This window comes from Nocardioides sp. URHA0032, from assembly GCF_000620645.1.
Taxonomy (GTDB): Bacteria; Actinomycetota; Actinomycetes; order Propionibacteriales; family Nocardioidaceae; genus Nocardioides.
Window position 1 is genome coordinate 621,057 of record NZ_KK211159.1, and the last position, 96,880, is coordinate 717,936.

At 71.3% G+C, this 96,880-nt stretch carries 101 protein-coding genes and 1 tRNA gene (1 of these 102 running past the window's edge); 40 read left to right on the plus strand and 62 right to left on the minus strand.

All coding sequences use genetic code 11. The features are described 5' to 3' along the window. A protein-coding gene (locus N538_RS0116720; RefSeq protein WP_028638233.1) for a Fe-S cluster assembly protein HesB crosses the window boundary here: on the minus strand, positions 1-112 show its 5' end (the start). Its footprint begins 173 nt before the window's first position; 112 of the gene's 285 nt are visible here — the first part of the coding sequence; its start codon is at positions 110-112; its stop codon lies beyond the left edge, outside the window. 111 nt (positions 113-223) lie between these two features. Here N538_RS0116720 and N538_RS0116725 point away from each other — a divergent pair, with 111 nt between their 5' ends. Both N538_RS0116725 and N538_RS0116730 read left to right on the plus strand, forming a co-directional pair. Further along, entirely contained in the window at positions 224-673 is a 450-nt protein-coding gene (locus N538_RS0116725) for an OsmC family protein (RefSeq protein ID WP_028638234.1), read from the plus strand. Between the two features lies 1 nt (position 674). Beyond that, on the plus strand, positions 675-1,586 hold the full coding sequence (locus tag N538_RS0116730; RefSeq protein ID WP_028638235.1) for an oxidoreductase: 912 nt from the start codon (positions 675-677) through the stop codon (positions 1,584-1,586). Here the strand turns inward: N538_RS0116730 and N538_RS0116735 are convergent. The 5 genes from N538_RS0116735 to N538_RS0116755 are packed head-to-tail and all read right to left on the minus strand — an operon-like array spanning position 1,558 to position 4,740. Further along, the gene (locus N538_RS0116735) at positions 1,558-2,220 is read right to left on the minus strand and encodes a peptidylprolyl isomerase (RefSeq protein ID WP_028638236.1); all 663 of its coding nucleotides are present in this window, start codon (positions 2,218-2,220) and stop codon (positions 1,558-1,560) included. The two genes, N538_RS0116730 and N538_RS0116735, sit on opposite strands and share 29 nt — an antisense overlap. Positions 2,221-2,242: 22 nt before the next feature. Next, entirely contained in the window at positions 2,243-3,280 is a 1,038-nt protein-coding gene (locus tag N538_RS0116740; protein WP_155992220.1) for an alanine racemase, read from the minus strand. Positions 3,281-3,293: 13 nt separating this feature from the next. After that, positions 3,294-4,130: an aldo/keto reductase gene (locus N538_RS0116745; protein ID WP_028638238.1), complete on the minus strand. Its 837-nt coding sequence runs from the start codon at positions 4,128-4,130 to the stop codon at positions 3,294-3,296. Positions 4,131-4,144: 14 nt separating this feature from the next. Then, positions 4,145-4,531, minus strand: a complete 387-nt coding sequence (locus N538_RS25960; RefSeq protein ID WP_036570808.1) for a hypothetical protein — start codon at positions 4,529-4,531, stop codon at positions 4,145-4,147. Beyond that, positions 4,528-4,740 (minus strand): hypothetical protein, encoded by a 213-nt coding sequence (locus tag N538_RS0116755; RefSeq protein ID WP_028638239.1) that lies wholly within the window; start codon positions 4,738-4,740, stop codon positions 4,528-4,530. Before N538_RS0116755 ends, N538_RS25960 begins: the two co-directional genes overlap by 4 nt. Before the next feature lie 43 nt (positions 4,741-4,783). Here N538_RS0116755 and N538_RS0116760 point away from each other — a divergent pair, with 43 nt between their 5' ends. Further along, positions 4,784-5,503, plus strand: coding sequence for a M50 family metallopeptidase (locus tag N538_RS0116760; RefSeq protein WP_028638240.1), 720 nt, complete (start codon positions 4,784-4,786; stop codon positions 5,501-5,503). A 9-nt stretch (positions 5,504-5,512) separates the two neighbouring features. Further along, positions 5,513-6,391 (plus strand): LLM class F420-dependent oxidoreductase, encoded by an 879-nt coding sequence (locus N538_RS0116765; protein ID WP_028638241.1) that lies wholly within the window; start codon positions 5,513-5,515, stop codon positions 6,389-6,391. A gap of 24 nt (positions 6,392-6,415) precedes the next feature. Here N538_RS0116765 and N538_RS0116770 read toward each other — a convergent pair whose 3' ends face one another. From N538_RS0116770 to N538_RS0116785, 4 genes are all read right to left on the minus strand, one after another. Next, the gene (locus N538_RS0116770; RefSeq protein ID WP_028638242.1) at positions 6,416-6,913 is read right to left on the minus strand and encodes a VOC family protein; all 498 of its coding nucleotides are present in this window, start codon (positions 6,911-6,913) and stop codon (positions 6,416-6,418) included. A 22-nt stretch (positions 6,914-6,935) separates the two neighbouring features. Next, the gene (gene lepB, locus N538_RS25965; RefSeq protein ID WP_051549372.1) at positions 6,936-7,664 is read right to left on the minus strand and encodes a signal peptidase I; all 729 of its coding nucleotides are present in this window, start codon (positions 7,662-7,664) and stop codon (positions 6,936-6,938) included. 116 nt (positions 7,665-7,780) lie between these two features. Continuing rightward, positions 7,781-8,338 carry a copper resistance CopC family protein gene (locus N538_RS27575; protein ID WP_051549373.1) on the minus strand — a complete coding sequence of 186 codons (558 nt, stop codon included), beginning with the start codon at positions 8,336-8,338 and terminating at the stop codon, positions 7,781-7,783. Further along, positions 8,331-11,378 carry a hypothetical protein gene (locus N538_RS0116785; protein ID WP_028638243.1) on the minus strand — a complete coding sequence of 1,016 codons (3,048 nt, stop codon included), beginning with the start codon at positions 11,376-11,378 and terminating at the stop codon, positions 8,331-8,333. The genes N538_RS27575 and N538_RS0116785 overlap by 8 nt, the downstream gene beginning before the upstream one ends. A 173-nt stretch (positions 11,379-11,551) precedes the next feature. Here N538_RS0116785 and N538_RS0116790 point away from each other — a divergent pair, with 173 nt between their 5' ends. The 4 genes from N538_RS0116790 (at position 11,552) to N538_RS28600 (ending at position 13,310) form a co-directional block, all read left to right on the plus strand. Next, a complete protein-coding gene (locus N538_RS0116790) occupies positions 11,552-12,010 on the plus strand; it encodes an SRPBCC family protein (protein ID WP_028638244.1) in 459 nt (152 codons plus the stop codon). Further along, a complete protein-coding gene (locus N538_RS0116795; protein ID WP_231496250.1) occupies positions 12,007-12,375 on the plus strand; it encodes an ArsR/SmtB family transcription factor in 369 nt (122 codons plus the stop codon). Before N538_RS0116790 ends, N538_RS0116795 begins: the two co-directional genes overlap by 4 nt. 5 nt (positions 12,376-12,380) lie before the next feature. After that, on the plus strand, positions 12,381-12,827 hold the full coding sequence (locus N538_RS0116800; protein ID WP_028638246.1) for an SRPBCC family protein: 447 nt from the start codon (positions 12,381-12,383) through the stop codon (positions 12,825-12,827). Between the two features lie 96 nt (positions 12,828-12,923). Then, positions 12,924-13,310 carry a hypothetical protein gene (locus N538_RS28600; protein ID WP_155992172.1) on the plus strand — a complete coding sequence of 129 codons (387 nt, stop codon included), beginning with the start codon at positions 12,924-12,926 and terminating at the stop codon, positions 13,308-13,310. A 3-nt stretch (positions 13,311-13,313) separates the two neighbouring features. Here the strand turns inward: N538_RS28600 and N538_RS0116810 are convergent, their stop codons facing one another. Next, positions 13,314-13,655 carry a hypothetical protein gene (locus N538_RS0116810; RefSeq protein ID WP_028638248.1) on the minus strand — a complete coding sequence of 114 codons (342 nt, stop codon included), beginning with the start codon at positions 13,653-13,655 and terminating at the stop codon, positions 13,314-13,316. 176 nt (positions 13,656-13,831) lie between these two features. After that, positions 13,832-14,395: a dihydrofolate reductase family protein gene (locus tag N538_RS0116815; RefSeq protein WP_028638249.1), complete on the minus strand. Its 564-nt coding sequence runs from the start codon at positions 14,393-14,395 to the stop codon at positions 13,832-13,834. Positions 14,396-14,489: 94 nt separating this feature from the next. Here N538_RS0116815 and N538_RS25975 point away from each other — a divergent pair, with 94 nt between their 5' ends. Next, entirely contained in the window at positions 14,490-14,894 is a 405-nt protein-coding gene (locus tag N538_RS25975; protein ID WP_036570810.1) for an MmcQ/YjbR family DNA-binding protein, read from the plus strand. Positions 14,895-14,940: 46 nt separating this feature from the next. Here the strand turns inward: N538_RS25975 and N538_RS0116825 are convergent, their stop codons facing one another. From N538_RS0116825 to N538_RS0116850, 6 genes are read right to left on the minus strand one after another with little or no spacing between them, the layout of a single operon-like run. Next, a complete protein-coding gene (locus N538_RS0116825; RefSeq protein WP_036570812.1) occupies positions 14,941-17,292 on the minus strand; it encodes an ATP-binding cassette domain-containing protein in 2,352 nt (783 codons plus the stop codon). A gap of 4 nt (positions 17,293-17,296) precedes the next feature. Further along, positions 17,297-17,524 carry a hypothetical protein gene (locus tag N538_RS0116830; RefSeq protein ID WP_231496264.1) on the minus strand — a complete coding sequence of 76 codons (228 nt, stop codon included), beginning with the start codon at positions 17,522-17,524 and terminating at the stop codon, positions 17,297-17,299. A 10-nt stretch (positions 17,525-17,534) separates the two neighbouring features. Next, positions 17,535-17,945: a VOC family protein gene (locus N538_RS0116835; RefSeq protein ID WP_028638252.1), complete on the minus strand. Its 411-nt coding sequence runs from the start codon at positions 17,943-17,945 to the stop codon at positions 17,535-17,537. Positions 17,946-17,950: 5 nt separating this feature from the next. Beyond that, positions 17,951-18,400, minus strand: coding sequence for a helix-turn-helix transcriptional regulator (locus N538_RS0116840; RefSeq protein ID WP_028638253.1), 450 nt, complete (start codon positions 18,398-18,400; stop codon positions 17,951-17,953). Positions 18,401-18,402: 2 nt separating this feature from the next. After that, entirely contained in the window at positions 18,403-18,741 is a 339-nt protein-coding gene (locus N538_RS25980; protein WP_036570815.1) for a hypothetical protein, read from the minus strand. Continuing rightward, positions 18,738-19,121 (minus strand): hypothetical protein, encoded by a 384-nt coding sequence (locus N538_RS0116850; RefSeq protein ID WP_028638254.1) that lies wholly within the window; start codon positions 19,119-19,121, stop codon positions 18,738-18,740. The genes N538_RS25980 and N538_RS0116850 overlap by 4 nt, the downstream gene beginning before the upstream one ends. A 223-nt stretch (positions 19,122-19,344) precedes the next feature. Between N538_RS0116850 and N538_RS29100 the strand changes: the two genes are divergently transcribed. Beyond that, positions 19,345-19,500, plus strand: coding sequence for a hypothetical protein (locus tag N538_RS29100; RefSeq protein ID WP_197025367.1), 156 nt, complete (start codon positions 19,345-19,347; stop codon positions 19,498-19,500). Positions 19,501-19,576: 76 nt separating this feature from the next. On the opposite strand, the gene N538_RS0116860 is transcribed toward N538_RS29100, so the two are convergent. Beyond that, complete coding sequence (locus N538_RS0116860) at positions 19,577-21,247, minus strand: alkaline phosphatase D family protein (protein WP_036571150.1); 1,671 nt, start codon at positions 21,245-21,247, stop codon at positions 19,577-19,579. 32 nt (positions 21,248-21,279) lie between these two features. Between N538_RS0116860 and N538_RS0116865 the strand changes: the two genes are divergently transcribed. After that, positions 21,280-21,684 (plus strand): hypothetical protein, encoded by a 405-nt coding sequence (locus N538_RS0116865; RefSeq protein ID WP_155992176.1) that lies wholly within the window; start codon positions 21,280-21,282, stop codon positions 21,682-21,684. Positions 21,685-21,694: 10 nt separating this feature from the next. Here N538_RS0116865 and N538_RS0116870 read toward each other — a convergent pair whose 3' ends face one another. Then, positions 21,695-22,711: a zinc-dependent alcohol dehydrogenase family protein gene (locus N538_RS0116870; RefSeq protein WP_028638257.1), complete on the minus strand. Its 1,017-nt coding sequence runs from the start codon at positions 22,709-22,711 to the stop codon at positions 21,695-21,697. Between the two features lie 114 nt (positions 22,712-22,825). Here N538_RS0116870 and N538_RS0116875 point away from each other — a divergent pair, with 114 nt between their 5' ends. Continuing rightward, positions 22,826-24,352, plus strand: coding sequence for a helix-turn-helix domain-containing protein (locus N538_RS0116875; RefSeq protein WP_028638258.1), 1,527 nt, complete (start codon positions 22,826-22,828; stop codon positions 24,350-24,352). A 218-nt stretch (positions 24,353-24,570) separates the two neighbouring features. Here the strand turns inward: N538_RS0116875 and N538_RS0116880 are convergent, their stop codons facing one another. Next, positions 24,571-24,843 carry a zf-TFIIB domain-containing protein gene (locus N538_RS0116880; protein ID WP_081790532.1) on the minus strand — a complete coding sequence of 91 codons (273 nt, stop codon included), beginning with the start codon at positions 24,841-24,843 and terminating at the stop codon, positions 24,571-24,573. Between the two features lie 68 nt (positions 24,844-24,911). On the opposite strand from N538_RS0116880, the gene N538_RS0116885 reads away from it, so the two are divergent. The 3 genes from N538_RS0116885 to N538_RS0116895 all read left to right on the plus strand — a co-directional run bounded on the left by N538_RS0116885 (position 24,912) and on the right by N538_RS0116895 (position 27,653). After that, positions 24,912-25,703 carry a glycerophosphodiester phosphodiesterase gene (locus tag N538_RS0116885; protein WP_051549413.1) on the plus strand — a complete coding sequence of 264 codons (792 nt, stop codon included), beginning with the start codon at positions 24,912-24,914 and terminating at the stop codon, positions 25,701-25,703. Beyond that, positions 25,700-27,064 carry an MFS transporter gene (locus N538_RS0116890; RefSeq protein WP_028638261.1) on the plus strand — a complete coding sequence of 455 codons (1,365 nt, stop codon included), beginning with the start codon at positions 25,700-25,702 and terminating at the stop codon, positions 27,062-27,064. The genes N538_RS0116885 and N538_RS0116890 overlap by 4 nt, the downstream gene beginning before the upstream one ends. Positions 27,065-27,266: 202 nt before the next feature. Then, positions 27,267-27,653 carry an RNA polymerase-binding protein RbpA gene (locus tag N538_RS0116895; protein ID WP_011756112.1) on the plus strand — a complete coding sequence of 129 codons (387 nt, stop codon included), beginning with the start codon at positions 27,267-27,269 and terminating at the stop codon, positions 27,651-27,653. Between the two features lie 10 nt (positions 27,654-27,663). Here N538_RS0116895 and N538_RS0116900 read toward each other — a convergent pair whose 3' ends face one another. The 7 genes from N538_RS0116900 to N538_RS0116935 all read right to left on the minus strand — a co-directional run bounded on the left by N538_RS0116900 (position 27,664) and on the right by N538_RS0116935 (position 34,614). Beyond that, entirely contained in the window at positions 27,664-28,131 is a 468-nt protein-coding gene (locus N538_RS0116900; RefSeq protein WP_036570818.1) for an FxsA family protein, read from the minus strand. Further along, positions 28,128-28,871 (minus strand): polyprenol monophosphomannose synthase, encoded by a 744-nt coding sequence (locus tag N538_RS0116905; RefSeq protein WP_028638263.1) that lies wholly within the window; start codon positions 28,869-28,871, stop codon positions 28,128-28,130. Before N538_RS0116905 ends, N538_RS0116900 begins: the two co-directional genes overlap by 4 nt. Further along, positions 28,868-30,442: an apolipoprotein N-acyltransferase gene (lnt, locus tag N538_RS0116910; RefSeq protein ID WP_036570819.1), complete on the minus strand. Its 1,575-nt coding sequence runs from the start codon at positions 30,440-30,442 to the stop codon at positions 28,868-28,870. The genes N538_RS0116905 and lnt overlap by 4 nt, the downstream gene beginning before the upstream one ends. Positions 30,443-30,846: 404 nt before the next feature. Further along, positions 30,847-31,245, minus strand: a complete 399-nt coding sequence (locus tag N538_RS0116920) for a hotdog domain-containing protein (RefSeq protein WP_028638266.1) — start codon at positions 31,243-31,245, stop codon at positions 30,847-30,849. Next, positions 31,242-31,985 carry an OAM dimerization domain-containing protein gene (locus tag N538_RS0116925; protein ID WP_028638267.1) on the minus strand — a complete coding sequence of 248 codons (744 nt, stop codon included), beginning with the start codon at positions 31,983-31,985 and terminating at the stop codon, positions 31,242-31,244. Before N538_RS0116925 ends, N538_RS0116920 begins: the two co-directional genes overlap by 4 nt. Then, positions 31,982-33,583, minus strand: a complete 1,602-nt coding sequence (locus N538_RS0116930) for a lysine 5,6-aminomutase subunit alpha (protein WP_028638268.1) — start codon at positions 33,581-33,583, stop codon at positions 31,982-31,984. The genes N538_RS0116925 and N538_RS0116930 overlap by 4 nt, the downstream gene beginning before the upstream one ends. Continuing rightward, positions 33,583-34,614 carry an L-erythro-3,5-diaminohexanoate dehydrogenase gene (locus tag N538_RS0116935; protein WP_028638269.1) on the minus strand — a complete coding sequence of 344 codons (1,032 nt, stop codon included), beginning with the start codon at positions 34,612-34,614 and terminating at the stop codon, positions 33,583-33,585. Before N538_RS0116935 ends, N538_RS0116930 begins: the two co-directional genes overlap by 1 nt. Before the next feature lie 72 nt (positions 34,615-34,686). Between N538_RS0116935 and N538_RS0116940 the strand changes: the two genes are divergently transcribed. Further along, positions 34,687-36,153 carry a KamA family radical SAM protein gene (locus N538_RS0116940; RefSeq protein WP_028638270.1) on the plus strand — a complete coding sequence of 489 codons (1,467 nt, stop codon included), beginning with the start codon at positions 34,687-34,689 and terminating at the stop codon, positions 36,151-36,153. Positions 36,154-36,331: 178 nt separating this feature from the next. Here the strand turns inward: N538_RS0116940 and N538_RS0116945 are convergent, their stop codons facing one another. Further along, entirely contained in the window at positions 36,332-36,784 is a 453-nt protein-coding gene (locus N538_RS0116945) for an Lrp/AsnC family transcriptional regulator (protein ID WP_028638271.1), read from the minus strand. A gap of 57 nt (positions 36,785-36,841) precedes the next feature. Here N538_RS0116945 and N538_RS0116950 point away from each other — a divergent pair, with 57 nt between their 5' ends. Next, positions 36,842-37,747: a 5'-3' exonuclease gene (locus tag N538_RS0116950; protein WP_036570822.1), complete on the plus strand. Its 906-nt coding sequence runs from the start codon at positions 36,842-36,844 to the stop codon at positions 37,745-37,747. 3 nt (positions 37,748-37,750) lie between these two features. Here the strand turns inward: N538_RS0116950 and N538_RS0116955 are convergent, their stop codons facing one another. Continuing rightward, positions 37,751-38,884, minus strand: a complete 1,134-nt coding sequence (locus N538_RS0116955) for an FAD-dependent oxidoreductase (protein WP_028638273.1) — start codon at positions 38,882-38,884, stop codon at positions 37,751-37,753. A 45-nt stretch (positions 38,885-38,929) separates the two neighbouring features. On the opposite strand from N538_RS0116955, the gene N538_RS0116960 reads away from it, so the two are divergent. Continuing rightward, positions 38,930-39,616, plus strand: coding sequence for an SDR family oxidoreductase (locus N538_RS0116960; protein ID WP_028638274.1), 687 nt, complete (start codon positions 38,930-38,932; stop codon positions 39,614-39,616). Here the strand turns inward: N538_RS0116960 and N538_RS0116965 are convergent. From N538_RS0116965 to dop, 14 genes are all read right to left on the minus strand, one after another. Then, positions 39,589-42,381, minus strand: a complete 2,793-nt coding sequence (locus N538_RS0116965; RefSeq protein WP_028638275.1) for a DEAD/DEAH box helicase — start codon at positions 42,379-42,381, stop codon at positions 39,589-39,591. The two genes, N538_RS0116960 and N538_RS0116965, sit on opposite strands and share 28 nt — an antisense overlap. Positions 42,382-42,390: 9 nt before the next feature. Continuing rightward, positions 42,391-43,266, minus strand: coding sequence for a diacylglycerol kinase (locus N538_RS0116970; RefSeq protein WP_028638276.1), 876 nt, complete (start codon positions 43,264-43,266; stop codon positions 42,391-42,393). A gap of 21 nt (positions 43,267-43,287) precedes the next feature. Beyond that, positions 43,288-43,677 carry a hypothetical protein gene (locus tag N538_RS0116975; protein WP_028638277.1) on the minus strand — a complete coding sequence of 130 codons (390 nt, stop codon included), beginning with the start codon at positions 43,675-43,677 and terminating at the stop codon, positions 43,288-43,290. Then, on the minus strand, positions 43,674-44,510 hold the full coding sequence (gene tatC, locus N538_RS0116980; protein WP_028638278.1) for a twin-arginine translocase subunit TatC: 837 nt from the start codon (positions 44,508-44,510) through the stop codon (positions 43,674-43,676). The genes N538_RS0116975 and tatC overlap by 4 nt, the downstream gene beginning before the upstream one ends. A gap of 12 nt (positions 44,511-44,522) precedes the next feature. After that, the gene (locus N538_RS27580; protein WP_081790533.1) at positions 44,523-44,825 is read right to left on the minus strand and encodes a Sec-independent protein translocase subunit TatA; all 303 of its coding nucleotides are present in this window, start codon (positions 44,823-44,825) and stop codon (positions 44,523-44,525) included. A gap of 47 nt (positions 44,826-44,872) precedes the next feature. Next, entirely contained in the window at positions 44,873-45,865 is a 993-nt protein-coding gene (locus N538_RS25990) for a helix-turn-helix transcriptional regulator (protein WP_036570825.1), read from the minus strand. Further along, complete coding sequence (locus N538_RS0116995; protein ID WP_028638279.1) at positions 45,862-46,830, minus strand: helix-turn-helix transcriptional regulator; 969 nt, start codon at positions 46,828-46,830, stop codon at positions 45,862-45,864. Before N538_RS0116995 ends, N538_RS25990 begins: the two co-directional genes overlap by 4 nt. Positions 46,831-46,869: 39 nt before the next feature. After that, a complete protein-coding gene (locus tag N538_RS29105) occupies positions 46,870-47,826 on the minus strand; it encodes an FKBP-type peptidyl-prolyl cis-trans isomerase (RefSeq protein WP_028638280.1) in 957 nt (318 codons plus the stop codon). A gap of 166 nt (positions 47,827-47,992) precedes the next feature. Continuing rightward, positions 47,993-49,354 (minus strand): Pup--protein ligase, encoded by a 1,362-nt coding sequence (pafA, locus tag N538_RS0117005; protein WP_028638281.1) that lies wholly within the window; start codon positions 49,352-49,354, stop codon positions 47,993-47,995. 84 nt (positions 49,355-49,438) lie between these two features. Beyond that, positions 49,439-50,407, minus strand: coding sequence for a hypothetical protein (locus N538_RS0117010; RefSeq protein WP_028638282.1), 969 nt, complete (start codon positions 50,405-50,407; stop codon positions 49,439-49,441). A 160-nt stretch (positions 50,408-50,567) separates the two neighbouring features. Continuing rightward, entirely contained in the window at positions 50,568-51,446 is an 879-nt protein-coding gene (gene prcA / locus N538_RS0117015) for a proteasome subunit alpha (protein WP_028638283.1), read from the minus strand. Beyond that, positions 51,443-52,288, minus strand: coding sequence for a proteasome subunit beta (prcB, locus tag N538_RS0117020; protein WP_028638284.1), 846 nt, complete (start codon positions 52,286-52,288; stop codon positions 51,443-51,445). Before prcB ends, prcA begins: the two co-directional genes overlap by 4 nt. Then, on the minus strand, positions 52,285-52,482 hold the full coding sequence (locus N538_RS0117025; protein ID WP_028638285.1) for a ubiquitin-like protein Pup: 198 nt from the start codon (positions 52,480-52,482) through the stop codon (positions 52,285-52,287). Before N538_RS0117025 ends, prcB begins: the two co-directional genes overlap by 4 nt. A 17-nt stretch (positions 52,483-52,499) precedes the next feature. Then, positions 52,500-54,008 (minus strand): depupylase/deamidase Dop, encoded by a 1,509-nt coding sequence (dop, locus tag N538_RS0117030; protein ID WP_028638286.1) that lies wholly within the window; start codon positions 54,006-54,008, stop codon positions 52,500-52,502. A gap of 44 nt (positions 54,009-54,052) precedes the next feature. On the opposite strand from dop, the gene N538_RS0117035 reads away from it, so the two are divergent. After that, positions 54,053-54,514: an aminoacyl-tRNA deacylase gene (locus tag N538_RS0117035; RefSeq protein ID WP_028638287.1), complete on the plus strand. Its 462-nt coding sequence runs from the start codon at positions 54,053-54,055 to the stop codon at positions 54,512-54,514. An 18-nt stretch (positions 54,515-54,532) separates the two neighbouring features. On the opposite strand, the gene arc is transcribed toward N538_RS0117035, so the two are convergent. The 3 genes from arc to N538_RS0117050 form a co-directional block, all read right to left on the minus strand. Beyond that, positions 54,533-56,287, minus strand: coding sequence for a proteasome ATPase (gene arc, locus N538_RS0117040; protein ID WP_028638288.1), 1,755 nt, complete (start codon positions 56,285-56,287; stop codon positions 54,533-54,535). A 172-nt stretch (positions 56,288-56,459) separates the two neighbouring features. After that, positions 56,460-57,422 carry a tRNA (adenine-N1)-methyltransferase gene (locus N538_RS0117045; protein ID WP_028638289.1) on the minus strand — a complete coding sequence of 321 codons (963 nt, stop codon included), beginning with the start codon at positions 57,420-57,422 and terminating at the stop codon, positions 56,460-56,462. A gap of 11 nt (positions 57,423-57,433) precedes the next feature. Next, positions 57,434-58,570 carry a site-2 protease family protein gene (locus N538_RS0117050; protein ID WP_028638290.1) on the minus strand — a complete coding sequence of 379 codons (1,137 nt, stop codon included), beginning with the start codon at positions 58,568-58,570 and terminating at the stop codon, positions 57,434-57,436. Between the two features lie 71 nt (positions 58,571-58,641). Here N538_RS0117050 and N538_RS0117055 point away from each other — a divergent pair, with 71 nt between their 5' ends. Further along, entirely contained in the window at positions 58,642-59,532 is an 891-nt protein-coding gene (locus tag N538_RS0117055; protein ID WP_028638291.1) for a RecB family exonuclease, read from the plus strand. 97 nt (positions 59,533-59,629) lie between these two features. Here N538_RS0117055 and N538_RS0117060 read toward each other — a convergent pair whose 3' ends face one another. The 5 genes from N538_RS0117060 to metH all read right to left on the minus strand — a co-directional run bounded on the left by N538_RS0117060 (position 59,630) and on the right by metH (position 66,683). Continuing rightward, entirely contained in the window at positions 59,630-60,289 is a 660-nt protein-coding gene (locus N538_RS0117060; RefSeq protein WP_051549374.1) for a response regulator, read from the minus strand. After that, a complete protein-coding gene (locus tag N538_RS0117065; protein ID WP_028638293.1) occupies positions 60,286-61,635 on the minus strand; it encodes a sensor histidine kinase in 1,350 nt (449 codons plus the stop codon). The genes N538_RS0117060 and N538_RS0117065 overlap by 4 nt, the downstream gene beginning before the upstream one ends. Positions 61,636-61,702: 67 nt before the next feature. Then, positions 61,703-62,116: a hypothetical protein gene (locus N538_RS0117070; protein ID WP_028638294.1), complete on the minus strand. Its 414-nt coding sequence runs from the start codon at positions 62,114-62,116 to the stop codon at positions 61,703-61,705. A 114-nt stretch (positions 62,117-62,230) separates the two neighbouring features. After that, positions 62,231-62,959: an HAD family hydrolase gene (locus N538_RS0117075; RefSeq protein ID WP_231496251.1), complete on the minus strand. Its 729-nt coding sequence runs from the start codon at positions 62,957-62,959 to the stop codon at positions 62,231-62,233. Beyond that, positions 62,952-66,683, minus strand: coding sequence for a methionine synthase (metH, locus tag N538_RS0117080; RefSeq protein ID WP_028638296.1), 3,732 nt, complete (start codon positions 66,681-66,683; stop codon positions 62,952-62,954). Before metH ends, N538_RS0117075 begins: the two co-directional genes overlap by 8 nt. Before the next feature lie 121 nt (positions 66,684-66,804). Here metH and N538_RS0117085 point away from each other — a divergent pair, with 121 nt between their 5' ends. Continuing rightward, complete coding sequence (locus tag N538_RS0117085; RefSeq protein WP_028638297.1) at positions 66,805-67,653, plus strand: PAC2 family protein; 849 nt, start codon at positions 66,805-66,807, stop codon at positions 67,651-67,653. 113 nt (positions 67,654-67,766) lie between these two features. On the opposite strand, the gene mshC is transcribed toward N538_RS0117085, so the two are convergent. Genes mshC through N538_RS0117105 form a run of 4 tightly spaced genes read right to left on the minus strand, consistent with a single transcriptional unit; the run spans position 67,767 to position 71,126 of the window. Next, the gene (gene mshC / locus N538_RS0117090) at positions 67,767-69,014 is read right to left on the minus strand and encodes a cysteine--1-D-myo-inosityl 2-amino-2-deoxy-alpha-D-glucopyranoside ligase (RefSeq protein ID WP_028638298.1); all 1,248 of its coding nucleotides are present in this window, start codon (positions 69,012-69,014) and stop codon (positions 67,767-67,769) included. 31 nt (positions 69,015-69,045) lie between these two features. Beyond that, positions 69,046-69,810, minus strand: coding sequence for an SCO1664 family protein (locus N538_RS0117095; RefSeq protein WP_028638299.1), 765 nt, complete (start codon positions 69,808-69,810; stop codon positions 69,046-69,048). 7 nt (positions 69,811-69,817) lie between these two features. Next, positions 69,818-70,396, minus strand: a complete 579-nt coding sequence (locus N538_RS0117100; RefSeq protein ID WP_028638300.1) for a DUF3090 domain-containing protein — start codon at positions 70,394-70,396, stop codon at positions 69,818-69,820. Positions 70,397-70,406: 10 nt separating this feature from the next. Beyond that, positions 70,407-71,126, minus strand: a complete 720-nt coding sequence (locus N538_RS0117105) for a histidine phosphatase family protein (protein WP_028638301.1) — start codon at positions 71,124-71,126, stop codon at positions 70,407-70,409. Here N538_RS0117105 and corA point away from each other — a divergent pair. Further along, on the plus strand, positions 71,125-72,141 hold the full coding sequence (corA, locus tag N538_RS0117110; RefSeq protein WP_231496252.1) for a magnesium/cobalt transporter CorA: 1,017 nt from the start codon (positions 71,125-71,127) through the stop codon (positions 72,139-72,141). The two genes, N538_RS0117105 and corA, sit on opposite strands and share 2 nt — an antisense overlap. Before the next feature lie 4 nt (positions 72,142-72,145). On the opposite strand, the gene N538_RS0117115 is transcribed toward corA, so the two are convergent. Then, positions 72,146-72,973, minus strand: a complete 828-nt coding sequence (locus tag N538_RS0117115) for an undecaprenyl-diphosphate phosphatase (RefSeq protein ID WP_028638303.1) — start codon at positions 72,971-72,973, stop codon at positions 72,146-72,148. 119 nt (positions 72,974-73,092) lie between these two features. Between N538_RS0117115 and N538_RS0117120 the strand changes: the two genes are divergently transcribed. Together N538_RS0117120 and N538_RS0117125 are read left to right on the plus strand one after the other, a co-directional pair. Beyond that, positions 73,093-74,040, plus strand: coding sequence for an aldo/keto reductase (locus tag N538_RS0117120; protein ID WP_028638304.1), 948 nt, complete (start codon positions 73,093-73,095; stop codon positions 74,038-74,040). Positions 74,041-74,063: 23 nt separating this feature from the next. Continuing rightward, positions 74,064-74,282 carry a DUF5703 family protein gene (locus N538_RS0117125; RefSeq protein ID WP_051549375.1) on the plus strand — a complete coding sequence of 73 codons (219 nt, stop codon included), beginning with the start codon at positions 74,064-74,066 and terminating at the stop codon, positions 74,280-74,282. A gap of 108 nt (positions 74,283-74,390) precedes the next feature. Here the strand turns inward: N538_RS0117125 and N538_RS0117130 are convergent, their stop codons facing one another. Next, on the minus strand, positions 74,391-75,713 hold the full coding sequence (locus N538_RS0117130) for a M20/M25/M40 family metallo-hydrolase (protein ID WP_028638306.1): 1,323 nt from the start codon (positions 75,711-75,713) through the stop codon (positions 74,391-74,393). Positions 75,714-75,791: 78 nt separating this feature from the next. On the opposite strand from N538_RS0117130, the gene N538_RS0117135 reads away from it, so the two are divergent. The 10 genes from N538_RS0117135 to N538_RS26000 all read left to right on the plus strand — a co-directional run bounded on the left by N538_RS0117135 (position 75,792) and on the right by N538_RS26000 (position 87,113). Beyond that, positions 75,792-75,877: transfer RNA gene (locus tag N538_RS0117135), tRNA-Leu, on the plus strand. Between the two features lie 129 nt (positions 75,878-76,006). Further along, the gene (locus tag N538_RS25995; protein ID WP_051549376.1) at positions 76,007-77,203 is read left to right on the plus strand and encodes an ROK family transcriptional regulator; all 1,197 of its coding nucleotides are present in this window, start codon (positions 76,007-76,009) and stop codon (positions 77,201-77,203) included. Continuing rightward, a complete protein-coding gene (locus N538_RS0117145; protein WP_036570833.1) occupies positions 77,200-78,540 on the plus strand; it encodes an ABC transporter substrate-binding protein in 1,341 nt (446 codons plus the stop codon). The genes N538_RS25995 and N538_RS0117145 overlap by 4 nt, the downstream gene beginning before the upstream one ends. After that, a complete protein-coding gene (locus N538_RS0117150; protein WP_028638308.1) occupies positions 78,537-79,475 on the plus strand; it encodes a carbohydrate ABC transporter permease in 939 nt (312 codons plus the stop codon). The genes N538_RS0117145 and N538_RS0117150 overlap by 4 nt, the downstream gene beginning before the upstream one ends. Then, on the plus strand, positions 79,472-80,308 hold the full coding sequence (locus N538_RS0117155) for a carbohydrate ABC transporter permease (RefSeq protein ID WP_028638309.1): 837 nt from the start codon (positions 79,472-79,474) through the stop codon (positions 80,306-80,308). The genes N538_RS0117150 and N538_RS0117155 overlap by 4 nt, the downstream gene beginning before the upstream one ends. Then, complete coding sequence (locus N538_RS0117160; protein ID WP_028638310.1) at positions 80,305-81,561, plus strand: 6-phospho-beta-glucosidase; 1,257 nt, start codon at positions 80,305-80,307, stop codon at positions 81,559-81,561. The genes N538_RS0117155 and N538_RS0117160 overlap by 4 nt, the downstream gene beginning before the upstream one ends. Further along, the gene (locus N538_RS0117165) at positions 81,552-82,535 is read left to right on the plus strand and encodes an N-acetylglucosamine kinase (protein ID WP_028638311.1); all 984 of its coding nucleotides are present in this window, start codon (positions 81,552-81,554) and stop codon (positions 82,533-82,535) included. Before N538_RS0117160 ends, N538_RS0117165 begins: the two co-directional genes overlap by 10 nt. A 31-nt stretch (positions 82,536-82,566) precedes the next feature. Continuing rightward, a complete protein-coding gene (locus N538_RS0117170; protein WP_028638312.1) occupies positions 82,567-83,001 on the plus strand; it encodes a Fur family transcriptional regulator in 435 nt (144 codons plus the stop codon). 25 nt (positions 83,002-83,026) lie between these two features. Continuing rightward, the gene (gene katG, locus N538_RS0117175) at positions 83,027-85,282 is read left to right on the plus strand and encodes a catalase/peroxidase HPI (protein ID WP_028638313.1); all 2,256 of its coding nucleotides are present in this window, start codon (positions 83,027-83,029) and stop codon (positions 85,280-85,282) included. 169 nt (positions 85,283-85,451) lie between these two features. Further along, positions 85,452-87,113 carry a CHAP domain-containing protein gene (locus N538_RS26000; RefSeq protein WP_036570836.1) on the plus strand — a complete coding sequence of 554 codons (1,662 nt, stop codon included), beginning with the start codon at positions 85,452-85,454 and terminating at the stop codon, positions 87,111-87,113. Here the strand turns inward: N538_RS26000 and N538_RS26005 are convergent. Further along, positions 87,110-88,576 carry an LCP family protein gene (locus N538_RS26005; RefSeq protein WP_081790535.1) on the minus strand — a complete coding sequence of 489 codons (1,467 nt, stop codon included), beginning with the start codon at positions 88,574-88,576 and terminating at the stop codon, positions 87,110-87,112. The two genes, N538_RS26000 and N538_RS26005, sit on opposite strands and share 4 nt — an antisense overlap. Before the next feature lie 44 nt (positions 88,577-88,620). Further along, on the minus strand, positions 88,621-90,210 hold the full coding sequence (fadD1, locus tag N538_RS0117190; protein ID WP_028638314.1) for a fatty-acid--CoA ligase FadD1: 1,590 nt from the start codon (positions 90,208-90,210) through the stop codon (positions 88,621-88,623). A gap of 88 nt (positions 90,211-90,298) precedes the next feature. Here fadD1 and N538_RS0117195 point away from each other — a divergent pair, with 88 nt between their 5' ends. From N538_RS0117195 to N538_RS0117215, 5 genes are read left to right on the plus strand one after another with little or no spacing between them, the layout of a single operon-like run. Then, the gene (locus N538_RS0117195; protein WP_028638315.1) at positions 90,299-91,519 is read left to right on the plus strand and encodes a hypothetical protein; all 1,221 of its coding nucleotides are present in this window, start codon (positions 90,299-90,301) and stop codon (positions 91,517-91,519) included. Between the two features lie 15 nt (positions 91,520-91,534). Beyond that, positions 91,535-92,146: a sulfite oxidase-like oxidoreductase gene (locus N538_RS0117200; protein WP_028638316.1), complete on the plus strand. Its 612-nt coding sequence runs from the start codon at positions 91,535-91,537 to the stop codon at positions 92,144-92,146. A gap of 2 nt (positions 92,147-92,148) precedes the next feature. Next, positions 92,149-92,844, plus strand: a complete 696-nt coding sequence (locus N538_RS0117205; protein ID WP_231496253.1) for an FAD-binding oxidoreductase — start codon at positions 92,149-92,151, stop codon at positions 92,842-92,844. Between the two features lie 21 nt (positions 92,845-92,865). Continuing rightward, positions 92,866-93,129: a GlsB/YeaQ/YmgE family stress response membrane protein gene (locus N538_RS0117210; protein WP_028638318.1), complete on the plus strand. Its 264-nt coding sequence runs from the start codon at positions 92,866-92,868 to the stop codon at positions 93,127-93,129. A 9-nt stretch (positions 93,130-93,138) separates the two neighbouring features. After that, positions 93,139-93,732 carry a LysR family substrate-binding domain-containing protein gene (locus N538_RS0117215; protein ID WP_028638319.1) on the plus strand — a complete coding sequence of 198 codons (594 nt, stop codon included), beginning with the start codon at positions 93,139-93,141 and terminating at the stop codon, positions 93,730-93,732. A 15-nt stretch (positions 93,733-93,747) separates the two neighbouring features. Here N538_RS0117215 and N538_RS0117220 read toward each other — a convergent pair whose 3' ends face one another. Together N538_RS0117220 and N538_RS0117225 are read right to left on the minus strand one after the other, a co-directional pair. Next, the gene (locus N538_RS0117220) at positions 93,748-95,187 is read right to left on the minus strand and encodes a GuaB1 family IMP dehydrogenase-related protein (protein ID WP_028638320.1); all 1,440 of its coding nucleotides are present in this window, start codon (positions 95,185-95,187) and stop codon (positions 93,748-93,750) included. An 11-nt stretch (positions 95,188-95,198) separates the two neighbouring features. Then, on the minus strand, positions 95,199-95,549 hold the full coding sequence (locus N538_RS0117225) for an ankyrin repeat domain-containing protein (protein WP_028638321.1): 351 nt from the start codon (positions 95,547-95,549) through the stop codon (positions 95,199-95,201). A 26-nt stretch (positions 95,550-95,575) separates the two neighbouring features. Between N538_RS0117225 and galK the strand changes: the two genes are divergently transcribed. Then, the gene (gene galK, locus N538_RS0117230; RefSeq protein ID WP_028638322.1) at positions 95,576-96,742 is read left to right on the plus strand and encodes a galactokinase; all 1,167 of its coding nucleotides are present in this window, start codon (positions 95,576-95,578) and stop codon (positions 96,740-96,742) included. Positions 96,743-96,880: the final 138 nt, after the last annotated feature.

The following is a 96,880-nucleotide window of genomic DNA, read 5'->3' on the forward strand; positions in this document are numbered from 1 at the left end:
CGGTCTCGGCGCTGTCCTCGGTGGTGATCCTCAGGCCTGCGGTCTCGGCGAGGCCGGGCTGCGAGGTGATCTCGTTGACGATGGCACTGGCGTTCTCGGTGAGGGTGAGCATGCTCGCCTTCCGGGTAGCGGTTGCGTACCCGTTCCACCGTCCCCGATCGATCCCGTCGACACAACCCGCAGGCGGATCCCGGGCGTGTCGCCGGTCTGGCACCCTGTGGCCATGAGCCCCGACCTGCCGCAGCCGCCCGTCGCCGAGAACGCCCACCGCAGCATCGACCTCACGAAGATCGGCGAGGGTCGCTACAAGGCGACCAACGCGCGTGGGGGAGTGCTCCCGATCGGCTCGGGCGGCGACCCGGACTTCACCCCGGTGGAGCTGCTCCTGGCCGCGATCGCCGGGTGCAGCGCGATCGACGTCGACCTGATCACCGGCAAGCGCGCGGGCGCGATCTCGCTCGACGTCGTCGCCGAGGGCGACAAGGTCCGCGACGAGGGCGGCAACCACCTGACCGACCTCCAGGTGACCTTCCGGGTCCGGTTCCCCCACGGCGAGGAGGGCGACCGCGCCCGCGAGGCGCTGCCGCGCGCCGTCGCGCAGTCCCGCGACCGGCTGTGCACCGTCGGCCGCACCGTCCAGCTCGGGGCCCCGATCGAGTACCACGAGCGCTGAGGTGGCCCGGCGCAAGCGTCCCGGCCGCTGGGACGCCGTACCCCGCCAGGACGGCCGCCGCTTCGTCGTCACCGGCGCGAGCGGCGGGCTCGGGCTCGAGACGGCGAGGGCGCTCGCGGCGTCCGGGGCGGACGTCGTGCTCGCGGTCCGCAACCTCGACAAGGGTCGGGCGGTCGCGGCCGGCATCAAGGGCACGGTGGAGGTCCGGCGGCTGGACGTCGCCGACCAGGCCAGTGTCCGGGAGTTCGCCGAGGGCGTCGGCCCGGTCGACGTCCTGATCAACAACGCGGGCGTGCTCGCGGTGCCGCGGGCGCTGACGGCCGACGGGTTCGAGACCCACCTGGCGACGAACCACCTGGGCCACTTCGCGCTCGCGAACCTGCTGCTCCCGCGGCTCACCGACCGCGTCGTCGTGGTGTCCTCCGACTCCCACCACAGCGCGGACCTCGACCTGGACGACCTGAGCTGGGAGCGACGTCCGTACAAGCCGTTCGCGGCGTACGGCGCCTCCAAGCTGGCCAACCTGCTGTTCATGGCCGAGCTCCAGCGCCGGCTGACCGCGGCCGGCTCGACGCTCCGCGCGACGGGTGCGCACCCCGGATCGACGGCGACGTCGATCACCGCGAACACCGGCAACCGGTTCAAGACCTGGGTCGGCTCGTGGGGCCACCGGCTGGTGGGCATGCCGGGCTGGAAGGGGGCGCTGACCACGCTCTACGCCGCCACGATGGACGTCCCCGGCAACACCTTCATCGGGCCGGGCGGCTTCCTGGAGATGACGGGGTGGCCGACCAGCGTCGGCCGCAGCCAGGCCGCGTCGGACCCCGACCTCGCCAAGCGGCTGTGGACCCGGTCGGAGGAGCTGACCGGGGTGCGGTTCCCGCTTAGTCCGTCGTCACCGACTCGATCGTGACGGGGACCTTCGGAGCCCCGTCCGCGCCGCCGTTCGCGGTGCCCTTCTCGGCAACCCGCTTGACCACGTCGATGCCGGCCTTGTCCATCCGGCCGATCACGTCGTAGGCGGCGTCCAGCTGGGTGTCGGCGTACACGAGGAAGAACTGCGAGCCGTTGGTGTCGGGGCCGGCGTTCGCCATCGCCACCGTGCCCGCTGGGTACGTCTCGTCGCCCCCGAGCTCGTCGTCGAACTGGTAGCCCGGCCCGCCCATGCCGCTGCCGGTCGGGTCCCCGCACTGGAGCACGTAGATGCCCTGGGTGGTCAGCCGGTGGCAGGGCGTCTTGTCGAAGTAGCCCTGGTCGGCCAGCGACACGAACGAGTTCACCGCGCACGGTGTGGACGCCGCGTCCATCGTGATCGGGATGTCGCCGGCGCTGGTCTTCAGGGTGACGTCCACGGTGCCCTCGGCCGGCGCGTCCGAGGACGGCGGGTCCACGTCCTTCGCGGCCGCCTGGCCGTTCTTGTCGTAGCTGCACGAGGTCGTCTTCACCGACGACCCGGAGTCGGTGGCGGTGTCCGGCCCGTCCGACCCGCAGCCCGCGAGGGCGAGCACGGTGAGGACGGCCAGGGGCAGGGCGACGCGTCGGAGCATGGGCCGATCGTAGGGGAGGGGCTCAGGAGTTCCGGCCACGGGCCACGACCGGCCAGGCCTCGCCGTCCGCCCACAGCACCTCGGCGAGGTTCACCGCGTTGCACACGTGGTTCGGTACGACGTCGACCCGGCTGCCCAGCGCCGGCAGGTCCGCTCCGGCGAGGTCGACCACGGCGTGATGCTCGGAGAACTGCACGACGCGGGCCTCCGGGTACGCCGGGAGGCGGCCCCAGCCGCTCGCGTACGCCGCCCGGTCCGCGCCGAGCGCCTTGCTGCCGGCGTCGAGCACCAGCCGGCCGCCGGCGTGGCTGACCACGGTCGCGACGCAGGCGAGCGCGATCTCGTCCGGCGTGGTGGTGCCCAGCTCCCACTGCTGGGCGTCGCCGAACGCGTACACGCCGGGCCGCAGTTCGGTGAGGACGTCGGTGTGGGCGTGCGCGAGGCTGGGTGTCGAGCCGCCGCTCACTACGTCCGGCTCGAGCTCGGCGGCGCGGAACGACGCCACGGCGGAGCGGAGCGCCCGCGCCTCGTCGTCCGCGGCACTCACCAGTGCGTCGGGTGCGTAGCTGTGGCCCGGGAACGTGAACAGCCCCCGCACCGGAAGTCCCGCCTCGACCGCGGCGGTGCCGACGGACCCCGCACCGCCCGGGAGGACCCCGCTGCGGTGCTGCCCGCAGTCGACCTCGACCAGGACCGCGACGCCGGAGTCGCCGAGCAGCGCGCCGGCTCTGGCGGCGGCCTCCGCCGAGTCGACGCCGATGGCCAGGTCGGCGCGGTCCGCCACGTCACGCAGCCGGCGCGCCGCCTCCGCGGTCAGCCACAACGGGTAGGCGATGAACACGTCCTCGACGCCGTGGTCCACGAACGCCTCGGCCTCCCCGATCGTCGCCACGGTGAGCCCCACCGCGCCCGCGGCCAGCTGGAGCCGGGCGATCTCGGCGCACTTGTGCGTCTTCGCGTGCGGCCGCAGCGACACGCCGGAAGCGGTGGCCAGCTCCGCGACGCGCGTGATGTTCGACCGCAGCCGGGCGGTGTCGACGCGCAGGTACGGCGTCGGCACGCTCAACGCGGCGTCACATCTCCTCGTGGGTGTCGGGATCGCCGCCGAACAGGCGGCCGTCGGCCCGGCCCAGGCCGCTGATCGCGGCGACCTCCTCCGCGGTGAGCTCGAACCCGAAGACGTCGAGGTTCTGCCGCTGCCGCTCGGGGGTTGCCGACTTCGGGATCGGGATGGCGCCGAGCTGCACCTGCCAGCGCAGGATCACCTGGCCGGGAGTCACCCCGTACCTCTCCGCCGCGCCGGCGACCGGCCCCTCGGTGAACGGCGCCTGCCGCTTGCCCAGCGGGCTCCAGGACTCGGTGCGGATCCCGTAGCCCTCGTTGACGTCGCGCATCACGGCCTGTGGGAAGTACGGGTGCAGCTCGACCTGGTTGACCGCCGGGGTCACCCCGGAGTCGTCGATGATGCGCTCGAGATGCTCGGGGGAGAAGTTGGAGACGCCGATCGACCGGACCAGCCCCTCCTTCTGCAGGTCGACGAGGGCGCTCCACGCCTCGGCGTATCGGCCGAGGCGCGGGTTCGGCCAGTGGATCAGGTGCAGGTCGAGGTACTCGAGCCCGAGCCGCTCGAGCGACTCGTGGGTGCTGCGGACCGCGTCGTCGTACCCGTGGTGGCGACCGGGGATCTTCGAGGTCACCCGGAGCTCGTCGCGCGGCAGGCCGCTCTGCCGGATCGCCTCGCCGACCTCCGACTCGTTGCCGTAGTTCACCGCGGTGTCGACCAGCCGGTAGCCGACCTCGATCGCGGAGCGGATCGCCGCGACGCCCTCGTCGCCCCTGAGCGGGTAGGTGCCGAAGCCGATGGCCGGCAGCGTGTTGCCGTCGTTGAGCTCGTACGTCGGGGTCGCCATGTCGCCCAACGTACTCACTCGCGCTCGCCCCCGCCGTCGTCGTCCTGCGTGTGCCGCTCGGACTTCAGCCGGGCCTCGTAGGTGTGCCGCTCGCCACCGGTGAGCTGCTCGCGGGCCTCGGTCACGAGGCGCTGGAAGACCGAGTAGTAGGTGTCGTCGTAGCCCTCGACCACCTGGAACGTCCACATCCCCGGCAGCACGTTGCGGCCGAGCAGCTCGCGGTCGATCCGGTCGGCGAGCTCGGGATGCCCGGCGTCGCGCAGCATCCGGACGGCGTCGCCGAGCGCGAAGTCGGCCCGCCCGGACATGCGGTGGAACCGGTACAGGCTGCCGCGGGCGTCCTCGACCACCTCGAACGCCTCCGACAGCTTCCCGACCGCCTCGACGGTCGCGTCGCTCATGCGGACAGGACCTGCTGGGCCGACACGGCGCCGTGCTCGTCCTGGATCGCGTCGGCGAGCTTGCGCACGTCCTCGTCCGGCACGTCGACGCCGGCCTCGCCGAACCCGTCGCGCAGCTCGGACTCGACCGTGTCCTCGGTCGCTCCGTCCTGCCACGACGTCACGCGGTCCACGACCGCCTGGATGGCTTCCATCTTCTCGTCGCTCATGCCGCCGTCGTACCCATGAGCCCGGTCGGGCACGCTTTCCCCCGTGCCCCACCACTCAGCGCTGGACCGGATCTGGCAGGACGTCACGGGCACCCAGCCGCTGCCGGCGCACGGGAGCGTGGTGGCGACGGCCGTCGTCGCGCTGGCGCTGGTGCTCGTCCCGCGGCTCTGGCAGGTCGCCCGGCACGTCGTGACGATCGCCCACGAGGGCGCGCACGGCGTCGCCGCACTGCTCAGCGGTCGCCGGCTGGCCGGCATCCGGCTGCACTCGGACACCTCCGGGCTCACGGTGTCGAAGGGGCGGCGAACCGGCCCGGGGATGGTGGTCACGGCGTTCGCGGGGTACGTCGGCCCGGCGGTGCTCGGCCTGGGTGCCGCGCTCCTGCTCCGCGAGCGACACGCACTCGCCGTGCTCTGGCTGGCGGTGCTGCTGCTCGGCCTGCTGCTGCTCCAGATCCGGAACTTCTACGGCCTGTACGTCGTGCTCGTCGCCGGCCTCGCCGTCGCCGCCGTGTCGTGGTGGGGGAGCGCTGCCGCGCAGTCGCTGGCGGCGTACACCGGCGCCTGGTTCCTGCTGGTGGCCGCGCCTCGTCCGGTGCTCGAGCTCCAGCGCAGCCGGCGGGGCGGCCTGGCACGCGACTCCGACGCGGACCTGCTCGCCCGGCTCACGCGGCTGCCCGGGCTCTTGTGGGTGGCCGTGTTCCTCGTGGTGACCGTCGGCTGCCTCGTCGTCGGCGGCCGCTGGTTGTGGGCCGGGGCGTAGGTTCAGCCCGTGCGCATCGGCATCCACTACGCGAACTTCACCCATCCCGACTGGGAGCACCAGCTCCTGGACCGGCTGACCGGCACCGCCCGGGCCGCCGACCAGGGCGGCGCCGCACTCTTCACGGTCATGGATCACTACTTCCAGATGGAGGGGCTCGGCGGCCCGCCGGAGCCGATGCTCGAGGGCTACACGGCCCTCGGCTACGTCGCCGGGCAGACCGAGAGCGTCCGGCTCAGCCTGCTGGTCACCGGCGCGACGTACCGCCACCCCGGCCTGCTCGCGAAGATCGTCACCACCCTGGACGTGCTGTCCCGGGGCCGCGCGATGCTCGGCCTCGGCGCGGCCTGGTACGACCGGGAGCACCTCGGCCTCGGCGTGCCGTTCCCGCCCACCGCGGAGCGCTTCGAGCGGCTCGAGGAGACGCTGCAGATCGTTGAGCAGATGTGGAGCGACGACAACGGGCCGTACGACGGCCGGCACTTCCAGCTCGCCGAGACGTACTGCGTCCCGCCGCCCGTGCAGCAGCCGCGCCCGCCGATCCTGGTCGGCGGTGGGGGAGAGCGGAAGACCCTCCGCCTGGTCGCGCAGTACGCCGACGCGTGCAACCTCTTCCCCGAGGGACCCGACGGGGTGCGCCACAAGCTGGACGTGCTCCGCCGGCACTGTGACGACGTCGGCCGCGACTACGACGAGATCGAGAAGACCATGATCAACCCGAGCGGCGGGCCCGATCCGATCGCGGAGACCGACGCCTACCTCGAGGACATGGCGCAGTACGCCGAGCTGGGCATCAGCCTCGTCACGCTGATGCCGCCCACCGACGACCCGGTCGGCTGGACCACCCGGATCTGCGCGGACGTGCTGCCGCGGCTCGCCGAGGTCTGACGCGGGCCGGCTGATGCCGAGGAGCTAGAGGACCTCGGTGCCGTACATCGCGCCCAGCGGGTCGGCGATCAGCTCGAGCCGGGTGCCGTCGGGGTCGCGGAAGTAGATCGAGGTCCCGCTCTCGAGCACGTACTCGACGCCGGCCTCGTCGAGGTTGGCCCGCAGCCGCTCCCAGCGCTCCGGCTCGACCGAGATCGCCAGGTGGTGGAGGCCGCCGAGCACCTCGGCGTACGCGCCGACGTCCAGGCCGGGGAAGTCGAAGAACGCGATCAGGTTGCCGTTCCCGATGTCGAAGAAGAAGTGGTTCGAGCCCGCGTAGTCGCGGTTCTCGAAGATCTCGGTGAGCGGGAACTCCAGGATGCCCTGGTAGAAGCGCACCGTGCGCTCGACATCGGTGCAGACGATCGCGACGTGGTGCAGGCCCCGAGCGGACGAGGCGGGCCGGTCGGACGCCGGGGCGAGGTAGGTGTCCCGGATGCGGTCGCGCTCGGCGCTGATCCGTTCCAGGTCGAGATCGGCCATGCCGATGACGGTACTACCGGATTCAACTTTTCGGGCCGGGGACGTCCGCGAACGTCGCCGGCCGGTGCAGGCGGTCCCAGTGGTCGTGCGGCCAGATCACCGCGAAGACCCGTCCGACCACGAGGTCCGTGTCGACGTAGGCGTCCGCCGGGTTGCAGGTGTCGTCGTCGGGGCGGCACAGGTGGAAGCTGCTGTCCGCCGACTCGTTGCGGTTGTCGCCCATCACGAACAGGTGACCGGCGGGGACCGGGCCCGCGGTCCACTCGCAGTCGCCGGGGCCCATCGGTCCGCGGCAGGTCGTGGTCGTCGGGTCGTTGACGTAGTCGTCCTCGTCGAGCGGCTGCCCGTTGACCGTGATCCGGCCCTGGTCGTCGCAGCAGACGATGGTGTCGCCGGCGACGCCGATGACCCGCTTCACGAGGTGGCCGCCGGCCGGGTAGAGGCCGATGTGGCTCATCAGCTTCGCGACCTCGCTGCTCGGCGGGGCCGCCTCCTCGGGACCCAGCCAGTCGCCCGGGTCGGCGAACACCACGACGTCGCCGCGCTGCGGCGTACCGCCGAACCAGTACGACGGCTTCTCGACCAGGATCCGGTCGTTCTTCACGAGCCCGGGCACCATCGACGGCGACGGGATGTAGAACGCCTGCACGAAGAGGGTCTTGATCAGCAGCGCGAGGGCCACCGCGATCACCAGGAGGAGGATCGTCTCCTGCCACCAGGGGCGGTGCTTCTTCCTCGCGTCGGCCGTCACGGGGCGAGCCTAGACGTCGACGCATGGACCGCCGCGGAGGTGGATGGGTTCCGCCCCCTCGAGTTCGACGGGGGACTGGAATGCGCCATCCGCCGACACGTCGACGGCGGCGCTGCTCAACGTCGGGCGCTGACCGTCCGGCGCGACACCAGGTGCAGGACCGTCACCCCGACGAGGACGCCGACCCCGACGAGCAGGAGCAGCGCGGGCAGCTGGTTCCCGCCCTCGTCGGCGGACGTGGGCTCCGCCGCGACCGCGGCGAGGTCCGGCGGGTCGCCGGCCGGGTTGGTGGTGGCCGTCGCGTCGGGGTCGACCGTGTAGTCGATCCGCGCGATGATCGGGTGGAGGTCGACGGCCACGGCGTGGAACGCCGCGACGTACCCGCCGACCGCGTCGGACCCGCGGAGCTCCTGGGTCACGTAGCGGCCCTCGACGACCGGGTCGCCGATCATCAGCGACTGCCCGCTGGGGTCGACGACCGCGACGTCGACCTGGGGCTCCACGTCGTTGCTGAACTCGATGGTGATCCGGTCCGGTGCGCTCACGAGCACCTGACCTGGCGCGGGCCAGGCCGCCACCGCCGTCGCGTGCGCGTCGACCGGCGCGGCGGGCGCGACCACCAGCAGCAGTGTCGCCGCCGCCAGCACCGCGCCCGCCAGGCGCCGATCAGCCATCGCGGCGCCCGTAGGTCAGCCCGGCGGTCGACTGCGGATCGACCTTCCAGTAGTAGATCTGGCCGGCCTGCACGAGCTTCGGGCTGACGGTGTTCGACCGGGTCTGCGGTACGCCGCGCGCCGCGAGGGCCGCGTTGCGTGCGGCGTACTCCGCGTGCAGGTAGTCGCCGCGCCGGAACAGGCTCACCGCGACCGCCTTGAACTGCCGGTAGCGGTCGTAGCGCCGGTGGAACTTCGCGTCCGGGGTCGTGCGGCCGTCCGCGCTCTCCGACGCGAGCAGCCGGTTCAGCGCCTCCTGGCCGGCGAGCAGGTACTCCGCCACGTGACCGCGCTGGAGCTGGTCCTGGTCCTCGACCTCGTACGGCCGGTAGTCCATCGCGTACGTCGTCGGCGCCGCGGACACGTCCATCACCCAGCCGAGCCCGGCCCAGTAGCAGGCCCACTTCCCGGCGTTCGGGTCGCCCTCGGGGCACCGCTCGACGCCGTAGGAGCCGTCGTGCGGGTGCGAGAGGCCGAGGTTGTGCGCGGCCTCGTGCTCGATCGTGTAGCTGAACCCGGTGCCGGTCTCCTGGGTCGGCGTGCAGGGCAGCAGCGAGACCTTGTCGCCGTCCTGGTCGGTCGACGGGTCGTAGACCGGGTAGTTGGCCGAGCAGGCCTTGAACCGGTCGTTGACGTTGTTGAAGACGCCCCAGGCGTTGCCGTCCGCGCCGGCGAGCGCGATGCCGCCCACGATCGCCGGCAGCGCCCACGTGTAGGCCTTCTCGAACACCATGTTCAGTGACGGCACCGTGCCCAGGCCCGGCTCGATGTCTGCCATGCCCTTGCGGTGGGCGTCGATGTAGTCGCGGATGATGTCGGTGTTGACAGAGTCGTCGTACGACGCCCCGAGTAGCCCGGACGCCTTGGCCTTCTCGATCTGGTTCTGGAACTCGGTCAGGTCGATGGTCGAGCCGTCGCTGTTGTGCTTGATCACGTGCTTCCCGCCGTACAGCGGCTCGGGCACCAGGTCGACGTCCGCGCCGCTCTGCCGGACGTGGTACTCCGGCGCCGGCAGGTCGGCGTACTTGGGCGAGGTGTCGAGCGTGCCGGTCTTCCTGCCGGTCTTCGGGTCGAAGAGCGGCACGACCTCGCCCTTGCGGCCGACCCAGCGCACGTACGGCATCGCCGAGGACAGCCAGCGCAGCGTGTCGTCGTGGGTCCTGGCCTTGACCGAGTCGATCTTGTAGAGCTTGCTCGGGTCAGTCCACCAGTTGCCGTAGTCGCCGGAGACCGGGGCGCCGCCGACCCACTGGGGCCGCGAGTAGAAGTCGGTGAAGTTCGTGGTCGCCAGCCAGTAGACGTCGCCCTGGGGGATCGGGCGGTACAGGTAACCGGCCGTCGACCGGAAGAACAGGCCGTACGCCACGTCGCGGCCCAGGCGCGGCATCATCGTGCACGGCGTCGGGTCGCCGAGGTACTCCGGGACGCTCGCCGGGCAGGGGTTCTGCTGCCACTCGGGGTCGTTCTCGTACTGCCAGATCGGCGGGTCGCCCATCGGGTAGTCGCTCGACATCGCGTCGACGCCCTTGCCCAGCCAGGCGGCGCTCTCGTAGTTGTTCGGCGCGGCGCCCAGGTCGAAGAAGTGCCAGCGGTAGCGGCCGCCCCAGGTGCGCGCGAAGTCCACACCGGCCCAGCCGTTCGTGTCCGGGTCGGTGATCCGCCACGAGCCGCCGTCGGCGACCGGCTTCTGGACGATCTGGCCCTTGATCACCTTGTCGGTGGTCCAGGTGTGGTAGGCGTCCTGGCGAAAGTAGTCGCCGGCGTACGACGGCGTGAACGTGTCGAGGAACAGGTAGGTCGAGCCCTTGTTCACGCCCTCCGGCATCTTGTCGAGGTCGAGTCCGTGCTTGTCGTAGAACGGGTCGTGGTAGCCCGGGGTGTCCTGCAGGATGCGGGCGCTCGCACACTTCTTCGACTCGACGTCGATGAACGCGCACTTCCACCTGGCCTGGGTCCGGGACCGCCACATCCAGTCCTCGACGGCGTAGCCGTCGACCATGTCGACCGTGCTCGGGTCGGTGACGTGGTGCTCGACGCCGTCGACGACGCGGTACTTGCCGAAGGACTGGTCGTACTTGACCAGCTGCGCGGTCATCGTCGGGTCCTTGAACGTCTGTGCGTCAGCGGTGTGCTTCTTCGCCCGGGCGAACAGCGCCTTGCTGTAGGCTTTCGTGGCGGAGTAGACGTGCACGTCGTACGTGAAGCGGGTGCCGAGGAAGTACGGGTCCTGGCCGGGGGCGAACGCGCCGCGGTTCCAGTTCAGCAGGCCGGACGCGGTGCTCAGGACGCCGTCCGGGCTGGGGGCGCCGGCGACGTTGGCGACGGTCGGCTGGTACTGGCTCGGGATCCACTTCTTCAGCTCGGCGACCTGCTCCTTGGTCGGCGTTCGACCGACGAAGACCACCCGCAGCGGGTACTTCACGGTCAGGTCGTGCATGAGGGAGCTCTTGTCCTCGGGCAGCGTCATCGACTTCACGAGCTGCTGGCTGGTCATCGTGACCGAGCCGTCGTACGTCGTCCCGGGGACGGCGGCGAAGCTGACCGCGGTGACCGTGTAGTCACCGGGCGCGAGCTGACCGAGCGTGGCCTTCTCGCTGGTGCCCCCGCTGCTGGCCGACTGCGCGACGAGCGCGCCCTGGCTGTCGTAGACGTAGAGGTCGAGGTCGGCGCTGGCGTCGTCCCAGGCGATCTTGGCCTCGAGCGAGCCGCTGTGGGTCTTCCAGAAGTCCTTCGGGACGGTCAGGTGCAGCGTCTCGGAGTCACAGGTGACCCCCTCCGCGCAGACCGACGGGTCGAGCACGCCGGTGGCGGCGAACGAGCCCGTCCAGCTGGCGTTCTGGGTCACGGGCTTCGTGGAGTCGCCCGGGGGAGAGCCGATCGTGGACTCGCTCGGGTCCGACGCGGCGGCGACCTGGGCGCCCTGGACCGGGATGAGGAGGAGCAGGGCGGTGCCGAGCGCGAAGCTCGCGCCGATGGCCACCCGACGCTGGAACCTGAACATGTGTTGACCCGCCTCGTTGACTGCGTTCGTTGCCGTGGCAACGAGAGCGTGTCCGGAAGGCTATGCGGCCAAAACCGTCCGGAAACCGGTCTGGACACATCCTGCAACCCACGGTTGCACATCAGGTCGGAATGGCCTACCGTCACATGCAACCAAACGTTGCAGGAGGAGCCATGGAGTTCGGGACCATCGAGCGGGAGATCCACATCGACGCGACCCCCGAGGTCGTGTTCGAGGTGGTCAGCAGGCCGGAGCACGTGCGGGAGTGGTGGCCGGACGAGGCGCACTACGAGGCGGTGCCCGGCGCCACGGGGGAGATCGTGTTCGGCGACCCGGACGCCGGCGGGGGAGCGGCCCGGCTGACCGTGCTGGAGGTCGACCCGCCGCGGACCTTCACGTTCCGCTGGACGCATCCTGCGGGGGAGGCGGCGGCGGAGGGCAACTCGCTGCTCGTCACGTTCGAGCTGGTGCCGAGCGGGACGGGCACGCGGCTCAGGCTCACCGAGACCGGCTTCCGGGAGATGGGCTGGGAGGCCGCTGTCCTGGAGGAGCAGTACCGCGAGCACGAGACCGGGTGGGACCACTTCCTGCCGCGCATCGCGCCGTACGTCGCCTCTCTGGACCCGCGGTGAGCGCCGTGCTCGGCGCCGTCGACGACGACCTGTGGTCGGCGATCGGCGACCCGACGCGCCGGCGGCTGCTGGACCTGCTGCTGGTGGGCGAGGGGACCGCGACCTCCCTCAGCGCGGAGCTGCCGGTCACCCGCCAGGCGGTGGCGAAGCACCTCGGCGTGCTCGACCGGGTCGGGCTGGTGCGGGGAACGCCCGAGGGCCGGGAGCGGAAGTACCGCGTCGACGGCGTGCAGCTCGCGGTCGCGGTGGCGCAGCTGGAGTCGGTCGGCTCCGCCTGGGACGCGCGGCTGCGGCGGATCAAGCGGATCGCGGAGGCGGTCCAGCGGGCGCAGGACTCCCAGGACGTACAGGACGAGAAGGAGTGATCGAGATGGTGGACATCCTGCACAGCGTCGGCGTGAAGGCGCCGGCACCCGAGAAGGTGTACGACGTGCTGACGACGATCGACGGATTGGCCGGCTGGTGGACGGAGGAGACGTCGGGCGACGGCGACGCCGGCGGGACCGTTGCCTTCCGGTTCGGGGACAAGGGCGGCTTCGACATGGAGGTGCTCGAGGCGGTGCCCGGCAAGAGCGTGTCCTGGCGCGTCGTGGACGGGCCGCCGGAGTGGGTCGGCACGACGATCGACTGGCAGCTGCGCCAGGACGGCGACTGGACCAGGATCCTCTTCGCCCACCGCGGCTGGGCCGAACCCGTCGAGTTCATGCACCACTGCAGCACCAAGTGGGGCACCTTCCTGATGAGCCTCAAGGCGCTCGTGGAGACCGGGCAGGGGGCACCGGCGCCGCGGGACCTCCGGATCACCGATTGGGACTGATCCCTTCATATGTTGACATAATGTCAGTTATCGGCGAACCAGCCACGCAGGGCGTTTCCCAGGCAGCGGGGCCGCCGGTGAGCCACCATGGTGCCCGTGTTCATCCCGGACTGGATGGTTCTGGCCTTCGCCGTGGCCCTGGTCGCGGGGCTGGCGCTCGTTGCCGTTGTGTACGTCGGGCTCTGGTTGGCATCGGCCGTTCACGGTGCCGCGTTCGCGATGCGTCCTGACGTGCGCCGAGTGAATCGCGAGTACCGCGCGACGCGACACGTGACCCGACCGCTCGCGCAGCGTGCGCAAGTCATCCGGGCGGCGCATTGGGAACAGGGCCGTCACGTGCCGGACGATGCTCAGGCCGCTTGGCGGGCTCGGCTGCAAGCGGACGCGGATGCCTATTGGGAGCAGCATCCGGATGAGACCACGCTGCCGCCCGGGTTCGTGGAAGCCCTGGTGGTCGAGTATCGGGAACGCCCGATGGCCTGAGGTTCAGGACCAGATGCGGGTGATCCAGGGCGAGGGCTCGCCGGTGGCCTCTGAGAACGCCGCCAGGGACTCGACCTCGGCACGACGGACACCGTCCGGGACGAAGCCGCGGGAGAAGTGCCCGACGCGGCCACCGTTGATCCGTAGCGCGTCGTCGGCATCGGTCCGGGAGCCCTTGACGGCGTAGGTCGCGAAGCCCTTGCCGACGTAGGCGGAGAACTTCGCGCCGGACCTGATCTGGGCGTAGGAGAACCGGGTGCCGAACCCGGCCGAAGTGAGGCGGTGGCGGAGCCAGTCGAAGTCCAGGCGGTGGCCGTCCTTGACGACGATGTGGGCGTGGGTCATGCCTGCGGCCTTTCCCTGTTCGACGTAGGTCCCGAACGCGCCCAGGGCGACCCCGTCCCGCTTCGCGGCCTGACGCAGGACCCGGAGCCGGTCTTGGACCTCCGGCCACGGCTCGTCGGCTTCATGAAGGTGCCGTCGACGGCGTAGTGGCGACGCTTCTGTCGATATGACGGGGCTCAGCGTCTGGTCTCGTACCTGGTGAGCACCACGCCGTCGGGAAACGTCCGGGTCTCCACGAGGTTCAGGTCCACCCAGCTGTCCAGGGCGGCGAAGAACGGCGTCCCGCCCCCGATCAGGATCGGTGCGGTGGCGAGCACGTACTCGTCGATCAGCCCGGCCCGCATGGCCGCCGCGGCGAGCGCGGCGCCGCCGATGTCCATGGGGTCACCGTCCTCGGCCTTGAGCCGGGTGATCTCGGCGACCGGGTCGCCGGTGACCAGGCGGGCGTTCCAGTCGACCGTGCTGGTCGTCGAGGAGAACACCACCTTGGGCATGGCCAGCCAGCGGCCGGCGAACTCGATCTCCGCCGGATCGACGCCGGGTTGCTGCGCGGCGGTGGGCCAGTGCGAGCTCATCGTCTCCCACAGCCGACGCCCGTACAGCGCCAGGCGCGCCGGACCCACCCGGTCGGACCACCACTGGAACAGCTCGTCGCTCGGCACGGTCCAGCTGATGTCGGCGCCGGGCGCGGCGATGTAGCCGTCCAGGCTCACGTTCATGCCGTAGGTCAGTTTCCGCACGGCGTCAGCCTTGCAGATGTTCGTCGTCCTGCCGAGGTGCCGGAGCGTCACGAGCCGCGCGGCTCGGGGCGTCCGTGCTGACTACCGTGGTGTCGTGGCCCACCCACCGACGTACGACGAGGGCCCGGCCCTCGCGCGGCTCCGGGAGATCGCACTGGCGCTGCCGGACGCGGCGGAGAAGCTGTCCCACGGCAGCCTGGCCTTCTACACGACCAAGGTGTTCGCGTACTTCGGCGGCAGCGAGAAGGTCGGCGACGGCCACATCCGCCACCGGTCGTCCGTGCTCGTCCGGGCCGACCCGATCGAGCTGCCGGCGCTGCGCGAGTCCCCCACGTGCTACCTGCCGATGTACCTCGGCGTCGCGGGCTGGGTCGGCGTCCATCTCGACCGCGACCCGGACTGGGACGAGGTCGCCGAGCTCGTCGAGACGTCCTACCGCCTGACCGCCGGCCCTCGCCGGGTGCAACGTCTGGATGCGCCTCGCGGTGGTACTCCCTGACGAAAATGCTCTCCGTACGGCGTGTCGCAGGCAGTTGAGTCAGGGACTACCTCGACGTCACGTACGCAGCCAGGTGCTGGCCGGTGAGGGTCGAGCCGTCGGCGACGAGAGCAGCGGGCGTGCCCTCGAACACCACGCGGCCGCCGTCACGGCCGGCGCCCGGGCCGAGGTCGATGATCCAGTCGGCGTGCGCCATCACCGCCTGGTGGTGCTCGATCACGATCACGGACTTGCCGGAGTCGACCAGGCGGTCGAGCAGGGCGAGCAGGTGGTCGACGTCGGCCAGGTGCAGGCCGCTGGTGGGCTCGTCGAGGACGTAGACGCCGCCCGTCTCCCCCATGTGCATGGCGAGCTTGAGCCGCTGGCGCTCGCCGCCGGAGAGGGTCGTCAGGGGCTGTCCGGGCCTCAGGTACCCGAGCCCGACGTCCTCGAGCCGCTCGAGGATCGACGCGGCGGCCGGCGTCCTCGTCTCACCCGAGGCGAAGAACTCGTGGGCCTCGGCGACCGGGAGGTCGAGCACCTCGGCGATGTTCAGCCCGCCGAACGGCAGCTCCAGCACCGCGGCCTGGAACCGCTTGCCCCCGCAGTCCTCGCACGGCGTCGCCACCGTCTCCATGAAGCTGAGCTCCGTGTAGATCATCCCGTTGCCCTTGCAGGTCGGGCAGGCACCCTCGGAGTTCGCCGAGAACAGCGCCGGCTTGACGCCGTTGGCCTTGGCGAACGCCTTGCGGATCGGCTCGAGCAGGCCGGTGTACGTCGCCGGGTTGGACCGTCGCGACCCCTTGATCGCGCCCTGGTCGACGTAGACGACGCCTTCCTCGGCGCTGATCGACCCGTGCACCAGGGACGACTTGCCCGAGCCGGCGACGCCGGTGACCACGCACAGGACGCCCAGCGGCACGTCGACGTCGACGTCCTGGAGGTTGTGCTCGGTGGCGCCGCGGATCGCCAGCTGCGCCGAAGGGGAGCGTACGTCGCCCTTCAGCCGCGCCCGGTGGCTGAGATGCCGTCCCGTGAGGGAGTCGGAGATCCGCAGGCCCTCGACCGTGCCCTCGAAGCAGATCGTCCCTCCCCCGGTGCCGGCCCCCGGGCCGAGGTCGACGACGTGGTCGGCGATCGCGATGGTCTCCGGCTTGTGCTCGACGACCAGCACCGTGTTGCCCTTGTCGCGGAGGTCGAGGAGGAGCTTGTTCATCCGCGCGATGTCGTGGGGGTGCAGGCCGACCGTGGGCTCGTCGAACACGTAGGTGACGTCGGTGAGCGCCGACCCGAGGGCGCGCACCATCTTGGTCCGTTGCGCCTCTCCCCCGGACAACGTGCCCGAGGGCCGGTCGAGCGACAGGTAGCCGAGGCCGATCTCGACGAAGGAGTCGAGCAGCCGCCGCAGCCCGTCGACCAGGGGCGCGACTCCGGGGTCGTGGACGCCGCCCAGCCAGGCGGCCGCGTCGGTGATCTGCATGGCGCAGACGTCCGCGATGCTGACGCCGTCGATCTTCGACGAGCGCGCCGACTCGTTGAGCCGGGTGCCCTCACAGGCCGGGCAGGTCTTGAACACCGCCGCCCGCTCCACGAACGCCCGGATGTGCGGCTGGAGCGAGTCGACGTCCTTGCTGAACATCGACTTGCGGATCTTCGGGATCAGCCCGTCGTAGCTGACGTTGATGCCCTTCGCCTTGATCCTGGTCGTCTGCTTGTACAGCAGGTCGTGGCGCTCCTTCTCGGTGTAGTCCTTGATCGGCTTCCTCGGGTCGACGAACCCGGACTCGATGTAGGTCGCCACGAGCCAGCCGTCCGCGGTGTAGCCCGGCACCAGGATCGCGCCCTCCACCAGCGACTTCGACTCGTCGATGATGACGGAGAGGTCGAGGTCGGAGACGGTTCCCCGGCCCTCGCACTCCGCGCACATGCCGCCGAGATAGACGGCGTCCTTCACGATCTTCTTCTCGCCCTTGGGTCCGGTCATCACGCCGCTGGCTCGCGTGGTCGGGATGTTGAACGAGAACGCCGTCGGCCCACCGATGTACGGCGTCCCGAGGCGGCTGAAGAGCGAGCGCAGCATCGCGTGGGCATCCGTGACCGTACCCAGCGTCGAGCGTGGGTTGGCGCCGAGGCGATCCTGGTCGACCAGGATCGCGGTGGTGAGGCCCTCGAGCGCGTCGACGTCGGGCCGGGGCAGGCTCGGCATGAAGCCCTGCACGAAGGTCGAGTAGGTCTCGTCGATCAGCCGCCGTGACTCGGCCGCGATGGTGCCGAACACCAGCGAGCTCTTCCCGGAGCCCGAGACGCCGGTGAACGCGGTCAGCCGGCGCTTCGGGATCTCGACGCTGACGTCCTTGAGGTTGTTGACGCGGGCGCCGGTGACCCGGATCAGGTCGTGGGAGTCGGCGGGCTCGGCCATGCGGTCAATCCTCCGGGAGTGCGGCGAAGGCCTTCTTGGTGTGCTTGTACCAGCCCATCCCCTTGAGGGGGTGCTTCCAGCGGCCCTTCATGTCCTTCAGGGCCGCCTCGTGGTCGGTCTGTCCGTCGGCGACCGCCTCGCGCAGGTGCTTGTCCTGCGCCTTGATCACGTCGTCGGCGGTCTCGCCACGCAGCCGCAGGTCGCAGGCGCCACCGAGCTGGGCGCACGTCATCGTCTTCACCTCAGCGCACCTCCTGGATCCGGACCATGTTGCCGGCGGGGTCGCGGAAGGCGCAGTCGCGGATGCCGTACGGCTGCTCGGTCGGCTCCTGCACCACCTCGGCGTCGGTGGCCTGGACGTGGTCGAAGGCGGCGTCGAGGTCGTCGGTCGCGAGCATGATCCAGCCGTAGGTGCCCTTGGCCATCATCTCCCTGACGGTGACGCGCTCCGCGTCGGTGATGCCGGGGTTCGCGGCAGCCGGCCCGAGCAGGATGCAGGTCTCGGGCTGGTTCGCCGGGCCGACCGTGATCCAGCGCATGGTGCCGCTGCCGACGTCGGTCCGGACCTCGAAGCCGAGGGCGTCACGGTAGAAGGCCAGCGACGCCTCGGGGTCGTCGTGCGGCAGCGCCGCGGTGTGAATGGTGATGTCCATGGGACTCACGCTAGTAGCGGGTCCCGGACCGACGCTTCTCGATTCCTGACCGGTCTGGTGACCTGCTTGACGACGCACTGCGGGATCCCGGCGACGTCGTCCGCGGCCCGCCGCCGGTACTCGCTCGGTGGCATCCCGACGAGCTCGGTGAAGCGGGTGCTGAACGTGCCCAGCGACTGGCAGCCGACCTGGAAGCACACCTCCGTGACGCTCAGGTCGCCACGGCGGAGCAGTGCCATCGCCCGCTCGATCCTCCGGGTCATGAGGTAGCTGTACGGCGACTCGCCGTACGCCGCCTTGAACTGGCGGCTCAGGTGCCCGGCGGACATGTGCACGTCGAGCGCCAGCGCCTCGACGTCGAGCGGCTGGGCGTACTCCCGGTCCATCCGGTCGCGCACCCGACGCAGGAGCGCTAGGTCGCGGAGCCGCTCGGCCTCGCCCGATCTGCTGGTCACGCTCAGATCCTGCCACCGGTCACGTCGCGCATCACGATGTCCACCGTGAACGGCGCGGTGTGCGCGCGGGGCAGCCCGCGCGACGGAGGAGCCACGACGCGGAGGGTGCGCTCGGTCAGCCGGTTCCCCGAGGGGACGGAGAACCGGAACCAGCCCGTACGCCGGGTCGGCTCCTTCGCCAGACGGTGCCACTCCCCCGGGCCGGTGCGCTGCTCCAGCAGCAGCGTGCGCGGAGCGCCCGCCACGACCGCGTGCCCGTGCACCGCGATCCAGTCGTCGATCGGCACCGTCGCCGGGGCGTGGGCGGTGAGGGCAGCGGCCACGACGAGCGCCGCGATCACGACAGCTCGTCCTCGCAGCCCGAGGCCGCGTCGGTCGCCTCGTTCACGACGTAGCCGCCGGAGGTCGTGCGCACCGCGGACACCCACCAGCCGTCGCCCTCGACGTTGGTGATCACCACGGCCGCGGGGTCCTTGTCACCCTGGTCCTTCACGGTCCAGCCCTCGTCGGGCGGTGCCTGGTCGAAGCCCTCGTGCGAGCCGAGCCAGACCTCCAGCGCCTGGATCGGGCTCTTCGCGCCGTCCTGGTCCAGGGAGGCGTGGTACGCCCGCCCGGTGCAGTCGTCGTCCCCGGAGCAGCCGGTGACCAGGATCCCGGTCAGGAGCACGGCCAGGGGCACGGGGAGCAGCAGGCGCACGCGGGAGAACACGGTCCACAGCATGGGCCACGCCTGCCGCGACGTCCGGCAGGTCCGACACCCGTGGCCCGGACGGGCCATCCGGTGACCACCCGTCCGGGGCATTGTCCCGGAAACACCGCACAGGGTGCCGACAGCTTCCTTACCGTCGATGGGCGATGTATCCGACGGCTTCGGCTGATCTCCTCAGGGAGTAAGGATCATCGCCCAGGGGGGCACCATCCAGAGAGCGAGAGGAGGTAGAACCATGTGGGACACCGTCCAGACGAACGGCCAGCACCTGACGCACGACATGCCGTGCCCACATTGCGGCCACGCCCTCCACACCTACCTCGACTGTGGGGACGGGTGTGACTGCGTGCCGCTGCGGCCGAGCAAGTACGCCGTGCTCGTCTCCGTCTGATCACAGGATCCACCCGTTCGATCCTCTCCCAGACCCCTCACCAGGAGCGTCGGCGAGGGCGCAGCGTCTCGGCGCCTCAGCCGACGGGGTCGACGGTCGCCACCCGCTTGAGCACGGGCAGTTCCGGGCGACCGTCGACCTCCCCGGCCACCCACCACATGCGCAGTCCGGCGGGCGCGAGCTCGAGCACCGCCAGGTTGTTGTCGTACCAGGGTCCCTGGGTCACCGTCCATCGGAGCGGCTCCAGCGGCACCCGGCCGGACAGCGACATCAGCCGGCCGAGCAGGCCCGTCACCCGCTTCGAGGCGCCCGCGGTGAACCGCTGCATCACCTTCGGCAGCGGGTTGCGGATCGGCGAGCACACCGCCTGGAGGATCCGGCTGGCCACCATGCCGTCGCGCGGCCACGCCTCCGCGACGTAGCTGTGGTGCACGTCGCCGGACAGGAACGTCACCGTCCGCGGCGGCCGGCCACGCTTGCCGGAGGCGACCTCCAGCACGATGCCGGCCAGGTCGCGGAACCCGTGCTGGAACGCCGCCCAGTGCTCCAGGTCGGCGCGCTCCCGGGCCGTCTCGCCCAGCCACCGGCCCGGTGGGCCCCAGGCGCCCTCGGCGATCGACTCGCTGAACGACTCGATGTGGTGCAGCCCCGGTGCGAGCAGGAACGGCAAGGAGGTCCCGATCAGCAGGTGGTCGACGTCGCCCTGCAGCTGCTCGTCGACCCACGCCAGCTCGGCGTCGTCCAGCATCGACCGCTGGTCCGGCTGCAGGACCCGCGCGGCCCGCGAGTCGACCACGACCAGCCGGGCCTGGGTGTCGAAGTCCCGCGCGAAGCTCCAGCGGTAGGAGTCGGGGTGCGCGTCGGCGGCCTCGGCGAGCGCGTCGAGCTCGACGGTGATGTCGAGCTCGTCCTCGCCGTCGTAGGTGGTGATGCGCTGCCACAGCTCGTCGCTCGCCCGGTCCTCGGGGGCCAGGTTGCCCAGGTGCTGGTAGACCCAGTACGAGCCGAGCCCGCCGACGATCCGGTCGTGCCACCAGCCGGTCGCGTCCATCCGCTGCTTCCACGACCAGCTGGTGTTCCAGTCGTCGCGGATGTCGTGGTCGTCGAAGATCATCGCGCTCGGGAGCGTCGAGAGCAGCCACCGGTTCGCGGGCTCCCCCCACGCGATCGAGTAGAGGTGGGCGTACTCCTCGTAGTCCTTGAGCTCCCACCAGGGAGCCTGCTCGGGGTCGCGTCGCTGCGCGATGAACTCACGCATCTCGTCGCTGGTCTCGTCGGCGTACACCTGGTCGCCCAGGAACAGCACCAGGTCCGGCCAGCGCTCGTCGTCGTCGGACCAGCTCGCGGTCCTCCCCGCCATGAACAGCGCGTACGCGCGAAGCGCGTCCACGCCGAACTCGGCGTTGCCCTCCGCGTCGTGCGGCACGCTGACCCGGCACGACCCGAACGCGAGCCGCAGCGGCTTGGCGTACTCGAGGGTCGGGATCACCGAGGGCGGGAAGTCGGCGAGCTCCGGGTCGTCGGAGGGCCAGGCCCGGGCGCCGTCCACGTCGACGGTGTACTCGGTGTGTGACCCGGTCGGCAGGCCGGTCACCTCCACGAGGGCGTAGTGGTGCCCGTGCGCGGCGAACGTCGGGGCGGATGCGGTGCGCTCCCCCGCGGTGACGGTCACGACGGCGGCGCCGTCCGTCTCGACCCAGATCGTGGCCGAGGTGTCGTCGACGTGGCGGAGGAGTGGCCCGAGCATCAGCACGGTCCCGAACCTAATACCCTTCTCGCATGTCGACTCCCGTGAAGCGCCCGGACGCCACGCCTGCGGTTCCCGTCGCGCCCGCCACCCCGCTCGAGCCGGTGCCGGTGCTGCGCCCGTTCGGCTGGTTGCTCATCGTCGCGGCCTCGGTGGGCCTGATCCTCGCCACCTGGGCTCTCTACCCGATCGACGGGACCGGTATGTGGGCCGGCTACCGCGACGGGTTCACCGCCACCGTGGTGCTCGTGTGCGCGATGGCGCTCAACACCTCGCTGCCGAAGCGGCCGCTGCTGGGCGTGGCCGCGCTGGCCGGGATCCTGCTCATCCTGTTCGCGGTGTTCCTCGACGACCCGACGAAGGTCTTCGTCGCCGAGCTCGCCGCGGGTGTGGTGATGCTCGCCGGCGCCATGATCTACGGCGCCGGCGACCGCTGACCCGGTCCGGCTACGGCTCGATCAGCACCTTGATCGCGCGACGCTCGTCCATCGCGCGGTAGCCGTCGGCGACCTCCTCGAGGGGCAACGTCAGGTCGAACACCAGGCCCGGCTCGATGCGTCCGTCGAGCACCATCGCGAGCAGCTCGGGCATGTACTTGCGCGTCGGTGCCATGCCGCCCGCGAGGCCGATGTTGTCCACGAACATCCGCCGCACCGGCAGCTGCACGCCGTGCGGTGCGCCGACGAAGCCGACCCTCGAGCCGGGGCGGGCGATCTCGTACGCCGTCTTCATCGAGTCGTCGGTGCCGACGCACTCGAGCACGGCGTCGGCGCCGACTCCCCCCGTGATCTCCTTGATCGCCTCGACGCCCGCGTCGCCCCGCTCGGCCACGATGTGGGTGGCGCCGAACTTCCGGGCGACCTGCTGGCGCGGCTCGTGCCGCGACATGGCGACGATCGTCTCCGCGCCGAGCTCCCTCGCGGCCAGCACCCCGCACAGGCCGACCGCACCGTCACCGACCACGACCGCCGTACCCCCGGGGCGCACGCCGGCGGACACCGCCGCGTGCCACCCGGTCGGCATCACGTCGGAGATGGTGAGCACCGACGCCAGCAGGTCCTTGTCGGGCACGCCGTCGGTCTTCACGAGGCTGCCGTCGGCCTGGGTGACCCGGGCGTACTCGGCCTGGCCGCTCGACGTGAAGCCGAGGTTGTCGCAGGAGTTCTGGGCGCCGAACTCGCAGTGCGGACAGGTGTTGTCGCAGTGGTCGAACGGCACGACGACGAAGTCGCCGGGCCGGAACGCGCGCACCTCGGAGCCGACCTCCTCGATGACGCCGACGCACTCGTGCCCGATGGTGTCCCCGGCCGTGACCGGGTTCTCCCCCCGGTACGGCCAGAGGTCGGAGCCGCAGATGCAGCCCGCCACGATCTTGACGATGGCGTCGGTGGGCAGCTCGATGGTCGGGTCGGGGACGTCGCTGACGCGGATGTCGCGGGTACCGTGGATCGTCGTCGCTCGCATGGCGTCCATCCTTCCAGCCGGAGCCAGCCGACCCGGTGGCACTCCCCCGGACTCGCCCGCGACGACGGGGCCCGGGTGATTGCTTTATCTCACATGTGAGTTACCGTGGATTTCATGAGCGAGGGATACAAGAACCGGATCGGGAACCTCATCCGCGATGCCCGCAAGCACCGCGGACTGACCCAGCACCAGCTGGCCGACCTGCTCGGGACCAGCCAGAGCGCGATCAACCGGATCGAGAAGGGCCACCAGAACCTCTCGCTGGAGATGCTCGCCCGGATCGGGGCGGCGCTGGACTCCGAGATCGTCGCGGTCGGCGCGGGCCCCACCCATCTGCGGATCACCGGGCCGACCTCGCTCTCGGGCGAGATCACCGTCAAGACGTCCAAGAACGCCGGGGTCGCGCTGCTCTGCGCCACGCTGCTCAACCGCGGCCGGACCACGCTGCGCAAGGTCGCCCGGATCGAGGAGGTCAACCGCCTCATCGAGGTGCTCGCCAGCCTGGGCGTGCAGTGCCGCTGGCTCAACGACGACAACGACCTCGAGATCGTGCCGCCCCGCGAGCTCGACCTCGACCACGTCGACGCCGAGGCGGCGCGGCGTACCCGCTCGATCATCATGTTCCTCGGGCCGCTGCTGCACCGGGCGGACGTCTTCGAGCTGCCGTACGCCGGCGGCTGCGACCTCGGCACCCGCACCGTGGAGCCGCACATGGCGGCACTGCGGCCGTTCGGCCTCGAGGTGAAGGCGACCGACGGCAGCTACCACGCGTCGGTCAACCGGGCGATCGAGCCCGGCCGGCCGATCGTGCTCACCGAGCGCGGCGACACCGTCACCGAGAACGCGCTGATGGCGGCCGCCCTGCACCCGGGCACCACCGTGATCCGCAACGCCTCGTCGAACTACATGGTCCAGGACCTGTGCTTCTACCTGCAGCGGCTCGGCGTCGGCGTCGAGGGCATCGGGACCACGACGCTGACCGTCACCGGCCTGAGCGAGATCGACGTCGACGTCGACTACGCACCCAGCGAGGACCCGATCGAGGCGATGTCGCTGCTCGCCGCGGCGATCGTCACGAAGTCCTCGATCACCGTCCGCCGGGTGCCGATCGAGTTCATGGAGATCGAGCTCGCGCTGCTCGAGGAGATGGGCCTGCAGTACGACCGCTCCGAGGAGTACGTCGCCCTCAACGGTCACACCCGCCTGCTCGACATCACGACCAAGCCGTCCGAGCTGCACGCGCCGCTGGACAAGGTCCACCCGATGCCGTTCCCGGGCCTGAACATCGACAACCTGCCGTTCTTCGCGGTCATCGCCGCCGTCGCCGAGGGGCAGACGCTGCTGCACGACTGGGTGTACGAGAACCGGGCGATCTACCTGACCGACCTGAACAAGCTCGGCGCCAAGGTCAAGCTGCTCGACCCCCACCGGGTGATGATCGAGGGCCCCACGTCGTTCACCGGCACCGAGCTGGTCTGCCCGCCGGCGCTGCGCCCGGCCGTGGTGATCCTGCTCGCCATGCTCGCCTCCAAGGGCACCTCGGTGCTGCGGTCGACGTACGTCATCCACCGCGGCTACGAGGACCTCGCCGAGCGGCTCAACCAGCTCGGCGCCTCCATCGAGACGTTCCGCGACATCTGAGCGCGCCTCGCCCGAGCCCGCGAGGGCGAGGAGGGCCGCGCCAGGTCGAGTAGCCGCGCAAGCGAGGAACGAGCTCGCGGCCGGCGTATCGAGACCTCAGTCGTGGTCTCGATACGCTCGCTGGCGCTCGCGAGAGAGACCGACGAAGGGCCTCGCTGGCGAACGCTTCGGTGGTCGAGTAGCCCGTCGTGAGGGACGAGCGACGGGCGTATCGAGACCTAGTCGAACAGCGTCTCGACCCAGGCCCGCGGCGGGGTCTTGCCGGCGGGCGGGGCCGCCATGTCGGCGGTGATCCGCGGCATCGGGGCGGTGTGCTGTCCGGCGTGCCGGTGCCAGTCGCTCTCGGACTCGATGAGGGCTCCGAGGTCCGCGCGCGCGAGGAAGACCCCGTGGCCGTCCGGGCACAGGCTGACCTCGCCGTCGCCCAGCGACGCGCTGAGCGCCCGGGAGACCATCTCGGCGCCGCAACGAGGACAGGTCAAGCTCTCCATACGGTGACGCTACCGCCCCACCGGTCGCACCGCGCGGGCGACCGGCCGGGAATACTGCCCCCGTGGTCATGCGCACCGGGTACGCCTATCTCGACGACCCCGGGCCCGTGCTCGCGTTCGCGCACCGCGGCGGCGCCTACCACCCGGACGTGGAGGGGCTCGAGAACACCCTGGCGGCGTTCCAGCACGCGGTGGAGCTCGGCTACCGGAACCTGGAGACCGACGTCCACGTGACCCGCGACGGCGTGCTGCTCGCGTTCCACGACAGCGTGCTCGACCGGGTGACCGACCGGAAGGGCGAGATCGCGGCCCTCACGCTCGCCGAGGTCCGCGAGGCGCTGGTCGCCGGCCGGGAGGCGGTACCCACGCTGGCCGAGCTGTTCGACGCGTTCCCGACCGCCCGGTTCAACATCGACCTCAAGTCCGAGGGAGCCGTGCCGGTGCTGGCCGACTTCATCGCCGCCCGCGAGGCCTGGGACCGGGTCCTGGTCGGGTCCTTCTCCCGCCGGCGTACGACGCGGTTCCGCGACCTCACCGGCGGCCGGGTGGCGACCTGCGCGACGCCGGCGGAGATCGCGGCGTTCCGGCTGCTGCCGAGCGCCCGCCTGGCCGGCTGGCTCGCCGGCCGGCGGTTCCAGGCGTTCCAGGTGCCGCACCGGCGCGGGCCCGTGACCGTCGTGACGCCCGGGTTCGTACGCCGGGCGCACGCCGCCGGGCGGCACGTGCACGTGTGGACCATCGACGACCCCGACGAGATGCGCACCCTGCTCGACCGGGGCGTCGACGGCATCTTCACCGACCGCACCGACATACTCAGGGACGTGCTGATCGAGCGCGGCCGGTGGAGCGGTGCCCGGTGACCGTCACCCCGTCGACGCCGGAGCGCGTGCGCGAGCAGAAGGCCTGGTACTGGTACGACTGGGCGAACAGCGCCTATGTCACCACCACGGCCGCGGTGCTGTTCGCGCCGTACCTGACCTCAGTCGCGGAGAAGGCCGCCTGTGGCTACGTCACGGACGAGGACAAGCACCAGAAGTGCACCACCGACCTCCACGTCCTCGGCCTGGGCCTGTCGGCGGGCTCGCTGGTCTTCTACATCGTCACCGCGGCGACCATCCTGTCGGCGATCGTGCTGCCGATCGTCGGTGCCGTGGCCGACCGCAGCGGCAACAAGCCGCGACTGCTGGGCGTCTTCGCGTGGTCCGGCAGCGTCATGGCGATGCTGATGTTCCTCGTGGCCGGCTCGAACTGGGAGCTCGGCGCACTGCTCCTGCTGGTCGCGTCGCTGTTCCTCGGGGCCAGCCTGGTGGTCTACGACTCGCTGCTGGTCGACATCGCCGAGCCGGACGACCGGGACCGGGTGTCGTCGCGCGGGTGGGCGCTCGGCTACCTCGGCGGCGGCATCCTGCTCGCGCTGAACTTCGGACTGCTGACCGTCCTGAGCGACCACACCGAGACGGCGGTGCGGATCAGCCTCCTGTCGGCGGGCCTCTGGTGGGCGGCGTTCACGCTGATCCCGGTGCGTGGCATCCGTGCCCGCCCGCCCGTGAACCCGGTCGCCGAGCCCGGCGGACTCGTGCAGGCGAGCTTCGGGCAGCTGTGGCGGACCCTCAAGGACCTGCGCCGCTATCCGGTCACGCTGACGTTCCTGGTCGCCTACCTGTTCTACAACGACGGCATCCAGACGGTGATCTACGCCGCGTCCGTGTACGGCGAGAAGCAGCTCGGCTTCGAGAAGAGCACCGTGCTGCTGGCCTTCCTCGTCGTCCAGTTCGTCGGGATCGCCGGCGCGCTGTGGTTCGGCAGGGTCGCGCGCACCCGGGGCGCGTACCGGGTGATCGTCGTCGGCCTGTTCGTCTGGCTGCTCGTGGTCGTGGCCGGCTGGCTCACCCCCGACCGGAACCTGCCGGCCTTCCTGGTCCTCGCGGTGGCGATCGGCATCGTCCTCGGCGGCACCCAGGCACTGTCGCGGTCCTTCTACAGCCAGCTCATCCCGCGGGGCCGCGAGGCCGAGTACTTCTCGCTCTACCAGGCCTGCGAGCGGGGCACGAGCTGGATCGGCACCCTCATCTTCGGCCTGGTGCACCAGTGGACCGACTCCTACCGGCCGGCGCTCCTCGCCCTCGTGGTCCTGTTCGCGGTCGGCATCGCGTTCCTGCTCCGGGTGGACCCCCGGCGCGGCGTCGAGGAGGCCGGCAACCCGATCCCCCGGGTGATCTGAGAACCGGCTGTGAAACCGGTCTCGCCCACGATTCCCGGAATCTTCGGGGGGCCCGTACCGTTGAAGCGGTTGAGACGTCGACGAACTGGGTACGACACGTACCGGGATGCGGTGTTGGTGCGGGCGTGAGAACCATGTCATGAACGCCGGCTGAGTCCGTCTCGGACAGCACACGGGGGAACACAAGATCGGGAGGTGGCTCATGGCAGAGCGCACACTGCGTGGAGCGCGGCTCGGGGGCCAGAGTTTCGAGGACGAGCGCGGCATTGAGTTCGCCGCTCGCCAGCAGGTCGGTTACCGGTGCCCGCAGGGGCACGAGTTCGAGATCACGATGTCGGTCGAGGCCGACGTCCCCGCCGTCTGGGAGTGCCCGCGGTGTGGTGCCGAGGCGCTCAGCGTCTCCGGGATCCAGCCCGAGGCGAAGGCAGAGAAGCCGGCCCGGACGCACTGGGACATGCTCCTCGAGCGGCGCTCGGAGAAGGAGCTCGAGGACATCCTCAAGGAGCGGCTGCAGCTGCTCCGCGACGGTGAGATCGGGCCCGCCCACCTGCACCGCGCGAACCAGAAGAAGCGCAAGGCGACCGCCTGACGGTCCGCCGTCAGTCGTCGTCGACGACCTCGCCCCGGACGACCGGGCCATCCGGCCCGCGTCCGGGGCGTGTCACGTCCAGGGCCATCCGCCGCGCCACCAGCGCCGCGAGCGCCCGGCGGAACACCGGTCGGGTGAACGGCAGGATCAGCAGGATGCCGAACGCGTCGGTCACGAACCCCGGCGCGAGCATCAGGGTGCCGCCGACCAGGATGAGGGCACCGTCCGCGAGCTCCCGGGCCGGCATCCGCGCCTCGTCGATCGCGGACCGCAGCGCCCGCCAGGCGCGGCCCCCCTCCCGCTTGATCAGCCACGTTCCGAAGATGCTGTCGGCGACCAGCAGCAGGATGGTCCACCAGGCCCCGATCACCTGGCCGACCTGGATGATCACGTAGATCTCGAGGATCGGCACCACGATGAAGACGGTGAACAGTGCCACCGTCAGCACTCCGCGGCGCTTGCGCGCGACCGGGCTCATCGCCGGCGCCAGGCTCGGCGTACCTGGTCGCGGCGCTCGCGCAGGCCCCAGGCCGTGATCCGCTTCAGCGACTCGGTCGCGACCGCGCCGCTCATCTTCGAGTCGCCACGGACCCGCTCCACGAACTCGATCGGGACCTCCTCGACGACCAGCCCGGCGGCGAGCGTGCGGGCCACCATGTCGGTCTGGAACACGTACCCGGTGGACTGCACCGACTCGAGGTCGATCTTCTCCAGTGCCGTGCGCCGGAACAAGCGGAACCCGGCGGTCGCGTCGCGGACCGCGATGCCCAGGAGCAGCCGCACGTAGAGGTTGCCGCCGCGCGAGAGCAGCTCTCGGTTCAGCGGCCAGTTCACGACCGAGCCGCCGGGGACCCACCGCGACCCGATCACGAGGTCGGCGTGCTCGAGGGCCTCCAGCAGCAGGTGCAGCTGCTCGGGCTGGTGCGAACCGTCGGCGTCCATCTCGCCGATCACGTCGTACCCGGCGTCCAGCGCGACCCGGAAGCCGTGCAGGTAGGCGGCGCCGAGCCCGGCCTTGGCACGGCGGTGCACGACGCGTACGGCGGGGTCCTCCGCGGCCAGCTCGTCGGCGATCGCGCCCGTGCCGTCCGGGGAACCGTCGTCGACGACGAGCACGTCCACCTCCGGCTGCGCGGCACGCAGTCGGCCCACGATCCAGGCGAGGTTCTCGGCCTCGTCGTAGGTGGGGACCACGACGACCACGCGTCCCAGGCTCACCCGTCCGTCCCTTCGCTCACTGCGGCGGCGACCGGGACGTCGGCGTCCGGGCGGCCGTCGTCCTCGGCCTGCTGCCGGTTCCGGTGCCGACGATACGGGAGCCCGGATGAGCGGACGGTGAAGAGCAGGCCGATCACCGTCAAGGCGACCAGGAACCGGCCGGGCCAGGCCCCCATCCGCACCGCCGGGGTGATGCCCGACTCGAGCCCCACCTTCTCGACCAGCACGTCCTGGGTGCGCGGCGCCGCGCTGGCGACGACGGAGCCGTCCGGCGCGATCACCCCGGTGATGCCGTTCGTCGAGGAGACCACCAGCCAGCGTCCGGTCTCGATCGCGCGGAGCCGGGTGATGGCGAACTGCTGCTCGATCTGGTCGGTGTGGATGAACGTCGCGTTGCTCGTCTGCACCGTCAGCAGCTGGGCGCCGCGCGAGACCTGGTCGTAGATGCCGTCGTCGTAGGCGACGTCGAAGCAGATGGAGTCGCCCACGGCGACGCCCGCGACGTGCAGTGGCTCCTTGCGGTCGCCGCTGACCATGTCGCGCCCGACCATGGTGAGGCGGCCGATCTGCAGGTCGTCGAGGTAGCTGCGGAACGGGATGTACTCGCCGAACACCACGGGGTGGCGCTTGGTGTAGCGGTCCCCCGCCCCGGTGGTCGGATCCCACACGATCCCCTGGTTCAGCACGTGGTCGGGCCCGCCGTCGACGATCGCGCCGACCAGGATCGGTACGCCGATCGCCTCGCTGGCCGCGCGGATGGCGCTGTTCGTCTGCGCGTCGCGGAACGGGTCGATCGCGGTGGAGTTCTCCGGCCACAGGACGAAGTCGGGCCGGGGCTCGTCGCCGGCCTGCACGTCCCGGGCCAGCTGCACGGTCACGTCGACCTGGTTCTGGGTGACCTGCCGGTAGTCGTAGAGGATGTCGTCGCCGTTGCCGGGCACGTCTCCCTGCACGGCCGCGACCGTGATCTCGGACTCCGGCGTCGACGTCCACGGGAGCGCGACCGGCACGATGGACACGGCGACCAGGCCGCCGAGCGCGGCGGCCGCGATCCACCGCTCCCTGCCGCGGGCGACGACCAGCGACGCCAGCAGGGTCCCGCTCAGCGCGAGCAGGAAGCTCACCCCGGTCGAGCCGACCCACGGCAGCGCCTTCGCCACCGGTGTGTCGACGACGGCGAACCCGAGACGTCCCCACGGCATGCCGCTGAACGGCCAGTTGCTGTAGGTCAGCTCGGTGACCACCCATGCTCCGGCAACCCACACGGGCCAGGCCCGGTGCCGGTGCAGCAGTGCCGTGACCACGCCGAGCGCCGCGAAGAAGAGCGACTGCCAGATCGCCAGCACCACCCAGGCGTCGGGCCCCACGGTGCGCATCCAGAACAGCAGGACCAGCTCGAACCCGAGGCCGAACGCCAGGCCCGGGATCCACCCGCTGCGCAGCCGCAGACCGCGGGAGCACAGCACGAACGCCGCCACCGCGAACGGGATCACGACCGGCATCGCGACGGGCTCGAACGCGAGCGACAGCACCACGCCGGCGGCGAGGGCGACCAGCACGCGAAGAGCCATGCAGGAAAAATACCGGGAGACCGGCTGCGAGCGTTCGGAAGGGACCCACACCCTTCGTACCAGTCCGTCCGAGACCGGCTGCCGCGGACGATCTGTTGTCTAGGGGACGTGGGTCCCTTCCGAGTCCGACCTCGGGGGCGGACCGACCTCCGCGAACCAGGTCGGACGGATGGCTGGCACTTCCACCCTCCGACACGGCCACTCGGACGTCGGTTCGCCGACCACGATCTGCATGGGCGAACGCCGCACACACTGAGACGTGGCACCGGCCTCCGTCAAGAGGCGGCTGACCTGCACGAATACGAGAAACCGCAGGTCAGCCGGGGTGATCCCGATCACGAAATCTCCCGAGAATCTCTCCAGGTGCGCGGCGTGTCTAGCGCGCCGCGCCGCACCACCGTCCGCTATGCGGGGACGACGACCGTACCGGTCGCGGTCGTCGCCACGATCGGCTCGGCCAGCAGGACAGCGGCTCCGGGCTTCTCGGCCGTCGCCGCCCCCCGGGCGACGACGTGCACGGTGAACTCCAGGACCCGGGAACGGGTCCCGGCCCGGACCAGCTCGCACGTGATCTCGAGGACGTCGCCGGCCCGGACCGGCGCCTTGAACTGGACGTCGGCGTACGACGCGAACAGTCCCTCGTCGCCGTCGGTGCGGATGCACATCTCGGTGGCGACGTCGCCGAACAGGCCCAGGCTGTAGGCGCCGTCCACGAGGTTGCCGGCGTAGTGCGCGTGGGAGTACGGCACGTAGCGGCGGTGCACGACCTTGGTGCCGACCTCGGGGGATGACCCTGCGCTCATGCGACTGCGTCCTTCGTGGTGAGGCGGTGGACGAGGTACGAAGCGACCTCACCCGGTGTGGTGCCGCGGCTGAAGACCCGGTCGACGCCGAGCTCCGCGGCCTGCGCCTCGTCGAACCGGGGACCGCCGACGATCAGCAGGGGCCTGCGGTCGGAGGGGTAGGACTCCCGGAACGCCGCGGACATCTCCCGGGTGTTGAGCAGGTGTGCGTCGCGCTGGGTGACGACCTGGGACACCAGCACGGCGTCCGCCTTCTCCGCGCGGGCCCGCTCGACCAGCTCCGGGACCGAGACCTGCGCTCCGAGGTTCACGACCTTGAGCTCGCGGTAGTACTCCAGCCCCTTCTCCCCTGCGAACCCCTTGATGTTGAGGATCGCGTCGATGCCGACGGTGTGGGCGTCGGTGCCGATGCAGCCACCCACGACGACCAGCCGGCGCCGCAGCGCGCGCTTGATCGCGGCGTTCGCCTCCTTGGGGGTCAGCAGAGGGTAGTCGCGCTCGACGACCTCGACCTCGTCGAGGTTCACCAGGTGGTTCACCCGGCCGTAGACGACGAAGAAGGTGAAGTCGGGGCCCATCGGCTTGGCGTGCACGACCAGGGCCGGGTCGATGCCCATCTTGCGGGCGAGCTGGGCGGCCGCGCCCTCGGCGACCTTGGAGTGCGGGACGGGCAGGGTGAAGCTCACCTGCACCATGCCGTCGCCGGTGGTGTCGCCGTACGGCCGGACGATCGTGCTCATCCGCGCTCCTCGAGGATCTCGCTGGCGGGGTTGTAGTAGGCCCTCGACCTGCGGGCCACGCCCTCCAGGCCCTTGCCGCGGTCCGCAGGTCGCTTCATCAGCCCGAACGTGCCGTCGGCGATGGCCGCCAGCAGCGGCGGGTCGCCGGCCTCGTCGGTGTCGCCGACGATCCGGTCGAGCAGCTCGATCGTCTCGGCAAGCACCTGGTTCGCGCGCTGGACGATGAACCCGTCCGGCCTCGGCCGGAAGTCCTCGTGCAGCTGGCCCGCCGCGTCCATCACGTAGCGCACGTTCTGCAGCGCCAGGTCGCGGTCGGACAGCCACGGCGTCACGACCGCCTCGGTCATCATGCCGACGAGCAGGATGCCCTGACCGGTGAGGGCGCCGACCAGGTTGAAGAAGCCGTCCAGCAGGTAGCCGCGGAAGACGTCGCCGGTCATGTGCCGGGTGGGCGGCATCCACTTGAGCGGCGCATCGGGGAAGAGCTCCCGGGCGAGCAGCGCGTGCGCGAGCTCCAGGCGGAAGGAGTCCGGTACGTCGGGGTCGATCTCGAAGGCGTGGCCGAGCCCGAGCTGCCAGTTCTCGAGGCCGGCCTCCTTGGCGAAGTACTCGTTGAGCAGCTGGCTCGTGGTGACCGTGTGCGCGGCGTCCACCGCGTCCGCAGTGGTGAGGTAGTTGTCCTCGCCGGTGTTGATGATGATGCCGGCGCGGGCGTGGACCTGGCGGCTGAAGCGCTGGTCGACGAAGGTGCGGACCGGGTTGATGTCGCGGAACAGGATCCCGTACATCGAGTCGTTGAGCATCATGTCGAGCCGCTCGAGGCCGGCGAGGGCGGCGATCTCCGGCATGCACAGCCCGGAGGCGTAGTTCGTGAGCCGGACGTAGCGCCCGAGCTCCTTGCTGGTCTCGTCGAGGGCCGCGCGCATCAGGCGGAAGTTCTCCTGCGTCGCGTAGGTGCCGGCGAAGCCCTCGCGGGTCGCGCCCTCCGGGACGAAGTCGAGCAGGCTCTGGCCGGTGGAGCGGATCACGGCGATGACGTCGGCGCCCTCCCGCGCGGCCGCCTGGGCCTGCGGGATGTCCTCGTAGATGTCGCCGGTCGCGACGATCAGGTAGATCCACGGCTTCCGCGGGGCGTCGCCGAACCGCTTGATCAGCCGCTCGCGCTCGGCGCGGCGGGCGTCGATGCGCCTGATCCCCCGGCCGACCTGCGTGCGGGACGCCCGTCGGGCACGCTCGGCGTCCCTGCCCTCGGGTAGCCGGAAGCGGACCGAGCCGGCCGACGCCTTCTGGGCGAGGGTGGCGAGGTCGTCGGCCTCGCCGCGCAGGAGCGCGTCCCAGACCGGCAGCGCGACGCCGTGCCCGAAGCCGCCGTCCTGGGCGAGGTCGGCGCGCACGACGTCGAGGAGGCGGTTGACCCACGGCGTACCGTCCGGGTCGGCGCCCTCGAGGCCGGCCAGCCGCAGCGTGGCCCGCTCGACGGCGACGGTCGTGTGCTTCCTGGCCATCGTCACGATCGGGCGGCCCGCCTTGCGGGCCAGGGACCGCGCGTGCCGGACCGTGGCCGGGTCGAGGTCGAGCTTGCCCCGCTGCCTCACCATCAGAGCCTCCCTTCGAACAGGCCGCGCACGCCGGGGGTCTCCCGCAGGAGCTCCAGGGCGTACGCCGCGTGGCCCGACGCGTAGCCGTTGCCCACCAGCATGGTGACATCCGCGGCCAGGCCCTCGGCGCCGAGTGCCGCCGCGGAGAAGGAGGTGGCCATCGAGAAGAAGACGACGGTGCCGCGGTCGGCGGTCGCCAGGATCGCCCCGCCCTCGCAGCCGGGGACGTCGACGCAGACGACGGTGACGTCGGCGGGGCCGCCGGCGGCCGCCACCGCGTCGCGGAGCGCGATCGGGTCGCGGGCGTCGGCGACCGCCACGGCGTCGGCGAGGCCCGCGTCGGCGAGCAGGTCGGCCTCGGCCTGGTGCGGGACGACGCCGATGGTGCGCCGGGCGCCGGCCCGGCGGGCGGCCGCGAGGCTCAGCGACCCGGACTTGCCGGCGCCGCCGACCACGGCGACGACGGGCTGCGGGTAGCCCTCGACGACGCGGGCGGTCAGCGCCGGGGCGCCGCAGACGTCCATGACCGACAGGCTGAGCTCGGCGGGCAGGTCGTCGGGGAGCACCGCGGCGATGGAGCGGCCGAACAGCACGGCGTACCCGTCGCACGGCACCTGCTCCCCCAGCCCGTCCCAGCGCTCGAGCCCGTCCTCGATGACCAGCGGCGTGAGCGTGAGCGAGACCAGCGTGGCGACCCGGTCGCCGACGGCCAGGCCCAGGGGCGACTCCGGGCCGACCTCCTCGACGGTGCCGACCAGCATGCCGCCCGAGCCGGTCTCGGGGTTCTGCATCTTGCCGCGGGTGCCGACGATCTCGAGCACCTCTGCGCGGACAGCGTCGCCATCTCCCCCGTGCTTCCGCTCCAGCTGCCGGAACGACGCCGCGTCCAGGTTGAGGCGCTCGACCCCGATCCGGACCTCGTCGGGCCACAGCTCGCGGCGGGTGTCGAGGCGGTCCGCGGCCTGGGGCAGCCGGACCTCGTCGTCCAGGACACGGTGCAGACCGGTCGGGTCGCTGGGAACGTCTCGCATAACCGAAGCCTAACGAAAGATTCTCCGGCGTGGCATTCGACAGGCCGGAGAATCGCCGCCTACAGTGGAGGAATGAGCATCGAGACCTCCATCGCCTCGCTGATCGAGCACGATTCGGGCCAGCCGTACCCCTACGCGCGTGTCGAGCTCGTCGAGCCGGACTGGACCCGGTTCCCGGGCTGGAAGGACGTCACCACCGCGGAGTGGGAGTCGGTGCAGTGGCAGCGCGCCCACTGCGTCAAGAACGTCCGGCAGCTGCGCGAGCTGATGGGCGACCTGCTCGACGAGCGGTTCTACGCCGACCTCGAGCGGGACCAGGCCGAGCGGGCGACGATGTCGATGCTCGTGCCGCCGCAGATGATGAACACGATGGTGCCCCACGCCGTACCCGCCGGCCCGGGGTCGCTGACCGAGGAGTTCTACGCCGACCCGGTCCGGCACTACATGATCCCGGTGTTCTCCGACCGGCGCACCGACTGGTCCTCGCACCCGCACGCGACCCGCGACTCGCTGCACGAGCACGACATGTGGGTCGCCGAGGGCCTCACGCACCGGTACCCGACCAAGGTGCTCGCCGAGCTGCTCCCCACCTGCCCGCAGTACTGCGGGCACTGCACCCGGATGGACCTGGTCGGCAACTCGACCGCGGTCATCGACAAGCTCAAGTTCGTCGGGAAGCCGAACGACCGGCTCGGCGAGATGCTCGACTACCTCCGGCGTACGCCCCAGGTGCGCGACGTGGTCGTCTCCGGCGGCGACGTGGCGAACATGCCCTGGCCGCGGCTCGAGGACTTCCTCACCCAGCTGCTGGAGATCGAGAACATCCGCGACATCCGGCTCGCCACCAAGGCGCTGGTGGGACTCCCCCACCACTGGCTGCAGGACGACGTCGTCGAGGGCATGACCCGGATCGGGTCGCTGTCGCGCTCGCGCGGCGTGTCGGTCGCGATCCACACCCACGCGAACCACGCCAACTCGATCACCCCCCTCGTCGCGAAGGCGACCCGCGCCATGCTGGACGCGGGCATCCGCGACGTCCGCAACCAGGGCGTGCTGCTCAACGGCGTGAACGCCGACCCGCACGCCCTGCTCGACCTGTGCTTCCGGCTCCTCGACGGCGCGCAGATCATGCCCTACTACTTCTACATGTGCGACATGATCCCGTTCTCGGAGCACTGGCGGGTCTCGGTCGCCGACGCGCAGAAGCTGCAGCACCACATCATGGGCTACCTGCCGGGCTTCGCGACCCCGCGGATCGTCTGCGACGTGCCGTTCGTCGGCAAGCGTTGGGTGCACCAGCTCGCGGCCTACGACACCGAGCGCGGCATCTCGTACTGGACGAAGAACTACCGGACCTCGATCGAGGCGAGCTCCGAGGACGCGCTGTCGAGGACGTACGAGTACTACGACCCGATCCACACCCTCCCCGCAGCCGGCCAGGAGTGGTGGGCCCAGCACGCCGACCTCGACTCCTCCGCCCTCAAGGCGGCCGAGGTCGCCGAGGCATCGCGTCGTACGGCGGCGTTGCAGGCCTGGTGACCGGCGGCCGGCGGCCTGCCCCCGGGCTGCTGGAAATGACGCGGATTGGTCACCAACCGCAGGTGGGAGCGCTCCCGATCTGCGGTTGGTGACCAATCCGCGGCAGCGGCGCGGTGCATGCACCCCCCGGCAGGCTGCTGGACGACACGGGCCCTGCAGCCCGGACCTCGCCGACGAGTCAGCCGATCGGGCGGCCCTCGTACGGCGTGGAGAGCACGATGGTGGTGCGCGTGGACACGTTGGCGGCTGCGCGGATCCGGGCCAGCAGGTCCTCGAGGTCGGTCGGGGTCGAGACGCGGACCTTGAGGATGTAGGACTCGTCACCGGCGACCGACCAGCAGGACTCGATCTCGGGGACGCCGCGGAGCCGCTCCGGGGAGTCGTCGGGCTGCGAGGCGTCGATCGGGCGGATCGAGATGAACGCCGTGAGCGGGAGCCCGAGCTGCGCGTGGTCGACGGTGGCGACGTAGCCGGTGATCAGCCCGCGCGACTCCAGCCGCTTGACGCGCTGGTGGACCGCGGAGGTGGAGAGCCCGGTGGCCTTGCCGAGGTCGGTGAACGACATCCGTCCGTCGTTGGCGAGCAGCTCCAGGATCTTCCGGTCCGTCGCCTCGAGCTCTGACTGGGTCACGCGGTGAGCGTAGCGGCCCGTGGCAGGATCTGGTCCGTGACGCAGCCCGGACGACTGATGCTCCTCGACACCGCCTCGATGTACTTCCGGGCCTTCTTCGGCGTGCCGGAGATCAAGGGACCCGACGGTACGCCGGTGAACGCGGTCCGCGGGCTCCTCGACTTCATCTCCCGGCTGGTGGGTGACTACCGGCCCACCGACCTGGTCTGCTGCTGGGACGAGGACTGGCGCCCGCAGTGGAGGGTGGACCTGCTGCCGTCCTACAAGGCGCACCGCGTGGTGGCCGAGCGGGAGGGCGCGCCGGACGTGGAGGAGGTGCCCGACCCGCTCGAGGTGCAGGTGCCGATCATCCGCGAGGTGCTCGACGCGTTCGGGATCACCGTTGTCGGCATGGCCGGCTACGAGGCCGACGACGTGATCGGCTCGCTGGCCTCCCAGGCCGACCAGCCCGTCGACATCGTCACCGGCGACCGCGACCTGTTCCAGCTCGTCGACGACCAGCGCGACGTCCGCGTCCTCTACATCGCCCGCGGCGTCGGCAACCACGAGCGGGTCACCAACGACTGGGTCCGCACCAAGTACGGCGTCGACGCGCGGCAGTACGCCGACTTCGCCACGCTGCGTGGCGACGCCTCGGACGGGCTGCCCGGCGTCGCCGGGGTCGGCGAGAAGACCGCCGCGACGCTGCTGGGGCGGTTCGGCGACATGGACGGCATCATCGCGGCAGCCCTCGATCCGGGCTCCGACCTGGCTCCGGGACCGCGCGGCAGGCTCAAGGCGGCGGCGGCGTACCTCGAGGTGGCCCCGCAGGTCGTCGCGGTCGCCCGCGACCTCGACCTCGGCGCGCCCGCGACGACGCTCCCCCGCGAGCCGAAGGACCTCCCGCGGGTGGCCGAGCTCGGTCAGCGCTGGGGCCTGGAGAGTCCCGTGCAGCGACTGACCGAGGTGCTCTGCTCCGGTTGACCCTCAGCGCAGCATCTCGTCGACGACGATCTTCGCTGCCGACGGGCAGCCCTTGGTGAACCCGTAGAACGGCCCGAAGTCGCGGGTGGCGAGGAAGCCGACGGTGTAGAGCCCGGGCAGGGTGGTCTCGAACCCCTCGGACAGGTCGGGGAAGCCGTCCGTGACGCCTATCCGGTCGAGGACGCCACCGAGGTACGGAACCCGGGCGACGTCCGGCTTGTACCCGGACGCGAACACCACGTGGTCGACCTCGAGCGCCGAGCCGTCGGAGAGCGTCAGCGTGACGGGCCCGTCCCCCGCGACGGCGGTCACGGCGGTCTCGGGGTGGCTGGTCACGACGTCCGGGCGCAGCCGGGGCACCAGCCAGTGCTCGAGCGTCAGCCGGCCGACCTCCCAGAACTGCTGGGCGATCGCCGCACGCTCCTCCGCCGTGAGGCCGCGCCACCAGCCGCGGTGCGCGAGCGTCTGGTCGACGTGGGCGTCGACGAACTTCCAGCTGACCTTCTCGAACGCCGGGGTCGGGTGCCGGTGCACCACGTCGACCCGGGACGCGCCGTGGTCGCAGAGCAGCGCAGCCCACTCGTACGCGCTCTGCCGGCCCCCGATGACCGCCACCCGCGCCCCGGACAGGTCCTCGAAGGTCACCCGGTCGACCGTGTGCGAGCGGTGCGCCTCGGGGATGCGGTCGTGCCAGGCCGGGAGCTGCGCGAAGAAGCCGACGCCGGGTGCGGCGACGACCTTGTCGGCCTCGATGCTGGTGCCGTCCGCCATCGCGGCCACGAACGTGCCGTTCGGCCTGGTCAGGTCGGCGACCAGTCGCTGGTCGGCGACGATCCCCTTCCGCGCGGCGAACCAGTCGGTGTGGTCGAGGAACACCGAGATCGGGATCGGGTCGTGCTCGGCCGGGTCGAGTCCACGCTCCTCGAAGAACGCGGTGAAGGTGTCCTCACGGTTCGCGTCGAGGTACCAGTCCGGGCCGGAGCGCAGGTACATGTCCTGCGGCATCCGGTCGCGCCAGAACGACATCGGGATCCCGACCACGTGCGTGTCGACGCCGCGGTCGCGTGCGTACGCCGCGGCGGCGTAGGCGTAGGGGCCGGCCCCGATGACCAGGAGGTCCGTCCGAGTGTCGGGCATGCCGGCACGCTACGCCGTCAGCGGGACGTCGGTACGGTGGTTGGCATGACCCGGGTCGCGATCGTCGGGGGCCACGGACAGGTGGCCCGACAGCTCATCCACGTGCTCCGTTGCTCGGAGCACGACCCGGTGGCGCTGGTGCGCAACGAGGCCTACCGCGCGGAGCTCGAGGAGCGCGGCGCCGAGGTCCGCCTGCTCGACATCGAGCGCGGCGGCACCGGCGCGTTCGCCGCGGCCTTCGAGGGCTGCGGCGCGGTGGTGTTCGCGGCCGGCGGCGGCCCCGACGGGAACGTCGAGCGCAAGCGGACGGTCGACCTCGAGGGAGCCCTGAAGTCGATCGAGGGTGCGCGGAAGGCGGGCATCGACCGGTTCGTGCAGGTCTCGGCCATCGGCGTCGACGACCCGCTGCCGGCCGACACCGGCGATGTCTGGCGCGCGTACGTCGAGGCGAAGCGGGACGCCGACGCCGCGCTCCGGGCGAGCGGCCTGGCCTGGACCATCATCCGGCCCGGCCGGCTGACCGACGACGCCGCGACCGGGACGGTCTCCCTGGGCCCGGACGCGACCCACGGCGACGTCCCCCGAGCGGACGTCGCGGCCGTGCTCGCCGCCGTGCTGGACGAGCCCGGGACCGTCGGGAAGCAGTGGAACCTCGTGACCGGCGACGTCCCGGTCGAGCGTGCCGTCCGCGGCGCCGGGGACGGTCACTCGTCGTCGGCGAGCGAGGAGTAGGCCACCACGCCCCGGCGCAGCCGTCGGACGACCTCGCGAGCGGTCTCCCGCAGCGGTGTCGCTCCCGCAGCGTCCGCCACCTGGCCGGCCAGGTCGATCAGCTGCTTCATCCAGCGCACGAAGTCGCCGGCCGCGAGGTCGCTGACCATGAGCACGTCGTCGAGCTCGTCGCCCTCCGCCCAGCGGTACGCGACCCAGGCGAAGCCCAGGTCGGGCTGACGGAGGAACTCGAGCCGGTGGTCGCGCTCGAGCGCGTCGAGCGCCGCCCACAGCTTGACCATCTCGGCGACGACCTCGCGGACCCCGCCCCCCGGCACCCGGGGCGAGGAGGCGTCGTCGGGCCGCCGGGCCTCGAAGACCAGCACGGACAGCGCGGCGGCCAGGCCGGAGGCGTCCAGGTCGTCCCACAGGCCGACCCGGATGCACTCGGCCGCGACCAGGTCGAGCTCGGAGTAGATCCGCATCAGGTGCCGGCCCCGGTCGGTGACCTGCTCGCCGTCGAGGTACGCCAGCGCCGTCAGCACGTCGCAGACCCGGTCGAACTGGCGGGCCACCGTGTTGGTGCGCTGCTCGACGCGCCGCTTCAGGGTCTGCGTGTCCCGGTCGAGCTTGAAGTACCGCTCCGCCCAGCGCGCGTGCTCCTCGCGGTCCGGGCACCCGTGGCAGGGGTGCGCGTTGAGCTGCTCCCGGAGCGCCGCGATCTCGTCGTCCGCGGCGGTGCGGGTCCGGTCGCCCCTGCCGGAGGTGCGGGACGGCGGCGGCGGGTCGAGGTCGTGCGTGCGGCTGCGGAGCGCGGAGGCCAGGTCGCGGCGCATCTGCGGGTTGCGACCGTTGAAGTTCTTCGGCACCCGCAGCTTGGCCAGCGGCGTGACCGGTGTCGGGAAGTCGATCATCGCGAGCCGGCGCGCCTGCCGGTCGGCCGTCACGACGTACGGCCGCGGGCCTTCGGGCGACCAGCCGGGGTCGATCACGACGGCATAGCCGGCGAACTTCCCGGTCGGCACCTGGATCACGTCGCCGGGCTTCAGCGCCCGCAGCGACTCCATCGCGTCGTCGCGGCGATCCGCCTTGCGGACGCGGCTGGCGCCCTTCTCCACGTCGCTGATCCGGCGCCGGAGCTCGGCGTACTCCATGAAGTCACCGCGCTCGCAGGACGCCGCGTCGCGGTAGCCCTCGAGGGCGTCCTCCGCCTTGCGCACCTGCCTGGCGAGCCCGACGACGGCCTTGTCGGCCTGGAACTGCGCGAACGACTGCTCGAGCAGCTCGCGGGACCGCTCGCGGCCGAACTGGTGCACGAGGTTGACCGCCATGTTGTACGACGGCCGGAACGACGAGCGGAGCGGGTAGGTGCGGGTGGAGGCGAGCCCCGCGACGTGCCGCGGGTCGATCCCGGGCTGCCAGAGCACGACGGCGTGGCCCTCGGTGTCCAGGCCACGCCGGCCCGCGCGGCCGGTGAGCTGGGTGTACTCCCCCGGCGTGATGTCGGCGTGGCTCTCGCCGTTCCACTTCGAGAGCTTCTCGATGACGACGGTGCGCGCGGGCATGTTGATGCCGAGCGCCAGGGTCTCGGTCGCGAACACGACCTTGCACAGCCCGCGGAGGAACAGCTCCTCGACGCACTGCTTGAACGCCGGCAGCATGCCGGCGTGGTGGGCCGCGACGCCGCGGGTCAGGCCGTCCAGGAAGTCGTGGTAGCCGAGGACGTGGAGGTCGTCGGACGGCAGGTGCGAGCACGCCTCCTCGACGTATGCGTAGATGGTGTCGCGCTCCTCCGGCGAGGTGAGGCGTACGCCGGCGTTGAGGCACTGGGTGACCGCCGCGTCGCAGCCGACCCGGCTGAAGATGAAGACGATCGCCGGCAGCAGCGCCATCCGGTCGAGCTGCTCGATGGCGTCCGGGCGGCTCGGGATCCAGACCCGGCGCCCGTTGCCGACGTTGTACTTGTTGGTGGCGCGCCGGTTGCGGTCCCGCGGCGAGCGGCGGTCCCGCATCCGGGAGCTGGCCCAGTCGTCGCGCGCGATCTTGACCAGCTCGTCGTTGACCGGGGCGCCCTCCTTGACGAAGCCCGCGGCCGCGTCGACGTCGGACTTCGCGAACAGGTCCAGGATCCGGCGGCCCACCATCACGTGCTGGTAGAGCGGGACCGGGCGGCGCTCCTCGACGATCGTCTGCGTGTCCCCGCGGACCGTCTGCAGCCACTCACCGAACTCCTCGGCGTTCGAGACGGTCGCGGACAGCGAGACCACGGACACCGACTCCGGCAGGTGGATGATGACCTCCTCCCACACGGCCCCGCGGGACCGGTCGGCGAGGTAGTGCACCTCGTCCATGACCACGAAGCCGAGGCCCAGGAGCGTGCGCGAACCGGCGTACAGCATGTTGCGCAGCACCTCGGTGGTCATCACCACGATCGGCGCCTCGCCGTTCACCACGTTGTCGCCGGTGAGCAGGCCGACCTTCTCGGGCCCGTACCGCGCGACCAGGTCGTTGAACTTCTGGTTGGACAGGGCCTTGATCGGCGTCGTGTAGAAGCACTTCCGGCCGGTCTCCATGGCCAGGTGCACGGCGAACTCGCCGACGATGGTCTTGCCGGACCCGGTGGGGGCGGCGACGAGCACGCCGCGGCCCTCCTCGATGGCGCGACAGCCCTCGAGCTGGAACTCGTCGAGCGGGAAGTCGTAGAGCGCCTGGAAGTCCTTCAACACCGGGTGTCGCTGGTGCTTGCGGTACTCGGAGTACCGCTCGGACGGGCTGAGGTCCGTCATGCGTCCAACCTACGCGAGCACCTGCAGGGCTCCGGGGGCGCACTCGACGGTGAGCGGGAGCGCGCCGAACCGCTCGCCGTCGGCGTACGACACGATCCCGGGGGCCGCGATGGTGACCGAGCGGACCCGGTGGTGCTCGTACGCCGGGTGGGTGACGTGGGTGCCCTTGAACAGCTTCGGGTAGGTCCGGATCAGGCCCGGCTTGCTCATCGGCTTGATGACCACCACGTCGAGGAGCCCGTCGTCGAGGACGGCGCCCTCGGTGATCCGCAGCCCGCCGCCGAACGACGGGCCGTTGCCGACCGCGACCAGCATCGCCTCGAAGGTGCGCACGTCGCCGTCCAGCTCGAGCGTGTACGGGATCGGCTCGAAGACGCGGAGCTCGGCCAGGGTGGCGATGTTGTAGCGCATCTGGCCCTTGGGCCACGTCATCCGGTTCGCGCGCTCGTTGACGATCGCGTCGAAGCCGGCCGCGAGCACGGTCGTGAAGTACCTGGTGCCGCTCCGGGCCAGGTCGATGGTGCGCACCGTGCCGGCGAGCAGCCGCTCGGCAGCCGCGACCGGGTCCTTGCGCGGGACGTCGAAGTATCGCGCGACGTCGTTGCCGGTGCCGGCCGGGACGAGCCCGACCGGAGTGCCGGTGTCGGCGGCCGCCTGGACGCCGATGTGCACCATGCCGTCGCCCCCGCAGAGCACCAGGGCATCGGTGCCGTCCGCGACGGCCGACCGGGCCAGGTCGAGCGCCTCGTCGGGGTCGCGGCCCTCGACGGTCCGCACCTCGAGTCCGGCGGCGCGGAGACGGGTGGCGGCCGCGTCGCGGAACCGGGCGCCCCGGCCCTTGCCGGACGTCGGGTTGGTCAGCAGCGTGATCTGGTGGAGCTCCACGGCGCGAACACTAGTGGTGACCTACGGCTTCGCGGTGCCGATCCGCAACAGGACGGTGTAGTGCTCCGCCGACGAGCCGACGGCCTTCGACAGGCGGCCGAGGGCGTCGAGCACCAGGTCCGCGGTGAACCCGGTCCCGGGCACGGCCAGGGTGAGCCGGTCGTCGACCTCGACCAGGAGCACCTGGCCGTGCCGCCAGGCCTGGTGGGCGTCGTGGCGGGCCTTCTCGTCGGCCACCGGCAACGGGTAGGCCTCGTCGACCGCGAGCAGGTCGCACGGGAGCGGGTCGTGGCCGGCGGCCGTCAGCACCCCGGTCACGGCGTACCCCCGTCGGAGCCCCGACTCCGCGGCCCAGGTGACGTCGGACTCCCCCAGCCACTCGGGGAGCTCGAAGGGGTCGACCGGCGTCACAGCGGTGAGGCCTCGTCGGGCGACAGGTCGGAGAACGGGCGGTTCTCCTCCCGGCGCTTGTCGTGGACGCGGGCGACGACCTCGGAGATGAAGTAGAGGACCACCATCGGGACGGCCATGAACGTCATCGTGAACGGGTCGGTCGAGGGCGTCGCGACGGCGGCGAAGACGAAGATGCCGACGATGATCCACGGCCGGTAGCGCGCGAGGGTGCGGCCCTTCACGACCCCGGCGCGGTTGAGCATGATCACGAAGACCGGGATCTCGAACGCGAGGCCGAACACGAGCAGCGTGCGGAAGAAGAACTGCATGTACTCGTTGAAGTCGACCAGGTTGGTCACCCCCGGCGGGTTCAGCCCGATCAGCACCTCGAGGCCCTTGGGGAGCGTGACGTAGCCGAGCACGATGCCGACCATGAACAGCGGGCCGGCCACGGCGAGGAAGAGGTAGGACCAGCGCTTCTCGTTCGGGTGCAGGCCCGGGAGGATGAACGCCCAGATCTGGTACAGCCAGATCGGGCTGGTGCCGATGACCGCGGCGAAGCCGCAGAGCTTGAGGTACAGCATCAGGCCGCCGCCCGCGCCGCTGGTGGTGGCGAAGCTCGAGCCCTTCGGCAGCCGTTCCTGGGCGTCCTGGTAGGGCCCGTAGACGAAGTCGTAGAGTTGGTCGAAGAAGAACAGCGCGATGACCAGCCCGAGGACGAGGGTCAACGCGACCTTCAGGACGCGGGCGCGCAGCTCCCGCAGGTGGTCCGACAACGCCATCCGCCCGTCGACGCCGACGGGATGGACGGGCCTGCCGGAGAAGAGGCGGAGGATCCCGGTGAGGGCCAACTCAGTGGTGGCTCAGCCGTTGTGCTTGTCGGTCTGGCTGTCCTCGGACCGGATCGGCTCCTGCACGCCGGGCTGCTGAGCGGTGGGCGGCAGCTCGGTCGGCGCCGGTGCGACCGGCGGCGGCGGGGTCACGGTGTCCTTGCCGGTGTCGTCGTCGTCCTGCAGGCCCTTGGTCTCGGCCTTGAAGATGCGCAGCGCCTGGCCGGTGCCCCGGGCGAGGTCGGGCAGCTTGGACGCCCCGAAGACGAGCACCACGATCGCCAGGATCACGAGCCACTCGGCTCCCTGGGGCATTCCGATCAAGGGGTTGAGCATCGTGACCTCATCTTGTCGTGGGTGGGGCGTGCTCCATGGTACGCCGGTCAGGCGTACAGGCTGAGGGTGGTGCGGGCCTGCTCGAGGAACCGGACCTGCAGCTCGGGCGGGCTGATCACGCGGGCGTGCGGCGCCAGCCTCAGCAGCAGTCGCTGCAGCCAGCGCTCGTCCGCGATCAGCAGGTCGACCTCGAGCCGGCCACCACGTCTCCTGCGCACCGCCTCGACCGGGTAGTACTCGACGATCCAGCGCGCCTCGGGGTCCAGGGCCAGGGTGACCGGCATGGTGTCGCTGGCGCGGGTGAACAACCCGTCGCTGAGGTCCCGGGGTCCCTCCGGGGCGGTCTCGATCGGCTGGTCCAGCACGGTGGCCGCCCGGATCCGGTCCAGCCGGAACAACCGGGGCGCCTCGGCGAGGTGGCACCACGCGTCGAGGTAGCGGAAGCCGTGCGCGGTGACGACGCCCCGGGGGTCGACGGTCCGCTCGGACTGCTCGTCGCGGGACGGCACGAAGTAGGTCAGCCGGACCTGTCTCCGGCGGCCGACAGCGTCCTGGAGGTCGTCCTCGAGGCGGGCCTGGTCGAGTCGCTCGGGGGACTCCTCCCCCGGGTCGATCCGGGGCGCGGCGGAGCCTCCCGCGGCTGCGGCCTCGAGCTTCGCGAGCGCGCGGTCGACGACCTCGCGGGTCTGCTCGCTGGCACTGCTGCGGAGGGCGCGGAGCGCGACGATGATCGCGGTCGCCTCGGTGGGGGTCAGCTTGAGCGGACGGGCCAGGTAGTCGGCGTTCGACACCCGGATCACCCCGTCGGCCTCGGGGCCCTCGAGCGCGTCGAGGTCGACGTCGATGAGGTCGTCGGGGTACCCGCCCGGCAGGCCGCACATCAGCAGCACCTTGAGGTCGCCGAGCAGCTGGTCCGGCTCGATGCCGAGCGCCCGGGCAGCGTCGTCGAGGCGGACCTGGCCGTGGGCGTGCAGGTACGGCACCAGTGTGAGCAGCCGGGCGACCTGGTCCTTGGCGCCCGAGCTCGTCGAGGTGCTCATGCGGTGCGCTCCAGGGCCGCGGTGAGCCGGCGTACCAGCTCCTCGCGCACGTGCGCGGGCTCCTCGACGTACACGTCGGCCGCGTAACCGAGGAGCTCGTCGCCGACGCCGCCGCCCCGGCTGATGACGACGCGGTCCCAGGCCGTCAGGTCGTCCGGACCGTCGACGCCGGGCTGGATCTCCTCCGCGTCCCGGCGCAGGGCCAGGCCCGAGCCCTCCCGGACCAGGACGGTGACGCGGGTGGTCGTCGGCGCCGGCGCGAGCCGGACCGTCGTGGCCCGGACGTCGGTGCCGGGCGGCACGTCGTACGACCCGGGCCGCCCGTTCTTGCGGGCGACGCCCTGCACGCGGGACAGCCGGAACACCCGCTCCTCGCCGCGGTCGGTGTCGAAGCCGACGACGTACCAGCGCCCGGAGTAGCGCACGACGCCCCAGGGCTCGAGATGGCGGGTGCGGCTCGAGGCGGCGCCGGAACGGCGGTACTCGAACTCCACCGGTGTCCGCTCCTGGACGGCCTCCCAGAACACGTCGAACGACGGCTCGTCGGCGCTCAGCCGGGGCTGGGCGATCTCGAGCGCGGTCACGTCGGTGGGGATCCCGAGCGCGGTCAGCTTGCGGACCGCCTCGGTGGTCGCCTCTGCCAGCCGGGCGTGCTCCCACACCCGCGTCGCGAGCCCGATGACGGCCGCCTCGTCGGCGGTGAGCTGGACGTCGGGCAGCGCGAGCTGGTCGGGCCGGATCCGGTAGCCGGGCTCGTCGTCGAAGTAGGCGTCCATGTTGCCCACCTCGATCGGCACGCCGAGGCTGCGGAGCTCCTCCTTGTCGCGCTCGAACATCTTCTCGAAGGCGTCGGTGCTCGAGTCCGGGTAGAGGATCGAGCGGATCCGGTCCTTGGAGACGTAGTGACGCTGGACGAGCAGCATGATGAGCAGGTTGAGCAGTCGCTCGCTCTTCTGCACCACCATGCTGCCGCGCCCCGTTGCTACTCGGTTGCTACTTGGTTGCTACTTGGCGGACTGGATGTCGACGACGAAGTACAGCGTGCTGTTCGCCGGGATGCCGTTCTGCTCCTGCGCGCCGTAGCCGAGCTCCGGCGGGATCGACAGCAGCACCCGGTCGCCGACGTGGAGGCCGGTCAGGCCGTAGGTCCAGCCCTTCACGACCTGCTGCAGCGAGAACGTCGCCGGCTTGCCGGAGTAGCTCTCGTCGAACGGCTTGTCCGCGCCGTACACCTGGCCGAGGTAGTTCACGGTGAGCGTCGAGTCCTCGGTGACCGCCTTGCCCTTGCCCTGCTTGATGACCGAGCGGAGCAGGTCGCCGTCCGGGTCCGGCTTGTCGAGGCCGCTGAAGTCGAGCCCGGTGACCGTGCCGCCCTTCTCGACGACCTTCGGCATCTGGGAGGACGGGACGTCCTTCGGCTTGGGCGCCTGGTAGGGCTCCATCAGGTCCACGATGATCAGGACGGTGTCCTTGTTGGCGATGCCGAGGTTCGGGTTCCCGGAGGCCCCGAACGCCTCCTCGGCGGTCGTCGTCACGGCGACCCGCGAGCCGATCTTCTGGCCGAGCACGGCGTCCTTGAACACCGGGCTGAGGTCGCTGCTCGCCGTCACCGGCTCCGGCTGGCCGGTGTCGTAGTCGCTGTAGGCCTTCTCCTGGGTGTAGCCGTTGCCGATCCACAGGTACGCCTGGACCGTGTCGCCCTCGGCGATCTCGTCGCCGTCGCCCTCGGAGATGACCGAGGTCTCGGTCTTGTCGGTCTCGAGCTTGCCGTTCCAGTCGACCTCGGGCGCGCTGCCCAGGTCCCCGGTGATCGAGATGCCGTGCAGCGCGGCGTCGTTGGAGCCGCTGGACCCGTCGGAGCCACTGGAGTCGCTGCCGTCCCCCGAGCCGCACGCGACCAGGGTGGTGGCCAGGACCAGCGGCAGCAGGAGGATGGGAAGGCGTCGGAGACGTCGGGGCACAGAGCTCACCTATCGGATCGGGTTCATCATCAGCGCGGTCACCCTATCCGGCGTGCCTGAGGGGACGCTGATCGGCGCGGCTGTTGTGTCGCGGTTTGGTCACCAACCGCACGTTTTCGGGCCTCCGGCGTGCGGTTGGTGACCAAACCGCGCACTTTCCAGGCGCTCACATGCCGTCGATGAGGCGCTGCACCCGCTCGTCGTACGCGCGGAAGGGATCCTTGCAGAGCACGGTGCGCTGGGCCTGGTCGTTCAGCTTGAGATGGACCCAGTCGACGGTGAAGTCGCGGCGCCGCTCCTGCGCTCGGCGGATGAACTCCCCACGGAGGCGGGCGCGGGTGGTCTGCGGCGGGACCGACTTCGCCTCGAAGATCTTCAGATCGGTGGTCACGCGCGCAACCGCGCCGCGCTTCTCGAGCAGGTAGTAGAGGCCGCGACCCCGGTGGATGTCGTGGTAGGCGAGGTCGAGCTGGGCGATCCTGGGGTGGCCCAGCGGCAGGCCGTGCTTGGCGCGGTAGCGCTCGATGAGCTTCCACTTGATCACCCAGTCGATCTCCCGGTCGACGAGCCCGAGGTCGTCTGACTCGACCGCCTTCAGGCCGCGCTCCCAGAGGTCGAGGGCCTGCTCGATCACCGGGGTGCTGATCTCACGGCGGTCGACGAAGTCGCGGGCCTTGGAGAGGTACTCCTGCTGGATGTCGAGCGCGCTCGCCTCGCGGCCGTTCGCCAGGCGGATCTTGCGGCGGCCGGTGACGTCGTGGGAGATCTCGCGGATGGCGCGGATCGGATTCTCCATGGTGAGGTCGCGCATCACGACGCCCTCTTCGATCATCCGCAGCACGAGGTCGCAGCTGGCCACCTTGAGCATGGTGGTGGTCTCGCTCATGTTGCTGTCGCCGACGATGACGTGGAGCCTGCGGTACTTCTCGGCGTCCGCGTGCGGCTCGTCGCGGGTGTTGATGATCGGCCGGCTCCGGGTCGTGGCGCTGCTGACGCCCTCCCAGATGTGCTCGGCCCGCTGCGAGACGCTGTAGCTCGCGCCCCGCGGGGTCTGGGTGATCTTGCCGGCCCCGACCACGATCTGGCGGGTCACCAGGAACGGGATCAGCACGTCGGCGAGCCGGGAGAACTCGCCGGCCCGGCTGACCAGGTAGTTCTCGTGGCAGCCGTAGGAGTTGCCCGCCGAGTCGGTGTTGTTCTTGAACAGGTAGATCTCGCCCGCGATGCCCTCGTCGTGCAGCCGCTGCTCCGCGTCCAGGAGCAGTCCTTCGAGGACCCGCTCCCCCGCCTTGTCGTGCGTGACCAGCTCGGTGACGTCGTCGCACTCCGGCGTGGCGTACTCCGGGTGACTGCCGACATCGAGGTAGAGCCGGGCACCGTTGCGGAGGAACACGTTGCTGCTGCGCCCCCAGCTGACGACCTTCCGGAACAGGTACCGGGCCACCTCGTCGGGACTGAGCCGGCGCTGCCCCTTGAACGTGCACGTCACGCCGTACTCGTTCTCGATCCCAAAGATCCGCCGGTCCACGACCTCAGCCTAGGCGCAGCATGTCGACTGCGGGGGCTCCCTTGGTCGCGGTTTGGTCACCAACCGCAGGAAATCGGGGCTTCATCACGCGGACTTCGACCAATCGATGATGCCGTCCTGCCGGCGCCAGCGGTTCATCATCCGTTCGCGGCCGGTGGCCGAGTACATCGAGTTGTCGACCAGGGCCCGCCACCGGCGGAGTCGTCGTACGTCGTGCGTTCGCCCGAGCGCGCGATCGAGCTCGTGCATCGTGGCTCCCGGGTGGTTCACGAGATCGTCGAGGACGAAGCCCCGGCGCACGTACGGCGACCCGGTCAGCCCGCGCTCCCGACGCAGGTCGATCCGGTGCTGGTCCCGCCCGCGGTGATGCGCGCCGTCGTACTCGTGCAGGAAGGTCGTGCCCTCGACCAGGAGGTCCGCCTGCGCGAGCAACCGGCCGGCCTCGTCGCGGATCTCCGCCTGCGGCACGAACGGGATGTCCATGACGACGTGGAACTGCTGCAGGACGGACTCGCCGCCGGAGTCGCTCTTCCCCGTCGCTCGCCGCCAGGCCTCCCGGAGCATGCGGACCCCCGGCCGCCCGCTCGCCAGCAGGTTGGTCATCCGGTCCGGATCCAGGTCGCCGACACGGAGGGCAGAGTCGATGAGCACCACGAGGTCGATGAGTCCGAGGTCCCGCGCGGCGCGCAGCAGGATCTCCTCCGGTGCCTCGACCGGCAACCGGGCCCGTTTGACGGGCCTGCGCTCGCGAACCAGCCGTGAGCAGATCAGGCCGTGCCGTCTCGGGCGTGGGTCGTCCAGGTCGACAGCCACGAAGACGGGGACATGCTCCGGCAGCCGGGGCAGCTGCCACCCGAGCAGCTGGGCCCCGGTGAGGTGGGTGAAGACGGCGGACTTCGGCAGCACCAGGAGATAGGCCTCCAGGTCCCTGACGAACTCCTCCTCGTCCGTCAGCCCGCTCCGCAGCGGCCGCCCCAGCCCGTGGCTGACCCGGCGGTGCCCGGCGAGGCGGACCTCGCCGCGGAAAGGCTTGTCGTCATCGGTCGCAACCATGGACAGAGGGTGCGCCCGAGAGTGGTTCGCTGAAACCGGCGCCGCCCACGCTGTGGATGACCCGCCTGGCAACATGCGCGGTTTGGTCACCATCCGCGGAACGGGAGCGCTCCCACGTGCGGTTGGTGACCAAACCACCGGGTCGGGGGCCGCGGCGAGGTCAGGCCGGAGGCGCGACGGGGGGCTCGTCGCCGGGGCCGGGGCCGGCCTCGGAGGGGCCACCGGACGGGGCGTCGGCCCCGGACGGGGCGTCGGCCCCGGACGGGGCGTCGGCCGGGGACGGAGCGTCGGCCGACGACGGTGCGGCGGAGGACGGCGAGACGGGGCCGCGGTCGCCCAGGAGCTCGTCGAGCCGGGCCGGGCGGATCCGGGAGAACTTCCGCGCCTGGCTACGGGAGCGGTCCAGGACGGCGACCTCGAGGTCGTCGATCGAGATGACCCGGTCCTCCTTGTCGCCCTTCTCGTTGTCGGAGTGGCCGAGCGCGGCGACGGCGAGTGCGACCGCGTCCGGGAGCGAGGTGCCCTCGGTGTACCGCTCGGAGAGGTACGACGCGACGACGTCGGCGGCGCCGCCCATCACGGCGTACCCGTGCTCGTCGGCGACCTGTCCGTCGTACGTCAGCCGGTACAGCTGGTCGTCGGCGGCTGAGTCGCCGATCTCCGCGACGAAGATCTCGACCTCGTACGGCTTCTCACCGCCCGAGGAGAAGATGGTGCCCAGGGTCTGCGCGTAGGCGTTGGCGAGGCCGCGGCCGGTGACGTCGCGCCGGTCGTAGGCGTACCCGCGCATGTCGGCGAGCCGGACTCCGGCGATGCGGAGGTTCTCGAACTCGTTGTAGCGGCCCACGGCGGCGAAGGCGATCCGGTCGTAGATCTCGGAGACCTTGTGCAGCGCCTGGGAGGGGTTCTCGGAGACGAACAGGATGCCGTCGGCGTACTGCACGGCCACCACGGACCGGCCGCGGGCGATGCCCTTGCGTGCGAAGTCCGCGCGGTCCTTCATCAGCTGCTCGGGAGAGACGTAGAACGGCATGCTCATCGGGCGTCCCCCTCCGTCAGCGGGGCGGCCGGGCCGTCGGGACGGGTCATCCGGCCGGCGATCACCTGGTCGGCGATCGCCGCGACCTCGGCGTCGGGCAGCCGGCGGCCGCCGTCCGCCGTGATGACCTGGACGACCGGGAAGATCCGGCGGGTCAGGTCGGGGCCACCGGTCGCGGAGTCGTCGTCGGCGGCGTCGTACAGCGCCTGGATGACCGCGGTCACGCAGCCGGTGCGGTCCAGGTCGGCGCGGTACAGCTTCTTGAGCGCGCCGCGGGCGAACAGCGACCCGGAGCCGACGGAGTGGAACGCCGTCTCCTCGTACCGTCCGCCGGTCACGTCGTAGCTGAAGATCCGGCCCTGGTCGACGGTCAGGTCGAAGCCCGCGAACAGCGGCACGACCGCGAGGCCCTGCATCGCCAGCCCGAGGTTGGACCGGATCAGGGCCGCGAGCCGGTTCGCCTTGCCGTCCATCGAGAGCGTGGTGCCCTCGATCTTCTCGTAGTGCTCGAGCTCGGTCTGGAACAGGCGCACCATCTCGACCGCGATGCCGGCCGAGCCCGCGATCCCGACCGCGGAGAACTCGTCGGCGGGGAAGACCTTCTCGATGTCCCGCTGGGCGATGATGTTGCCCATCGTGGCGCGGCGGTCACCGGCCATCACGACGCCGCCGGGGTACGTCGCCGCGACGATCGTCGTGCCGTGCGGGGCCAGGTCGCCGGCGTGCCCCTGGGGCACCGCGCGGCGCGCCGGCAGCAGGTCGGGAGCCTGCTCGGCGAGGAAGTCGCTGAACGACGAGATGCCCGGCTGCAGGAAGGCAGCCGGGAGGCGCGGGTCGCTCATTCGCCGCCCTTCTGGATGAACGACTTCACGAAGTCCTCGGCGTTGGTCTCGAGCACGTCGTCGATCTCGTCCAGGATGTCGTCGATGTCGCTGTCCAGCGCCTCCTTGCGCTCGGCGACGTCGCTCTCCGGGGCGGTCTGGACGACCTCGTCGGCCTCCGAGGACTTCCGCGGTTGCTTCTGCTCCTGTGCCATGCCTCGACCCTATCCACTCAACGGGTGAGAGCGGTGAACAAAGCCTCGGCCGTCTCACACCGGTCGAGCAGCTCGCCCACGTGCGCCTTGCTGCCGCGCAGCGGATCGATCGTCGGCACCCGCTGCAGCGACTCGCGGCCGGGCAGGTCGAAGATCACCGAGTCCCAGGACGCCGCGGCGACGTGGTCGGCGTACTTCTCCAGGCACCGGCCGCGGAAGTACGCGCGGGTGTCCTCCGGCGGGTCGTGCATCGCGTCCTCGATCGACCGGTCGTCGAGCAGCCGCTCGATCCGGCCGCCGGCCACCAGCCGGTGGTAGAGGCCCTTCTCGGGACGGATGTCGGAGTACTGGTAGTCGATCAGCTGCAGCTTCGCGTCGTCCCACTCCAGGCCGTCGCGCTGGCGGTACTGCTCGAGCAGCTTCAGCTTCGCCACCCAGTCCAGCTCGCGCGCGCACAGCATCGGGTCGCGCTCGAGCCGGTCCAGCACCGACTCCCACCGCGCCAGCACGTCGACGGTCTGCTCGTCGGCGTCCGCGCCGTACCGGTCCTCGACGTACTTCCGGGCCAGGTCGAGGTACTCCAGCTGCAGCTGGATGCCGGAGAGCTTGCGCCCGTCGGTGAGCGTCACCGTCTGCTTCAGCCCCGGGTCGTGGGACACCGCGCGGAGCGCCGCCACCGAGCCCTCGACGGTGAGGTCGGTGGTGATGAACCTGTCCTCGATCATCGCCAGCACGAGGGCGGTCGTGCCGACCTTGAGGTACGTCGCCACCTCGGACAGGTTCGCGTCGCCGATGATGACGTGCAGCCGGCGGTACTTCTCCGGATCGGCGTGCGGCTCGTCTCGGGTGTTGATGATGGGGCGCTTCAGTGTCGTCTCGAGGCCGACCTCGACCTCGAAGAAGTCCGCGCGCTGGCTGACCTGGAACCCGGACTCGCGGCCGTCCTGCCCCTTGCCGACCCGGCCGGCCCCACAGAACACCTGACGGCTCACGAAGAACGGCGTGAGGTGGCGGACGATGTCACCGAAGGGCGTCGACCGGCGCATCAGGTAGTTCTCGTGGGCGCCGTACGACGCGCCCTTGTTGTCGGTGTTGTTCTTGTAGAGCGCGATCGGCGCCCCGCCCGGCAGCAGGCTGGCCCGGCGCTGCGCGTCCAGCATCACCTGCTCACCGGCCTTGTCCCAGCGGACGATGTCCAGCGGCGTGGTGACCTCGGGCGTGGAGTACTCCGGGTGCGCGTGGTCGACGTAGAGCCGGGCCCCGTTGGTGAGGATGACGTTCGCGAGGCCCATGTCCTCGTCGGTGAGCTGGCTGGGGTCGGCGACCTGGCGGGACATGTCGAAGCCGCGGGCGTCCCGCAGCGGCGACTCCTCCTCGAAGTCCCACCGGGCGCGACGCGCCTTGACGGTGGCCGACGCGTAGGCGTTGACGACCTGCGAGGACGCCACCATCGGGTTGGCGAGGGGCTGTCCCTGCACGGAGATGCCGTACTCCACCTCGGTCCCCATGACCCGGCGCACGCTCATGTACCGAGAGTACGCGAGGGCGTACGGCGCTCTAGGTTGATCCCATGGGTGCGGACAACTCCGGGCGGGCCATCGCCGCCGCCGAGGCGCTGGGGCTGGCGTACGCCGTGACCAGGCACGGCCCGGTGCGTTCCCTGGAGGAGGCCGCGACGGAGCGGGGTGTGGCGCCGCACCAGATCGTGAAGACGATGGTGGTCCGGGTCTCCGAGGGCGACCACCGGTTCGTGCTGGTGCCCGGAGACCGCGAGATCGCCTGGCCGAAGCTACGCGCGCTGCTGGGGGTCAACCGGGTCTCGATGCCCAGCGCGGAGGCGGCGTACGACGTGACCGGCTACGTGCGCGGCACGATCACGCCGCTCGGGTCCGCGACTCCCCTGCCGGTGATCGCCGACCAGTCCATCGCGGGTCCGGTCAGCATCGGCGCGGGCGCGCCCGGCGTCGCCCTCACCGTGGACGCCGGCGAGCTCGTCGCCGCACTGGGCGCGACGGTCGCCGACGTCACGTGAGCCGGAGTGCCGGCTCGCCTACAGGTACTGGCCGGTGTTGGCGACCGTGTCGATCGACCGTCCCGGCTCGGTGCCCTGCTTGCCGGTGATGAGCGTGCGGATGAAGACGATCCGCTCGCCCTTCTTGCCGGAGATGCGGGCCCAGTCGTCGGGGTTGGTGGTGTTCGGGAGGTCCTCGTTCTCCTTGAACTCGTCCACGCAGGCCTGCAGCAGGTGCGAGACGCGCAAGCCGTGCTGGTCGTGGTCCAGGAAGTCCTTGATGGCCATCTTCTTGGCCCGGTCGACGATGTTCTGGATCATCGCGCCCGAGTTGAAGTCCTTGAAGTACAGGACCTCCTTGTCGCCGTTGGCGTAGGTGACCTCGAGGAACCGGTTCTCCTCGGTCTCGGTGTACATCCGCTCCACGGTCGCGCGGATCATCCCGGCGACGGTGGCGTCGCGGTCGCCGCCGAACTCCGCCACGTCGTCGGCGTGCAGCGGAAGGCTGGTGGTGAGGTACTTGCTGAAGATGTCGCGCGCGGACTCGGCGTCGGGGCGCTCGATCTTGATCTTCACGTCCAGCCGGCCGGGCCGCAGGATCGCCGGGTCGATCATGTCCTCCCGGTTGGAGGCGCCGATGACGAGCACGTTCTCGAGCAGCTCGACACCGTCGATCTCGCTGAGCAGCTGCGGGACGATGGTGTTCTCCACGTCGGAGGAGACCCCCGAGCCGCGGGTGCGGAAGAGGGAGTCCATCTCGTCGAAGAACACGATGACCGGCGTACCGCCGCTGGCCTTCTCGCGGGCCCGCTGGAAGACCAGGCGGATGTGCCGCTCGGTCTCGCCGACGTACTTGTTGAGGAGCTCGGGGCCCTTGATGTTGAGGAAGTAGGACTTCCCCTCCTGGCCGGTGCGCTCGCTGACCTTCTTGGCCAGCGAGTTGGCGACCGCCTTGGCGATCAGGGTCTTGCCACAGCCCGGCGGGCCGTACAGCAGCACGCCCTTCGGGGGCTTGAGCTGGTGCTCCTTGAAGAGCTCGGGGTGCAGGTACGGCAGCTCCACCGCGTCGCGGATCGCCTCGATCTGGTTGGCGAGGCCGCCGATCGACTCGTAGGCGATGTCCGGGACCTCCTCGAGGACCAGCTCCTCGACCTCGGACTTCGGGACCTTCTCGTAGACGTAGCCGGCCCGGGAGTCCAGCAGCAGCGAGTCGCCGGCACGGATGGTGTCACCGCGCAGCGGCTCGGCGAGCCGGACGACGCGCTCCTCGTCGGCGTTCGCGATCACCAGGACCCGCTCGCCGTCGGCGAGCAGCTCCTTGAACATCACGACCTCGCCGACCTCCTCGTAGTCGAGGGCGGCGACGACGTTGAGGGCCTCGTTGAGCATCACCTCCTGGCCGCGGCTCAGGGTGTCCAGGTCGACGCTCGGGCTGACGTTCACGCGCAGCTTGCGGCCACCGGTGAACACGTCGATCGAGTCGTCGTCGTTGCGGTTGAGGAAGGTGCCGAAGCCGGCGGGCGGCTGGGCGAGCCGGTCGACCTCCTCCTTCAGCTTCATGATCTGGTCACGGGCCTCGCGCAGGGTCTGGGCGAGCCGCTCGTTCTGAGAGGTGAGCCCGGCCAGGCTGCGCTGGGCGTCCGCGAGCCGCAGCTCGAGCGTCCGCGAGCTCGTGGGGCCCTCGGCCAGCCGCTGACGCAGGTCCGCGATCTCGGACTCCAGGAGCCGGACCTGGTCCGCGAGCTCGTCGGGGTCCGGGCCGCCCGTGCTCGAAACGCCTTCAGATGTCGACATCTGCGCCACCTCCTGTTCGATTGACCCTACCCGCGGCGGCCGTCGATCAAAGGTCTGATTTCGGGGTGTTGGTCACGATTTGGACGCGCGGAAGTGCGCGGATTGGTCACCAACCGCAGATTTCCAGGTCGAAACATGCGGTTGGTGACCAATCCGGCGACTTCGGCGGCCCTCAGTCGATGGGTTCGTCGACCGGGAGGCCGGGCGGCCGAGGGCCGCTGTAGTCCGATCCGTAGGCACCGGGTGCGGGGCGGCGCTTCTTCAGCGGGGCGCGCTGGCCGGGGGCCATTCGGCGCGCGGTGACCAGGAACGCGGTGTGGCCGATCATCTTGTGGCCCGGACGGACTGCGAGCCCCTCGACGTGCCAGTCCCGGACCAGGGACTCCCACGCCTGCGGCTCGGTGAACCCACCGTGGGCGCGGACGGTCTCGACGAACCGGGAGAGCTGGGTGGTGGTGGCGACGTACGCACACACGATGCCGCCGGGCCGGAGCGCGTCCGCGGTCGCCTCCAGGCAGTCCCACGGGGCGAGCATGTCCAGGATGACGCGGTCGGCGCGCTCCCCCGACGCCGGGAGTGCCTCCGCCAGGTCGCCGAGCGTGAGCCGCCAGGCGGGGTGCGACTCGCCCTCCGGGGCACCGAAGAACTGCGTGACGTTGCGGCGGGCCACGTCGGCGAACTCCTCGCGACGCTCGTACGACGTGACCCGGCCGTACGGGCCGACTGCGCGCAGCAGGGAGCAGGTGAGGGCACCGGATCCGACCCCCGCCTCGACCACGTGTGCGCCCGGGAAGATGTCGGCGAGGGCGACGATCTGGGCCGCGTCCTTCGGGTAGACGACCGCGGCGCCACGCGGCATCGAGACGACGAACTCCGCGAGCAGGGGCCGGAAGACGAGGTACTCGCCGCCCGCCGAGGAGGTGACGGTGAAGCCCTCCTCTCGGCCGATGAGCTCGTCGTGCTCGAGATGTCCCCGGTTGGAGAAGAAGCGCTTGCCGGGCACGAGCTCGAAGTTGTGCCGACGGCCCTTCTGGTCGACCAGCCGGACCCACTCGCCGACGCGCAGCGGTCCGCGGTGGACGCCGGACCAGGCTTCGGCGGGGACGTCGGGGCTCGCGGACTCAGGGGCGGACACGGCGCGAGAGCCTAGTGGGCCGACTCCCGGAACGCCCTATCCACGTCGGCGGTCGTCAGCACACCGGCGACGGACCCGTCGGGCTCGACGAGGAGGTATTCCCCCGCCGGGGTCCGGCTGATGGCCATCACCAGGTCCTCGCCGCTGAGGTCGGCGGGCAGCCGGAGGCCGTCCTCGAGAGTGCGGGCCACGGTCGAGGTCGCCACCCAGGGCCGGCGGTCGTCGGGGGTGGCCTCCAGCGCCGCCTCGCTCACGATGCCGACAGGAATGCCGCCACCGGTGACGGTGACGATGCTTCCGGCCGAGGCGTCGTGCGCGCGGCGTACCGCCTCGGCGAGGGGGAGGTCGCCCGGGACCGTGAGGGTGGGGCGGGCCAGCTGGCGTGCGACCAGCTGCGGGAGGCGGCTGCGCAGCCGGGCCGAGGACATCGCCGCGGTGGAGCCGGACCAGAGGAAGGCCGCGACGACGAGCGCCAGCAGCCAGTCGAACATCTGCGGCTTCGTGCCGGTGACCGGCTCCTGCGCCAGCGGCCACAGGAGAGCGGCAACTGCCGCCGCCCGGCCGACCCAGCCTGCGACGATGGTGCCGCGGTGGACGTTGCCGCTGACCCGCCAGACCAGGGACTTGAGGACCCGGCCGCCGTCCAGCGGCAGGCCGGGAACGAGGTTGAGGAAGCCCACCAGGAGGTTGGCGCCCGCCAACCCGCTGACGGCCATCAGCAGCAGCCCGTCGGGAGTGACCGGTCGGAGCACGAAGGCCAGGCCGCCGACCGCGAGCGAGGTGAGCGGACCCACGACCGCGATGACGAACTCCTGGCGCGGGGTGCGGGACTCGCCCTCGATGGCGGTCATGCCGCCCAGGAAGTGCAGCGTGATCGAGCTGACCGGGAACCCGTAGTGCCGGGCGGCGATCGCGTGCGACGCCTCGTGCAACAGGACCGAGAGGTACAGGATCACGGCGAACGCGAAGCCGGCGACGTACTTCCACGGCCCGAGGCCGGGCTGCGCGGTCTCGGCGACCGGCGCGACGATGACGGCGATGATCCCGGCGATGACGAACCACGAGGACGACAAGAGGACGTCGCTGCCCGCGATGGTGCCGACCCGGAAGGTGCCCGGCGGGCGGGGCCGGGATGGGGAGTCGGGCACGCCTCGAGGCTAGCCGACGTCGTGGACCGCGGGTCCGGTGGCGTGTCGGTGGGCTGACCTAGGGTGGCGACGTGAGTGTCCAGGAGGAGTCGCCGGCGTCCCGGATGGGGACGCCCGTCGACGGCGTCGAGGTCGTCGGCGCGCTCTCACCCAGCCGCGCGGGTGACTTCATGAGCTGCCCGTTGCTGTACCGGTTCCGGACCATCGACCGGATCCGGGAGCCCTACTCGCCGGACGCGGTGCGCGGCACCGTGGTGCACAAGGTCCTGGAGGACCTCTTCGACCTCCCCGCGGAACGGCGTACCCCGGAACAGGCGGGCCGGATGCTCGAACCTGCCTGGCAGGACCTGGTGGCGCAGGACGCGGAGCTGGCATCGATGTTCGCCGCCGAGGGAGGCCCGGAGGCCGCGGCCTGGCTGGCGTCGTGCCGGGGCGTGCTGGATCGGTACTTCACGCTCGAGGACCCGACCCGGCTCGAGCCGGCCGAGCGAGAGCTGTACGTCGAGACGCTCCTGGACTCCAGGCTGCTGCTGCGCGGCTTCGTCGACCGCATCGATGTCGCGCCCGACGGCGCCATCCGCGTCGTCGACTACAAGACGGGCCGCTCCCCGCACGAGATGTTCGAGGCCAAGGCGCTGTTCCAGATGAAGTTCTACGCGCTGGTCATCTGGCGCACTCGCGGCGTCGTGCCCGCGATGCTCCAGCTGGTGTATCTCGGGAACGGCGAGATGTTGCGCTACGTCCCCGACGAGCGAGACCTGCTCGCGACGGAGCGCAAGGTCGAGGCGGTCTGGATGGCGATCCGGCAGGCCGAGGAGTCCGGGGACTGGCGACCCAGCCCGGGTCGGCTCTGCGACTGGTGCGCCCACCGGGCGATCTGCCCCGCCTGGGGCGGTACTCCCCCGCCGCTGCCCGAGCGGGAGGTCGACGTCGTGGACGACACTGACGACATCTCGCTCTGATTCACAACCGCACAAAATGACGTGGTTTGGTCACCAACCGCATCAGATCGGGCCGAAAATCTGCGGTTGGTGACCAAATCGCGGAGCCGAGCAGCCCTCAGAGCCCGTTCCGTTCGGCCCACAGGGCGGCCTGCGTGCGGTCGGCGACGCCGATCCGGGCGAACGCCGAGGTGAGGTGGGCCTTCACGGTGCGCTCGCTGATGTCGAGGCGGCGGGCGATCTGCTTGTTGGCGAGCCCCTCGCGGACCAGGCCGAGCACCTCGGTCTCACGCGAGGTGAGCTGCACCTGCTGCGAGCCGGCGCGGGAGCCGAGGAGGGCGCGCGCGGCCCGGGGGTGGATGGGCGACTCGCCGCGGCTGACCGCGCGGATGCCCTGGAGGACGTCCTCGGGGTCGGCGTCCTTGAGCAGGTAGCCGACCGCGCCGGCGTTGAGGGCGGCGATGATCCGCTCGCTGTCGGAGAACGACGTCAGCACGAGCACGTCCACGCCGAGGTTCTCGGCCATGATCGCGCGGGTGGCGGCGACCCCGTCGACGCCGGGCATCTGGAGGTCCATGAGCACGACGTCGGGACGGATCCGCCGCACGACCTCGAGGGCCTCGGCGCCGTTCGCGGCCTCGCCGACGACCTGGATGTCGTCGGTGCCGGCGAGCAGCTGCTCCAGGCCGGCCCGGATCACGGCGTGGTCGTCGACGACGACGACCCTGACGGGTTCGGACCCCGTGCTGGTACCCGGGGTGTTCCCTGGACCGGTCACTGCGCATCGACCTCCATCCACACCGTGGTCCCCTCGCCCGGAGAGGATCGCACGTCGAGTACGCCGCCGCTGTCGACGACGAGGCTGCGCAGGCCGCGCAGCCCGTAGCTGTCCGGCTTGGTGCGCGAGCGGTCGAACCCGACGCCGTCGTCGACGACCTCGAGGGCCAGCGTCCTCCCGTCGCCGCGCACGGTGACCGCGAGCGTCGAGGCCTCGGAGTGCCGGATCGCGTTGCGCACCGCTTCCTGGGCGACCCGCCAGACCAGCGCCACGTGGGCGTCGGAGGCGGTCTCGGCGCCCTCGACGCTGACGGACGCCTGGATCCCGGCGGCTCCGGCGGGCGCGATGAGATCGGCCAGCGCCGCCGGCAGGCCGTCTGCGCTGAGGTCGGGCGGGTGGATCTCGGCGAGCAGCGAACGCAGCGACTTCAGGCCGGTGCGGAGCGAGACGCCGGCACTCTCGAGCGTCTCCCTGGAGTCCTCCGGGAGGTCGGACGTGCGCGCGACGGCGCTCACGGAGAACGCCGTGCCGGCGAGGTCCTGGACGACGCTGTCGTGCAGGTCGCGGGCGATGCGGCGGCGCTCCGCGTCCGAGGCGTCCATCGCCGACACCAGAAGTCGCTCCCGCTCGGCCGACGCCTTGCGCAGCTGCCGGGTGAGCCCGACGAGGATCGCGGTCGCCACTGCGATGAGGAGGATGAGGGCGCCGGCGGTGATCCAGCGGAACGAGTCGAAGATCTGGGTCTGCCGCTCGGTCAGGTCGGCAACCGGGAAGTAGGCCTCGAACAGCACCGGTCGGCCCGCCGCGCGCTGGTCGGCCACGCTCGTGGAGCCGCGATCGGTGGTGACGAACCGCGTGTAGATGCGCACCATGCCCTCGGTGCCGGCTGCCGCGACGTCCTCCGGACGGCCCGGATCGGCGATCTCGGAGCCGACCCCGCCCTTGCGCAGGATCACGCGTTGCTCGTCGTCGAGCGTGAGCGCGGGCTGGTGGGTGCCGTTCTGGCTGAACAGGTCCTTGAAGAGGAGGTCCAGCTGGCTCGTGTAGAGCAGGCGCCCGTTCGCCGACCAGATGTTGATGCGGTACGGCCGGTCCGTCTTCAGCAACCGGGCCTGGACCTCGCGATCGAAGCTCTCGAGCGGGCGGAGGTACTCGGTTGCGTTGTCCGGGCGCAGGTGCACGACGGTCGGCGGGAACTCGGGAGCCACCACGGACTGGGCGAGCAGCTGGGTCGTGCCCTTGGCCTCTGAGATCGCCTCGTCCGCGGCAGCTCGATCGGCCAGGATGTTGGTCCCGACGATGATGCCGACAGCCGTGAGGACCCCGATGGTGAGAAAGAGGACCACCGGGCTCCGGAGCAGTCTCAACCGTCGGACCTTTCGCTGGGGTCCCGACAGGATAGGCCCAACCGCCTCAGTAGGAGACAGCGGCGCGGCAGACCTCGCCGGTGCGCAGGTTCTCGGCGCGGAAGACCACGTCGTCGCTGCCCGGCAGGTTGAACATCGTCCGCACGACGCGGAAGCTCAGGTCGGAGTCCTCGTCACCGCGGGCTCGCCCGTTGTCGGACACCTCGCCGTTGTGCTTGACGCGCCAGTCCCACGCGTCGGCGTCGTTGCTCCAGACCGTGCCGGTGACGAGCAACCGAGTGTTGTTGCCGTCGACCTGCTCGACCTTGAGCTTCGCGCGGGAGACGCTGCTGGGGTCGCACTGGTCGCGATCAACGTCCTTCGCAGCCCCGCCGTCCTTTGCCAGAGCCGGGGCTACTGACAGGGCCGCTGCACCCAGCACGAGGCTGAGCACGACGGCGGGGCCGCGTCGGACGATCATCGAACCTGCTTCCTCAGAACCAGGGCGAGTGACCCCCTGATGACTGCAATCCTGGGCGAGGGCGGGTGCACCGCGCCATTGTCCGGTGGTACTAGGACCTGATCCGTCCGATGACTAGGCCCGCACCGCCCACACGGCGGCGAGGTCGATGCCCTCCAGGGTGTCGGCGAACACCCGACGCTCCGTGGGCAGCACCGGCACGTGGTTCTCGACCACCAGCACCAGGCAGCCGGCCGCCTCCGCCGACTTCGCCCCGGTGTTGGAGTCCTCGATCGCCAGGCAGTCGGAGGCCGGTACGCCGAGCGCCGCGGCCGCGGTGAGGTAGGGCTCCGGGTGCGGCTTGCCCTGCACGACCCGGTCCCCCGTCACCACCACGCGGAACGTCTCCGGCGGCAGCTGCGCCAGGATCGGCGCGACGAACCGGTCGTACGACATCGTCACCAGCGCACACGGGATCCCGGACGCGCGGATCCGGTCGATCAGGTCGACCGCGCCCGGCCGCCACGGCACCTCCGCCTGGACCTTGCGCACGACGCCATCGAGCAGCGCCTCGACGATCTCGTCGATCTCGAGGTCGATGCCCATGTGCTGGCGGATGTAGGCCGCGGAGACCCGCAGGTCGTTGCCCACCAGGTTCAGCGCGTGCGCCTCGCTCCAGCTGCCGCCGTACCGCTCCGCGAGCTCGTACTCGGTGCTGATCCAGTACGGCTCGGTGTCGACGAGCGTGCCGTCCATGTCCCAGAGGACGGCCAGCGGGAGGTCAGCCAGCGGGAGGTCAGCCAGCGGGAGGTCAGGCTGCGGGAGGTCAGGCTGCGGGAGGTCAGGCTGCGGGAGGTCAGTCATCGGGGTCGTAGCCGAGGTTCGCCGACAGCCAGCGCTCCGCCTCCGTCAGGGTCCAGCCCTTCCGCTCGGCGTAGTCGGCGACCTGGTCTCGGCCCAGTCGCCCGACCACGAAGTACTGCGACTGGGGGTGCGAGAAGTACCAGCCCGACACCGCGGCACCGGGCCACATCGCCATGCTGTCGGTCAGCTCGATCCCGGTCGCGGCCTCGACGTCCAGCAGCTCCCACAGGGTGCGCTTCTCGGTGTGCTCGGGGCAGGCGGGGTAGCCCGGCGCGGGTCGGATGCCGGCGTACCGCTCGGCGATCAGGTCGTCGTTCGACAGTGTCTCGTCCGCGGCGTGGCCCCAGAACTCGGTGCGGGCCCGCTGGTGCAGCCGCTCGGCGAACGCCTCGGCGAGCCGGTCGGCGAGCGCCTCGAGCATGATCGCGGAGTAGTCGTCGTTCGCTTCCTTGAAGGCCGCGATCCGCTCCTGGGCCCCCAGCCCCGCGGTGACGGCGAACGCGCCCACGTGGTCGGCGAGGCCGGTGTCCCGCGGTGCGACGAAGTCGCCCAGGGAGCGGTTGGGCACGCCGTCGCGGTGCTCGCCCTGCTGGCGCAGGTTCCGCAGCGTGGTCAGCACCTCGGTGCGCGAGTCGTCGGTGTAGATCTCGATGTCGTCGCCGACGGCGTTGGCGGGGAAGAACCCGAACACGGCGTTGGCGGTGAGCCACTTCTCGTCGACCACCCGGTCGAGCATGGCCAGCGCGTCGTCGTACAGCGCCCGGGCGACCTCGCCCGTCGTGGGGTTGTTGAGGATGTCCGGGAACTTGCCCTTCATCTCCCACGCGTTGAAGAACGGCTGCCAGTCGATGTACTCCCGCAGCTCGCCCAGGTCGTAGCCGCTGAGCAGGTGGGTCCCGGGTCGGCGGGGGGCGGGCGGCTGGTAGCCGCTCCAGTCGATGGGCGTGCGGTTGGCGCGCGCCTGCTCGATGGTCAGCATCGGCCGGTCGTGCTTGGCGGCGTGCCGCTCGCGCAGGGCGTCGTAGTCCGCGGTGACCTCGGCCAGCAGCTGCGGACGCTGGGCGTCGCTGAGCAGGGCCGCGAGGGTCGGCACCGACCGGGAGGCGTCCTTCACCCACACCACCGGGCCGCCGTACCTGCCGTCGACCTTCACCGCGGTGTGGGCGCGCGACGTCGTGGCCCCGCCGACCAGCAGCGGGATGTCGAACCCCTGGCGCTGCATCTCGGAGGCGACGTTGACCATCTCGTCCAGGGAGGGCGTGATCAGGCCGGAGAGCCCGATCGCGTCCGCGCCGATCTCGGCCGCGGTGTCCAGGATCTTCTGCGCCGGCACCATCACGCCGAGGTCGATGACCTCGTAGTTGTTGCACTGCAGGACCACGCCGACGATGTTCTTGCCGATGTCGTGGACGTCGCCCTTCACGGTGGCCATCACGATGGTGCCGTTGGTGTCCTTGGCGGTGGCGTACTCGGGGTTGTCGAGCTTCTCCTGCTCGATGAACGGGATCAGGTAGCCGACGGCCTTCTTCATCACTCGCGCGGACTTCACGACCTGCGGGAGGAACATCTTGCCGGCCCCGAAGAGGTCGCCCACGACGTTCATGCCGTCCATCAGCGGGCCCTCGATCACCTCGATCGGCCGTCCCCCGCGCTCCGCGATCTGCTGGCGGAGCTCCTCGGTGTCGTCCTCGACGAAGCCGTCGAGCCCCTTCACCAGCGCGTGCGTGATCCGCTCGGCGACCGGCAGGGACCGCCACTCCTCGGCCGCGACCTCGGTCTCCTCGCCGCTGCGGTTGTGGCTCTCGGCGATCTCGAGCAGCCGCTCGGCGGCGTCCGGGCGCCGGTTCAGGATGACGTCCTCGATCCGCTCGCGCAGCTCGGGCTCGACCTCGTCGTACACCACCAGCGCACCGGCGTTGACGATGCCCATGTCCAGGCCCGCGGCGATCGCGTGGAAGAGGAACACCGCGTGGATCGCCTCGCGGACCGGGTTGTTGCCGCGGAAGGAGAAGCTGACGTTCGAGATGCCGCCCGAGACCTTCGCGCCCGGCAGGTTCGCCTTGATCCAGCGGGCCGCCTCGATGAAGTCGGCGCCGTACGATGCGTGCTCCTCGATGCCGGTCGCGACGGCGAAGACGTTCGGGTCGAAGATGATGTCCTCGGCCGGGAAGCCCACCTCGTCGACGAGGATCCGGTACGCACGCTCGCAGATCGCCTTGCGGCGCTCGAGGTTGTCGGCCTGGCCGTCCTCGTCGAACGCCATCACGACGGCGGCCGCGCCGTACCGGCGGCAGAGGCGGGCCTGCTCGACGAACTTCTCCTCGCCCTCCTTGAGCGAGATGGAGTTCACGATCGGCTTGCCCTGCACGCAACGGAGACCGGCCTCGATCACCTCCCACTTCGAGGAGTCGACCATGACCGGGACCCGGCTGATGTCCGGCTCGGACGCGACCAGCTTCAGGAAGCGGTCCATCGCGGCGACGCCGTCGATCATGCCCTCGTCCATGTTGACGTCGATGACCTGCGCGCCGCTCTCGACCTGCTGGGCGGCGACGGTGAGGCCGGTGTCGTAGTCACCCGCCTTGATCAGGTTGCGGAACCTCGCCGAGCCGGTGATGTTCGTGCGCTCCCCGACGTTGACGAAGAGGCTGTCCGCGTCCAGCGTGAACGGCTCGAGGCCGGCCAGCCGCATCGCCGCCGCGACCTCCGGGACGGTACGCCGCTGCTTGCCGTCGATGACCTCCGCGATGGCGGCGATGTGGGCGGGCGTGGTGCCGCAGCAGCCGCCGACCAGGTTCACGAACCCGGCCTCGGCGAACTCCCCGATGATCGCGGCGGTCTCCGCGGCGGCCTCGTCGTACTCGCCGAACGCGTTCGGCAGGCCGGCGTTGGGGTAGCAGGAGACGAACGTGTCCGCGATCCGCGACATCTCGGCGAGGTAGGGGCGCATCTCCTTCGCGCCGAGCGCGCAGTTGAGCCCGACCGCGAGGGGCCTGACGTGGCGGACGGAGTTCCAGAACGCCTCGGTGGTCTGGCCCGACAGCGTGCGGCCGGAGGCGTCGGTGATGGTGCCGGAGACGATCACCGGCCAGCGCCGGCCGCACTCGTCGAAGAGCTGCTCGACCGCGAAGATCGCGGCCTTGGCGTTGAGGGTGTCGAAGATCGTCTCGATGACGATCAGGTCCGCGCCGCCGTCCACGAGGCCGCGGGCGGCTGCGAGGTACGCCGAGACGAGCTGCTCGTAGGAGACGTTGCGGGCGCCGGGGTCGTTGACGTCCGGCGAGATCGAGGCGGTCCGGGTGGTGGGGCCGAGCGCACCCGCGACGTACCGCGGCCGCTCGGGCGTGCCGACGGCGTCGGCCTCGCGGCGGGCCAGTCGCGCGGACTCGAGGTTCAGCTCGTAGTCGAGCTCCTCCAGGCCGTAGTCGGCCAGCGAGATCGCGTTCGCGTTGAACGTGTTCGTCTCGACGATGTCCGCGCCGGCCTCGAGGTAGTCCCGGTGGATGGCCGCGATGATGTCCGGCTGGGTGAGCGTGAGCAGGTCGTTGTTGCCGACCAGGTCCTGCGGCCAGTCCGCGAACCGCTCGCCGCGGTACCCCGCCTCGTCCGGACGGTCCCGCTGGATGGCGGTGCCCATCGCCCCGTCGATCACCATGATCCGCTCGCCCAGCGTGCGGGTGAGCTCGTCGGTGACGTCGGGCCGCCACTGCGGGGACTCGGACAACGGGGACTCCTCTCGACTGCTCAAGCGTAGGAACCCTGGCCACGAGCTGGACCGGATTCCCAGATCGTGACACCGGGCGTCTCGCCCAGGGAAATCCCCGGCGGCGACTAGGCTTGGAGGGGTGATCGAGCTGGAGGACGTTCCCGACCTGGTGGACCCGATCGTCATCGCCGCCTTCGAGGGCTGGAACGACGCCGCCGACGCCGCCTCCGCGGTCGTCGACCACCTCATCCGGGTGTGGGGTGCGCGCACCGTCGGCGCGATCGACCCCGAGGACTTCTACGACTTCCAGGTCAACCGCCCGGTCGTGGGCAGCGACGCCATGGGCCACCGGCGGATCACCTGGCCGACGACCACGCTGTCCGTCGCCTCTCCCCCGGAGCTGGACCGCGACGTGATCCTCCTGCGCGGCATCGAGCCCAGCATGCGCTGGCGCCAGTTCTGCGGCGAGCTGCTCGCCGCGTGCGACGAGCTCGGCGGCACGATGGTGATCACGCTCGCCGCGCTGCTGGCCGACACCCCACACACCCGGCCGATCCCGGTGACCGGCACGGCGACCGAGCCCGAGCTGGTCGACCGGCTCAAGCTCGAGCAGTCGACGTACGAGGGTCCGACCGGGATCGTCGGCGTGTTCCAGGACGCCTGCGTGCAGGTGGACATGCCGGCGGTGTCGTACTGGGCCGCGGTGCCGCACTACGTCGCCCAGCCGCCCTGCCCGAAGGCGACGCTGGCGCTGCTCGGCCAGCTCGAGGACCTGCTCGAGGCGTCGATCCCGCTCGGTGACCTGCCCGAGGACGCCCGCGCCTGGGAGCGCGGTGTGGACGAGTTGGCCGAGGAGGACGAGGACGTCGCCGACTACGTCCGGGCCCTCGAGGAGACCCGGGACACCACCGACCTCCCCGAGGCCTCCGGCGAGGCGATCGCGCGCGAGTTCGAGCGGTACCTCAAGCGGCGGCGCGACGAGGACTGACCGGCTGCTAGGTGCGCGTAGGTGCGCGGATTGGTCACCAACCGCAGATTTGAACGGTCCAATGTTGCGGATTGGTCACCAACCGCAGAACGGACCAGCCCCGTCCGGATCCGTCAGCGCATCCAGATGGCCAGACCGAGAGCGGCGTCGAGGAGGCGCAGCATCTCACCGGCGGCATCGGGGTCGCTGGTGTCGGCGAGGCCGTCGGTGCCCAGCGTGGTCGCGACCCAGCGGTCGACCGCGGCGAGTGCACGCGGCGCGTCGAGATCGTCGGCCAGCGCGGTGAGGACCTCCTCGACGACGGGCGCGGCCGGTGCGCCAGCACCCAGCGAGAGGGCCCGGCGCCAGCGGTCGACGTCGTCGACGGCGGTCCAGAGCTCGGCGTCGGTCCACTCCCAGTCGGCGCGGTAGTGGTGGCGCATCAGCGCCAGCCGGATCGCCATCGGGTCGACGTCGCTGTTGCGCAGCGCCGAGACGAAGACCAGGTTGCCCCGCGACTTCGACATCTTCTCGCCGTCGTACCCGACCATCCCGCCGTGGCTGTAGACCTGAGCGAACGGCGTGCCGGGTACTGCGACCTGGGCGTGGCCGGCACACATCTCGTGGTGCGGGAACACCAGGTCGCTGCCGCCGGCCTGGACGTCGAACGCGGACCCGAGGTGCTCCTGGGCGATCGCGGTGCACTCGACGTGCCACCCCGGGCGACCGGGTCCCCACGGGCTCTCCCACGACGGCTCCCCCTCGCGGCGGCCGCGCCACACGATGCAGTCGAGCGGGTCCTTCTTGCCCGGGCGCTCGGGGTCGCCGCCGCGCTCCGGGTAGATCTCGAGCATCTTCTCCCGGGACCAGCCCGACTCCGCACCGAAGGCCGGGTCCGCGGTCACCGAGAAGTAGAGGTCGTCCTCGACCCGGTAGATCGTGCCGACGGCGTCCAGTCGCTCGATCAGGTCGATGACCAGCGGGATCGACTCGACGGCACCGATGTAGTGGTCGGGCGGCAGCACGCGCAGCGCGGCCATGTCCTGCCGGAACAGCTCGGTCTCCCGCTCGGCCAGCTCGACCCAGTCGACGTGCACCTTGGCCGCGCGCTCGAGCAGCGGGTCGTCGACGTCGGTGACGTTCTGGACATAGCTCACCTCGTGACCGGCGTTCCGCCAGGCCCGGTTCAGCAGGTCGAACGCGACGTACGTCGCGGCGTGGCCGAGGTGGGTGGCGTCGTACGGCGTGATGCCGCACACGTACAGGCGCGCCGGGCCGTCGGGCGTCGTCGTGACCCGATCGCCGGACGCGGTGTCGTGCAGGACGACCGGCGGACCCACGACGGGCAGGGTGGGGATCTCCGGGGACGGCCAGGCGCGCATGCGGCGAGCCTATCGAGTGGGGCGAGGCGGGTCAGAACGGCGGCCACGGGATCGCGGGCCACTCGCCGCGAGGCGCCGGCATCACGGCCTTCGCCGCCAGGCGCTGGCACCGCCGGGCGAGCGCCTCGAGCTCCGGGTCGGTCAGGTGCTCGGCGAGGGCCTCGCCGAGGGCGCCGCGCACCTCGTTGCCCACCCTGCGGACGACGTCCACCTCCTCCGGGGTCAGGCTCTCCCCCAGCCACCCCCACAGGACGGTGCGCAGCTTGTGGTCGGTGTGGAACGTCACGCCGTGGTCCACGCCGTACCGGTGCCCGTCGGCCATCTCGAGCACGTGGCCGCCCTTGCGGTCGGCGTTGTTGACGACGACGTCGAAGACCGCCATCCGCCGCAGCGGCGCGGAGTCCTCGTGGATCAGCGAGATCGGCCGGTCCTGGCCGTCCAGCCCGTCGAAGACGTGCTTCCACCCCTCCGGCACCTCGCCCTCGACGACCAGCGTGACCGCGACCTGCTCCTCGTCCGGCTCCTGCCAGCGCTGGACCATCCCGGGGCCGTGCGGCCCGCCGCGCAGCCAGGTCTCGGGCACGACGTTCCAGCCGAACGCCTCGGAGACCAGGTACGCCGCCCGCTCCCGGCCCGCGAGCGTCCCGTCGGGGAAGTCCCACAGCGGCCGCTCGCCGGCGACCGGCTTGTACACGACGCGCACCCCGCCGATCTCGCCGACGAAGGTCGCGTTCGACGCAGGCATGATCCGGCCGTGGAGGACGAGCTCGTCCTCGAGCAGGTCGGCCTCGGGCATCGGTCCGTCACGGGTCCCGTCGCCGGAACCCGTTCGCCCGCACGCACAGGTGTCCGTCCGGGTCGATCGGATTGCCGCAGAAGGGGCAGCTCGGCCGGCCCGCGTCCAGGACCTGCTCGGCCCGCTTGACGAAGGCGCGGGCCGGTCCGGGGGCGATCCGCACCAGCAGGACCTCCTCGGGGTCGGGCTCCTCGAAGTCTTCGTCGAGCTGATCCGGGGTGACGACCGCGGCCTCGCTGAACGGGAACACCTCGATCACGACCCGTTGGTCGTCGGGGTCCCAGGACAGCGTCATGGTGCCGGCGCGGAACTCCTCGTCGATCGGCTGCTCCAGGGGCGCGGAGTCGTCGAGGCCGAGCGGCGCGACGGCGGGGATCATCGCCTCGTTGAGCTCGTTGGACATGACCTCGTCGAGCAGCTCGTCGATCCGCTCGGCGAGCGCCTGGACCTGCTGCTTCTCCAGCGCGACGCTCACGATCCGTGAACCCGACCGCGCCTGCAGGAAGAAGGTGCGCTGCCCCGGCGGGCCGACGGTGCCGGCGACGAACCGCTCCGGCGGGTCGAAACCGTGGACGAGGGGTGCCATGCCAGTCACCCTAGGCGGTCGCCGAAGGGCCGGCCCCACCGCCGACGACGGCGTCCGTGGACGCCGCTCGTCGGTGCCGCTTCGTCGTGGCCGGCGGGGCCAGCCAGGACAGGTCGCCGGAGTGGGTGTTCGTGGCGAGCACGTACGGCCGGCTGCTGGTGTAGCGCACGATCGACACCGACGCGGGGTCGACGTGGAGGCGCTGGAACAGGTCGAGGTGCATGCCGAGCGCGTCGGCGAGCACGGACTTGATGACGTCGCCGTGACTGACCGCGACCCAGAGCGCTCCAGAACCGTGCTCGGCCTCGAACGCCGCGTCCAGGCGCCGTACGGCGGCGACCGCGCGCGCCTGCATCGCCGTCATCGCCTCGCCGTTGGGGAACACCGCGGCCGAGGGCTGGGTCTGCACGAGCGACCAGAGCTTCTCCTTGGCCAGCTCCTTGATCGGGCGGCCGGACCAGTCGCCGTAGTCGCACTCGGTGATCCCGCGCTCGGAGGTCGGCCGCGGCGAGCCCGGCTGGGCCTTGGCGATCGCGCGCGCCGTCTGCCGGCAGCGCTCCAACGGGCTGGTGACGACGCCGGCCAGCGGCAGGACCGCGAGCCGCCCCGCGGTGCGCGCGGCCTGGGCGGCACCGGTGTCGTCGAGCTTCACGCCGGGGAGCCGCCCCGCGAGCACGCCGGTGGCGTTCGCCGTCGTGCGCCCGTGGCGCACGAGGATCACGGTTGCCATGGCGGCGACTGTAGAGGACGGCGCCTCGGGCTACCGTGTGCCCGTGATCGTCGACTGTGCGCTCTACCGCGACGGCGAACGCGCCGCCGGCGGCACCCACTGGCAGGAGCTGCGGGCGAAGGCGGACGTCGACGGCGACTTCGTCTGGATCGGCATGCACGATCCGAGCGAGGAGGAGATGCGCGAGGTCGCCGAGGTCTTCGAGCTCCATCCGCTCGCCATCGAGGACGCCATGCAACCGCACCAGCGACCGAAGCTCGAGCGCTTCGGCGACCTGGTCTTCCTCGTGCTGAAGACCCTCTGGTACGTCGACGAGCACGACGCCGTGGAGACCGGCGAGATCGCGATGTTTCTCGGCGCGGACTTCGTGGTCACCGTCCGGCACGGCCAGGGCAACGAGCTGCACTCGGCCCGCGAGGAGCTGGAGTCGAGCCGTCGTGTGCTGGCGCACGGCCCGGGAGGGGTGATGTACGCCGTCATCGACCGGGTCGTCGACGAGTACCTCGATGTGGTCGACGAGCTGGTCGTCGACGTGGACGAGATCGAGTCGTCGGTGTTCTCCGCCGACCGGACCAACGACTCGGCGCGGATCTACGTCCTCAAGCGTGAGCTCGCGGAGGTACGCCGCGCGGTGCTTCCCCTGCGCGACCCGATCACCCGGCTGGTGACCGGCGACGTGCCCGGCGTACCCGAGAACTCGACGCCGTTCTTCCGGGACGTGGCGGACCACCTGGCCCGTGCTGCGGAGACCGTGGACTCGCTGGACTCGCTGCTGTCGACGGCGTTCGACGCGCACCTGGCCCAGATCTCGGTGCAGCAGAACAACGACATGCGGAAGATCTCCGCCGGTGCGGCCCTGGTCGTCGTGCCGACGCTGATCGCCGGGGTCTACGGCATGAACTTCGAGCACATGCCGGAGCTGGAGTGGACCTACGGCTACCCGTTCGCGCTCGCGCTGATGGCCGTGGTGGCGGCGGGCCTGTGGGTCCTGTTCAAGAAGTCCGGCTGGCTGTGACCGGTCAGGTCGCCGTCATCACGCCGGTCGACAGCAGCACGACCAGCAGCAGGCCCAGGCCCACGCGGTATGGGATGAACCAGGTGATCGCGTGCCCGGCCACGAAGCGGAGCAGCCAGGCGATCGAGGCATAGGCCACGACGAAGGCGGTGACGATGCCGACCAGGGCGACGCCGACGCTGATGCCGCCGCTCATCGCGTCCGGCAGCTCGAAGAGGCCGGCCGCGACCAGCGCGGGGATCGAGAGGTAGAAGCTGACCTTGGTCGCCGTGACCCGGTCCAGGCCGCGGAACAGGCCGCCCGAGATCGTGGCGCCGGACCTCGACACCCCGGGCACCAGGGCGGCGACCTGGATGAGGCCCACCGCGACGGCGTCGCGCATGTTCAGGTCCTGCTCGGAACGGTCCTGGCGCGCGACGCGCTCGGCCGCCCACATGACGGCGCTCCACGCGATCAGCGCGATGGCCACGACCCAGAGCGACCGCAGGTCGCCGGTGATCAGGTCCTTGAACAGGAGCCCGGCGATCCCGACCGGGATGGTGCCGACGATGACGTACCAGCCCATCCGGTGGTCGAGCTGGCCGCGGTACTCGGGCCGGACCAGCCCGAGGAACCACGCCTTGGCGATCCGCCCGATGTCGCGGAAGAAGTAGACGACCACGGCGGCGATCGCACCCATCTGGATCACGGCGGTGTACCCGGTGACGGCGTCGTCGCCCAAGTCCAGCCCGAGCGCCTTCTGGGCGATCATCAGATGGCCGGTGCTGGAGACGGGGAGGAACTCGGTGAGCCCCTCGACGATGCCGAGGATGACGGCGTCGAAGTAGTCCATCGACTCGCTTTCGGGTCGGTCCGGTCGGTGCTGGGTGAGCCTACGGGGTCGAACCTGTCCGGAAGATGAACGGCGAGCCGGGACCGTCGTACACGGGCGCCTTGGCTACCTTCTTCCCCATGCAGCAGCGGCGAGTCGGCGCGACCGGCCTGGCGGTGTCCCGACTCGGCCTCGGCACCATGACGTGGGGACGCGACACGGACCAGCACGAGGCACGTGACCAGCTGATCGCGTTCGCCGAGGCGGGCGGGACGCTCGTCGACACCGCCGCCGGCTACGGCCACGGCGCGTCCGAGGAGCTCATCGGGACCCTGATCGGCGACGTCGTCGCGCGGGACGAGGTCGTGCTCGCGACGAAGGCGGGCATCAGCGCGCGACGCGGCGGTCGCGAGTACAACACGTCCCGCGGGCACCTCCTCTCCACGCTGGACGCATCGCTGCGCCGGCTCGGCACCGACCACGTCGACCTGTGGCAGGTGCACATCTGGACCGACGAGACCCCGGTCGAGGAGACGCTCTCGGCCCTCGACACCGCCGTGCAGAGCGGGCGCGCGTCGTATGTCGGCATCTCCAACTACAGCGGGTGGCAGACCGCGCAGGCGGCCACCTGGCAGCGGGCGGTCCCCGGGCGCTCGCCGCTCGCGTCGACGCAGGTCGAGTACTCGCTGCTGAACCGGGCTGTCGAGCACGAGGTGCTGCCGGCCGCGGCGGCGCTGGGCCTCGGCGTACTGCCGTGGTCCCCGCTGGGTCGCGGCGTCCTCACCGGCAAGTACCGGACCGGGACGCCGTCGGACTCGCGCGCGGCGTCGACGCACTTCGCGAACTTCGTGAACGCCTACCTCGACGACCGGTCGGCCGGCATCGTGGAGGCCGTCGCCCGCGCCGCCGACGGCCTGGGCTGGACGCTCCTCGAGGTGGCGCTGGCCTGGGTCCGCGACCGGCCGGGCGTCACCGCGCCGATCATCGGCGCGCGCACCGCCGCCCAGCTGCGCGGCATCCTGGGCGTCGAGGAGCTGAGCCTGCCCGACGAGATCGTCAGCGCGCTGGACGACGTCTCGGCAGAATGACACCGTTGTACCGAGGAGGCAGCATGACCCGTGCGTTGCGCCACCCACCCACCCGAGGGGTGGAGTGGGAGTTCGACAAGGTGACCTTCTCCCGGGAGTACCCGCGCAACGTCGTGACCAAGCTCCTCGTCGAGCGCGCCGAGCACGGCGGCTGGGAGCTGGACCGGGTCCGCATCGCCGCCGACGGCACCCGCCGGATCGTGCTGCGTCGCAAGATCATCCGGGCCGTCCGGACCGCCTGAGAGCGGCTGACATAACGCCGAAAATGCTGCGGTTTGGTCACCAACCGCACGAATCGGGGCCTGAAATCTGCGGTTGGTGACCAATCCGCGACCCCACGGCCGGGCGGCTCAGACGTCGTCGAGGAACCGGTCGAACACGCGTGCGCCGAACTCCAGCGCATCGACGGGGACCCGTTCGTCGACGCCGTGGAACAGGGCGGTGAAGTCGAGGTCGGCAGGGAGCCGCAACGGCGCGAAGCCGTAGGACCGCATGCCGAGCTTGCGGAAGTGCTTGGCGTCGGTGCCGCCGCTCATCAGGTACGGCGCGACGATCGCGTCCGGGTCCTCGGCGAGCAGCGAGCGGGTCATCGCGTCGACCAGGTCGCCGTCGTACGGCGTCTCCCAGGGCTGCTGGTGGCTGACGTACTCGACCTCGATGTCGTCGCCCACCAGGTCGGCGAGCGTGGCGAAGAACTCGTCCTCGTAGCCCGGCAGGAATCGGCCGTCGACGTGCGCGGTGGCCTCGGTGGGGATCACGTTCACCTTGTACCCGGCGCGGAGCATGGTCGGGTTGACGGTGTTGCGGATGACCGCGCCCAGCATCCGCGCGGCGCCGCCGAATTCCTGCACCAGCGCCTCGGCGTTCTCGGGCGTCGCCTCCTCGTCGGCCAGCTCGCCGACGGCGGCGAGCAGGGTGCGCATCGCCGGGGTCAGCCGCACCGGCCACTCGTGCGCGCCGATCCGGGCGACCGCGGAGGCCAGCGACGTGACGGCGTTCTCGCGGTTGATCATCGAGCCGTGGCCGGCCCGGCCGCGGGCGGTCAGCCGCATCCAGGCCATGCCCTTCTCTGCGGCCTCGATCAGGTAGATCCGCCTGCCGCGCACGGTCGCGCTGAACCCACCCACCTCGCCGACGGCCTCGGTGCAGTGCTCGAGCTCCTCGGCGTGCTGCGCGACGAGCACCTCGGCGCCCTGGTGGCCACCCGCCTCCTCGTCGGCGGTGAAGCAGAGCGTGATCGGCCGCGTGGGCACCCGCCCCGCACGCTGCCGGGCGCGGACCACGGAGAGCAGCATCGCGTCGAAGTCCTTCATGTCGACCGCGCCCCGGCCCCAGACGTAGCCGTCGCGGATCTCGCCGGCGAACGGGTCGACCTGCCAGTCCTCGGCCGCCGCGGGTACGACGTCGAGGTGGCCATGCACCAGCAGTCCCCCGACGTCATTGGACCCCGAACTCGGGGACCCGCCCCACTGCGCCACGACCGACGTACGACCCGGCGACGACTCGTAGAGGGTCGACGAGATGCCCACCTCGTCGAGCAGCGTGGCGACGTACTCGGCCGCCTTCCGCTCCCCCGGCCCGTCCTCGTCGCCGTAGTTCGAGGTGTCGATCCGGATCAGCTCACGGCACAGCTCGACGACCTCGCCGGCGGGGTCCACAGGGGTGTCGGTCATGCCCCCAGCATGTCACCGCGAGGGGCGGGTGCCGATGCGGAACTTCGCTCCACCATTTGCTAGTGTTCCACCGCACTCGTCCGGGTGGCGGAATTGGCAGACGCGCTAGCTTGAGGTGCTAGTGCCCGTATTAGGGCGTGGGGGTTCAAGTCCCCCCTCGGACACCGATCGGCTCCGGAGTCGCTGTGGTCAGCGGCCCGGAGCCGCTGTCATTTCGGGCCCCGAAACTCTTGCCGCACCGGCCTCACCCTGCAATTATCAGGAAACTTTCCTATTGATCGCGGGGAGGCAGGGTGAACCCCGGAACGCCGAGCGTGCTGCGCGCCATCAACGACCGCGCCGCACTCGAGCTGCTCCTCGAGCACGGCCCGCTGTCCCGCACGCGCCTCGGCGAGCTCACCGGCCTCTCCAAGCCGACCGCCTCCCAGCTGCTGAGCCGGCTCGCGGGCGCGGGACTGGTGATGACGAGCGGGAGCTCGCGCGGCGGCCCCGGCCCCCGGGCCCAGCTCTACGCGGTCAACCCCGGCGCGGCGTACGTCGGTGCCCTCGACGTGACCCCCGCGAGCATCGTCGCGGCGGTTGCCGACATCACCGGCCGGGTCGTGGGCGAGTTCGAGCTGCGCACTCCGCGCCGGGCGGGCCCGGACGCGGTCGCGCGGGTCGTCGAGGCGCTCGAGGGGGCCACGGCCGCGGCCCGTCTCGAACGTTCCGTCCTCACGCACGTCGCCATCGGCACCCCGGGCGCCTTCGACCCGGGCACCCGCCGGCTGCGCTACGCCAGCCACCTGCCCGGGTGGCACGACCCCGACCTCCTGGACCGGCTCGCCACCGCACTCGGTGTCCCCTTCGACGTCGAGAACGACGTCAACCTCGCGGCACACGCCGAGCTGCGGACCGGGGCGGCACGCGGCGTCGACACCTTCGTGCTGCTCTGGGCCGAGGACGGGCTCGGCGCCGCCATCGTGATCGACGGCCGCATCCACGGCGGCGCGACCGGTGGCGCCGGCGAGATCGGATTCCTGCCGCTCCCGGGGACGCCTCCGGTCCGCGGCGTACGCCGGGGCAACGCGGGCGGGTTCCAGGAGCTGGCCGGCGGCCCCCAGGTGCTGGCGCTCGCCCGGTCCCACGGCCTGCGGGCCGGGAGCCCGGCGGCCGCCGTCCGTGCTGCCATCGACTGCCCGGGTGCCGGGGACGCGGTGCTCGCGACGCTGGCCGAGCGCTTCGCGCTCGGCATCGCCGCTGTCGTGGCCGTGCTCGACCCGGCGCTGGTCGTGCTGTCGGGTGCGGTGCTGTCCGCCGGCGGTGACCGGCTCCTCGGCCTGATCACCGACGAGCTCGAGTCGCTGGCGGCAGCCCGGCCGCGCCTGGAGCTGTCCGCCGTCACCGCACGTCCCGTCCTCACCGGCGCGCTCCAGACCGCATTGGACGCCGCTCGGGACCGGGTCTTCGACACCGTCACCAGCACCCGGCAGGAATGGAGAGCACCATGATCACCACGACCACCCGCGCCCGACTCGCCGCCGTCGCGGCAGCGCTCGCGCTGCCGCTCGCGGCGGCCGCCTGCACCGGGGACGGCGGCGGCGGTTCGAACGACAACCCGGACGCGGACGTCACCATCACGTTCTGGCACGGGTGGAGCGCCGACAGCGAGGTCGCGGCCATCCAGGCGACCGTGGACGCCTTCGAGAAGGCGAACCCCAACATCCACGTGAACGTGGTCGGCAACATCACCGACGACAAGATCAACCAGGCGCTCCGCGCCGGCGGCTCCAATGCGCCCGACGTGGTCTCGTCGTTCACCACCGACAACGTCGGCCAGTTCTGCACCTCCGGCGCCTTCGTCGACCTCGGTCCCCTCCTCGACAAGGCGGGCATCGACCCGGAGTCGACCTTCCCCGCGGCGCAGCTGGAGTACACGCAGTACCAGGGTGACCAGTGCGCACTTCCGCTGCTCGGTGACGCGTACGGGCTCTACTACAACAAGGACGCCTTCGCCGCCGCGGGGATCGCCGGGCCGCCGAAGACGCTCTCGGAGTTCGACGCGGACGCGGTGAAGCTCACGAAGACCTCGGGCGACACCTACTCCCAGCTCGGGTTCATGCCCGACTACCACGGCTACGAGTCCACGATCACCCACTTCGCGGCCCAGTGGTCGCCCGAGTACTTCGACGCCGACGGCGCGTCGAACGTCGCCGCCGACCCGGCCTTCAAGGACACCTTCGAGTGGCAGCTGGGCCTCGTGAACAAGCTCGGGGGCTACGACCGGCTCGAGAAGTACCGGACGACGTTCGGCGACGAGTTCGGCGCCAAGAACCCGTTCATGACCGGTCAGGTCGCGATGGCGATCGACGGCGAGTGGCGCGCGGGGATGATCCAGGCCGACGCACCGGACCTGAACTTCGGCGTCGCCCCGTTCCCCGTCCCCGACGACCAGGCCGACCAGTACGGCAAGGGCTACATCACCGGCACCATCGTCGGGATCGCGAGCACCAGCGAGAAGCAGAACGCGGCGTGGCGGTTCGTGCAGTTCCTCACCACGGACACGAAGGCTGTCGTCGACTTCGCCAACGCGATCCACAACGTCCCGTCGACCAAGGACGCGCTGGCCTCGCCGGACGTGAGCCAGGACCCGGCGTTCCAGACGTTCGTCGCCATCGCCTCGGACCCGAACAGCAACACCACACCGGCCAGTCCCAACGGCGGGGCGTACCAGCTCACCTTGCAGGACCTCGGCTACGACATCGAGTCGGGCAAGCAGACCGACATCCAGGCCGGCCTCGAGGATGCGGCCCACCAGATCGACACCGAGCTCGAGCAGTCGAAGTGAATCCCACGGCTCGTGCCCGGCGCCGACGGGAGACACTGCGCAACCTGGCGTTCCTGTCGCCCTGGCTGCTGGGCACGGGCCTGTTCTTCCTCTACCCGCTGGTGTCGACGGCGTACTTCTCGTTCACGCACTACAACGGGTTCGGCTCCCCGACCTGGGACGGCCTGGACAACTGGCGGTTCGTGCTGCAGGACTACCCGTTCTTCTGGCCGGCGATGCGGAACACCCTGTGGTTCGTGCTCGTCATGGTGACGCTCCGCGTGCTGTTCTCCCTCGTCGTCGCCATGCTGGTGCTCCGGCTCAAGCGCGGTGGCGGTCTCTTCCGCACCCTGTGGTACGCGCCGTACCTCACGCCGCCGGTGGCCGGGACGCTGGCGTTCGTCTTCCTGCTCAACCCCGGCACCGGGCCGGTGAACACGATCCTCGGCAAGCTCGGGCTCCCCCAGCCCGGCTGGTTCAACGATCCGGCGTGGTCGAAGCCGGCGCTCACCCTGCTCGCGCTGTGGACCGTGGGCGACCTGATGATCATCTTCATGGCGTCGCTCCTCGACGTGCCGCGCGAGCTGTACGAGGCGGCCGAGCTCGACGGCGCCGGCGCGAGGGGGAGGTTCCGCTACGTCACGCTCCCGCACCTGCGGCCGATCCTCACCTTCGCCGCCGTCACCGGGGTGATCGCGATCATGCAGTACTACACCGAGCCGACCGTCGCGGGTCAGGTCGCGAGCGGGCAGATCGGCGGGTCTGGCCAGCAGACCGAGCCCGGGTACCCGGACAAGTCGACGCTCACCCTGCCGCAGCTCGTCTACAACCTCGGGTTCCAGCGCTTCGACATCGGCGCCTCGTGCGTGATCGCCCTGATCCTCTTCGCGATGTCGCTCGCCGCCGCGATCGTCCTGATGCGGCGCGGTGGGGCCTTCCTGGGCGGTGAGGTGTGAGCCACCGGACCCGCGCCGCGCTCGAGTGGGTGGCGGTGCACGCGATGGCGGTCGCGGCCACGCTGTTCTTCGTGCTGCCCTTCGTGTTCGTCGTGCTCACCGCGCTGATGACCGACGAGCAGTCGCTGACCAGGCAGCTGTGGCCCAACCCGTTCCAGTGGCACAACCTGGCCGACGTCTGGAGCACACCCGGCTTCGGGACCTGGTGGCGCAACACGGTCATCTATGCGGTCTCGGGTACGGCGTTGACGCTGCTCTCGAGCATCCCGGTCGCGTACGCGCTGGCCTGCTTCCGGTTCCGCGGCCGCAACCTGGCCCTCATGGTGGTCATCGCGACGATGATGCTGCCGCCGCAGGTCGTGATCGTCCCGATGTACCTCGTGTGGGCCCAGCAGCTGCACCTGTCCGGGTCACTGTGGCCGCTGATCATCCCGATGGCCTTCGGGGACGCGTTCTCGATCTTCCTGCTGCGTCAGTTCTTCGTGACCATCCCGCGCGAGTACCTGGAGGCGGCCAAGGTCGACGGCTGCAGCGACTTCGCCGCCCTCGTGCGGGTGGTGCTGCCGATGGCCAGGCCGGCGGTCGCGGCCGTCGCCCTGTTCCAGTTCTTCTACTGCTGGAACGACTACTTCGGCCCGCAGATCTACACCAGTGAGAATCCCGGCGCCTGGACCCTCAGCTACGGGCTGCAGACGTTCAAGAGTGCCCACCACACGAACTGGAACTTCACGATGGCCGCCACCTTGATGGTGATGGCGCCGGTGATCCTGCTGTTCTTCCTCGCCCAACGGGCGTTCATCGAGGGCGTGACGCTGACAGGAGTGAAGGGATGAAGATCGTCGTCGTCGGTGGCGGGTCGACGTACACGCCCGAGCTGGTCGACGGGCTGGGCCGGATGCGCGACCTGCTGCCCGTCGAGGAGCTGGTCCTGGTCGACCCGGTCGCCGACCGCCTCGAGCTGGTCGCCGGCCTCGGTCGCCGGATCCTCGCGCGGCTGGACCACCCCGCCCGGCTGGTCACCTCGACCGACCTGGCTCCGGCTCTCGACGGTGCCGCTGCCGTCCTGGTCCAGCTGCGGGTCGGCGGGCAGGCGGCGCGGCTGCAGGACGAGACGTGGCCGCTGGAATGCGGCTGTGTGGGCCAGGAGACGACGGGCGCGGGCGGGCTGGCGAAGGCCCTGCGGACGGTCCCCGTCGTGCTGGACATCGCACGCCAGGTGCGCGAAGCGGCGCCCGACGCCTGGATCGTCGACTTCACCAACCCGGTCGGCATCGTCACCCGGGCGCTGCTCCGCGACGGCCACCGGGCCGTCGGCCTGTGCAACGTGGCGATCGGCTTCCAGCGGCGGTTCGCCCAGCTGCTGGACGTGGCGCCGGACCGGGTCGAGCTCGGTCACGTGGGACTGAACCACCTCACCTGGGAGCGCAGCGCCGTGGTCGACGGGGTGGACCGGCTGCCCGAGATCCTCGCCCGTCACGCCGACGACCTGGCCGCCGACATCGGTCTGCCGTCGGACCTGCTGCGCGCGCACGGCATGGTGCCGTCGTACTACCTGCGTTACTTCTACGCCCACGACGAGGTCGTCCGCGAGCTGCTCGACGACCAGCCACGGGCCGCGCAGGTCGCCGCCCTCGAGGAGGAGCTGCTGCGGATGTACGCCGACCCGGCGCTCGACCGCAAGCCGGACCTGTTCACCCAGCGGGGCGGCGCGTACTACTCCGAGGCCGCGGTCCAGCTCGCCGCGGCACTGCTCGGCAGCAGCGGCGGGTCGACCCAGGTGGTCAACGTGCGCAACGACGGGACCCTGCCCTTCCTTGCCGACGATGCCGTCATCGAGGTCCCGGCCCGCGTGGACGGCTCCGGCGTCACGGCGCTGCCGGTCGCCCCGCTCGAGCCCCTGTACGCCGGGCTGGTCGCCGCGGTCACCGCCTACGAGGACCTTGCTCTCGACGCGGCGTTGCGGGGCGGCCGCCAGCGTGTGTTCGACGCACTGCTGGCCCACCCGTTGGTCGGCCAGGTCGACCTGGCCGCGGGACTCACCGACCGGCTGATCGCCCACAACCGCGAGCACCTGCCGTGGGCCTGAGCGTGGAGGCGGTGCTGGCGATCGACGCCGGCAACAGCAAGACCGACGTGGCGGTCGTCGCGGCCGACGGCCGGCTCCTGGGGACGTCGCGCGGGGGCGCCTTCCACCCGCACCGCGTGGGCGCGGAAGCGGCGGTCGACGGTCTCGCCCCGCTCGTGAGCGAGGCCGTGGAGCGGTCCGGACCCGTGGAGCTCCGGCATCTCTCGGCGTGCCTGGCCAACGTCGACCTGCCCTTCGAGCACGACGCCCTGGAGAGTGCCCTCGCCGGGCGCGCCTGGGCAGCGACGAGCGAGGTCGTCAACGACACCTTCGCGCTGCTGCGCGCCGGCCTGGACAGCTGGCGCGGCATCGCGGTGATCTGCGGAGCGGGCATCAACTGCACCGGGGTCCTTCCCGACGGCAGGACCGCGAGGTTCGCCGCGGTCGGCACCATCTCCGGTGACTGGGGCGGCGGCGCCTTCCTCTGGCAGGAGGCGATGTGGTGGGCCGCCCGCGCCGAGGACGGCCGCGGACCGGACACCCTGCTGCGCACCGCGCTCCCCCAGCACCTCGGGCTGCCGTCGATGGCCGAGCTGATCGAGGCGATCCACGCCGGGCGGGTCCCGGAGGAGCGCTGCGCTGAGCTCACCCCCCTCCTGTTCACGGTCGCCGAGGCCGGCGACCCCGTCGCGGCCGACGTCGTCCGACACCAGGCCCGGGAGGTGGTCGCCCTCGCGGTCGCTGCCGCCCGGCGGCTGGGGGTCGACGAGGAGCCGATCGACGTGGTGCTGGGCGGCGGCGTGCTGACCGCCGGGCACCAGCTCCTCATGGAGGAGATCGACCGCGGGCTGGCCGCCGTGGCGCCGAAGGCGCAGACCCGGGTCGTGACGATCCCGCCGGTCGCCGGCGCGGCCCTCCTCGGCCTGGACCGGATCGGGGCCGGGACCGGCGCGCACCAGCGTCTTCGCGACGCCTACACCGGCATGTCTTCTTGAATCATTCAAGAATCTCCGGCAGGGTGTGGCCATGCCCACCACGGCCGACTACGAGCGGATGCTCCGGGACGCGGACCTCCGCGTGACCCGCCCACGGGTCGCCGTCCTCGACGCCGTGCACCGGCTTCCCCACGCGGACACCGAGTCCATCATCGGCGCGGCCCGGGCTGAGCTCGGCGACCTCTCCCACCAGGCCGTGTACGACGTCCTCCGGGCGCTGACGTCGGCCGACCTGGTGCGCCGCATCCAGCCGTCCGGCGCCGTCGCCCGCTACGAGTCACGCGTGGGCGACAACCACCACCACGTCGTGTGCCGCTCGTGCGGCGCCATCGCCGACGTCGACTGCGCCGTCGGCCACGCACCCTGCCTGACCGCGTCCGACCCCCACGGGTTCACCGTGGACGAGGCCGAGGTCGTCTACTGGGGCGTCTGCCCCGCCTGCTCCACCGCACGTCTCCCTCAGTGACCATCGCCAGCTCGAAAGGTTGACCATGTCCGACAACCAGGACCCGCAGGGCATCCAGCGCAAGGAAGCCGAGGGCTGCCCCGTGCTGCACGACTCCGCGGCCGCTCACGGCAGCGAGAGCGAGAACCCGGCGATCGACTCGCCGACGCCGAAGCCGGGTCGCCCCCACACCAACAAGGACTGGTGGCCCAACCAGCTCGACCTCTCCGTGCTGCACGCGCACTCCCCGAAGGGCAACCCCCTCGGGGCGGACTTCAGCTACCCGCAGCACTTCGCCGAGCTGGACCTCGCCGAGCTCCGGCGGGACATCGTCGAGGTGCTCAACACCTCGCAGGACTGGTGGCCCGCCGACTTCGGCCACTACGGCGGCCTGTTCATCCGGATGAGCTGGCACGCGGCCGGCACGTACCGCATCCACGACGGCCGCGGCGGCGCGGGCGACGGCGCGCAGCGGTTCGCCCCGCTGAACAGCTGGCCCGACAACGCCAACCTCGACAAGGCCCGGCGCCTGCTGTGGCCGGTCAAGCAGAAGCACGGCCAGAAGATCTCGTGGGCGGACCTGCTGGTGTACGCCGGCAACGTCGCCCTCGAGGACATGGGCTTCTCGACGTTCGGCTTCGGCTTCGGCCGACCCGACGTGTGGGAGACCGAGGAGATCTACTGGGGCCCGGAGGACACCTGGCTGGGCGACGAGCGGTACGCCGACGAGCGGCAGCTCTCGGACCCGCTCGGCGCGGTCCAGATGGGCCTCATCTACGTCAACCCCGAGGGCCCGAACGGCAACCCCGACCCGGTCGCCTCTGCGCGCGACATCCGCGAGACGTTCGCCCGGATGGCGATGAACGACGAGGAGACCGTCGCGCTGATCGCCGGCGGCCACACCTTCGGGAAGACGCACGGCGCCGGCGACGCAGACCTGGTCGGACCGGAGCCGGAGGGAGCGCCGCTCGAGGAGCAGGGCCTCGGCTGGCGCAGCGGCCACGGCAGCGGCAAGGGTGCCGACGCGGTGACCTCGGGTCTCGAGGTCACCTGGACCACGACGCCGACGCGCTGGAGCAACGACTTCTTCAAGCACCTGTTCGGCTACGAGTGGGAGCTGACCGAGAGTCCCGCCGGCGCGCACCAGTGGGTCGCGAAGGACGCCGAGGACATCATCCCCGGCCCGACGCCGGACTCGCCGAAGCGCAAGCCGACCATGCTCACCAGCGACCTCGCGCTCCGGATGGACCCGGAGTACGAGAAGATCTCGCGGCGGTTCCTCGAGAACCCCAACGAGTTCGCGCTGGCCTTCGCCAAGGCCTGGTACAAGCTCCTGCACCGCGATATGGGCCCGGTCCGGCGCTACCTCGGCCCGTGGGTCGCCGAGCCGCAGCTGTGGCAGGACCCGGTGCCCGACGTCGACCACGAGCTGGTCAGCGACGCGGACGTCGCGGCGCTCAAGGCGAAGGTCCTCGAGTCCGGGCTGACCGTGTCCCAGCTGGTCTCGACGGCATGGGCATCGGCCGCGAGCTTCCGCTCGACGGACAAGCGCGGCGGCGCGAACGGCGCCCGCATCCGGCTCGAGCCGCAGCGCAGCTGGGCGGTGAACCAGCCCGGGCAGCTCGCCGAGGTCCTCGACAAGCTCGAGGAGATGCGGCGCGAGTTCAACGAGTCGGGCGGCGCGCGGATCTCGCTCGCCGACCTGATCGTGCTCGCGGGCTCGGCCGCCGTGGAGAAGGCCGCCCGGGATGGCGGCGTCGACGTGACCGTGCCCTTCCACCCGGGCCGCACCGACGCCTCGCAGGAGCAGACCGACGTGGACTCGTTCGCGGTGCTCGAGCCGCGAGCCGACGGCTTCCGCAACTACCTCCGGGACGGGGAGAAGCTGCAGCCGGAGACGCTGCTGGTCGACCGCGCCTACATGCTCGACCTCACCGCGCCGGAGATGACGGTGCTCGTCGGCGGCCTGCGTGCCATCGGCACGAACGTCGGCGGCACGCAGCACGGCGTGCTCACCGAGCGGCCGGGTGCGCTCACCAACGACTTCTTCGTCAACCTGCTCGCCCCCGGGGCGTTGTGGAAGGCGTCCGAGTCGGAGGAGAACGTCTACGAGATCCGTGACCTCGCCAGCGGCGAGCTGCGCTGGACCGCCACCGCGGTGGACCTGGTCTTCGGCTCGAACTCGCAGCTGCGGGCGCTGGCCGAGGTCTACGCGAGCGAGGACGCGCGGGAGAAGCTCGTCCGGGACTTCGTCGCGGCCTGGGTCAAGGTCATGGAGCTCGACCGCTTCGACCTCGACTGAGCCTCCGCTCGACCCGCCCGGGGCCCGGCCGCACGCGGCCGGGCCCTCGTGCGTTCGGGGAGCAGGAGAATGACAGCCGTGTGATTTAACCCGACACGCCGAGGCAATTCCTTGACAATTTCGATCACTCTGTTCCCACCAGGGCACAACTGTCCCTAGACTCCCACCCGTGTCGCTGCGGACCCGGCTGCTCGCGCCCGTGACCGCTGCCCTGGTGGGTGGCCTGGTCGCGGGCCTCGTCGCGCTCGCTCCGGCCGCCGCCTCGGCCGCGGACCAGCAAGGCCACAAGCGCGGCCCCGACGCGGTCTTCAAGCGCAGCTCCTACCTCTGCTACGGCTACCAGGACTGCCGGGACCAGGGCATGGGCAACGCCGGCTACGCGCAGAACAACGACAAGATGTACTGGCGCATGTACAGCGGCCACAACTGCACCAACTACGCGGCGTACCGGATGGTCAAGAGCGGCCTGCCGAACACCCGCCCGTGGTCGGGCGGCGGCAACGCCATGTACTGGGGCACCTCGATGCCCCGCATCACCGACGACGTCCCACGGGTCGGCGCCGTGGCCTGGTGGAAGGCGAACGCGGGGCCGGCGGGCTCGGTGGGCCACGTCGCGTACGTCGAGAAGGTGGTCTCCGCCGACGAGGTGATCGTGTCCCAGGACAGCTGGGGCGGCGACTTCTCGTGGGCCGTGATCACCCGCTCCAGCGGCAACTGGCCCAGCGGCTTCGTGCACTTCAACGACCAGCCGCTGAGCAACCAGGTCGCGCCGGTCATCAGCGGCATCGCGAAGGTCGGCTCGGTGCTCAGCAGCACGCCGGGCGGCTGGAAGCCCGCAGACGTCCAGGTGTCCTACCAGTGGTCCGCGGACGGCCAGAAGATCGCCGGCGCCACCGAGCCCACGCTGCGGGTCACCAAGGCCCGGCTCGACCAGACCCTCACCGTGACCACGACGGCCACGAAGCTCGGGTACCCGACCCGCACGGCGACCTCCGCGCCGACCGCGGCGGTGCTGCCGGGCACGCTGAAGAGCGTCACCGCGCCGGCGCTCTCGGGCGTCTCCCAGGTCGACTCCACGCTCACCCTCGACACCGGCACCTGGACGCCGGCCCCGGACGCGCTGACGGTCCAGTGGCTCGCCGACGGCCAGCCGATCGAGGGCGCGACCGGTGCTCCGACGCTCTCGCTCACGCCCGACCTGGTCGGCGCGACGATCTCGGCGACCGTGACCGCGAGCCGGGCCGGCTACGACCCGGTGAGCGCGACCACCGCCCCGTCCGCGCCGGTCGTCCCCGGCACCTTCACCGTCGCGACCGCCCCGAGCGTCCTCGGCCTGCCCGAGATGGGCCAGGCCCTGACCGTCGACACCGGCGCCTACCACCCGACCGCCGATACGGTCGCGATCCAGTGGCTCCGCGACGGCGTGCCGATCGACGGTGCCACCGGACCGTCGTACCAGCTGATCAACCTCGACCTCGGCTCGAGGATCTCGGCGCGCGTGACCGTCAGCCGCGCCGGCTACACGGACCTGAGCGTCGACTCCCCCTCCACCGCCCGGATCAGGACCGACCCCAGGATCCGCGTCCAGACCCAGCGCCTCCAGCACAAGGTGAAGGTGACGGTCACGGTCAGCGCACCCGGTCTCGACGTGGTCGACGGCGTGGTCGTCGTCCGGTTGGCCGGGGTCGCGCAGATCGCGACGCTCCGCAACGGCACCGCCCGCGTCGTCCTCGACGACCTGCCGCCCGGCAAGCGCACGATGACGATCCGGTACGCCGGCAGCGACACCGTGAACCGGCTGGTCGTCACCCGCCAGGTGCGCGTCCTCTAGCTCACCGGGTGGTAGCCGCAGGCGCCGTCCGCGGTGATCGCCTTGCCCGGGTCGTCCTTCGAGCCTCCGCCGCCGCCTGCGTGGGGCGCCAGGGCCTTGGCGACCACCGACTGCATCCACGCGAAGTCGGGGTCACCGGAGAAGAACTTGTCGGAGGAGATGAAGGCGATCGACTTCATCTTCTTCTCCTTGACCTGGAGGGCGAGGTCGACGAAGGACGGCATCAGCTCGCGGGGTACGTCGGTGCGCAGGATCTCCTCCCCCGCCTTCGCGAGCGCCTGGTACCGGCGCAGCACGTTCAGGGGGTCGGCCTCCTCGACGATCGCGTTCACCATGCAGCGCTGGCGCAGCATCCGCTGGTAGTCGTCGGAGCCCCAGCGGCCGCGGGAGTACCAGAGTGCGTGGAAGCCGTCGAGGTGCTGGTCCGGGCCGGGCTGGAGGTAGCCGGTCGGCGGGATGCCGGCGTCGGTGTTGCCGTTGATCGCGATCGGCTCGTTGATGTTCACCGTCACGCCGCCGATCGCGTCGACGAGCTGCTGGAAGCCGAGCAGGTTGATCAGCATGTAGTAGTCGACGTGGGTGCCGAGGCTGCCCTCGACGGCCAGCTTGACCGCGTCCGCGCCCTCGTTCTCGGACTTGCCGAGGATGTGCGGGTACAGCGCAGGCACCTGGCTGTAGACGGCGTTCAGCATCCAGTTGCCGGGGTCGGCGTTCGGGTCGGTGCTGCGGAAGCCGTCCGGGAACACCTGGTGCAGCGGGCTGTCCTCGGGGAACTGCGCGTTCATCATGTTGCGCGGCAGGCTGAACATCACCGACTTGCCGGTGTGGGTGTCCATGCTGAGCAGGATCACCGAGTCGGTCCGGATCCCGGTGCGGCCGACGCCGCCGTCGCCGCCGAGCAGCAGCACGTTGACCCGGTCGCGACCGCCCCAGGGGTCGTCCGGCGTCGTGTCCAGCGGCGTCGTCTGGTTCTGCTCGTCGTTGAAGACGGTGGCCACGAAGTGCGCCTGGGTGTTCGCGAGCCGCACGCTCTGGACCGCCGGCAGCGCGACCAGGATGCACAGCAGCCCGACCACGATCCCGCCGAGCGTGCTCTCGAGCCTGCTCATGCCGAGCGGACGCGCCATGACGTACGTCGTGATCACCGTGAACGCCCACAGCACGAAGACGACGCCGATGACGACACCGGCGATCCGGAGCCGGGTCGGATCGAACGCGAGGTCGACGAAGTGGTGCCAGTCCCGGGCGTAGTACGCCAGCACGCCGGCGCCTGCGAGGAACGCGACCAGCACGAACCAGCCGAGCCTGCGACGTGTCCACAGGTAGCCCGCTCCGGGGAGGACGGCGCCGAGCAGCGTCACGCAGAGCGCACCCGCGAGCGTGCGGGCTCGCCGGAAGGCCCGTACGGCCCGGGGCGCCCGATGGCGCGCCACGGGCTCGACCGTCCCAGTCGACGTGGCCATCCGCACCCTTCCGCCGTCGATCCCGGCAAGGAGGGTACTCGCGCTCAGGCGGGAATCGTGATTGCGGGCACGTACGCCGTGCCGCGCGCCTCCCGGACCCACAGCACGCCGGTGCCCGCGGTGGGGCCCTCGGCGGCGAGCTCGCGCTTGAGCACCTTGTTGGTCGCCGTGCTCGGCAGGTCCGGCGCGATCCGCACGTACCGCGGCCACGCCTTCGCCGAGAGGTCCGGCTGGGCGGCCAGGAACTCCTCGAGCTCGGCCGGGTCGAGGCTCGCGTCGTCCTGGAGGACGAGCGCCGCCATCACCTGGTCACCGACCCGCTCGTCCGGCACCGCGTAGACGGCGACCCGGTTGACCGCGGGCAGCCGCTGGAGCACCCGCTCGATGGGCGCGGCCGCGAGGTTCTCGCCGTCCACGCGCATCCAGTCCGCCGTCCGGCCGGCCAGGTAGATCCACCCGTCGGCGTCGCGGTAGGCCAGGTCGCCGGACCAGTACATGCCGTGCCGCATCCGCTCGTCGTTCGCGGACTGGTCGTTGTAGTAGCCGCCGAAGTAGCCGCCGCCGGTCGTGTTGACCAGCTCCCCCACCGCCGCGTCCGCGTTCACCAGCTTGCCGTCGGCGTCGAACTCGGCGACGGCGCACTCGGTGACGGTCTCCGCGTCGTAGATCGCGACCCCGTCGAACCCCTTCCCGATCGAGCCCGGCGGGGTCCCCGGCTCACGGGTGATGATCACGGCGAGCTCGGTGGAGCCGAAGCCGTCCCACACGGCGCAGCCGAAGCGGCGGGAGAACTCGTCGATGTCCCGGTCGCTCGCCTCGTTCCCGAACGCCACGCGCAGCGTGTTGTCCGCATCGTCGGGCCGCCCGGGCGTGGCGAGCACGTACGCGAGCGGCTTCCCGACGTAGTTCAGGTACGTGACGCCGTACCGGCGGACGTCGGCGAGGAAGCCGGACGCGCTGAACCTCGCGGGCACGATCGTGGCGCCCGCGCACACCGCCGGGCTCCAGCCCGCGACGACGGCGTTGGAGTGGAACAGCGGCATCGCGACGTAGCAGACGTCCTCGGGACCCAGCTCGAAGCGGCCCTGCAGGTTGAGCCCGGAGAACAGCACCATGAGGTGGTTGACCTGCACCGCCTTCGGGTCGCCGCTCGTCCCGGAGGTGAAGATCATCATGAACGTGTCCGTCGCGTCGACCTCGCGGTACCGCCCGAGCGGGCCGGCTCCCCCGACGAGGGCGGTCCACTCCTGCGTCGAGGTGTCCAGCACCCGCACGCCGGCGAGGTCGAGGCCGTCGAGCAACGCCCGGTGCTCGGCGTCGGTGACCAGGATCTGGCACTCGGCCCGCCGGAGGTCCTGGAGCAGCCCGTCGCCGCGGCGCGTGGTGTTGATCCCGCACAGCGTGAAGCCGCCGAGGCCGCCGGCCGCCATCATCACCAGCATGTCCGGGGTGTTCCCGAGGAGGGTCCCCACGTGCACGGGCCGGTCCGGGTCGGCCAGGCCGAGCAGCGCCGATGCGACGGCCGAGGCCTCCGCGAGGTGCTCCCTCCAGGTCCAGCTCCGGTCGCCGTACCGCACGGCGACGCCGTCGTCTCCGGCTCGCTCCCGCAACAGCTGCTGGATGGTCTCCGCCATGCGCCCTCCTCGAAGTTGACGCGTGTCAAACTAGGCGACGTTCGACTAGCCTGCAACGTGTTCCAGTGCCCCAAACGCCGGAGGACCGATGCCCCGCCGACCGACCAGCCGCTACGCGACGCTGACCCGCCCGGAGCTGGCGACGCTGGTCCCCGAGCTGCTGCTGATCGGGCAGCTGATCGACCGCTCGGGCATGGCCTGGTGCATCTCGGCGTGGGGGCGGGAGGAGATGGCCCGGGTCGCCATCGAGGAGTGGGCCGGCGCCAGCCCGGTCTACACCCGCCGGATGCAGCGCGCGCTCGGGTACGAGGGCACCGACGTCGTCACGATCTTCAAGGGCCTCCAGCTCGACATCGGCGCTCCCCCGCAGTTCATGGACTTCCGGTACGACGTGCAGGATCCCTGGCACGGCACCTTCCACCTCGACCACTGCGGCGCGCTCATGGACGTCGAGCCGATGGGCGAGGCCTACGTGCGCTCGATGTGCCACGACATCGAGGACCCGACCTTCGACGCCACGGCGGTCGCGACCAACCCGAGGGCCCAGGTCCGTCCGGTGCACCGCCCGCCGCGCACTCCCGCCGACCGGCACCCGCACTGCGCCTGGACCGTGACCATCGACGAGTCGCACCCGGAGGTCAGCCCGCTCGCGGCGTACCACGTGATCGAGAGGACCCGGGCCGCGCACCTCGAGCTGGACCCGATCGACCCGGCCGACGACGGCGCCTCGGATTACTCCGGGCCGCTGGTGTCCGACGTCGACTTCGCGGCCTTCTCGCACTCCGCCCTGGTCCGGATCGCCGACGAGGTGTGCCTGCAGATGCACCTGCTCAACCTCTCCTTCGTGCACGCCGTGCGCCGGCGCGCCGCGTCCGGCGACGACGCGACCGCGATCGCGACCCGGCAGCTGGTCGGGGTCGCCGGCATCGCGGCGGAGCGGCTCCACCGTGCACTCGGGCTGGACGCGATGCGCACCCTGGAGCTGCACCCGCTGCTCAACCCGGCGGCGTACGTCGACGCCTCGGTCGCGGGTGATTCGCTGACCGTGGGACCGTCGCCGGCCCGGGAGGACGCCGCGTGGATCACCCTGTGCGGGCCCGGCCGGGAGCGCCCCCTGCAGGTGGTGCTGCGCGCGGTCGACCCCCACCTGGACGTCGAGGTCGAGGGCACACCGGAGCGGTGGACGGCCCGCGTCGTACGCCGCGACCAGCCCGCACCCGAGGCGGACGAGGTGGCGGTGACGCGGTTCAGCACGGGGTCGTCGTTCGCGTTCCAGCCCCGGCGGGCACTCCCGATCACACCGGTCTGACGGCATACTTGCCTGATGCCCGTCACTCGCGGCTTCTTCGGCAAGAAGCGACCCCAGCGTCCTGACCGGCTGCCGCCGGGGCAGTACGACACCGGCAGCTCCTGGCCGACCCTGACAGCGGAGGCGACGCCGCGGCTCGACGTCGAGCAGTGGTCGATGACCGTCGACGGCCTCGTCGGACGGCCGCACAGCTGGAGCTGGCGGGAGATGCACGCCCTTCCGGAGTCGACGTACTTCGGCGACATCCACTGCGTCACGACGTGGTCGAAGTTCGACATGACGTTCCGCGGGGTCAGCGTGGACACGCTCCTCGAGATCGCGATGCCGCTGCCCGAGGCGAAGTTCGTGATGGCGCACTCGACGACCGGCTACACCACGAACCTGCCGCTGGAGGACGTGACGGGCGGCAAGGCGTGGGTGGTGTGGGAGGTCGACGGCAAGCCGCTCCCGACCGGGCACGGCGGGCCCGTGCGGCTGCTGGTGCCGCACCTCTACTTCTGGAAGTCCGCGAAGTGGGTCACCCGGCTCGAGCTGATGGAGCGCGACCGGCCGGGCTTCTGGGAGCAGAACGGCTACCACGACCGCGGCGACCCGTGGCTGGAGCAGCGCTACCAGGGCGACCCGTAGTGGTGTCCGCTCCCGCCGGCGACTGGACGACCGGGACGATCATCGAGCTCGACCACCCGACCGACAGGCTGGTCCGGCTGCGCCTCCACGTCGACGACCGCGTCGACCACCTGGCCGGGCAGCACTACGTGGTGCGGCTGCGCGCACCCGACGGGTACACCGCCCAGCGGTCCTATTCGGTCGCCTCCGATCCCGACGACCCGCTGCTGGAGCTGATGGTCGAGTGCCTGCCCGGCGGCGAGGTGTCGGGGTTCCTGCACGACGCGGCCGAGGTCGGGGACGTGCTCGAGCTGCGCGGGCCGATCGGCGGCTGGTTCGTGTGGCCGGGCGACGTCCCGGCGGTCTGCGTCGCGGGCGGGTCCGGGGTCGTGCCGGTCGTCGCGATGACCCGGGTCGCGCGGCGGCTGGGGCTGCAGCACCTGCTGAAGGTGGTGGTGGTCGCCCGCACCTGGGAGGAGCTGCCGTACGCCGAGGAGCTGCAGCGGTACGGCGCCTTCGTCGCCCTCACTCGGCAGAACCTCGGCGACCGGGTCGCGGCGCCGCCGTACCCCTCCGAGATGGAGGCGTACGTCGCAGGCGCCGAGCGCGCCTACGTGTGCGGATCGGTCGGCTTCGCGTCGTACGCCACCCGGCTGCTGGAGGAAGCCGGCGTCGACACCGACGCGGTCCGCGTCGAGCAGTTCGGCGAGACCGGCTGAGCCGCACCCTATGCTGCGGTCATGCTCATCCTCGGTCTGATCCTCTTCGGCATGGTCATCGGCGCCGGCGCCCAGCTGATCCTCGGCCGGCACGGCGGCAGCATCGACTGGACGATGGCGATCGTCGCGGGCCTGGTGGGCTCGTTCGTCGGCGGCCTGCTCGCCAGCCTGCTGGCCGGTGACGGCATCGAGCTGCACGCGAGCGGCATCATCGGCTCGCTCGTGGGTGCCGTTATCGTGACCGCCGTCTGGCGCTGGGCCGCGGGTCGCTCGAAGACCGCGTGATCTCCACCCGTGAGTGAGGCCTTCGGCCACTTCCGCGTCGGGTTCGTCACCGGCGCGACCCCCGACAAGTGGGCACGCACCTGGCGCGAGCGGTACGCGCGCGACCCGCTCGAGCTGGTCCCGATCGAGGAGGACGCGCAGGAGGACCGGGTCCGTGACGGGACGCTGGACATGGCCCTGGTGCGACTCCCGGTCGACCGCGACGGGCTGCACCTGATCCCGCTCTACGAGGAGCTCCCGGTCGCCGTCCTGGGCACTGAGCACCTGCTCACCCTGGCCGACGAGGTCACCACGGCAGACCTGGCGGACGAGCAGCTGGTGCTCCCCGAGCGGTCCGGATGGCGGCCGGCGGCCGAGCAGCTGGCCTGGCCGGCGATGTCGGTCAGGGACGCGGTCGAGGTGGTCGCGAGCGGCACCGGCGTCGTCGTCGTGCCGATGTCGATCGCCCGCCTGCACCACCGCAGGGACGTGACGTTCCGCATCGTGACGGACCTGCCACCCACGACCGTCGGCCTGGCCTGGCTCGTCGACAACGACGACCCGTGGGTGCAGCGGTTCATCGGCATCGTCCGCGGACGCACGGAGCGCAGCTCCCGCGGCTGACCGCCCGGTGCCCGGCTAGCTCCAGCTGGTCGGCAGCGGCCGGCCCTCGTGGAAGCCCGCCGCCGACTGCACGCCGACGACCGCGCGCTCGTGGAGCTCCGCGAGCGAGGTCGCGCCGGCGTACGTGCACGCGGAGCGGACGCCGGAGCAGATCTGGTCGATCAGGTCCTCGACGCCCGGGCGGGCCGGGTCCAGGTACATCCGCGACGAGGAGATGCCCTCCTCGTAGAGGCCCTTCCGGGCCCGGTCGTAGGCCGACTCGCCGCTGGTCCGGTTCGCGACCGCCCGGGCCGAGGCCATCCCGAACGACACCTTGTAGGCACGGCCGTCGGAGTCGACCATCAGGTCGCCCGGCGACTCGTGGGTGCCGGCGAACCAGGAGCCGATCATCACGGCGGACGCCCCGGCCGCGAGCGCGAGTGCGACGTCGCGGGGGTGCCGTACCCCGCCGTCGGCCCAGACGTGCTTGCCGAGGGCGCTGGCGGCCGCGGCGCACTCGAGGACGGCGGAGAACTGCGGCCGGCCCACGCCGGTCATCATCCGGGTCGTGCACATCGCACCCGGACCGACGCCGACCTTGACGATGTCCGCGCCCGCCTCGATCAGCGCCCGGGTGCCCTCCGCGGACACGACGTTGCCCGCGGCGATCGGCACCTGGGGGTCGAGCCCGCGCACGACGCCCAGCGTCTCGATCATCCGCTCCTGGTGGCCGTGCGCGGTGTCGACGACGAGGCAGTCGACCCCAGCCTCGAGCAGCTCCTTGGCGCGCTGGGCGACCTCGCCGTTCACGCCCACCGCAGCGGCCACGCGCAGGCCGCCACCGTGGTCGACCGCGGGGTCGTAGAGGGTGGCGCGCAGCGCGCCGGTGCGGGTGAGCACGCCGAGGAGGGTGCCGTCGCCGTCGACCGCGACCGCCAGGTGCGCATGCGTCGCGTCGAGGCGGTCGAACGCCTCCCGCGGGTCGGCGTCCTCCTCGAGCAGCACGGCGATCGGCTGCATCACGTGCTGGACCTGGGCGAACCGGTCCACCTCGACGCAGTCGGACTCGGCGACCACGCCGACGGGCCGCCCGTCGCGCACGACGACGGCCGCGCGGTGCGCGCGCTTCGGGATCAGGGCGAGCGCCTCGGCGACGGTCTGGTCGGGCCGCAGCTCGATCGGGGTGTCGAAGACCAGGTGCCGCGACTTGACGAACTGCACGACGTCGGCGACCACGGAGACGGGGATGTCCTGCGGGATCACCGCGAGCCCGCCTCGGCGGGCGACGGTCTCCGCCATCCGCTTGCCGGCGATCGCGGTCATGTTGGCCACGACGAGCGGGAGCGTGGCACCCGTGCCGTCGCTGGTCGCCAGGTCGACGTCGTACCGGCTGGCGACCGCGGACCGCCGCGGGACCATGAAGACGTCGTCGTAGGTCAGGTCGTGGGGCGGGGTGTTCGCGTCGAGGAACTGCACGTCCGACGAGTCTACGTCGCGAGTGGCCGACCGACCGCTTCCGCGGTGGCGCGGGCGGAGGGCGTCCCGTGGTCGGGGTCGGCGCCGAGGCCGAGAAGGGTGCGCACGACCGCATCCCGCCGCTGGTGGACCGCCCCCGTGAGCGGCGACTGGCCGCGGTCGTTGAGGCGGTCGACGTCGGCGCCGCGCTCGGCCAGCTGCGCGACGAGGAGCTGGTGGCCGTGGTAGGCCGCCAGCGTGAGCAGCGTGTTGCCCTTGCCGTCGGTGAGGTTGACCGGCACCCCGGCGTCGACGTGCGCCAGCAGCGCGTCGGCGCTCCCCGTGCGGGCCATCTCGAAGAGGTCGTGGGCGAGCGGGTGCACGACCCCAGTATCCCTAGGCTGGGGCCATGCCGTACGTCGCTCCCGGGGATCCCACGTCGCTCGCGTCCGCTGCCGCCTCGGCCTTCGCTGCGGAGTACGGCGACTCCCCCGCCGTCGTCGGCCGTGCGCCGGGCCGCGTGAACCTGATCGGCGAGCACACCGACTACAACGGCGGCCTGGTGCTGCCGGTGGCGCTGCCGCACGCGACGTACGCCGCTGTCCGCCCCCGGACCGACGACGTGGTGCGGATCGCGAGCGTCGAGGAGCCGGCGCCGTGGACCGGCACCCTGTCGTCGCTGTCGACGGCCACCGGGTGGGCGGCGTACGCCGCCGGGGTCCTGTGGGCGCTGCGCGAGGCCGGTGTCGAGGTGCCGGGCGTGGACGTCCTGGTGCACGGCACGGTGCCCCTGGGTGCCGGGCTGTCGTCGTCCGCGGCGCTGGAGTGCTCGGTGGCCGTCGCCGCGTGCGCGGTCGCCGATGTGCCCCTGGACCGGCCGCTGGTGGTCGCGGCCTGCATCCGCGCGGAGACCGAGGTGGCCGGCGCCCCCACCGGGGGGATGGACCAGACGGTGTCGATGCTGGCGTCAACCGGGACTGCGCTGTTGATCGACTTCGAGACCCCGTCGTCGTCCTCGTCGCCGGTGGCGGTCGACCTGCCGCTGTCGAACGTGTCGCTGCTCGTCACGGACACCCGCGTCTCGCACGCGCTGAACGACGGCGGGTACGGCGCTCGGCGCGCGGACTGCGAGAAGGCCGCCGCCGCACTCGGCGTACCGTCCCTGCGGTCGGCGTCGCTCGCGGACGTCTCCTCGCTCACCGACGTGCGGGTGCGCCGCCGGGCCCGGCACGTCGTCAGCGAGATCGCCCGGGTGTCGGCCGTCGTCGGGGCGCTCTCCTCGGGCTCGTGGTCGGCGGTGGGTTCGCTGTTCGCCGAGTCGCACGCCTCGATGCGCGACGACTTCGAGATCTCGAGCGCCGAGCTCGACCTGGCCGTCTCGACCGCGGTCTCCGCCGGCGCGATCGGCGCCCGGATGACCGGCGGCGGCTTCGGCGGCTCCTCGATCGCGGCCGTCCCCACCTCCTCGGTCCCGGACGTCGTCGCCGCCATCGACGCGGCGTTCGCCGCTGCCGGGTTCCGCGCGCCGCAGCACCTGCTCGCCGAGCCCTCTGGTGCCGCCGCTGTCGTCTCCTGACGTCGCGGATTGGTCACCAACCGCAGATGGGGAGCCCTCCCACCTGCGGTTGGTGACCAATCCGCGTGCATTTCGTGCCCCGGGCGCAGGCCGGCGGTGCGTCAGCCACCGTTTCGTGGCCGAGAACGGTGGCCAGCT

Bases quoted from the DNA above. Each gene is read 5' to 3' on its own strand.
- N538_RS0116725 (WP_028638234.1), top strand. From the start codon at position 224: ATGAGCCCCGACCTGCCGCAGCCGCCCGTCGCCGAGAACGCCCACCGC.
- N538_RS0116735 (WP_028638236.1), bottom strand. From the start codon at position 2,220: ATGCTCCGACGCGTCGCCCTGCCCCTGGCCGTCCTCACCGTGCTCGCC.
- N538_RS0116745 (WP_028638238.1), bottom strand. From the start codon at position 4,130: ATGGCGACCCCGACGTACGAGCTCAACGACGGCAACACGCTGCCGGCC.
- N538_RS25960 (WP_036570808.1), bottom strand. From the start codon at position 4,531: ATGAGCGACGCGACCGTCGAGGCGGTCGGGAAGCTGTCGGAGGCGTTC.
- N538_RS0116755 (WP_028638239.1), bottom strand. From the start codon at position 4,740: ATGAGCGACGAGAAGATGGAAGCCATCCAGGCGGTCGTGGACCGCGTG.
- N538_RS0116770 (WP_028638242.1), bottom strand. From the start codon at position 6,913: ATGGCCGATCTCGACCTGGAACGGATCAGCGCCGAGCGCGACCGCATC.
- N538_RS27575 (WP_051549373.1), bottom strand. From the start codon at position 8,338: ATGGCTGATCGGCGCCTGGCGGGCGCGGTGCTGGCGGCGGCGACACTG.
- N538_RS0116785 (WP_028638243.1), bottom strand. From the start codon at position 11,378: ATGTTCAGGTTCCAGCGTCGGGTGGCCATCGGCGCGAGCTTCGCGCTC.
- N538_RS0116790 (WP_028638244.1), top strand. From the start codon at position 11,552: ATGGAGTTCGGGACCATCGAGCGGGAGATCCACATCGACGCGACCCCC.
- N538_RS0116800 (WP_028638246.1), top strand. From the start codon at position 12,381: ATGGTGGACATCCTGCACAGCGTCGGCGTGAAGGCGCCGGCACCCGAG.
- N538_RS0116810 (WP_028638248.1), bottom strand. From the start codon at position 13,655: ATGACCCACGCCCACATCGTCGTCAAGGACGGCCACCGCCTGGACTTC.
- N538_RS0116825 (WP_036570812.1), bottom strand. From the start codon at position 17,292: ATGGCCGAGCCCGCCGACTCCCACGACCTGATCCGGGTCACCGGCGCC.
- N538_RS0116830 (WP_231496264.1), bottom strand. From the start codon at position 17,524: ATGACGTGCGCCCAGCTCGGTGGCGCCTGCGACCTGCGGCTGCGTGGC.
- N538_RS0116835 (WP_028638252.1), bottom strand. From the start codon at position 17,945: ATGGACATCACCATTCACACCGCGGCGCTGCCGCACGACGACCCCGAG.
- N538_RS0116850 (WP_028638254.1), bottom strand. From the start codon at position 19,121: ATGCTGTGGACCGTGTTCTCCCGCGTGCGCCTGCTGCTCCCCGTGCCC.
- N538_RS29100 (WP_197025367.1), top strand. From the start codon at position 19,345: ATGTGGGACACCGTCCAGACGAACGGCCAGCACCTGACGCACGACATG.
- N538_RS0116860 (WP_036571150.1), bottom strand. From the start codon at position 21,247: ATGCTCGGGCCACTCCTCCGCCACGTCGACGACACCTCGGCCACGATC.
- N538_RS0116865 (WP_155992176.1), top strand. From the start codon at position 21,280: ATGTCGACTCCCGTGAAGCGCCCGGACGCCACGCCTGCGGTTCCCGTC.
- N538_RS0116870 (WP_028638257.1), bottom strand. From the start codon at position 22,711: ATGCGAGCGACGACGATCCACGGTACCCGCGACATCCGCGTCAGCGAC.
- N538_RS0116875 (WP_028638258.1), top strand. From the start codon at position 22,826: ATGAGCGAGGGATACAAGAACCGGATCGGGAACCTCATCCGCGATGCC.
- N538_RS0116880 (WP_081790532.1), bottom strand. From the start codon at position 24,843: ATGGAGAGCTTGACCTGTCCTCGTTGCGGCGCCGAGATGGTCTCCCGG.
- N538_RS0116885 (WP_051549413.1), top strand. From the start codon at position 24,912: ATGCGCACCGGGTACGCCTATCTCGACGACCCCGGGCCCGTGCTCGCG.
- N538_RS0116895 (WP_011756112.1), top strand. From the start codon at position 27,267: ATGGCAGAGCGCACACTGCGTGGAGCGCGGCTCGGGGGCCAGAGTTTC.
- N538_RS0116900 (WP_036570818.1), bottom strand. From the start codon at position 28,131: ATGAGCCCGGTCGCGCGCAAGCGCCGCGGAGTGCTGACGGTGGCACTG.
- lnt (WP_036570819.1), bottom strand. From the start codon at position 30,442: ATGGCTCTTCGCGTGCTGGTCGCCCTCGCCGCCGGCGTGGTGCTGTCG.
- N538_RS0116920 (WP_028638266.1), bottom strand. From the start codon at position 31,245: ATGAGCGCAGGGTCATCCCCCGAGGTCGGCACCAAGGTCGTGCACCGC.
- N538_RS0116925 (WP_028638267.1), bottom strand. From the start codon at position 31,985: ATGAGCACGATCGTCCGGCCGTACGGCGACACCACCGGCGACGGCATG.
- N538_RS0116930 (WP_028638268.1), bottom strand. From the start codon at position 33,583: ATGGTGAGGCAGCGGGGCAAGCTCGACCTCGACCCGGCCACGGTCCGG.
- N538_RS0116935 (WP_028638269.1), bottom strand. From the start codon at position 34,614: ATGCGAGACGTTCCCAGCGACCCGACCGGTCTGCACCGTGTCCTGGAC.
- N538_RS0116940 (WP_028638270.1), top strand. From the start codon at position 34,687: ATGAGCATCGAGACCTCCATCGCCTCGCTGATCGAGCACGATTCGGGC.
- N538_RS0116950 (WP_036570822.1), top strand. From the start codon at position 36,842: ATGCTCCTCGACACCGCCTCGATGTACTTCCGGGCCTTCTTCGGCGTG.
- N538_RS0116955 (WP_028638273.1), bottom strand. From the start codon at position 38,884: ATGCCCGACACTCGGACGGACCTCCTGGTCATCGGGGCCGGCCCCTAC.
- N538_RS0116960 (WP_028638274.1), top strand. From the start codon at position 38,930: ATGACCCGGGTCGCGATCGTCGGGGGCCACGGACAGGTGGCCCGACAG.
- N538_RS0116965 (WP_028638275.1), bottom strand. From the start codon at position 42,381: ATGACGGACCTCAGCCCGTCCGAGCGGTACTCCGAGTACCGCAAGCAC.
- N538_RS27580 (WP_081790533.1), bottom strand. From the start codon at position 44,825: ATGCTCAACCCCTTGATCGGAATGCCCCAGGGAGCCGAGTGGCTCGTG.
- N538_RS25990 (WP_036570825.1), bottom strand. From the start codon at position 45,865: ATGAGCACCTCGACGAGCTCGGGCGCCAAGGACCAGGTCGCCCGGCTG.
- N538_RS0116995 (WP_028638279.1), bottom strand. From the start codon at position 46,830: ATGGTGGTGCAGAAGAGCGAGCGACTGCTCAACCTGCTCATCATGCTG.
- N538_RS0117010 (WP_028638282.1), bottom strand. From the start codon at position 50,407: ATGGTTGCGACCGATGACGACAAGCCTTTCCGCGGCGAGGTCCGCCTC.
- prcA (WP_028638283.1), bottom strand. From the start codon at position 51,446: ATGAGCATGCCGTTCTACGTCTCTCCCGAGCAGCTGATGAAGGACCGC.
- prcB (WP_028638284.1), bottom strand. From the start codon at position 52,288: ATGAGCGACCCGCGCCTCCCGGCTGCCTTCCTGCAGCCGGGCATCTCG.
- N538_RS0117025 (WP_028638285.1), bottom strand. From the start codon at position 52,482: ATGGCACAGGAGCAGAAGCAACCGCGGAAGTCCTCGGAGGCCGACGAG.
- dop (WP_028638286.1), bottom strand. From the start codon at position 54,008: ATGAGCGTGCGCCGGGTCATGGGGACCGAGGTGGAGTACGGCATCTCC.
- N538_RS0117035 (WP_028638287.1), top strand. From the start codon at position 54,053: ATGGGTGCGGACAACTCCGGGCGGGCCATCGCCGCCGCCGAGGCGCTG.
- arc (WP_028638288.1), bottom strand. From the start codon at position 56,287: ATGTCGACATCTGAAGGCGTTTCGAGCACGGGCGGCCCGGACCCCGAC.
- N538_RS0117070 (WP_028638294.1), bottom strand. From the start codon at position 62,116: ATGATCGTCCGACGCGGCCCCGCCGTCGTGCTCAGCCTCGTGCTGGGT.
- N538_RS0117075 (WP_231496251.1), bottom strand. From the start codon at position 62,959: ATGACTGACCTCCCGCAGCCTGACCTCCCGCAGCCTGACCTCCCGCAG.
- mshC (WP_028638298.1), bottom strand. From the start codon at position 69,014: ATGCGCGCCTGGCCGTCCCCGGAGATCCCCACCCTGCCCGTCGTGGGT.
- N538_RS0117095 (WP_028638299.1), bottom strand. From the start codon at position 69,810: ATGCCCGAGGCCGACCTGCTCGAGGACGAGCTCGTCCTCCACGGCCGG.
- N538_RS0117100 (WP_028638300.1), bottom strand. From the start codon at position 70,396: ATGGCACCCCTCGTCCACGGTTTCGACCCGCCGGAGCGGTTCGTCGCC.
- corA (WP_231496252.1), top strand. From the start codon at position 71,125: ATGGCGGCGACTGTAGAGGACGGCGCCTCGGGCTACCGTGTGCCCGTG.
- N538_RS0117105 (WP_028638301.1), bottom strand. From the start codon at position 71,126: ATGGCAACCGTGATCCTCGTGCGCCACGGGCGCACGACGGCGAACGCC.
- N538_RS0117115 (WP_028638303.1), bottom strand. From the start codon at position 72,973: ATGGACTACTTCGACGCCGTCATCCTCGGCATCGTCGAGGGGCTCACC.
- N538_RS0117120 (WP_028638304.1), top strand. From the start codon at position 73,093: ATGCAGCAGCGGCGAGTCGGCGCGACCGGCCTGGCGGTGTCCCGACTC.
- N538_RS0117125 (WP_051549375.1), top strand. From the start codon at position 74,064: ATGACCCGTGCGTTGCGCCACCCACCCACCCGAGGGGTGGAGTGGGAG.
- N538_RS0117130 (WP_028638306.1), bottom strand. From the start codon at position 75,713: ATGACCGACACCCCTGTGGACCCCGCCGGCGAGGTCGTCGAGCTGTGC.
- N538_RS0117145 (WP_036570833.1), top strand. From the start codon at position 77,200: ATGATCACCACGACCACCCGCGCCCGACTCGCCGCCGTCGCGGCAGCG.
- N538_RS0117160 (WP_028638310.1), top strand. From the start codon at position 80,305: ATGAAGATCGTCGTCGTCGGTGGCGGGTCGACGTACACGCCCGAGCTG.
- N538_RS0117170 (WP_028638312.1), top strand. From the start codon at position 82,567: ATGCCCACCACGGCCGACTACGAGCGGATGCTCCGGGACGCGGACCTC.
- katG (WP_028638313.1), top strand. From the start codon at position 83,027: ATGTCCGACAACCAGGACCCGCAGGGCATCCAGCGCAAGGAAGCCGAG.
- N538_RS26005 (WP_081790535.1), bottom strand. From the start codon at position 88,576: ATGGCCACGTCGACTGGGACGGTCGAGCCCGTGGCGCGCCATCGGGCG.
- fadD1 (WP_028638314.1), bottom strand. From the start codon at position 90,210: ATGGCGGAGACCATCCAGCAGCTGTTGCGGGAGCGAGCCGGAGACGAC.
- N538_RS0117195 (WP_028638315.1), top strand. From the start codon at position 90,299: ATGCCCCGCCGACCGACCAGCCGCTACGCGACGCTGACCCGCCCGGAG.
- N538_RS0117200 (WP_028638316.1), top strand. From the start codon at position 91,535: ATGCCCGTCACTCGCGGCTTCTTCGGCAAGAAGCGACCCCAGCGTCCT.
- N538_RS0117210 (WP_028638318.1), top strand. From the start codon at position 92,866: ATGCTCATCCTCGGTCTGATCCTCTTCGGCATGGTCATCGGCGCCGGC.
- galK (WP_028638322.1), top strand. From the start codon at position 95,576: ATGCCGTACGTCGCTCCCGGGGATCCCACGTCGCTCGCGTCCGCTGCC.